This window comes from Paenibacillus sp. JNUCC-31 (genome assembly GCF_014844075.1).
In the GTDB taxonomy this organism is placed as follows: Bacteria; Bacillota; Bacilli; order Paenibacillales; family Paenibacillaceae; genus Paenibacillus.
Genome location: NZ_CP062165.1, coordinates 1,499,455 through 1,614,797 on the forward strand (window position 1 = coordinate 1,499,455; position 115,343 = coordinate 1,614,797).

The 115,343-nt window shown below is 46.4% G+C and carries 100 protein-coding genes and 2 pseudogenes (2 of these 102 only partly in view); 30 read left to right on the top strand and 72 right to left on the bottom strand.

Annotation, left to right across the window (positions count from 1 at the left end; translation table 11 throughout):
* The 3 genes from eutH to JNUCC31_RS06355 form a co-directional block, all read right to left on the bottom strand.
* Nucleotides 1–661 carry the 5' portion of an ethanolamine utilization protein EutH gene (eutH, locus tag JNUCC31_RS06345; protein ID WP_192269669.1) on the bottom strand. Its footprint begins 428 nt before the window's first position, so the window shows 661 of its 1,089 coding nt (coding positions 1–661); its start codon is at nucleotides 659–661; its stop codon lies beyond the left edge, outside the window.
* Nucleotides 661–1,707, bottom strand: coding sequence for a Gfo/Idh/MocA family protein (locus JNUCC31_RS06350; RefSeq protein WP_192269673.1), 1,047 nt, complete (start codon nucleotides 1,705–1,707; stop codon nucleotides 661–663). Before JNUCC31_RS06350 ends, eutH begins: the two co-directional genes overlap by 1 nt.
* Nucleotides 1,708–1,773: 66 nt before the next feature.
* Entirely contained in the window at nucleotides 1,774–3,048 is a 1,275-nt protein-coding gene (locus tag JNUCC31_RS06355; protein WP_192269676.1) for a glycoside hydrolase family 140 protein, read from the bottom strand.
* Nucleotides 3,049–3,295: 247 nt separating this feature from the next.
* Between JNUCC31_RS06355 and JNUCC31_RS06360 the strand changes: the two genes are divergently transcribed.
* Entirely contained in the window at nucleotides 3,296–4,339 is a 1,044-nt protein-coding gene (locus tag JNUCC31_RS06360) for a LacI family DNA-binding transcriptional regulator (RefSeq protein WP_192269680.1), read from the top strand.
* 83 nt (nucleotides 4,340–4,422) lie between these two features.
* On the opposite strand, the gene JNUCC31_RS06365 is transcribed toward JNUCC31_RS06360, so the two are convergent.
* The gene (locus tag JNUCC31_RS06365) at nucleotides 4,423–7,128 is read right to left on the bottom strand and encodes an S-layer homology domain-containing protein (RefSeq protein WP_192269684.1); all 2,706 of its coding nucleotides are present in this window, start codon (nucleotides 7,126–7,128) and stop codon (nucleotides 4,423–4,425) included.
* A gap of 199 nt (nucleotides 7,129–7,327) precedes the next feature.
* Between JNUCC31_RS06365 and JNUCC31_RS06370 the strand changes: the two genes are divergently transcribed.
* Nucleotides 7,328–8,191, top strand: coding sequence for a pentapeptide repeat-containing protein (locus JNUCC31_RS06370; protein WP_192269687.1), 864 nt, complete (start codon nucleotides 7,328–7,330; stop codon nucleotides 8,189–8,191).
* Between the two features lie 141 nt (nucleotides 8,192–8,332).
* Here the strand turns inward: JNUCC31_RS06370 and JNUCC31_RS06375 are convergent, their stop codons facing one another.
* From JNUCC31_RS06375 to JNUCC31_RS06395, 5 genes are all read right to left on the bottom strand, one after another.
* Nucleotides 8,333–9,310, bottom strand: a complete 978-nt coding sequence (locus JNUCC31_RS06375; protein WP_379380852.1) for a diaminopimelate dehydrogenase — start codon at nucleotides 9,308–9,310, stop codon at nucleotides 8,333–8,335.
* Nucleotides 9,311–9,459: 149 nt separating this feature from the next.
* Complete coding sequence (locus JNUCC31_RS06380; protein WP_192269691.1) at nucleotides 9,460–9,606, bottom strand: hypothetical protein; 147 nt, start codon at nucleotides 9,604–9,606, stop codon at nucleotides 9,460–9,462.
* A gap of 16 nt (nucleotides 9,607–9,622) precedes the next feature.
* Nucleotides 9,623–10,057, bottom strand: coding sequence for a hypothetical protein (locus tag JNUCC31_RS06385; RefSeq protein WP_192269694.1), 435 nt, complete (start codon nucleotides 10,055–10,057; stop codon nucleotides 9,623–9,625).
* 26 nt (nucleotides 10,058–10,083) lie between these two features.
* On the bottom strand, nucleotides 10,084–10,296 hold the full coding sequence (locus JNUCC31_RS06390) for a hypothetical protein (protein ID WP_192269697.1): 213 nt from the start codon (nucleotides 10,294–10,296) through the stop codon (nucleotides 10,084–10,086).
* A 30-nt stretch (nucleotides 10,297–10,326) separates the two neighbouring features.
* Nucleotides 10,327–11,082: an exodeoxyribonuclease III gene (locus tag JNUCC31_RS06395; protein ID WP_192269700.1), complete on the bottom strand. Its 756-nt coding sequence runs from the start codon at nucleotides 11,080–11,082 to the stop codon at nucleotides 10,327–10,329.
* 130 nt (nucleotides 11,083–11,212) lie between these two features.
* Here JNUCC31_RS06395 and JNUCC31_RS06400 point away from each other — a divergent pair, with 130 nt between their 5' ends.
* Entirely contained in the window at nucleotides 11,213–13,819 is a 2,607-nt protein-coding gene (locus tag JNUCC31_RS06400) for a winged helix-turn-helix domain-containing protein (RefSeq protein WP_192269703.1), read from the top strand.
* Nucleotides 13,820–14,019: 200 nt separating this feature from the next.
* Here the strand turns inward: JNUCC31_RS06400 and JNUCC31_RS06405 are convergent, their stop codons facing one another.
* The 9 genes from JNUCC31_RS06405 to JNUCC31_RS33760 form a co-directional block, all read right to left on the bottom strand.
* Complete coding sequence (locus tag JNUCC31_RS06405) at nucleotides 14,020–15,864, bottom strand: RICIN domain-containing protein (RefSeq protein WP_192269705.1); 1,845 nt, start codon at nucleotides 15,862–15,864, stop codon at nucleotides 14,020–14,022.
* An 83-nt stretch (nucleotides 15,865–15,947) separates the two neighbouring features.
* Nucleotides 15,948–16,931: a glycoside hydrolase family 43 protein gene (locus tag JNUCC31_RS06410; RefSeq protein WP_228469544.1), complete on the bottom strand. Its 984-nt coding sequence runs from the start codon at nucleotides 16,929–16,931 to the stop codon at nucleotides 15,948–15,950.
* Between the two features lie 192 nt (nucleotides 16,932–17,123).
* Complete coding sequence (locus JNUCC31_RS06415; RefSeq protein ID WP_192269708.1) at nucleotides 17,124–20,120, bottom strand: beta-galactosidase; 2,997 nt, start codon at nucleotides 20,118–20,120, stop codon at nucleotides 17,124–17,126.
* A gap of 69 nt (nucleotides 20,121–20,189) precedes the next feature.
* Nucleotides 20,190–21,779 (bottom strand): glycoside hydrolase family 30 protein, encoded by a 1,590-nt coding sequence (locus JNUCC31_RS06420; RefSeq protein WP_228469545.1) that lies wholly within the window; start codon nucleotides 21,777–21,779, stop codon nucleotides 20,190–20,192.
* 87 nt (nucleotides 21,780–21,866) lie between these two features.
* Nucleotides 21,867–22,712, bottom strand: coding sequence for a carbohydrate ABC transporter permease (locus JNUCC31_RS06425; protein ID WP_192269711.1), 846 nt, complete (start codon nucleotides 22,710–22,712; stop codon nucleotides 21,867–21,869).
* Nucleotides 22,705–23,592 carry a carbohydrate ABC transporter permease gene (locus JNUCC31_RS06430; RefSeq protein WP_192269713.1) on the bottom strand — a complete coding sequence of 296 codons (888 nt, stop codon included), beginning with the start codon at nucleotides 23,590–23,592 and terminating at the stop codon, nucleotides 22,705–22,707. Before JNUCC31_RS06430 ends, JNUCC31_RS06425 begins: the two co-directional genes overlap by 8 nt.
* Before the next feature lie 74 nt (nucleotides 23,593–23,666).
* Complete coding sequence (locus JNUCC31_RS06435) at nucleotides 23,667–24,938, bottom strand: ABC transporter substrate-binding protein (protein ID WP_192269715.1); 1,272 nt, start codon at nucleotides 24,936–24,938, stop codon at nucleotides 23,667–23,669.
* Between the two features lie 181 nt (nucleotides 24,939–25,119).
* Nucleotides 25,120–26,148 carry a LacI family DNA-binding transcriptional regulator gene (locus tag JNUCC31_RS06440; RefSeq protein ID WP_192269717.1) on the bottom strand — a complete coding sequence of 343 codons (1,029 nt, stop codon included), beginning with the start codon at nucleotides 26,146–26,148 and terminating at the stop codon, nucleotides 25,120–25,122.
* A 36-nt stretch (nucleotides 26,149–26,184) separates the two neighbouring features.
* Entirely contained in the window at nucleotides 26,185–26,310 is a 126-nt protein-coding gene (locus JNUCC31_RS33760) for a hypothetical protein (RefSeq protein WP_267132500.1), read from the bottom strand.
* Nucleotides 26,311–26,408: 98 nt separating this feature from the next.
* Between JNUCC31_RS33760 and JNUCC31_RS06445 the strand changes: the two genes are divergently transcribed.
* Nucleotides 26,409–26,771, top strand: coding sequence for an iron-sulfur cluster biosynthesis family protein (locus tag JNUCC31_RS06445; protein ID WP_192272815.1), 363 nt, complete (start codon nucleotides 26,409–26,411; stop codon nucleotides 26,769–26,771).
* 282 nt (nucleotides 26,772–27,053) lie between these two features.
* Here JNUCC31_RS06445 and JNUCC31_RS06450 read toward each other — a convergent pair whose 3' ends face one another.
* Entirely contained in the window at nucleotides 27,054–27,527 is a 474-nt protein-coding gene (locus JNUCC31_RS06450) for a hypothetical protein (RefSeq protein ID WP_192269719.1), read from the bottom strand.
* A gap of 261 nt (nucleotides 27,528–27,788) precedes the next feature.
* The gene (locus JNUCC31_RS06455) at nucleotides 27,789–29,846 is read right to left on the bottom strand and encodes a methyl-accepting chemotaxis protein (protein WP_192269721.1); all 2,058 of its coding nucleotides are present in this window, start codon (nucleotides 29,844–29,846) and stop codon (nucleotides 27,789–27,791) included.
* A gap of 254 nt (nucleotides 29,847–30,100) precedes the next feature.
* Between JNUCC31_RS06455 and JNUCC31_RS06460 the strand changes: the two genes are divergently transcribed.
* The 4 genes from JNUCC31_RS06460 to JNUCC31_RS06475 all read left to right on the top strand — a co-directional run bounded on the left by JNUCC31_RS06460 (nucleotide 30,101) and on the right by JNUCC31_RS06475 (nucleotide 34,031).
* Complete coding sequence (locus JNUCC31_RS06460; protein ID WP_192269723.1) at nucleotides 30,101–31,117, top strand: hypothetical protein; 1,017 nt, start codon at nucleotides 30,101–30,103, stop codon at nucleotides 31,115–31,117.
* 93 nt (nucleotides 31,118–31,210) lie between these two features.
* Nucleotides 31,211–31,705 carry a phosphotransferase family protein gene (locus tag JNUCC31_RS06465; protein ID WP_228469546.1) on the top strand — a complete coding sequence of 165 codons (495 nt, stop codon included), beginning with the start codon at nucleotides 31,211–31,213 and terminating at the stop codon, nucleotides 31,703–31,705.
* A gap of 259 nt (nucleotides 31,706–31,964) precedes the next feature.
* The gene (locus tag JNUCC31_RS06470) at nucleotides 31,965–32,885 is read left to right on the top strand and encodes an alpha/beta hydrolase family protein (RefSeq protein WP_192269728.1); all 921 of its coding nucleotides are present in this window, start codon (nucleotides 31,965–31,967) and stop codon (nucleotides 32,883–32,885) included.
* A gap of 198 nt (nucleotides 32,886–33,083) precedes the next feature.
* Nucleotides 33,084–34,031 (top strand): alpha/beta hydrolase family protein, encoded by a 948-nt coding sequence (locus JNUCC31_RS06475; RefSeq protein WP_228469547.1) that lies wholly within the window; start codon nucleotides 33,084–33,086, stop codon nucleotides 34,029–34,031.
* A 302-nt stretch (nucleotides 34,032–34,333) separates the two neighbouring features.
* Here the strand turns inward: JNUCC31_RS06475 and JNUCC31_RS06480 are convergent, their stop codons facing one another.
* From JNUCC31_RS06480 to JNUCC31_RS06510, 7 genes are all read right to left on the bottom strand, one after another.
* Nucleotides 34,334–34,948, bottom strand: a complete 615-nt coding sequence (locus tag JNUCC31_RS06480) for a TetR/AcrR family transcriptional regulator (protein ID WP_192269731.1) — start codon at nucleotides 34,946–34,948, stop codon at nucleotides 34,334–34,336.
* A gap of 293 nt (nucleotides 34,949–35,241) precedes the next feature.
* Nucleotides 35,242–36,120, bottom strand: a complete 879-nt coding sequence (locus JNUCC31_RS06485; RefSeq protein WP_192269734.1) for an amidohydrolase family protein — start codon at nucleotides 36,118–36,120, stop codon at nucleotides 35,242–35,244.
* Entirely contained in the window at nucleotides 36,107–39,280 is a 3,174-nt protein-coding gene (locus JNUCC31_RS06490) for a GNAT family N-acetyltransferase (protein WP_192269737.1), read from the bottom strand. The genes JNUCC31_RS06485 and JNUCC31_RS06490 overlap by 14 nt, the downstream gene beginning before the upstream one ends.
* Nucleotides 39,281–39,584: 304 nt before the next feature.
* Nucleotides 39,585–39,920, bottom strand: a complete 336-nt coding sequence (locus JNUCC31_RS06495; RefSeq protein WP_192269740.1) for a type II toxin-antitoxin system PemK/MazF family toxin — start codon at nucleotides 39,918–39,920, stop codon at nucleotides 39,585–39,587.
* Nucleotides 39,917–40,219, bottom strand: coding sequence for an AbrB/MazE/SpoVT family DNA-binding domain-containing protein (locus tag JNUCC31_RS06500; protein ID WP_228469548.1), 303 nt, complete (start codon nucleotides 40,217–40,219; stop codon nucleotides 39,917–39,919). Before JNUCC31_RS06500 ends, JNUCC31_RS06495 begins: the two co-directional genes overlap by 4 nt.
* A gap of 418 nt (nucleotides 40,220–40,637) precedes the next feature.
* Nucleotides 40,638–41,516: an EamA family transporter RarD gene (rarD, locus tag JNUCC31_RS06505; protein ID WP_192269743.1), complete on the bottom strand. Its 879-nt coding sequence runs from the start codon at nucleotides 41,514–41,516 to the stop codon at nucleotides 40,638–40,640.
* A 128-nt stretch (nucleotides 41,517–41,644) separates the two neighbouring features.
* Nucleotides 41,645–42,088 carry a GNAT family N-acetyltransferase gene (locus JNUCC31_RS06510; RefSeq protein WP_192269746.1) on the bottom strand — a complete coding sequence of 148 codons (444 nt, stop codon included), beginning with the start codon at nucleotides 42,086–42,088 and terminating at the stop codon, nucleotides 41,645–41,647.
* A gap of 194 nt (nucleotides 42,089–42,282) precedes the next feature.
* Between JNUCC31_RS06510 and JNUCC31_RS06515 the strand changes: the two genes are divergently transcribed.
* A complete protein-coding gene (locus JNUCC31_RS06515) occupies nucleotides 42,283–42,663 on the top strand; it encodes a stalk domain-containing protein (protein WP_192269749.1) in 381 nt (126 codons plus the stop codon).
* Here JNUCC31_RS06515 and JNUCC31_RS06520 read toward each other — a convergent pair.
* From JNUCC31_RS06520 to JNUCC31_RS06560, 9 genes are all read right to left on the bottom strand, one after another.
* Nucleotides 42,621–43,094: a DinB family protein gene (locus tag JNUCC31_RS06520; protein ID WP_192269752.1), complete on the bottom strand. Its 474-nt coding sequence runs from the start codon at nucleotides 43,092–43,094 to the stop codon at nucleotides 42,621–42,623. The two genes, JNUCC31_RS06515 and JNUCC31_RS06520, sit on opposite strands and share 43 nt — an antisense overlap.
* Before the next feature lie 164 nt (nucleotides 43,095–43,258).
* Complete coding sequence (locus JNUCC31_RS06525) at nucleotides 43,259–43,744, bottom strand: MarR family transcriptional regulator (protein WP_192269755.1); 486 nt, start codon at nucleotides 43,742–43,744, stop codon at nucleotides 43,259–43,261.
* 420 nt (nucleotides 43,745–44,164) lie between these two features.
* Nucleotides 44,165–45,664, bottom strand: a complete 1,500-nt coding sequence (locus JNUCC31_RS06530; RefSeq protein ID WP_192269758.1) for a monooxygenase — start codon at nucleotides 45,662–45,664, stop codon at nucleotides 44,165–44,167.
* Between the two features lie 18 nt (nucleotides 45,665–45,682).
* Nucleotides 45,683–46,087, bottom strand: a complete 405-nt coding sequence (locus tag JNUCC31_RS06535; RefSeq protein WP_192269761.1) for a RidA family protein — start codon at nucleotides 46,085–46,087, stop codon at nucleotides 45,683–45,685.
* A gap of 704 nt (nucleotides 46,088–46,791) precedes the next feature.
* On the bottom strand, nucleotides 46,792–47,460 hold the full coding sequence (locus JNUCC31_RS06540; RefSeq protein WP_192269764.1) for a Type 1 glutamine amidotransferase-like domain-containing protein: 669 nt from the start codon (nucleotides 47,458–47,460) through the stop codon (nucleotides 46,792–46,794).
* Nucleotides 47,461–47,913: 453 nt separating this feature from the next.
* Entirely contained in the window at nucleotides 47,914–48,525 is a 612-nt protein-coding gene (locus JNUCC31_RS06545) for a DedA family protein (protein ID WP_192269766.1), read from the bottom strand.
* Nucleotides 48,526–48,547: 22 nt separating this feature from the next.
* Entirely contained in the window at nucleotides 48,548–49,192 is a 645-nt protein-coding gene (locus JNUCC31_RS06550; protein ID WP_192269768.1) for a hypothetical protein, read from the bottom strand.
* An 18-nt stretch (nucleotides 49,193–49,210) separates the two neighbouring features.
* Entirely contained in the window at nucleotides 49,211–49,525 is a 315-nt protein-coding gene (locus JNUCC31_RS06555; protein WP_192269770.1) for a PadR family transcriptional regulator, read from the bottom strand.
* 80 nt (nucleotides 49,526–49,605) lie between these two features.
* Entirely contained in the window at nucleotides 49,606–49,812 is a 207-nt protein-coding gene (locus JNUCC31_RS06560; RefSeq protein ID WP_192269772.1) for a hypothetical protein, read from the bottom strand.
* Between the two features lie 165 nt (nucleotides 49,813–49,977).
* On the opposite strand from JNUCC31_RS06560, the gene JNUCC31_RS06565 reads away from it, so the two are divergent.
* Entirely contained in the window at nucleotides 49,978–51,216 is a 1,239-nt protein-coding gene (locus JNUCC31_RS06565) for an RNA polymerase sigma factor (protein ID WP_192269774.1), read from the top strand.
* 477 nt (nucleotides 51,217–51,693) lie between these two features.
* Here JNUCC31_RS06565 and JNUCC31_RS06570 read toward each other — a convergent pair whose 3' ends face one another.
* A complete protein-coding gene (locus tag JNUCC31_RS06570; RefSeq protein WP_192269776.1) occupies nucleotides 51,694–52,143 on the bottom strand; it encodes a MerR family transcriptional regulator in 450 nt (149 codons plus the stop codon).
* Between the two features lie 177 nt (nucleotides 52,144–52,320).
* Between JNUCC31_RS06570 and JNUCC31_RS06575 the strand changes: the two genes are divergently transcribed.
* The gene (locus JNUCC31_RS06575; protein WP_192269778.1) at nucleotides 52,321–53,172 is read left to right on the top strand and encodes an aldo/keto reductase; all 852 of its coding nucleotides are present in this window, start codon (nucleotides 52,321–52,323) and stop codon (nucleotides 53,170–53,172) included.
* A gap of 184 nt (nucleotides 53,173–53,356) precedes the next feature.
* Here the strand turns inward: JNUCC31_RS06575 and JNUCC31_RS06580 are convergent, their stop codons facing one another.
* The gene (locus JNUCC31_RS06580; protein ID WP_192269780.1) at nucleotides 53,357–54,298 is read right to left on the bottom strand and encodes an alpha/beta hydrolase; all 942 of its coding nucleotides are present in this window, start codon (nucleotides 54,296–54,298) and stop codon (nucleotides 53,357–53,359) included.
* Nucleotides 54,299–55,081: 783 nt separating this feature from the next.
* Here JNUCC31_RS06580 and JNUCC31_RS06585 point away from each other — a divergent pair.
* The 4 genes and pseudogenes from JNUCC31_RS06585 to JNUCC31_RS33160 all read left to right on the top strand — a co-directional run.
* Nucleotides 55,082–56,095: a zinc-dependent alcohol dehydrogenase family protein gene (locus JNUCC31_RS06585; protein ID WP_192269783.1), complete on the top strand. Its 1,014-nt coding sequence runs from the start codon at nucleotides 55,082–55,084 to the stop codon at nucleotides 56,093–56,095.
* Between the two features lie 209 nt (nucleotides 56,096–56,304).
* Nucleotides 56,305–56,433: pseudogene (locus JNUCC31_RS34055) on the top strand (SMP-30/gluconolactonase/LRE family protein); the annotation flags it as partial.
* 24 nt (nucleotides 56,434–56,457) lie between these two features.
* A complete protein-coding gene (locus tag JNUCC31_RS06590) occupies nucleotides 56,458–57,246 on the top strand; it encodes an SDR family oxidoreductase (protein ID WP_192269786.1) in 789 nt (262 codons plus the stop codon).
* A gap of 164 nt (nucleotides 57,247–57,410) precedes the next feature.
* Nucleotides 57,411–57,586: pseudogene (locus JNUCC31_RS33160) on the top strand (transposase); the annotation flags it as partial.
* A gap of 63 nt (nucleotides 57,587–57,649) precedes the next feature.
* Here the strand turns inward: JNUCC31_RS33160 and JNUCC31_RS06595 are convergent.
* The 6 genes from JNUCC31_RS06595 to JNUCC31_RS06620 form a co-directional block, all read right to left on the bottom strand.
* The gene (locus JNUCC31_RS06595; RefSeq protein ID WP_192269789.1) at nucleotides 57,650–58,549 is read right to left on the bottom strand and encodes a sensor histidine kinase; all 900 of its coding nucleotides are present in this window, start codon (nucleotides 58,547–58,549) and stop codon (nucleotides 57,650–57,652) included.
* 391 nt (nucleotides 58,550–58,940) lie between these two features.
* Nucleotides 58,941–59,639: a response regulator transcription factor gene (locus tag JNUCC31_RS06600; protein WP_192269792.1), complete on the bottom strand. Its 699-nt coding sequence runs from the start codon at nucleotides 59,637–59,639 to the stop codon at nucleotides 58,941–58,943.
* Between the two features lie 133 nt (nucleotides 59,640–59,772).
* Complete coding sequence (locus tag JNUCC31_RS06605; RefSeq protein ID WP_192269795.1) at nucleotides 59,773–60,588, bottom strand: phosphatidylinositol-specific phospholipase C/glycerophosphodiester phosphodiesterase family protein; 816 nt, start codon at nucleotides 60,586–60,588, stop codon at nucleotides 59,773–59,775.
* Nucleotides 60,589–60,774: 186 nt separating this feature from the next.
* Complete coding sequence (locus JNUCC31_RS06610; protein WP_192272821.1) at nucleotides 60,775–61,974, bottom strand: MFS transporter; 1,200 nt, start codon at nucleotides 61,972–61,974, stop codon at nucleotides 60,775–60,777.
* 167 nt (nucleotides 61,975–62,141) lie between these two features.
* The gene (locus JNUCC31_RS06615) at nucleotides 62,142–63,176 is read right to left on the bottom strand and encodes an ROK family protein (RefSeq protein WP_192269798.1); all 1,035 of its coding nucleotides are present in this window, start codon (nucleotides 63,174–63,176) and stop codon (nucleotides 62,142–62,144) included.
* A gap of 202 nt (nucleotides 63,177–63,378) precedes the next feature.
* A complete protein-coding gene (locus tag JNUCC31_RS06620; protein ID WP_192269800.1) occupies nucleotides 63,379–63,648 on the bottom strand; it encodes a hypothetical protein in 270 nt (89 codons plus the stop codon).
* Between the two features lie 108 nt (nucleotides 63,649–63,756).
* On the opposite strand from JNUCC31_RS06620, the gene JNUCC31_RS06625 reads away from it, so the two are divergent.
* Nucleotides 63,757–63,972, top strand: a complete 216-nt coding sequence (locus JNUCC31_RS06625; protein WP_192269803.1) for a helix-turn-helix domain-containing protein — start codon at nucleotides 63,757–63,759, stop codon at nucleotides 63,970–63,972.
* 144 nt (nucleotides 63,973–64,116) lie between these two features.
* Here JNUCC31_RS06625 and JNUCC31_RS06630 read toward each other — a convergent pair whose 3' ends face one another.
* Together JNUCC31_RS06630 and JNUCC31_RS06635 are read right to left on the bottom strand one after the other, a co-directional pair.
* On the bottom strand, nucleotides 64,117–64,698 hold the full coding sequence (locus JNUCC31_RS06630; protein WP_192269806.1) for a hypothetical protein: 582 nt from the start codon (nucleotides 64,696–64,698) through the stop codon (nucleotides 64,117–64,119).
* Between the two features lie 27 nt (nucleotides 64,699–64,725).
* The gene (locus tag JNUCC31_RS06635; protein WP_192269808.1) at nucleotides 64,726–68,553 is read right to left on the bottom strand and encodes an AAA domain-containing protein; all 3,828 of its coding nucleotides are present in this window, start codon (nucleotides 68,551–68,553) and stop codon (nucleotides 64,726–64,728) included.
* A gap of 302 nt (nucleotides 68,554–68,855) precedes the next feature.
* On the opposite strand from JNUCC31_RS06635, the gene JNUCC31_RS06640 reads away from it, so the two are divergent.
* The 3 genes from JNUCC31_RS06640 to JNUCC31_RS06650 all read left to right on the top strand — a co-directional run bounded on the left by JNUCC31_RS06640 (nucleotide 68,856) and on the right by JNUCC31_RS06650 (nucleotide 71,327).
* A complete protein-coding gene (locus JNUCC31_RS06640; protein WP_192269810.1) occupies nucleotides 68,856–69,794 on the top strand; it encodes a hypothetical protein in 939 nt (312 codons plus the stop codon).
* Nucleotides 69,795–69,865: 71 nt separating this feature from the next.
* Complete coding sequence (locus JNUCC31_RS06645) at nucleotides 69,866–70,825, top strand: S8 family peptidase (protein ID WP_192269812.1); 960 nt, start codon at nucleotides 69,866–69,868, stop codon at nucleotides 70,823–70,825.
* A 73-nt stretch (nucleotides 70,826–70,898) separates the two neighbouring features.
* The gene (locus JNUCC31_RS06650; protein ID WP_192269814.1) at nucleotides 70,899–71,327 is read left to right on the top strand and encodes a hypothetical protein; all 429 of its coding nucleotides are present in this window, start codon (nucleotides 70,899–70,901) and stop codon (nucleotides 71,325–71,327) included.
* Between the two features lie 209 nt (nucleotides 71,328–71,536).
* Here JNUCC31_RS06650 and JNUCC31_RS34060 read toward each other — a convergent pair whose 3' ends face one another.
* Nucleotides 71,537–71,776 (bottom strand): helix-turn-helix domain-containing protein, encoded by a 240-nt coding sequence (locus JNUCC31_RS34060; RefSeq protein ID WP_416234425.1) that lies wholly within the window; start codon nucleotides 71,774–71,776, stop codon nucleotides 71,537–71,539.
* Between the two features lie 756 nt (nucleotides 71,777–72,532).
* Between JNUCC31_RS34060 and JNUCC31_RS06660 the strand changes: the two genes are divergently transcribed.
* The 3 genes from JNUCC31_RS06660 to JNUCC31_RS06665 all read left to right on the top strand — a co-directional run bounded on the left by JNUCC31_RS06660 (nucleotide 72,533) and on the right by JNUCC31_RS06665 (nucleotide 74,604).
* Nucleotides 72,533–73,165, top strand: coding sequence for a TetR/AcrR family transcriptional regulator (locus JNUCC31_RS06660; RefSeq protein ID WP_192269817.1), 633 nt, complete (start codon nucleotides 72,533–72,535; stop codon nucleotides 73,163–73,165).
* Nucleotides 73,166–73,351: 186 nt separating this feature from the next.
* On the top strand, nucleotides 73,352–73,840 hold the full coding sequence (locus JNUCC31_RS33765; protein ID WP_267132501.1) for an amidohydrolase family protein: 489 nt from the start codon (nucleotides 73,352–73,354) through the stop codon (nucleotides 73,838–73,840).
* A gap of 8 nt (nucleotides 73,841–73,848) precedes the next feature.
* The gene (locus JNUCC31_RS06665; protein WP_267132502.1) at nucleotides 73,849–74,604 is read left to right on the top strand and encodes an amidohydrolase family protein; all 756 of its coding nucleotides are present in this window, start codon (nucleotides 73,849–73,851) and stop codon (nucleotides 74,602–74,604) included.
* Between the two features lie 90 nt (nucleotides 74,605–74,694).
* On the opposite strand, the gene JNUCC31_RS06670 is transcribed toward JNUCC31_RS06665, so the two are convergent.
* The 5 genes from JNUCC31_RS06670 to JNUCC31_RS06690 all read right to left on the bottom strand — a co-directional run bounded on the left by JNUCC31_RS06670 (nucleotide 74,695) and on the right by JNUCC31_RS06690 (nucleotide 82,503).
* Entirely contained in the window at nucleotides 74,695–77,922 is a 3,228-nt protein-coding gene (locus JNUCC31_RS06670; RefSeq protein ID WP_192269821.1) for an AAA family ATPase, read from the bottom strand.
* On the bottom strand, nucleotides 77,919–78,548 hold the full coding sequence (locus tag JNUCC31_RS06675; protein ID WP_228469549.1) for a hypothetical protein: 630 nt from the start codon (nucleotides 78,546–78,548) through the stop codon (nucleotides 77,919–77,921). The genes JNUCC31_RS06670 and JNUCC31_RS06675 overlap by 4 nt, the downstream gene beginning before the upstream one ends.
* A complete protein-coding gene (locus JNUCC31_RS06680; protein WP_192269827.1) occupies nucleotides 78,514–79,980 on the bottom strand; it encodes a hypothetical protein in 1,467 nt (488 codons plus the stop codon). Before JNUCC31_RS06680 ends, JNUCC31_RS06675 begins: the two co-directional genes overlap by 35 nt.
* Nucleotides 79,956–81,386: a hypothetical protein gene (locus JNUCC31_RS06685; protein ID WP_192269830.1), complete on the bottom strand. Its 1,431-nt coding sequence runs from the start codon at nucleotides 81,384–81,386 to the stop codon at nucleotides 79,956–79,958. The genes JNUCC31_RS06680 and JNUCC31_RS06685 overlap by 25 nt, the downstream gene beginning before the upstream one ends.
* Nucleotides 81,387–81,909: 523 nt before the next feature.
* Complete coding sequence (locus JNUCC31_RS06690) at nucleotides 81,910–82,503, bottom strand: YdeI/OmpD-associated family protein (protein ID WP_192269833.1); 594 nt, start codon at nucleotides 82,501–82,503, stop codon at nucleotides 81,910–81,912.
* A gap of 247 nt (nucleotides 82,504–82,750) precedes the next feature.
* On the opposite strand from JNUCC31_RS06690, the gene JNUCC31_RS06695 reads away from it, so the two are divergent.
* A complete protein-coding gene (locus JNUCC31_RS06695; protein ID WP_192269836.1) occupies nucleotides 82,751–83,161 on the top strand; it encodes a hypothetical protein in 411 nt (136 codons plus the stop codon).
* A gap of 247 nt (nucleotides 83,162–83,408) precedes the next feature.
* Here JNUCC31_RS06695 and JNUCC31_RS06700 read toward each other — a convergent pair whose 3' ends face one another.
* The 4 genes from JNUCC31_RS06700 to JNUCC31_RS06715 form a co-directional block, all read right to left on the bottom strand.
* Entirely contained in the window at nucleotides 83,409–86,945 is a 3,537-nt protein-coding gene (locus JNUCC31_RS06700) for an S-layer homology domain-containing protein (protein ID WP_192269839.1), read from the bottom strand.
* A gap of 656 nt (nucleotides 86,946–87,601) precedes the next feature.
* Nucleotides 87,602–90,496, bottom strand: coding sequence for a collagen-like protein (locus tag JNUCC31_RS06705; protein WP_323374365.1), 2,895 nt, complete (start codon nucleotides 90,494–90,496; stop codon nucleotides 87,602–87,604).
* A 164-nt stretch (nucleotides 90,497–90,660) separates the two neighbouring features.
* Nucleotides 90,661–91,353, bottom strand: a complete 693-nt coding sequence (locus JNUCC31_RS06710) for a CPBP family intramembrane glutamic endopeptidase (protein ID WP_192269842.1) — start codon at nucleotides 91,351–91,353, stop codon at nucleotides 90,661–90,663.
* Nucleotides 91,354–92,256: 903 nt separating this feature from the next.
* Nucleotides 92,257–92,856, bottom strand: coding sequence for a TetR/AcrR family transcriptional regulator (locus JNUCC31_RS06715; protein ID WP_192269845.1), 600 nt, complete (start codon nucleotides 92,854–92,856; stop codon nucleotides 92,257–92,259).
* A gap of 218 nt (nucleotides 92,857–93,074) precedes the next feature.
* Between JNUCC31_RS06715 and gap the strand changes: the two genes are divergently transcribed.
* From gap to JNUCC31_RS06735, 4 genes are all read left to right on the top strand, one after another.
* Nucleotides 93,075–94,085 carry a type I glyceraldehyde-3-phosphate dehydrogenase gene (gap, locus tag JNUCC31_RS06720; protein ID WP_192269848.1) on the top strand — a complete coding sequence of 337 codons (1,011 nt, stop codon included), beginning with the start codon at nucleotides 93,075–93,077 and terminating at the stop codon, nucleotides 94,083–94,085.
* A gap of 102 nt (nucleotides 94,086–94,187) precedes the next feature.
* Nucleotides 94,188–95,240 carry an NAD-dependent epimerase/dehydratase family protein gene (locus JNUCC31_RS06725; protein ID WP_228469551.1) on the top strand — a complete coding sequence of 351 codons (1,053 nt, stop codon included), beginning with the start codon at nucleotides 94,188–94,190 and terminating at the stop codon, nucleotides 95,238–95,240.
* A 382-nt stretch (nucleotides 95,241–95,622) separates the two neighbouring features.
* The gene (locus JNUCC31_RS06730) at nucleotides 95,623–96,408 is read left to right on the top strand and encodes a hypothetical protein (protein ID WP_192269851.1); all 786 of its coding nucleotides are present in this window, start codon (nucleotides 95,623–95,625) and stop codon (nucleotides 96,406–96,408) included.
* A 49-nt stretch (nucleotides 96,409–96,457) separates the two neighbouring features.
* On the top strand, nucleotides 96,458–96,799 hold the full coding sequence (locus tag JNUCC31_RS06735) for a hypothetical protein (RefSeq protein ID WP_192269854.1): 342 nt from the start codon (nucleotides 96,458–96,460) through the stop codon (nucleotides 96,797–96,799).
* Nucleotides 96,800–96,811: 12 nt separating this feature from the next.
* Here the strand turns inward: JNUCC31_RS06735 and JNUCC31_RS06740 are convergent, their stop codons facing one another.
* Entirely contained in the window at nucleotides 96,812–97,270 is a 459-nt protein-coding gene (locus JNUCC31_RS06740) for a MarR family winged helix-turn-helix transcriptional regulator (RefSeq protein WP_192269857.1), read from the bottom strand.
* A 135-nt stretch (nucleotides 97,271–97,405) separates the two neighbouring features.
* Between JNUCC31_RS06740 and JNUCC31_RS06745 the strand changes: the two genes are divergently transcribed.
* Nucleotides 97,406–98,284 (top strand): SDR family NAD(P)-dependent oxidoreductase, encoded by an 879-nt coding sequence (locus JNUCC31_RS06745; RefSeq protein WP_192269860.1) that lies wholly within the window; start codon nucleotides 97,406–97,408, stop codon nucleotides 98,282–98,284.
* A 67-nt stretch (nucleotides 98,285–98,351) separates the two neighbouring features.
* Here the strand turns inward: JNUCC31_RS06745 and pstB are convergent, their stop codons facing one another.
* From pstB to JNUCC31_RS06780, 7 genes are all read right to left on the bottom strand, one after another.
* Nucleotides 98,352–99,107, bottom strand: coding sequence for a phosphate ABC transporter ATP-binding protein PstB (pstB, locus tag JNUCC31_RS06750; RefSeq protein ID WP_192269863.1), 756 nt, complete (start codon nucleotides 99,105–99,107; stop codon nucleotides 98,352–98,354).
* A gap of 93 nt (nucleotides 99,108–99,200) precedes the next feature.
* Nucleotides 99,201–100,109, bottom strand: a complete 909-nt coding sequence (gene pstA / locus JNUCC31_RS06755) for a phosphate ABC transporter permease PstA (protein WP_192269865.1) — start codon at nucleotides 100,107–100,109, stop codon at nucleotides 99,201–99,203.
* Nucleotides 100,106–101,074, bottom strand: a complete 969-nt coding sequence (gene pstC, locus JNUCC31_RS06760) for a phosphate ABC transporter permease subunit PstC (protein WP_192269867.1) — start codon at nucleotides 101,072–101,074, stop codon at nucleotides 100,106–100,108. The genes pstA and pstC overlap by 4 nt, the downstream gene beginning before the upstream one ends.
* Before the next feature lie 105 nt (nucleotides 101,075–101,179).
* On the bottom strand, nucleotides 101,180–102,043 hold the full coding sequence (locus tag JNUCC31_RS06765) for a phosphate ABC transporter substrate-binding protein (protein ID WP_192269869.1): 864 nt from the start codon (nucleotides 102,041–102,043) through the stop codon (nucleotides 101,180–101,182).
* Nucleotides 102,044–102,112: 69 nt separating this feature from the next.
* Nucleotides 102,113–103,507 (bottom strand): stalk domain-containing protein, encoded by a 1,395-nt coding sequence (locus JNUCC31_RS06770; protein WP_228469552.1) that lies wholly within the window; start codon nucleotides 103,505–103,507, stop codon nucleotides 102,113–102,115.
* Between the two features lie 280 nt (nucleotides 103,508–103,787).
* Nucleotides 103,788–104,654, bottom strand: a complete 867-nt coding sequence (locus tag JNUCC31_RS06775) for an aldo/keto reductase (protein ID WP_192269871.1) — start codon at nucleotides 104,652–104,654, stop codon at nucleotides 103,788–103,790.
* Between the two features lie 72 nt (nucleotides 104,655–104,726).
* Nucleotides 104,727–105,062 (bottom strand): RrF2 family transcriptional regulator, encoded by a 336-nt coding sequence (locus JNUCC31_RS06780; protein WP_192269873.1) that lies wholly within the window; start codon nucleotides 105,060–105,062, stop codon nucleotides 104,727–104,729.
* A 111-nt stretch (nucleotides 105,063–105,173) separates the two neighbouring features.
* On the opposite strand from JNUCC31_RS06780, the gene JNUCC31_RS06785 reads away from it, so the two are divergent.
* Nucleotides 105,174–105,779, top strand: a complete 606-nt coding sequence (locus JNUCC31_RS06785) for a hypothetical protein (RefSeq protein ID WP_192269876.1) — start codon at nucleotides 105,174–105,176, stop codon at nucleotides 105,777–105,779.
* A 2-nt stretch (nucleotides 105,780–105,781) separates the two neighbouring features.
* Nucleotides 105,782–106,417, top strand: a complete 636-nt coding sequence (locus JNUCC31_RS06790; RefSeq protein WP_192269879.1) for a hypothetical protein — start codon at nucleotides 105,782–105,784, stop codon at nucleotides 106,415–106,417.
* Between the two features lie 211 nt (nucleotides 106,418–106,628).
* Here the strand turns inward: JNUCC31_RS06790 and JNUCC31_RS06795 are convergent, their stop codons facing one another.
* The 8 genes from JNUCC31_RS06795 to JNUCC31_RS06825 form a co-directional block, all read right to left on the bottom strand.
* Nucleotides 106,629–107,492, bottom strand: coding sequence for an AraC family transcriptional regulator (locus tag JNUCC31_RS06795; protein ID WP_228469553.1), 864 nt, complete (start codon nucleotides 107,490–107,492; stop codon nucleotides 106,629–106,631).
* A gap of 51 nt (nucleotides 107,493–107,543) precedes the next feature.
* Nucleotides 107,544–108,371 (bottom strand): sugar phosphate isomerase/epimerase family protein, encoded by an 828-nt coding sequence (locus JNUCC31_RS06800; RefSeq protein ID WP_192269886.1) that lies wholly within the window; start codon nucleotides 108,369–108,371, stop codon nucleotides 107,544–107,546.
* Between the two features lie 12 nt (nucleotides 108,372–108,383).
* Nucleotides 108,384–109,373: a zinc-dependent alcohol dehydrogenase gene (locus JNUCC31_RS06805; protein ID WP_228469554.1), complete on the bottom strand. Its 990-nt coding sequence runs from the start codon at nucleotides 109,371–109,373 to the stop codon at nucleotides 108,384–108,386.
* A gap of 191 nt (nucleotides 109,374–109,564) precedes the next feature.
* Entirely contained in the window at nucleotides 109,565–109,717 is a 153-nt protein-coding gene (locus JNUCC31_RS33165) for a hypothetical protein (RefSeq protein ID WP_228469555.1), read from the bottom strand.
* Nucleotides 109,718–109,724: 7 nt separating this feature from the next.
* Nucleotides 109,725–112,382, bottom strand: coding sequence for an endo-beta-N-acetylglucosaminidase (locus JNUCC31_RS06810; protein ID WP_192269889.1), 2,658 nt, complete (start codon nucleotides 112,380–112,382; stop codon nucleotides 109,725–109,727).
* A 97-nt stretch (nucleotides 112,383–112,479) separates the two neighbouring features.
* Nucleotides 112,480–113,979: an ABC transporter substrate-binding protein gene (locus JNUCC31_RS06815; protein WP_192269891.1), complete on the bottom strand. Its 1,500-nt coding sequence runs from the start codon at nucleotides 113,977–113,979 to the stop codon at nucleotides 112,480–112,482.
* A 58-nt stretch (nucleotides 113,980–114,037) separates the two neighbouring features.
* Nucleotides 114,038–114,994 carry a carbohydrate ABC transporter permease gene (locus JNUCC31_RS06820; protein ID WP_192269894.1) on the bottom strand — a complete coding sequence of 319 codons (957 nt, stop codon included), beginning with the start codon at nucleotides 114,992–114,994 and terminating at the stop codon, nucleotides 114,038–114,040.
* A 24-nt stretch (nucleotides 114,995–115,018) separates the two neighbouring features.
* Nucleotides 115,019–115,343 carry the 3' end of an ABC transporter permease gene (locus tag JNUCC31_RS06825; RefSeq protein WP_205524889.1) on the bottom strand. Its footprint extends 581 nt past the window's final position, so the window shows 325 of its 906 coding nt (coding positions 582–906); its start codon lies beyond the right edge, outside the window; its stop codon occupies nucleotides 115,019–115,021.

Sequence of the window (115,343 nt, forward strand, 5' to 3'; positions counted from 1 at the left end):
TGAGGGTTTTTACGGCGATGGCCACCAATCCAACCAGGGACAGCAAGGTGATACCGCTTCCAAATATGTTAAACAACCTGACCGTTTGATTCATAAAAAAGCGCAAGCCAATCATAATGATGATGGACAATATCACGGGGATAATCAGGTTTCGGTAGATGATCGTAAAACCAATGCCTGCTACCATTCCTCCAATCAGACAGCCAATCGGAATTGTACTGATGCCGATGAGGACGCCCTTGGCAAAGTACGGATGATCCTCCCGATCCAGAATGCCCAGCGCAACGGGGATCGTGAACACAAGTGTTGGCCCAAACATTGTCCCGAGGAATACCCATGAAAAGAGACCTGCCTGTTCGCTCTGTGCCATCTGTCCCGCCAAAGCGTATCCTCCCATATCGACCGCAAGGATGGTATTGGCGAACGATGCCGGATCGGCACCGATCGCTTCATACAGCGGAGAGATGAGCGGAATGAGCATACTCGCCAGAACAGGCGCAAGTGAGACAATTCCCACCATGACCAGGGCGAGTGAGCCCATCGCCATGATGCCTTCCGTGAACGCCACTCCGAGTCCCATCCGGTTCCCGAATGCCTTGTCCACAGCACCAAGCACCAGGAAAAACGCAATGAGGATCATGACGAGTTCATTAATGGACATTATTGCTCCTCTACATACCGTTGAACGTTGTGGTTCGCCGCACTGTCATACGTATCAAATACCAAGCGAAGCGTTTTGACATTATCCGAACCGCTGGTCTGGAACTCCGCCCCTGTATTCAAACATTCAATAAAGTGGGATTGAAGTTTACGGTGACTATCCTCGTAGTTCAGCTCCGTTCGTTCAGCATACACCTTCTCCTTGCCAGCGTTATCGATGATGGACAACCTTCCGTCTTTATAGAGCTTGATCGTGGCTTTATCCCCTTCGATGATGAGCTGCTCCTTATGATCCGGAAGTACTTGCTCCGGCAAAGATCCACTCAGCTCACGACGCGTCGCCCAGCTCATATCCATCAGCCCGACATACTCCCCGTATCCCAGCATAACCATGCCACTGTCTTCGCCGAGCGTATATTCGCTTACCTTCCTTGTCTCTGCATACAGACGCTCAGGCTCTCCGAACAGGAAACGCCAGGTATCAAACCAATGCACACCCATCTCATAGAACAACAAATGAGGCATGTCCCTGAAAAAAGGCTGTGGCAGTTCCTGTTCCGGAGCAAATCTTGGGGAATAAAAATCCGTATGGATATAACGAATCGTATTCAGTTGACCCACCGTATTTTCCTCGAGCAGTTTCTTGATCAATTGAAACGGTTCAAGCCAGCGCCAATTCTCCGTCACCATCAGACGTACGCCTGCTTCTTCCGCAATTCGTACCATCTCCTCGGCCTCCTCAATGGAACGCGCAAACGGCTTCTGGCACATGATATGCTTGCCTGCAGCAGCAGCCAGTTTCACCAGTTCCAGATGTGTGTCAGGCGGCGTGATTATATCCAGCACATCCAGATCTGCTTCTTCAAGCATGGTTGCCACATCCGAGTACCGGAATGCTGCCGGAATGTTGAACCTGTCCGATTTCTCATTCAGCGCTGCAGCGTCGCGATCACAAATTCCTGTTATTTCGGCATCCGCAATGAATTGCCAAGCCTTAATGTGTTTTTCTGACCAGTACCCCGTACCTACGATACCGATTTTCCACATACCTTCACCCCATCTATAATGTAAAATCTCTCTATGCCATATCTCAGCCTGATGCTGGGGCCTCCCTTACTTCCGTGTACCAATGATTACCGTATCATGTTCAAACATATGCATTGGAATGACCCCGCACTCGTTCTCGCGGAATGGATTTGTCTGAGCAAATCGGCGGTGGACCAGATCAATGGTCGTAAACTCGTAATCCTCCACCGGAAAATCCAGTCGTACCTTCGTGTTGACCGGAACGTATAGAACAATGGTATCCTCATTGCCTGCCGCACGAATTTCCTTCGTCTTGTTCAATACGATATCCAGCGGCTTCACACCGACCAGTTGATACTGGTCAAAGAGGTATTTCATAAATGAATAATCCCACGCGCCCTCGAAGCGAAGAGCCGATCTCCAGTCATAGGGGCTATCGAAACCTTCCCCTTCCACAATGCCAAAAGACATGCCTTTTTTGTGCCAGCTCCAGATGCCGTGTGCTCCGTACGTGACCCCGGCACCGCCTCCGGCAAGCAGACTCTGCCACGCCGCCTTACGAGCATCGAATGCAGAGTATCGCCCATACACGTTGCGGCTGTAACTAATCTGTTCATAACAAGGTTCACCGTTGATCACCGGACGCTCAGGCGTCTGATTATAAAAATGCTCTGCAAGCTCATGAGCCATGGCCTGGAATTCAGAGTTATGACCGGATTGATACATATAAAAATCCAGTCCTTCATGGTTTGCAAACGTCTCCGGAATGTCTCGCAATCTCCCTTGAATGTGCAGCGTGGTCAGACTGGACGGACTGATCCGCTTGACGGTTTCCAGTGCAGTCTGATAATAGGTATTCGCCACGTCGGACGGGAAATCCGTATCACCACTGACCAGATAAATTGGGTTATATTTAGAGAAGCGATTGACGACATAAGTCACGTAAGGTTCAACAGCCCCCAACGGCATTTTGCTATTCTTCTGAAACCTCGTAGCCCATGTATCCGGCACATAATTACACCACAGGAGCACAAGCGCGGATGTAAATCCACGTTCTGTGGCCATGCGAACCATCTTTTCAGCACGGTCAAAGTAAAATTCGTTATAGACCGAATAATCAGTTGTCCCATCTTCCTGCTGAGCAAAGGGTTCCAGCTCCAGATCAGATCCACTGGCATCCCACTGACGCAGGATGTTGATCTGTAATACGTTAAATCCCTGCATTTTGCGATAATCCAAATACTCTTCCCATTCTTCAAGCGTGGCGTTAGTAAACGCACTCCACACAGTATCCGCCAAATAAAACAAAGGTTTCCCTTGTTTTTCTAACGTTCGGCGATTGGCAGCAACTTGAACAGCCATCTTTTCACCCCATCCTTCTTCACTAAACTAAATAGATTATTTTAGTTAATTTAATATGATTTAAGTCATCCTCAATACAATGAATGCGTTTTCCAATTGAATATTAACACTTGATTCATAAACAGTCAATCATAATTTTAGCTTAAATACATATTTTTTTTAGTTAAGTTTAGTTTAGTAAACAACTGAAATTTTAGCTTGAATCGTGGTATACTGAGCGTATGCAGTCCATTTAGGAGGTTGTCTCTTGAAGATCGATGATATTGCGCGGCTGGCTGGCGTGTCCAAAGCAGCTGTCTCTCTTGCGTTTAACAATAAACCTGGCGTCAGCGAACAGACACGGGAACATATACTGAACATTGCACAGATCCACGGATATAAACCAAGAACGGCTAAAACTGGAAAAGAAATCTATAAACCCAATGCGATTATTCGTTTTGTTGCCTGTAAAAATACGGATATCGTAACGGAACATTATGATACACTCCCCTTTTTCAATGAGTTGATTCACCATATCACGGAGCAGGTCAAGCAACATGGAAATACACTTATCATTTCATCTATTGATCTTCAGCGAATACAGCACGAACTTGAAGTTTTGGAAAAGGAACAGCCTTCGGCGGGTATTTTGTTATTGGGTACCAATCTGACCCCACCGATGATTCAACACATTCAATCCATTCATGCCAACGTTGTCATTTTGGACACATGCTTCGAATATGTGGACGCCAATTTTGTTTCCATTAACAATACGCTGGGCGGATATCAGGCAGGCAAACATATCGTTAACCTGGGTCATCGCCACATTGGCTATGTAAAATCCAACACTCGCATTCCGAATTTCATCAAACGGGAGGAAGGATTCCGAGCTGCGCTGGCAGAGCATGATCTGATCGTGAATGAGTCGTTGACGTTTGATCTGCATCCCATGCGAGTTATGCCACAGGAAGATTTCCAGCAGGCTATCCAACAGCTTCAGGAAGTGCCTACGGCCATTTTCTGTGAGAATGATTATATGGCAATCAGTGCAATCAAATCGTTGCAAAATATTGGTATTCGCGTGCCTGAGGATATTTCCGTGATGGGATTTGATAATATTTTCGAAGCCAAAGTCATCAGTCCCGAGCTAACCACTGTGCACGTAAAAAAGGACATCCTGGCCAAAACTGCCGTAAAGCTGATTATTGATCATCTGGATAATCGGGAGAATAGCGGTGCCCATATTTATGTCAATACCGAAGTTGTGGAACGCAGATCCTGTATTCCTCTCGTCAGCTCACCCGGAGAATAATTGCCCTTTACCGGGGAGAACGAAAATAAACCGACTTCTTCTGATGGAAGTCGGTTATTTTCATTCATATTGTCGTTCATGGATTAATTCATTTTCTGTTGCATCCGAAGCAGCATCATGACCGCTTCAGCCCGTGTAAGCACATCCCGTGGAGCAAATGTATGGCCTGGTCTCCCTTGGACAATACCGAGCTGTTGCAGGGTCAGCACATAGGGACGGGCCCAAAGGGCTACCTGATCCATATCCTTGAATGGCGTTACTGTGGATTCCTCCGATTCGTGCTGCAACCCAAAGGCTCTGACCATAATGGCTGACATCTCTGCCCGGGTCACGGCATGATCAGGCCCATACTGCCCATCCGGGTAGCCCTGCATAATGCCTGCTTCTCTCATCGCAGATGCAGCCTCCATCCCCCAAGCCGGGATGGATGCCTGATCAGTGAAGCCGCTCTCCGTTGTGCCTTTTTCACTCACGCGCAAATGCAGTATACGCTGAAGCATAACCGCATATTCCAGCCGCGTAAGCATTCCTTGCGGTTGATGGCTGCCATCCCCATATCCCTGGATGATACCCATCTGAGCAGCAAGCGCCATCGCCCGATCAGCCCAATCCGGCTGGCCTTCAACGTTAGACAGATCCACACCTGAAACAGAGCCTTCCGATTCAGAAGTCACCGTCTCACCCCGAACGATATTAACGTAATATTCCTTGGCCTCGTCATCCAAGCCTTTGACACCGATCGTAACCGGATTGCTGCCAGGGTTCAGGTTCACCAGCGTAATATTGCCCTGCTGCGCCGGGGAGCCGTTCACCATAATACTCTGTCCGATCACAGGCCAATGCAGGGTTACCGTCGAGGTATCTGCTGGCAATGTTAGCTGATAGCGAAACTGCTCCGGGGAAAATGCAGGTTCAAGTTTGCCTGGCGAAACGTTCAGCCCTGTTAAATTGGACGAGATGGCAGGTGCAGCCGATGTACTTTGCTGTCCCACTGGAGATGAGGAAACACTTGGAACCGATGGTTCAGATGGATTCCCTGGCTGCACAGGGGGTTCCTCTGGATTCTCTGGATTCCCTGGATTCCCTGGATTTCCTGGGTTCTCCGGGTTCTCCGGGTTCTCCGGGTTCTCCGGGTTCTCGGGGTTCTCGGGCCCTCCCGGTTCCCCTGTAGCCGGATCAGTCTCTTGAACAACATGCAGGGTATAATTTCGTTGATTGATCCTATCCGCCGCTGTAACTTCAATAACGACGTCCTGCGTTGGCGCAATTACAGGCACATTTATGCCCTGGCCCGATTGTGCAGACTGTCCATCAAGAAGCAGGCTGGCAGTGGGCTCATACGTACTGGCTGTTACCGTAATGGATGATGCATCCTTCGAGACTTGAATTGTATACTCTTCAAGCTCGGGATCGAATCCGGTCAAGGGCAATCCATTGACAGCCAGCCTGTGTAAACGGGCATCTGCTGCATTGGCAGTAAATTGTAGAACCCGGACTTGGCCCGCACCATAACCTTGTTCCCTGTCTTTCCGATACCTTACCCACACCTCTTCATTCCCGGGGAAAATCGGTGATGGTTCAACGGCAAAGGAAGTATAGCTCACCCCAGCATTGGTTGAAAACTCCATGTCGGGCGTTGTGCCTACAATAAGATTGGCTTGATCGTCCACGGCAATTTGTTCCGGCGCAGCAACCCGAAGGCCATACCATCCACCATTGTCATCCCCGCCTAGAAACGAGTAACTCCCATCAGGGTTTTGTTTGGTGTTTGAACCTGATCCCTTTTCGGATAGGTGGTGAACCCACTGCATATTGCCTACTTCATCGGTTTTCAATACAAGCATGTTCAGATCGCTATCCGTGCCTGATACCACATATCCCCCTTCAAAAGCCAGCTTTACGTCCACACCATGGTTTCCTACAGGATATGTCCTCATCCACTCTTGGTCCAGATTGGCATCCAGTTTAAGCAGCATGATCTCCTGTTTAGAGCCAATAACCACATTTCCCGTCAGAATATACCCAAAATCATTCACCGGTGCCATAGCCTCAATCGTTTCGCTTGCATCTGGTGTACCATATGTTCTCTGATTGACCTGCACACCTGCCACATTCACTTCTGTCAGGAGCGCATCGGTATACCAGCTGACTCCATCCTGTTGGGTCGAGCCTCCAAGCAGGTGGGTGCCCTTAAAGGAACGAAGGCTGGCGTGTATAAATTGATTATAGGGCTGCGCATAGGTTGTATTAAATATCTGACTGCTTCCTGGATTCAGCATGACTGCCATCGGGTCCAGTTCACCGTTTGCAGAACGCCGATAACCGGTTAGCAGGATCAGTTCATGATCTGTCTTGAGCAAGGAGCTTACACTGCCCTCGACCATTACAGAAAAGGCAATCTCCTGATCCGCATTCAGTTTGCCAATGACGGATTGATTCAGATCATTGTTATCGATTCCTGCATACATGTACTCATTGTCCCGCAGCGGAATAACAGCTCTCACATCGTATCTCGGCTCCGTACCCTCGGTCAGCTGTTTACGCCATAACTCCTTACCTTCAGCATCCGTTTTCAGCAGCGCACTCTGATTCCCGCTCCTGCCTGCCAGAATATATCCGCCATCCTGCGTTGGCTTGGCATCAATGACCGAAAACCCGTCATATCTGGTTACATCCACTTCCCACGTTCGACCACCGGCGTCGGCATGCACGTTCGGTCCATACCCATATAACAGACCTGTCACCAATACTGCAATCCACAAACTAATTCCCGTCTTTCTTATCCGCATTTTTTCTCCCCCACATGACCAGCAGTGTAGTACCTGCAAATTGAATAACCCTATTTTAAGATTAAAATGCAATGCCGGCGTCTACCCCCCGGTAGAGAAAACAAAACCCCTGATTCGAATTGATCGAATCCCAGTGTAATGGTAAAGTGGTACTGAACTGATTCAATCTGTTTTTTGACTATTAAAGGAAGTGTTCATTTTGTCTAACCAACCATCCGCCACCACAGCCAGTCCTCATTTGAGCGCGGACTGCGAGCAATGTTTCGGTCTGTGCTGTGTTGCCTTGCCCTACGGCAAATCATCCGATTTTGCTTTTGATAAATCCAGTGGTACTCCCTGTCCCAACCTGCGTACAGACCATCGCTGCGGAATCCATACCCAGCTCCGGCAAAAAGGGTTCAAGGGCTGCACCGTGTATGACTGTTTTGGCGCCGGACAGAAGCTGTCCCAGATAACCTATGCAGGCAAAGATTGGCGAGATCATCCGGAATCCGCAAGCGAGATGTTCGATTGCCTGCCTGTCCTGAGACAACTTCACGAGCTGCTCAGTTATCTGAATGAAATGCTGATGCGGCCGGAAACGTCTACACTTCATGCGGCTCTGAGAGAAAGATATGAGGAGATACATCAACTTGCCAATCTGGAACCATCGGCCCTGCTGCGCCTGGACATTCCAGCTCATCGTGCGATGGTGAACGAGCTTTTGGTCAAGGCAAGTACATTGGTACGCGCCAGTGTACCACCCACGAGTCGTGAACATGGAAAGGGAAAGCCGAAGAGCCAAAGACGTACTGGAAGAGACTTTTTAGGAGCGAATCTGGCAGGGGTTGATCTGCGAGGCGCCAGCTTCCGGGGTGCTCTGATGATCGCTTGTGATCTGCGCAATGCGGACCTGCGACATGCCGATTGGATCGGTGCCGACTTGCGTGATGCCCATCTTGGCGGAGCGGATCTGACCGGCGGTATTTTCCTGACGCAATCCCAGATCAATGCAGCTAAGGGTAACGCCCGCACCAAGCTGCCCGTCCATCTGCATATGCCTGAGCATTGGTCACAGGCATGATTCAGCCAATACGCGTAGAGCAGGATTGTACAGCAAATAGCCCGTCCTTCTTTAGACGAAGGGCGGGCTACTATTTTCTATTTTACAAAGGATAACAAGCCGTTCAAATGCAACGTCCTGTGACTTGCACGCACCACTGTATTATAACAGGTCGCGGCGAAGGTCCTCAGCCGACTTCGGAGACAGGTGACCCAGCGGAATATCAAATACCGTCTTCGCACCCTTCTGCCCTTCCAGGCTCAGACGCTGTGCAGCTCGGGCATACGCCACAAGCACGCTCGCTGTGAATTCCGGGTTGCTGTCCAGCTTCAGACCAAATTCAATAATTTGTTTCTGGCCTGCGCCTGTAACTCCACTGCGAATGACAAACCCGCCATGCGGCATGCCTTCGTGCTCAGCCTTTAACTGCTCCTCAGTAATGAACGTCACCGTAGTATCGTAATCCGAGAAATAGTTCGGCATGGATACAATCGTTTCACGAATTTCATCCTGATTGGCGCCTTCTTCAGCCACCACATAGCATTGACGCAAATGCTTCTCGCGTGTGGACAGTTCAGGTGTCTCCCCGGCACGAATGCGGTTAATCACCTCTTCGACAGGTACGGTGTACTGAACACCAGCTTTAACACCTGGAACACGGCGGATGGCATCCGAATGCCCTTGGCTGACCCCTTTGCCCCAGAATGTGTATTCTTTGCCTTCTGGCAGAATGGATTGCGCAAGCAGACGGTTCATCGAGAACAAGCCCGGGTCCCATCCTGTCGAGATGACACTCACATGTCCGCCTTGCTCTGCCGCAGCATGAACTTCCTTATAGAATTCAGGGATTTTGGCATGTGTATCGAAGCTGTCTACCGTATTGAACAATTTGGCGATGGCAGGCGTCTGTTCTGGAAGATCCGTTGCCGAGCCGCCGCACAGAATCATGACATCAATTTTGCCTATGTATTGCTCAGCCGCAGAGATATGCTCGAAACGAACCTCTGTGCCTTCAGCGACCATCTGCTCCGGATTACGACGCGTAAAGACCGCAACCAGTTCCAGATCCTCATTTTGTGAAATGGCTTTCTCCACACCTTTACCCAGGTTACCGTACCCTACGATACCAACTTTAATCATGTTCAATCCTCTCCTGTCTTCATCTATAGTTGCCTACTACTCTAGTATAATGATATAACATACCATGTAACTTGTCAGGTTTCCAGTAGGTAAAGGCTATTTCAACAGAAATTCGATATGGCATTTTGCTAAACGCGTTCCCCCTTGTTCTAATCATGTTCAATCGAATGCATATCAGGAAAGGCATTTACAGGGGACGTTGCCCCTACAACCGATACGATCAAAACCGTTAAGGATAACAGGCAGCTTGCCAATAGGATGGACAGAAAGCGGGCGACAATGCTTATATTTTTCATCCAGCTCTCCCGCTCATTACTCATTGAACAAGTGCGCTATCTTCAGAAATTCTGCGGCTACTTGACCGGATACTCGCAGCAACGGATGAATCTCCTCCGTCACGGTTTCCAACCCGCGAAGGTGATCCGTAATGTCGCTGTACCCATAACCAAGATGATCATCCATTGCAAGTTTCACATGCGGCTTCAACGGTTCATACAACGAACTGAAATCCATAGGGTTAGGCACCCCCCACTCTGAGGCAAACACCATCGTTGCGCCATCTTTTCCTGCTGTATAGAGATCCATATTGTAACCGCTCATTTCGTCGTATGTGCCTGATGGGGAATAAGCCTTCATATCCTGCGTCGATTGATAAGCCTCATATGCCGTGCCCGTTAGCAGTACAAGTCCTGCGGCCAGCATCAGCCCTCCCAGCACTTTCAATCCTCGATGTAATCCTTTATTCATTCATCCTCTACCCCTTACTCCCAGGTTCATCTATATGTATGCTTCAATCCTACCCAAGAACTGGTGGAAACGGAACAATCCAGAGTCCAGTTCGTTCCCCAACCAAAGTCCAGTTTCTTCCCCCAACCTGTGGCGTAAAAAGATGTTAAGCCTTCCTGTCCTGCGAGGATGGATAACATGCCAAAAAACCGCAAATCTCCGATGACGGAAACTTGCGGTAGCCCTTTTTTAATGATCATAAACCGACTTCTTCCCGGGCCATCTTGCAGCTACAGCTCCAGTGTTAGACCCACCGGGCAATGATCACTACCCATGACATGACAATCGATATGTGCGTCTTTCACCTTCGAAGTCAGTTGATTGGACACCAGAAAATAGTCGATACGCCAGCCCACATTCCGCTCTCTGACCTTCGGCATATAAGACCACCAGCTATACACATCCGTCCGATCCGGATACAGATGGCGGAAACTGTCCACATACCCTGCAGCCAGCAGATCGGTCATCTTGGCTCGCTCTTCGAGCGTAAATCCCGAGTTGCCCAGATTGGACTTTGGATTCTTCAGATCGATCTCCTGATGGGCTACATTCAGGTCTCCACACATAATCACCGGCTTGGTCTGCTCCAATTGCAGCACATATTCCCGGAATCGATCCTCCCATTCCAGTCGGTAAGGAAGTCGGGTCAGATCCCGCTTCGCGTTGGGGGTATACACATTGATCAGGTAAAAATGGTCAAACTCCAGCGTAATCATCCGGCCTTCCGGCTCGCTGTCTTCCTCTATCCCGTACCAGACGGATAACGGCTTGATTCGAGTAAATATGGCGGTACCGGAGTATCCTTTTTTCACCGCATAATTCCAGTATTGATACACGTCTTCTCCCAGATCCATCTCGATCTGTCCTGCCTGCAGCTTGGTCTCCTGCACACAGAAAATATCGGCCTGACTCTCGTTATAATAATCCATGAATCCTTTGGTTACACATGCCCGTAATCCATTGACATTCCAGGACACCAGCTTCATATCCTCATCTCCTCACATCTCTCCAATATAGCATGCGTGAATTCGGAAGGACAAGCAGATGAAGAGGAATTCCTGTGTTTTTGTCGAATTATGGGGGATATACTCCGAAAGATCAGGAAAGGAAACATATATGTTGATGACCCTTCAATCCAAGCTGAGTTTGCCCTACCTCCATGTTCCCACACTGGAGCGTGAACGTCTGAATCATCTACTGGCTGAAGGACTTTTTCGAAAATTAACGCTGGTCACTTCGCCTGCCGGATATGGGAAGACAACGTTGGTCAGCCGCTGGTGCAGCCAGATCACACAGCCCTTGGTGTGGATATCACTGGATGCCGGAGATAACGAGCTTATCCGATTCTGGCAATACATCGCAGCCGGTATTCAAACTGCTCTGCCTGAATTCGGTGTGAAGATTAACGCGTTCAACCACCTACTCCTCAGTGGCGACAACGAGATGGCGACGGTATATCTATTGAATGAACTCAGTCGAATGGCAGGGCCGCTGGTTATCGTGCTGGACGATTTCCATTTCATTCAGGCGGATGAAATCAGGCACGCCTTTGCTTATTTCCTTGAATTCATGCCTGCCAGCCTGCATGTTATTCTGATCAGCCGTGAACTGCCCGATCTTTCACTTGCCAAACTGGAGCTTGAACAGGCGGTCCTGCGGATTGAAGCCGATGATATGCGGTTTACGGAGGTAGAAGGAATATTGTTTTTCCGTGATCTGATGAAATTGGAGCTACCCGAACAGACCTCACGTTCTTTCGTGGATCGTACCGAGGGTTGGATTGCTGCATTGAAGCTTGCTGCTCTCGCGATGGAAAAGCATAGCTCACACCACGTGCTCAAAGAGCTTACGAGCAACCCGCGCTTGTTTGAATCCTACTTGCTGGAGGAAGTATTCCGCGACCTTGCTCCGGTAATGCAGCAATTTCTGATGGACTGCAGTGTGTTGCCACGCTTCAACGCCGCTCTGTGCGGAGCCATAAGCCAGCATCCGCAGCCCGGAATTATGCTGGAAGAAGCCGAGAAATCAGGCCTGTTTCTGATTCCGCTACATGATGCAGGAGGCTGGTATCGTTTTCACCCCCTGTTCTCCGCGTTTTTGCTCGCTCAGCTCATGAAGTTATATCCCGGCAGGGAGAATGAACGACGCCGCAGGGCTGCCGAGTGGTGCATGTCGCAGCACATGCCCGAAGAAGCCATAGAGCAATGGCTAGCCGCAGGCGATTATGATCAGGTGGCCGATCTGCTGGAGAACATGGCGGATCGTACCCTCATGCGTGAATGGTCGACGATTGGCGGCTGGCTGGGGGCTTTGCCTGAATACGTGCTGCTTGCCCGTCCCACCCTGCACTTCTCTTATATACTCTCGCTCCTGTTCGGACGCCAAAGTATACGCTTTGAATCCGAGCTGCGCAAAATGGAACGCAGGCTTGCCTCAGACGGGGCGAACTGGACTGAAACCGAGCGTCAATCGGTATCCGGCAATCTGGTGCTGATGCGTTCGCTCTACTCGACGTTCAACCAACAGAACAATCTGGCTGCACTGAACCATCTTCAGCGGTTCCAGGAGCATCTTCCCCATATGGGCAACTTCATTCTTGGTATGTTTGAAGGGCCAGCCCATCCTACCATGCTTGGTGCATTCCGTGGTCAACTCGGACAGCTTGCCAAGTCTATCGCAGAGCCCTTTCTGCTGCACATTATCGAACTGATGCGCAATCTGAATCAACCTGTGCTGGCTTGGCTCTATATTGGATTCGGCGAGCTGCACTATCACTGGAATGAAATGGACCAAGCACAGCATTATATTCAACTGGGCATGGAAGCCGCTGATCAGTTTGAAGATACACAACATCGCGCAAGCATCCGCCTTCCCGGCTGGATCTACATGGCGCGCAGCCTGACTCTTCAGCAACGGCATCAAGAAGCGGTGCAATACCTGAACGAAGCAGTGGCTGAACTGGAAGAGCAGCAGATGGATGATGCCGTCATTCACGTGCAGGCAGAGCTCGCTCGCATGCTCCTGATGAATGGTGATACCAGACAGGCCATCGACTGGATTGGTCGGTGGAAACTTGCTGTCACAGATCCCATCTCCATCTATCATTTGCATATCTATTTGCAATTGGCACGATTTCTCATCCGAATGGGCAAAACAGAGCAGGCCCTGCCGCTGATTGAACGGCTTGATCAACTGACTGAACAGGAGAAACGCCCCATCGAAGCCATTGAAGCCAATCTGCTTCATGCACTGGCATTCTCCGGCTCGGGACGAATGGATGCCGCACTGATCTATATGGGCCAAGCGCTTCATCTGGCAGAGGCCGAAGACTTTATTGCCCTGTTTTTGCAAGAGAATGCTGCCTCAGCCGGGTTGATCCAGTCCTATATGCAGCTGAAGCCCAGTCATGAACGGAGCATCAGAAATAAACCGTCCACCTCTTATGTGAAGCAGGTGCTTCAGGCCTTCAATCCCCGCCCTCTTTTCGGGCAGGATTCCACGGCCCCCCACCTGATGGAAACCATCGCTTCACTCACCCCGAAAGAGCGGCTGGTACTGATCCATATGTCACATGGACATGCAAACCGTGAAATTGCGAGCCGCATGAATATCGGGACAGGCACCATAAAAACACACATCAATCGCATATACAGCAAGCTTGGCGTCACGTCCAGATTGGAAGCCATTGGTAAAGCGCTGGAAGCCGGATTAAACGAAGAATGAAGATGACGGAAGGATGACACACCAAGTCGGTCAAACATACCGAAACAGGCTAACCAGCACATTCTGGTTAGCCTGCTCATACACAGGGCGGATCATGATCGGCCTTCATCCAGCCGCGGAGCACCGCGGCTTTTTCATAGCTTCAAATGATGCTTCTCCCCATCCTCACCTCCTGATGCTGCTCCAAACATGGACAGAAGCTAATTGACCTTAACGAGGCTCCATTGCTGATTGGCCCCGCCATTGTCGGCCCATTGGATCGTTGAAGCCCCCGCACTCATGGACCCTTGATTGATATCTACTGTTAGACCACTGTTGCGGTTCACAAGAACGAGATAACCCCCAACGTCCACGGGCAGCCACTGCTGGTTGTTGCCGCCGTTATCCTGCCACTGGATCAGTGCAGCTCCCCCCTGCATGGAACTCGAATTCACATCCAGCAAAAGCCCGCTGGCTACATTGCGGATGTTATAATAACCGTTTCCAGCCGCCTCCAGCTTCCATTGCTGGTTGGCCGCTCCATTGTCATTCCACTGGATGATGGTTGCACCTCCAGCAGTTGAAGCTCCGTTGACATCCAGAGCAAGGCCGCTGTTTCGATTGATCAGCTTGTAGATGGCCCCGCTTTCATATCCTGTACTACCATTGTATGCTGCACCAGAGATGACATAAGTCGTGACCGAGTTAGCTTTAGCTGTTGCTGTGAACTTTTTATTCTGAATGTTGATGTTGGTCAATTGCTGCAACTTCTCTGTAGAAGATGTACGATAAGCTTGAGCGGAAGACCCAAGGCTTGTAAATCGGCTCAGATCATAGGTCACCGTTGTATCTGTCGAATCCGAATTGGTGGTCACCAGCACTACTTTACCTGAATCAGCATCATAGGCAGCAAGCGTATTGGCATCACTCATGCCGATAATCTTGTACCCCGGACGAATAAACTTGCTGTAATTGCCCATCACATAATATTTCTGGTTCACAGTGTAGCTGGTGGTTTGGGTATTATTCAGTACGTTTTTGAAAAATCCCCAGCCATCGGCGCTATCCACCGCCTGCCAGTATACCCACACACTTGCGCCCATGTTTCGCATGTCCTTAAGGATCGTACGTGACATCGTCAACCCGCTTGCATCGCCATCCCCGTATTCAGATGTCCACAGATGCTTGCCCGCAGATGTCGCTGTATTGCGCAGAGCTGTGCGATTGCTGCCGCCATACGTATGGGTGTTGATCTGGTCGATAGCCGACTTCACGGCACTGCTGTAGCTGTTAAAGGAAGTTGGTGAATCATCCAGACTGTATTCTTCCGGCGCACTCAGCTTCGTGGACAATCCCTTTGCTGCAAGCGAGGATTGCACCTGACTGAGAATCGTGTTTTGATCTGCGCGGTCAAAGTGCATGCCTTCCTGATCATTGCCCAATTTCCACCATGTCGAGATCGGTTCATTGAGCGGGGTAACTGTGTCAAACGTGATACCCCAGTTATCTCTGAAATGCTTCACAACCTCCGTAAGATAATCTGCAAAATCATCATAGTAATCCGGCTTGAGATTATTGCCGCCATTCGCTGCACCGGATACACTTCCACTGATCGTCATCCAGTAGGGTGCAGAGTTCGCAAAGGCTTCAAACACGTTGACTCCATACGATTTGGCAGCCTGTAACATGTACCGCTGATTCGCATCTGCATTCCAGTCATATACGCCCGGAGAAGGCTGATATCCCGGCACAGCTTTGCGATATTCCAAAACATTGGATGATGGATTATCGCCGCCTCCAATGTTGTAACGAAGGACGTTCAGACCGAGCCCGTTGGCAGGGCTAAACATCTTTTCTGCATACTCGTCCCGATTGGAGTACTCTCCAACCACTTTGCCCCACCAGGCAAGGGATGTTCCCCATCCTTCGATGGTCTGATATTGCTTCGAGGGATCGGCCACAGCTGTGTAAGAACCCGCGGCTGATGCCTCCGTACCCAAGCCCAGACTTCCTGTGAGCAAACTGCCTGTCATCAACAGAGCGGCTATTCGTTTCAACCATTTCATTCGATTCACTCCTTCTGAAGTAAAATAATTTCCATTTTTCATCGAGATAAATGAGTTCAATTTATATAGAAGATTTCAGAGGATTACTGTGCAAACTCCCTGAAAGTAGCGTCTGACTTGTCAACCGCCGTTACGATCGGTTCCAACCGCAGCATGTTGTTCACATGTCTTAAATACCGGTTTGGGTAATTCAATGATTGGTAAGACGTCCAGGAAGAATTGGCAAGACCATTAACACGTTTGAACGTGGCATCACTTTTGAAGGTTGCAGAGCCATCATTTTTTACAAGTACAATCCCATCGTTGTAATGCCTCAGGAAGTAGCCTGGATAATTGATCGACTCGAACGAAATCCCAGATGAATCAGCTAGTCCAGGAACGATGCGAAACTGTGCGTCCTCCGCTGGGCTGACATTGGCATCTATTCTTGCCTGATAGTTGTAATGGCGAATATAGCTGCCTGGAACATTGTACGATTCCAGCCGTCGAATATCGCCCGGTTGTCCTGTCTCCTTGAGCACAGTCATGTGCCGAACCAACCCGGTCAGACCTGCAATCTCCTGCTTTGCACTCCACGTCTGAAACCCGTCGACAGAGTCGCTGTAGTAATATTTTTGGGTGGAATAACCGTCAAAATAGATTCGCCAAGAACCGTTATCGAGCTGGACAAGCGCAGGCCCCTCTACCCAGGAACCCCATCCTGCCCAATCTCCTGTCCCTTTGAACGTGTAAGGTCCAGCGAGGGAAGTAGCCGTAGCATATTCGATATACTTGGTGGTCTCATTCTTGGTAAATGCATGATAGGTGGAGCCTGTCTTGACGATGAAGGTATCGATGTAGTTGGGTGCAATGCCTGCAAGCTCTGTGGCCGCAGACCATGTTGTGGAAGACAGCGTTGCATTGATTGCCGTGATGACATAAGGTTTGAAGTTCTCATAATTTCCTGGGGAGATGGACACGATGATGTTCAGACTGCCATTGCTGTCCTTGAACCATTCCGGTGCCCAGGTATGTGCAATCGTGGTAGGTGTAGATAGCGTAACATTGCGGACAAACGTCCAGTTCACCTTATCCCACCCCTTTATGTAAACGGTTCCAATAAATGATTGCAGCTATCTTCGTCGCACATTTACTTTAACCGAGCTGCCCGGAGATTCAGAATCTATAGACTCAATCATCCGAGCAGTCCCTGCTAAAAGAATGATACGACTAAGGAGAAGCTATCTATTTCCGTTGTACGTGTTACAAATAAAGATGATCTATTCGACCACAACCCATGGATACTGGGACAAGTTGTCATACAATAAGCGCACCCGTTCTGGCGCCCGCCCTTCCTCATCAAACAACAGCAGTTCATTCTCCTCCTGCAGCCAGGATACCGGAATTTTGTAATCCTCCTGCGGACCGATCTGCCAGTAACGACCCAGATGGTGGCCATTCAGATGAAGTGTTCCCTTGCTCATCCCGGTAAGGCGAAGCATCAGGTTCACCCGGTAGTGTCCTGGTACTGCTGACTTGGAGAATTGCCAGCGATACCAGACTGGCTGACCGTTCGAACCATTTCCCACTGGAGTGGCACTTCGGTTGCCACTATAGTCAGCAGTCTGCCCATGCGTTTGGAGATGACCTGACTTATTCGATGCCTCATATGTCTCCCATTGTTGCGGCAGCAAGGCATCCGTACCCGCCATACGCCAATCCTTCAATTCATTTTCACTCCGGTAAAGGATCAGTTCCAGTCGATTGAGCGGTGTTCTGCTGTAAGGCATCTCCAGCGTATTGATCTCCCCCGGTCGTAAATAAAGGGAAAGATCCAATGTGTCGAACGAAAACCAGTCCTGATACCCTTCCATCGGCACATCCATGCCATTAATGCGCAATCCTTGGCTGACGGCTCCAACGAGAATGGCTCGATCCATGCCATCCAGTGTAAAGGTTCTGCTCAGTAGCCGGGCTTCCTGAAGATGATGATCATTCACTTCATCGAGGTGAACGACCCCTTGCTCCGTATGCCAATTCCTTCGTATATCCTGAACAGAACCACCGATGTACACAGATCCTGCCAGACCTTTGCTTTCACCCAAATATGGAGAAAAATTCAGCCTGCCCATATGCTGTACCAGCACTTGGAGTGTATTCTTTCCTTTGTTCGCCTGCACTTGCATTCCCGCTGCACCCACTTGACGTACCAGCGCCTGCTCAACATGGTTGACATATATTCTAGCCGTATCCTGGAGATCCGGCAGAATAAGGGTGGTGATTCCATTCACTGAGCTGTCGAAGTCGCACTCGTATAACAGATACCCAAAATCCTGTCCGTACTGGGAAAAATGTTCGGGTTGACCACTCGAAGAACCCTGCTGTGCTGTCAAGGTCACACGTGCCAGGTCAGGGGAATCAGACAGTTTCGGTGGCATTGGCGGCCTAATGAACGGAGAGTGACGAATTGCTGCGGATAACTCCACAACATGTTCATCCGGTATGCCGCTCTGTGAATCGTTTGCTTCTCCGTATATAAACTCATGTCCAATCAACGTCTGTTCTCCACCAGTCCAGCTGCCGAGAAGCATAATGGTCCGATTCGGATCAGAGATCATACCCGTGACCTGCCCGGAAGAGGAGACGTCTACATCATCAAATCCGATGGCATAACGTAACTGATCCGGCTCGCCTCCTCCATCGATTCTCCACGTGCGATCCATCATTTCCTTGTCCAGAACCACAAACCGAATGGGTACACCGCTTGCCTCCAGATGAATGATGCCCGGCTCACGGAAATGAACCAAATCGAAACGATAGACCTCTCTGACCGGATCATGATCAACCAACACCTGGATGCTGCTGCCTCGTACATTCAAGACGTCCGTTTCCAGTTCCACGACTGACCGCTGTCCCGCCTCTGCAGCGATGAACAGGGTCAATTCTCCGTTCACCACTTCATTGCCTGTGATCATCGTGCCGCCTGTCAGGTATACATGCTCGGCAATCTCTATTCTGTCCAGTATCGGAATAATCTGCCCTGGGTTCAGGGCCACAGGAATTGTCCGGCCTTCCTCCAGCGTGACATGGAACGTCTCCCGCTCATCCTTGTGACTCTCCAGGAACCATATCTTCTCATTGCCTTTACACCTGCCTCGTACAGAAACGCCTTGCGGATGACGTACCTTGATCTGCTCTGCCGGTACTTCCTCCGTCTCCATCAATAATGCTCCAAATGCATGGACGAAATAAGATAACGTCTTGGCTACAGCGTACTTATCCGTTACCCTCCCGTACTCATTCAACGGCGCATCATAATCGTAGGAGGTAATCATGAAAATATCACTGCTGCCCACGGTTCTGCCACCGTATCCGCCAAAGTTGGTCCCGCCGTAGAACATGTAATAACTGATTCCGGTGTACCCGGCGCGGAGAATTTCCATGATGCGTTTCTCCAGCAAGGCTGGTGTCTTCTGAATGGCCGAAGGGCCGCCCCAGTTCTCAAACCAGCCGGTCCAGAATTCTGTCACAACCTTCGGTGTATCCGGCTGCTTCTCCCGAAGCTTCGCATAATGCCCGTCAGCCCCTGACCAGAAATTCGCACCTTCAATTGTGCCTTCCGCCCCGCCGACACAGGTGATAAGCGGTACGTCGATCCCGCGCTGAAGCAAACTGTCCCGAAGATGGTTCATATGGGCACTCGCTGCTGCATCATCCATCAAATACCCGTATTCGTTCTCGACCTGTACGAGAATGACAGTGCCTCCGGCAGATAGCTGGCGCTTGCGGATGATTGGAATGATCCGGTCAAAATACAGATCCACATAATGCAGATAGGCTTCATTGTTTTGTCGGAACCTGATTCCCTGTTTCGTCTCCAGCCAATACGGGAAACCACCAAAGTCCCATTCGGCGCAAATGAACGGTCCCGGTCTTGTGATTACGTACATGCCCAACTCTGCACAGAGGTCCAGAAAAGCCCCGCAATCATGGTCTCCTTCGAACGACCATTGTCCTTCCTCGGGTTCATGCACGTTCCAGGCAAAATAGGTATCAATGCAATTCATGCCAGCCAGCTTCGCCTTCATTAATACTTCCCGCCATTCCTCCCTCGGCATGCGGAAATAATGAATGGTGGCACTGTTCAGAAATACTCGTTCTCCATTCATAATGAAGCTGCGCTGATCGTAAGTCAGTTCAGATCGAAGACTGTGCTCAGCCCTGGTCTGTGTATTCTTCTCCTGCTTTTGAAGCAAAAGGGATGGTTTCTCTGTCAAAGATAGGCCCTCCTTCTCTGTGTTTGAGTTCATCACTGCGATGACAGAAAATGATATGTTGATTAACCCTCAGTTAGCTTGCAATGTTACGCCTTCCAATACAACGGTTGTTATGGAATTGTCCGTTGTAGGCACTTCCAGTCCATTGGTGTATACCGGAACATCTTCAAGCTGCTCCATGTTCCGAACGGATGACGTCTGGTACACCTGTGCTGTGGAAGTGTTGCTGTGGTCAAATGCACCCAGTTCAAATGCTGTGGTTCCGGCAGATAACTCATTGCGGATCACCAGCACCAGCCTTTGATTAGCAGGATCATATGCGGCCAGTGTTCGTCCATCATCCGTTGGAATAATCGTTGCGCCTGGACGGATGAACTTCGTAAATTGGGCCATGCCATAATACTGTTTCGTCATCTCGTACTGTTCTTCTCCATTAAAGTTGGCATGAATGAAGCCCCAGTTATTATTGGCGCCTTCATCTTCAACGGCCTGCCAATAGACCCAGGCGGATGGCTGCATGATTTTCAGATCGAACATAATACGCTCCGCCAGTTCCTGCACGGAAGTCATGTCCTCATGACTGTGCGGCTCGCTGCCACCCGTTCCGTACTCGGACATCCACAGCTTCTTGCCATGCCGTTCAGCCAATGTGCGCAGTTCCTCCATTTTGCTTCCATTATAAGAATGGGTATTAATCTGGGCGATCACATCGAGCGTATCCTGATCATAGAGGCTGAAATTGTACACCGTCTCGTCAATGCTGTTATCGTCCGCAGCACTGATGACCGTCCCGTCCAGTCCTTTACTTTTGAGCGATGTCGCAACCTTCTTGATAATCTCGGCCTGTTTATCGTTGGTAAAATGACTGCCTTCCTGCATGTTGCCTTTCTTCCACCAGTCCGAGGATGGTTCATTGAGTGGGTCAAGTGTGCGGAACGTAATGCCCCACTCATCGCGATAATGCTTCACGACTTCGGTCAGATAATCGGCAAACGCATCATACTGATCCTCCCGCAGATTGTTGCTGCCGTCCACAGCCCCCGTAACCGAGCCACTGATCGTCATCCAGTAAGGTGGTGAATTGGAGAATGCCTCCGTAATGTTGACCCCACGTTCCAGAGAACCCTGCAATACAGCCCGCTGGCCTGCATCTGCCCCCCAGTCCCATTCTCCAGGTTCAGGCTGAAATCCGGGAATATCCCCTCCGGGCCGAAGCGCCTTCATCTCGGGGTTCTCCTCACCACCAATATTGTAGCGGACAATATTCAGGCCCAGCCCTTTCTCTGCGTCAAATACCAAATCCATCACTTCACTGACTTTGGCTTGATCTTTCCAGCCACCCAGATCGTTGGCCCACCACGCAAGCGATGTACCCCAGCCTTCAAAATGGTCATAGGACTGCTCTAACTTTAGACGTACCGGCTCCCCTTGGAATGTAAGTGTTTTGGATGATTCACTGGTAAAATGATTGATGGTAATTCCTCCTCCCGCGAGCAGCGCGATCAGGGCGACACCTATCAGGATGTAGCTCCGGCTGCGCCACCTGCGTTGTTTGTCATGTTCATTCCTGTCAGTCTGGATCAGATTCTTGTAATCATGCTTGGTATTATCCTTGTTATCCTTCCTGTCGTTCTCAAAAGGGGGGTTGTTATCATCCATGATTCATGCAACCCTTTCCCCATATGCCGTATCGTATTCGGTCACTGGCTTTCACGTTTGGCTTGTTCTGCACTGCTGCACCTCCCGTTACTTGATTCCACTGCTGCCGCCGCTGATATTCGCTTCATAGACATAGCGCTGTCCGAACAGATACACCAGCACCATCGGAATGGTCAGGAACAGCGAAGCAATCATAACCAGGTTCCATGGCGGCATCTGTCCGCCACCTACTGTGGTCAAAAGCTGAACACCGAGTGCGAGTGGCATTTTCTCCGGATCATTGATGTAAATGAGCGGCCCCATGAAATTCCCCCAGTTATAGGAAAATGAGAAAATGGCGATGGCGGCCAGAATGGGATAGGTCAGCGGCATGATAATCTTCCAGTAGATTCCCGGATGTCCCATACCGTCGATCATGGCGGCTTCATCCAGTGATTTTGGAATGCTCATGACAAATTGCCGGATGAGGAATACGTTGAACGCTCCCGCAAAGAAACTCGGTACGATCAGCGGATAGAATGTATTGATCCAGTCCAGATGACGGAAGATGATGAACTGCGGTACCATCGTCACTTCACCCGGAATCATCATCGTACTGAGCAAAACAATAAACAAGAACCGACTGCCTCTCGCCTTGATACGGGCGAAGCCATAAGATACGACCGAAGCTGACAATACCGATCCGATAATGGTAATCACGGTAATAATGACTGAATTTTTCAGATAGGTACCCAGATTATTATTGGTGAAGATCGTGTAGAAATTGGACCATTGGAACTCCAGCGGTACAAAGGTAAAGGCCGATTTCACGGTTGTTGCGTCACTCGCCAGTGCGATGGAGATCATGTACAGGAACGGAGAAGCAAGCAGTACCCCGACCAGAATCAGAAAAATATAGGATATCGTCTTCTCCACAGTGGATGGATTACTCATTCGCTTTTCCCTCCTCGTAGTGCACCCATAGCGCCGATGAACGGAACACAACCAGGGTCAGCGCCATGATGATGATGAACAGCACCCAGGCAATGGCTGATGCATATCCCATTTTGTAGAACTGGAATGCGTTCTGGAACAGGTAGGGAACAACCATCTGGCTTGCATTATCAGGTCCCCCGGCAGTAACGATGAACACCTGCGCGAAGGTCTGAAGCGCCCCGATCATCCCGGTCACGAGATTGAAGAAGATGACGGGAGTGAGCATTGGAAATGTAATGTGAAAGAAGGATTGCGAACTCTTCGCCCCATCGATGGCGGCGGCCTCGTACAGCTCCTGCGGAATACCTTTCATTCCCGCCAGAAGCAGTACCACGCCGCCACCGACGCCCCATAAGGACATGAGGATCAAAGCAGGTTTAACCCAATTCGGATCCAGTAGCCAGGCCGGGCCCTCAATGCCGAAGATAGCAAGCGCCTGGTTGATCAACCCTTCCGTCGGAGCAAGCAGATGGATGAAGAGCAAGGAGCTCGCCACCACAGGCACGACGGAAGGCAGATAGAACAGGATGCGGAAGAAGGTGATTCCCTTGATCTTCTTGTTCAGGTAATAGGCGATCCATAGCGAGATCGACATGCCCAGCGGAATCGAGATCAGCGCATAGAAGAAGGTATTGCCTACCGACTTCCAGAAGATCGGATCATCGGTCAACAGCGTTTTGTAATTGTCCACTCCGATGAATTCAGGGGACTGGAACAGGTCCCAATTGGTGAAGCTCATGTAGATGGAAAACAGGATCGGACCCAGAGTAAGTCCAAGGAACCCGATCAGCCAAGGCGAGATGAAGATATAAAACCATTTCCCGTCCTTTTTCTTCACGTTAAGCCCTCCCATGACGAAGCGAGCAGACGGAACCCGGATTCATGCCGAATTCCGCCTGTCCCCTGTCGATGCTATTTGTAGATTCTCTCCAGCCCACTCTGAATCTCGGTTACGGTATCATCCAATGAAGCTTTATTGTTGAAGTAGACACCCAGCTTGTCATTAATCAGCTTCATCATTTCATTCCACTGCGGATTGAACGGTTCTGCGTAGATGGTGGACTCGCTGAAAGCAGCCATGTTGATTTTCTTGCCGCCATACTCGGCATTCAGGAACTCATCACTGGACAGACCCGCCTTCGTTGCAGGGGCATCCTGACCCGCTTTGATCATCGGCAATTGTGCTTCAGGTGTAGTCAACGCTTCAATGATTTTGAATGCCTCTTCCTTATGCTTGGATGCGTTCGTAATCGTGAAGCCATTGAAGAATGCGTTGGTCTCACCCCATATCGGAGATATGTCCCAATTGATGCCTTCCACCTTGGCAAGTGATCCAATATTCCAGAATCCCGTCGTTTCCATGGCAATCTTGCCTTGGGCGAACAATGGGTCAGCACCGATATTTCCCATGTCGGCAATTTCCGTTGGTGTTGGTCCCACGCCATGCGTGAAGGTCAGATCATTCATGAATTGCAGCGCTTTACGTACAGGTTCGGTATTAAAGGTAGGTTTGCCGCTCTCATCGAACAGTGAACCACCGTTTTGGTAGATCAACTGCATCCATTGCGGCCACCAGCTGCCTGGGTAGTACCCCCATTGAACCGTTTTGCCGTTCTCCTTCACTGTCAGCTTCTGAGCAGCGGCGAGCAGATCTTCCTGGGTCCATTCCTTGGTCGGATATTCAACCCCGGCTTTGTCGAACAGATCCTTGTTATAAAAGAGAACCATTGCGCCTGCGCGGTCCGGCATACCAAACTGCTTGCCGTCAAACTTCATCAGGTTTGCGATATCATCGGAATAGCGCTCGGCCATGTTCACATTATTCGCCTTGATCATGTCATCCAATGGAACAATCTGATTTTTGGAGGCGTACGCCTGATAGTTCTCGGCAATCATCATGATGTCCGGTGCAGTTCCCCCGGCGATCATCGTTTGTACCTTCTGGTCATAGTCCCCGGCTACCACGTTCAGCTTCACGTTAATATCGGGATACGTTTGTTTTACAATGTCGAGCCGTTCCTGATAAATCTTCTTCTCGTCCTCGGAACCCCAGATCGTCATGCTCAGATCAACTTTGCCACCAGACCCCCCAGCTGAACTGCCATTGTCCTTGTTGCTACAGGCTGTCAGACCCATAATCATGACCAGCATCACTAACGAAATGACCTTTAAACTTCTTCTCATACGGTACGCCCCCTAATATAATGAATGGAAGAACTTTACTGAAACCCATTTCATGAAATGGGTTTCATAAACCTTAAAATTAAAACCCGCTCCACGTTATGAAAGGGGTTTCATTCACGCACTCATTATATTTCACCCTTTGAGAAAATGTCAACGCTTTCTTTTTCCATATATCGGACCGTTATCGTGATGCAGGCCCTGTACTTTGACGGATGATTAGCTCTGGTTGGAGGATCGTCTGCTTCTTTGGATTGCCCTGATTAATCAGTTCGTGCAGCTTATCCACGGCTAGCTTACCCAGCTGATACGTATTCTGGGATACCGTTGTTAATTCGGGTATTACCGCGCTGGCAAGCGGCGTATCATCAAAGCCGACGATCGAAATATCCTTGGGAATCGACAACCCATGTTCAATGGTTGCCTTGATTGCACCAATGGCCGTGTAATCATTCACGCAGATGACCCCCGTGGGCGGATTGTCCCGATCCAGCAGCTTTGCCATTTCACGTTTGCCGTCTTCAATGGAAAAACTGCCGAGCATCTGGCGTTCTTTTGGAATTTCGAGCCCATGTTCACGGAGTTTCTTCTGAACAGCCTTGACCTTGACCATCGTGGTGGACAACTCCCTCAGCCCGCCCACAAAAGCAATATCCCGATGTCCAAGTTCCAGCAGATGTTCCGCTGCAAGAGCTGCGCCTGCACCTTCATCCGTATACACCCGATGGAATCCGCCTTTGGCAATATTGCCATTGACCAGCACGATTGGCATGCGTTTACCCATATCGATCAATTCCTGGGCCATGTCATCCGGACAGACTTGCATATTGATTCGTCCACCTAGAAAAATAATGCCGTCCACCCGCTTCTCACGCAAAATGGATAAGTATTCGGACTCCCGGCTGTAATCCCCTGCGGTGTTGCACAAAAAGAACGTATACCCCAATCCGCGTGCCTCGTTCTCTGCACCCCAGAACACTTCCGGAAAGAACGGATTCGTAATGTCCGGCAGGATAATGGCAATGGTGCCCGTCTCTTTCTTGATCAGACTGCGCGCCTGTGCGTTGGGCTGAAACTGGTGTTTTTCAATAATGGACATAATCTTCTCCCTCGTGCTCGCACGCACGGGTGCCGTATCATTCAGTACCCGGGAGACCGTGGATACGGATACGTTCGCTTCTTTGGCGATATCATATATGGTGATCGGTGTCATAGCGGAACCTTCCTTTTTCTCTATTTTTCCTGCTTATCATACCAGATAAGGAATTGCGATGAAATGGGTTTCACTACGAGGCTCCATCACAACGTCTCCTTCGATGGCATTCAGGTCATGGAACCATTCGATCGGATGATCCATTAACGTTATAATTTTCATCGGATTGGGCCTGCTTTCACCTTCTATTTTACACCATTGTTCCATATATTAGATTGTAAGCGAATTCACGAGGTGATTAGAGGAGTGTGAACGACGTTATGAACATTCAGGTCAGTCCGCTGGCAGAATCAAGACTTAACGCGATGCTGGGAGATCGGCCGGGCTATTTCAAGCTGTTTTATGACACCGATGGATGCGGATGTGATGGTACTGCTGTGCTCCTGATTGTTAACGAGCCGGACAGTGATGACATTCGGATTGAATCCGATTCGCTTCCTTTTCTCATCAACAAACAGCAACAGATTTATTTCGAGCCTTGCCTTCGCCTGCAATCGGAGAACAGTTTCCCTTCCTACCGACTGAGCAGTGATTCCATGATTTACGGTAGCAATGTCAAGGCACATGATCTTCGCGACACGGCAGACATGGCCCCGCAGCCGCTCAGTTGGTTCGTACGATAACCTCACTGATCTTGAAACTACAAATAGGACAAAAGCCGGCACCCATAAGGGTTGGCCGGCTTTTGTTATAAATTTCTCATCCTAAAAATCTGTCATGGAATCGATATTTGCCCCGCCCAATCCAAGGCATACGTAGCAGAATCGTAAGCCAAGACACCTATGGTGTAGTTACCCGCTGCAGTTGGCTTAAAACTGATCGTTTCCTGAAAAAGAACTCCCTCATACGACTCTCAGAGAAAAATATAGACTTCACCTGCTCTATGTATACATAATCCAACATACTTAATAGATGGACACCGTGTCCGATGGGAGTGAAATGGTAGAGACTTCATCCCATGTACTCACTTCCTCTATTTCGGTGATCGTCAATTTGGCAAAAAAACTGTATCCTCCAAATCCCTCCTTGTCCGTGACAGCATCCTTGAACGCAGAGAATTTCGTTTTCAAAAAGTTTTGTTTGGATATGTTCAGATCATATCTAAGCATAATACTCACTTCGATCTTTTCTTCAGTTTTATTCAGTTTATATTCGTCTATGAGCGTTTGAAGGGGTTCAAGAATCACTATCTCTTTCACTGTTCTATCTCCATCTACTTTTTGTTTCTCACTTTCCATCTTGGCTGAAGGACATATTTTTTTTACTTTCACTGCTTTGACCACAGGTGCCTTCAATTGAGCTTCTTTTGCTAAAGCTACTGAAGGAATAAATAAGAGACATGCGATTAAGGAAATGCATACTTTTCTTCGTATTTGCATCAAGTTACCACCTTCTTACTCCAAATTTACATTACTTTCCTATTCAGACGTGGATAAGACAGTAAATGTTTCGTTGTTAACCTCCTTTTTTTACATAATGAATTTATCCAATTGATGTCATCAGGCATTTTTTATAAAAATAAAAACCTCCTTACCCTTAACTAAACAGGGCTTGGAGGTTAAGTTCTATGCTGGTTCGAATTGAACCAGGAACGTTACCGTTTTAACATCCCATGTGCTACATGTCGTCATGATCTTGTTTTATTTTATCTTGAACCGGGACGCTTCTTCCGCAAGCTGTTTGGTCAACCCATCGATGGTCTGTACCATCTCTGACAGATGCTCGGTCATGCCTGACTGTTCCTCCATCGTCGCGGTCACTTCCTCCACGGATGCGGACACTTCTTCACCCGAAGCAGACAAGTTCTGTGCAGCTCCAATAACGTCATCCTTATCGCGTTCAATGGATTCAATCTCGGAGGCAATGGCCTGAACCTGATCCATCATCTCATTCATATTTTGGGTGACAAAATTGAACGTTTCCTTGGTGTGGCCTACACTGCTCTTATGTTGTTCAGCAATCGCCTCAATGGCGTGTACACTCCGGTTATTCTGCTCGACATGATCAATCGTCTGCATCACAATCCGGCTGATATCCTCCGATTGAGCTGTGGTCTGTTCCGCCAGTTTGCGGATCTCCGATGCAACGACGGCGAAGCCACGTCCATGCTCGCCTGCCCTAGCGGCTTCAATGGAGGCATTAAGTGCAAGCAGTTTCGTCTGATTCGCAATCTCGGTTATCGTACCTGTGATTTGGTGAATGCCAGAGGAACTTTCGGCCAGCTGTACTGTGATTTTGGAAATGTTGGCTACTTCGGCCTCGTTCTGTTCGTTCACCGCAATCAGTGCATCAATGACCTCATGATTGCTCTTGAATGCATCCGTAATCTCATCTGCCTTGAGCTTCACCAACTGTGACATTTCATTGACGTTCTCAATTTTATTGCCCACGTTCATGAATTTATCCACGATAGCTTCCGTATCATTGGCCTGAGACTCCATGGCTCGTGAAATTTCAAACGCCGTTGTCGTTGTTTCGGCAATGGAAGTTGAGGTCTGCTGAGTGGAATGATCCAGTTCGGTTGTACTTGTTTTCAGTACGCTGATGGAATGATTCATACTGGAAATCAGCTGTTGGTTGCCCGTCGCCATCGTGTTAAAGCTGTCCACCAGCTGTTTGAATTCTCCGCTATATTTACCCTTGGCCTGCACGGTCAGATCCCCGTCTGCAAGTTGTTTGAATAATGCAGTCAGTCTCGTAATTGGTCTAGTAACCCATAGTGAGATCAGTATACCTGCGATGACAGATACCGCAATCGCGCTGAACAGGACAATATACATTTTATTGGCCATAGCAACCAAGGGTTTCCGTACATCACTTAACTTATCTTCAACAATGATGGTCCAATCCGATCTTGGAATTTTGGAATAAAAGACGACTTTGTCCTCTGTGCTAACATCGCCTTGTTGCAACTTCTCGTTAGAAGGCAGATCAATCAGTGACTGATATTCTCCAGACTCCAGCTTCTGCCCCGCCATCTTCTCATCCGCCGAATTGAACATCACTGTACCCACACGGTCCAGAATAATGACTTTTCCCTCTTCATTAATCTCGATATTCTGCAGCTGATTGACAAAGAACGAGGTTGATGCGGTGGATACAAGCACGCCCTCTACTTGCTTGTTCTCATCGTAGATCGGCATCGCAAAAGCTGTACCCAGCGTACCCAGTGATTTGGAGATAACCCCTTCACTAATTACATTCTGGCCTTGAATTGCCTGTTGAAAATACGCACGATCTGCACGTTCACCCCCGAGGGCCTCAGGATCGTTCGCTGCTACTATGATGCCTTTCTGGTCCAGCAATATGATATTGCTGTTGCCTTCCATCCCTGCGAGGCTCTCTGCCAATATGCCATTGGCTTTATCCACGAGTTCACTATTTTCAGAAAAAAAAGCATCCTCATTCTGTCCTTCGCTATTTCGAATCTCCAGCAAATCCAGAAATGTGCGATGGGTTGTGATCAGGAACGTGGACTGTTCTTCCAACGTTAGTGAGGTGAATAGGCCCGCACCAATCCGGTCGGAGGTTGCTTTAATCTCATCCTTGCTTTTGTCGAGGGTAATGACTGCTGCTACGCTGTAAGATAATACCGCTGTTACCGCCAATACGATGGTTACCAGTAAACTGATCATTAGCGGCAATTTAACTCTGAACGACATATTGATTATGCGTTCTCTCGCCTTCGCGATTAACAATAAATCCACCTTCCATTTCTACGATGTTAGTGTCCAATTTTGTATGGGTTAACTTTATATCGGTAGATATCGATCAATTGTTCAGCAGAAAAAACGTTTGCCCTGAAAAATGTTTTTTTTAACTCATATTCATCTATTTAAAAATAGAACTATAGGTAACTATTAATATTTTTTCTTTACTCAATTTGTAAAATAAAGGTATAATTTTCTTGGATTAATCTATCGTTTCTTTTAGTGAAAAGGGTGAAAAGTTAATGAAAAGAAAGGTTTTATCCTACCCATTTATTGCAATCGTAATGACTTTACTTCTCTTCATTGCGGGGTGCAGTTCAGGAGAAGAAACACATGAATATCTTTCAATTACAAACACGGAATATGTTAATGGAACAGATACCGATGATGGGATGATCATGCGAGCATACACATACGATATCCAAACGAAGGCTCTAGCTAAACTAGCTGATTTGCCTTATAACTCTCAATATCCCTTAACTGTAGCTTCCTTAGCAAATGACACCATCTATTATTCAGGAGCAGGAAAAGATAAGGGTGACGAGTTGTTTTCCTATGATATTCAGACACAAACGATTCAACAATTAAGCTCAGGCTTATTTGCAATTAATTCAATTATTCCGGATACCGTTGATCATAGATTGGTTATGGCAGCTGTTAAAAAAGGGGAACGTCCCGTCAAAGTCATTTTCTTTGATAAGAACACGCAAGAAATGAACATCTTGAATGACGAGGATTCGGATACAACTACATGGGATATTTCGTTTAACCCTGAAACGAGCAAAACCTATGCCATCCAATATTCCGAAGAAGAGCAATATATTCATATGGAGCAGTCCAATAAGGCGCAAACACCGATGGTTCCTCCAAACCATAGCATTATTGAGATAGATCCTATTTCCATGGAGACCCGTAAGGTCATTGAACTGGATGAGGAACAAATCTTAACTCTGTCCGCACGTGCAGATCAGATCATGATTGCCACGGCAAAACACATCAACAAGTATCCCATTGAATACAGTATGGTGAATATCAGAACAGGCAAAAGAACGAATATTTCCCTTCCTATAAAGGCTAGCAGCGAATTGTGCTTATCCAAAGATGGACAAGGTTTTTATTTCCTTGGGGAGTATGTAGATGCAAACATCAAACATGAACGGGGAATCTATTACTATAATTTGAAAACACAAGAATTCGAAGAGGTATTTCTTCAAAAAGAGGGATTCCTTAATAATTTTATGCTTCTATCGAATCCATAATCAATCCGTAATTAGGTTCTTACCAAAAACACCATGGGGTCGAAAAAAGAACTACCCTGGATACCTACTGTGGATCGAAATCACATCATCGATATGATGGAAAATCGTTGGAGACCTTCGTGGAACGCTGCCATTGAAAGCCTGGCATTCATTGAAGAATTTGGATTACAGATCATATCGAAAATTGAAGCTATTGCAAGTAGCATCGTAGATGATCTTGAAGTTCTGATGAGGGATGAACATACACATACGATGATCCATAATGATCTGAACCCCGGCAATGTATTGATACATAACAATAAGGATGTCTATTTTATCGATTGGGAGGAAGCAAGGTATGGCTCCGTGTTCTTCGATATTTCTCTGCGATGTAGCCACTTAAGACAAGTAGAGATTTATCGGGAGGCTCTGAGTTCTCACGGATACGATATTCCACATGAGCAGTTCGTAAAGTATTTCTCCCTGGCATCCCGTTATCTGGGCATCCGTTATATGAGCTGGAGCCTTGGTGTCTGGGAACAGCACCCACATGCAAAAGACGACTTAAAAAAATACATGAAGATGGTAACTCAACCTTTGTTCTCCTGACCCCTCCTCATTCCGGGTTAGGCATAAGTTGTATTCATTATTTTCCCTCAGGTAATGTATGGTTTATTTCCCCTATGATACCTCCATTACCTCTTTTGGCATGTCCTTTTTCAATTTTAACAAGTGTTAATTGAAAAAAAACATTGCAAACGGAACGTTGTTCCGTATATAATCGGAACAACGTTCCGCTTATATTCATCTTTAGCATACAAGGCGGCGCTAGTCACAAATTTATGCAAAAAAGGAGACTACTATTATTATGGAAATCAAGGTTAATGTGTCCACTCCAGTCGTCTCGGTGAAACCGGTAGTGCTATCAGCCCCGGGCCGTGATGAGGATTTGCAAGTGAGAGTGTCTGCGCCCGCGATTGGGCGCGAATTGCCTATTATTCTTTTCTCCCACGGCTTTGGCTGGTCATTGGACGGCTACGGTCCGTTGGTCGACTTCTGGGCTTCTCAAGGCTTCGTGGTCATTCAACCCACCCATCTCGACTCAAGGACTCTCAACCTTCCTTCTGAAGATCCCCGTACACCATTGATCTGGCGTTTCCGGGTCGAAGACATGAAGCGCATCCTTGACCAGCTTGATCTCATTGAAGCTTCCGTTCCCGGCCTCAGTGGGCGCCTCGATCGCAGCCGCATCGCTGCAGCCGGACACTCCTTCGGCGGCCAGACGGTAGGCATGCTGCTCGGCGCCCGAGTCATAAATGCCCACGGCGAACCGGGAGAGGACATGTCCGACTCGCGGATCAAGGCGGGTGTGTTGCTTGCCACGACTGGCAAGGGTGGAGCTGACCTTAGTCCGTTCGCGGCTGAGCACTTCCCCTTCATGAACCCGAGCTTCGCAGACATGAGCACGCCGACCCTCGTGGTCGCGGGGGACCATGACCAGTCCCCACTGTCCACTCGGGGGCCGGACTGGTTCACCGACCCATACTTCCTGAGCCCGGGCAGCAAGAGCCTGCTCACCCTCTTCGGGGCAGAGCACTCGCTTGGCGGAATCTCCGGGTACAGCGTCACGGAAACGACGGATGAGAACCCCGAACGAGTCGCCCTGATCCAACGGCTCTCGTGGGCTTATCTTCGCAACGCGCTCGACCTCGACAATTCCAGCTGGCCGGCAGCTCTCGCAGCTCTGGAAGAGAGCGATAGTCCGCTTGGACGTATCGAGTCCAAATAAGGCATTGGTGATCCCATCGATCTGAAAATTATAATAAAGCTTAATTACACATCATTTAACAATACATTGACGATCAGATTATAGATCAGAATGAATAGTTCAAGCCGGGATCATATTCATTTCGGAATGCTTAGGAGTATGCCTCGAAGTATGTGAAAGCCACATTGAACACCAAATAAATGTAAAAAAGGAGATACCATGAGTATGGAAATCAAAATCAGCACGCCTGCTCCAGTCCTTTCGTTCAGTCCGGTAGTACTTTCAGTTCCCGGCCGTGCTGTAGACCTGGAAATGCGGGTCACCGCACCGGCGACCGGAAGCGAACTTCCGATCATCCTTCTCTCGCATGGGCACGGTCCATCCAATCATCTCTCCTCACTGAACGGATATGCTCCACTCGCGAGCTTCTGGGCAGCACATGGATTCGTCGTAATCCAGCCGACCCATCTGAGTTCGAGAACGCTGAACCTCGGTTCGGATCATCCCGAGGCGCCGTTATACTGGCGATCCCGGGCTCAGGATATGACACATATCCTTGATCAGCTAGACACAATCGAGTCCACTGTTCCGCAGCTTCTCGGACGCCTCGACCGGGATAGAGTCGCCGCAGCTGGCCACTCCATGGGCGGACATACCGTAAGCCTGCTGCTAGGAGCGCGACTTACCGATCCTCATGACGGAACAGAAGTGAACTTGGCCGATCCGCGGATCAAGGCTGGCGTACTACTTGCGGCGCCCGGCAGAGGCGGCGATGCACTCAGTGAATTCACGATCAAGAATTATTCCTTCTTCTCTACTACCGATTTCTCTGAAATGGAAACACCCGCGCTCGTTGTTGCCGGGGACAAGGACTACTCCCGTCATCTGACGGTTATGGGCGCGGATTGGCACACTGATCCGTATTTCCTTTCCCCCGGCCCCAAATCCCTGCTCACTCTGTTCGGCGCAGAGCACGGACTCGGTGGAGTGTCCGGCTACGATGTCGCCGAGACGACGGATGAGAATCTTGAACGGGTAGCTGCGGTTCAGAAACTCACCTGGGCTTATCTCCGTACTGAACTCTATCCGGAAGATTCCGCATGGGATTCTGCATGTATGGCTTTGGCAGGGAGCGACAACCCACTGGGTCGTATCGAAACCAAATAAGGAAACTGACTGATTGATGGATCGTATCAACTTGGCAGCGGCGATATCATCATGATCAACATATTCCTCCGATAAAAGAAAAAGGAACCATCTGCATGGCTCCCCTGTACAATCGTATATATCTTGTTATGGCAGCAGGAACCTGACCCGTTCCTGCTGCCGTTTTTTATTTTGTGCAATCCGTACAAGGACCACAAGCCTGGAAAGAAAGCTCGATTCATCGGAAGATTCGCAAGCTTTATTTTTACTGGGCAGATGGCTGGATAGCATTGAAATCTTAAATATCAGCAGCAGTCACTCGCTTACAGAGTCGCACGATAACGCAGTCCATCTACAAGCAGAGCAACCATCTGCCGAGCCTGCATGGCATTGCCCTTATGTCCCGCCGCAGAGAGACTCGCTACTGCTCGCAGCAATTCATCCGGTTCAACATCAGCACGCACCTCACCAGCAGCAGCAGCAGTATCAAGCAAGGTTCGCAGCGCAGGATTCAGCCGCTTATCAAAGTAAGCAGGCAGGGTCTCATATGCCGGGTTGCCCGAATGCAGAGCCGCCGCGAGTCCACGCTTGGCCGCTATGAAGTCCACGTATCGCTGCATCCATCGCGCCAAGGCCTCACCGGGTTCATACTGGGCAGACAGCTTCTCCGCCGCATCTGCACAGGCATCGACCTCCTGCCGGAATACGGCTTCGATCAAATCCGAGCGCTGTGGAAAATGACGATACAGGGTGCCAACACCTACACCTGCCTTCTCCGCAATCTCCCGCACCGGAGCATCCACTCCCGAGGTCGCGAACACCGTCATTGCGGACTGAAGCAAAGCATTGATGTTGCGCTGTGCGTCGGCGCGCACAGGTCGATCCGTGTGGTCGCGAGGGTCCAAGCCTTCACTGGGGTTTTCCGTTTTGTCATTCATCCATTAGTTCCCCCCATCAATTTAATCCTCAATTTATATTCACAGAATTCATCCATTACCGATTACCCCGAATTATACTATTAACACCCATATGACTCAACCATATGTCCGATTATAAACCTTTGTGAAAGGAGATTGGCTTCAATCCTATTTCTCGAAAATACGAAAAAGACATCCATCATAAAAAAGCTCCTGCCAGCACAAAATGGCAGAAGCAACTTGATAGATGATTCAGAGCGAACATCGCATCCAGAGTATTGATATGCTTATCGATCATTTTTTGGATCTTTTCCTTAACCCAGCTCCGCGATCCGCTTCCCAATGCGTGGAAATAACCCAAAGGCATTCTCGTAGAATACCTTTTCATGATGCTGCTCCGGCACAAGTCGGCGGACGAATTCTGCATACAGATCAATTGGCGCAAGCGGCCAGTCGGTTCCGAACAGCATTTTCTCATAATGATCCGAATATACCAAGGCTCGACGGAAATGATCCATGAACAAGGGTTCGTTCATAAACCGTTCAAAATGGGGCCGATCCCCGACAACGAGACCGGATAAATCTGCGTAAACGTTAGGATTCTTCGCCACTACTTCAGCGGCATCCATCACCCAGGGATCACCCAGATGACAGATCATAAAGTTCACGCCGCGCTGTTGAAACGCTAATTCGTCCACGGTCAGCGGATGTGCGTACTTGAGCAATCCGTTCATGGAGTACGTATCCCCTGTATGAATGACCACCGGCACGTTATACTTGGCTGCCAGCTCATAGACCGGCGTGTAGATTTTATCATACACATAGTGGTGATAGTATCCAGCATAAAGTTTGATCCCAGCTACCTCAGGCGCTTGCAGTCGTGCTTCAATCCGGTCCAGCTCATCCTGAGCATGTTCACCACCAAGGTGGTTTGGATTAATGCCGACGCATTCCATGAGAAAGGACGGAACCGTCGCTTCCAAATCGAGTCCCATCGGATTGGGTGAGCTCGAATCCGGGAATGCTCCCTTCGTCTGCTCCGTAACCCCCATTCCGATGCCAAGAATAACGTCGTTCTTATCAAACTCCTCTTTAAGGCCAGCGGCAGAGTAATCCACTTTCGATAAATCGATCGCCGTTCGATGAAAGCTGTCGATGTCTGACAGATGAATATGAATATCAATGATCGGCATGTGAGGCCTCCTTTTCGTCGGTAGAAGTTGCAAAGGTTAGCTTCAGAAGGTCACGGACATCCTCTGGACTCAGGGGAATTTGTCCCAAGATCAGATAGGTCGGCTTCATCCAGACCGTATCCCCATTCGGAATAGGCAGATGCTGGTGCACGCTGTGACCAAGTACCTGGTTGTTCGCAAATGCTGAAGCGTTCTGGTTTGGATATCCATCTACTGCATGCAGCATGTTCTTACGCGAAACCGCCCCAACACGCAAGAGCCCCTTCAATTGAAGACCCGCGTCCACCTTCCCCAGAGGGAACCGTCCTAGCTCGGGGTGTTCGAGCCAACCATCAGCAAAGACAGACGAAGGCTTGAAGAAATGATCTTCCGTTAGCGAGTAATCCGTCAGTGCCAAGCCGCTTTCGTTGGTCACCGAATGCAATTCACAGAGTACAGGTACGCCGGGCAGCATGAGGTAATGCTGGTGTACCGTAATTCCCCGATTCGCTTCATGCTTCTCGATGCGGGTTGTGATCTGAATCCCTTTCCAGATGTTACCATGATTATCCTTTTGCTCCGTCCAAGCCGCGCTTCTCTGCTCCAGCTGGCGGCTGAAACCGTTCATACCGGGGATACCCACACCAAGTCCACCGTACCATGGATTCCACCAGGAACGGGGTGCTGCTTCCGGGTACGAACTGTCCAGCCATTCCTCGCCCTGATGCTTCAAGGAATGCACGACACTTCCGAAGCCAGGTGCAGCTGCCATGGAGAGAACTCCATTGCTCACCGTGTAAACGGGTCCTGCCGGACCTTCTTCAATTACCCGATCAACGTTTGCTCCTGTCTGCGGATACCAGAGGGCGTTCCGTTCCTGAACACGATCCTCACCTCGATAGACAGCCCGAACCTTCCAGCCGAATTCTCCTTCTTCTGTCTCAAGCTTTTCCTCAGCAGGGGAGAATTCCAACTGAGCAGAGCGCAGGTCATCCTCTCGGTGTAATTCCATATCAGCCGCTAAGTGCTCAGGTTCGCCACCATTCTGCACGTACAGTTCCAGATTTCCGGCGAGCGGAACCATTTTTCGTTCGATCAATTCCGCTGTGAGTACGTCTGAAACAAACGGATTGCCGCCACTAAGTGCCAGTTCAAGATGGTTGTCCAGCGTCGGTACAAATGCACTCCGCTGTTTTCGGGCGAAAGATCGGAAATCCTGCCACTTGGCAAAGGTGTTCAAGGCAAATACGGTCGCCTTCGTCCGAACAACGGCTCCTGCCGGAATTCGGCCAAGCTCATGCTCCAACCCCAGCGTGTATTCTGGACGTATCAGCTTCAGCGAAGGGTCCCAGTAGATACCGCATGCACCGTACGCTTCCTTACAGAACAGCCAGTTCTCCGTGATTTGGCTGCTATCCCAATGGCCCGGATCACCAGCGTAAGCGTCGCCCATGTCCACATATCGACCTTGGTACGGAAGAATGAGTCGATTACCGTAGAACCCGAAGCTGGTCATTAGAAACATGTTCTCTTCCAGCTCTGCGCTGCGAGTATTTTCAATTTCGTGGTGGAATTCTGCGATCCCATTTGCAGACAGCTTGACCACGGACTTGATCTGCAAACCAAGGAAGTCTTCCGATTCGTAGAGTGCTTCGAGAACCTGATGTTCCCCTTCGGGATAGATGTTCACTTCTTTGGCTTGTTTCTTGGAAAGCTCTTCTGCAAATGGCTTACCCAGCTTCGGATAGGTCCACCAAAACGTGTGCTGTGAACCAGGGTATTCAATCCACATGTTGTTATCTTGCTTACTCATATGGAGGGAGAATGCGCCGTTCACGGCCACCCACTGTTCCCCGTTCTCCCCACCATAACGGCCCTCCGTTCCTTTCATGAGAACAGACAGCTTGGTTGTGAAAGAGACCGCCCGCCTGCCTGCCGGAACAGCCGTCACCTCTACTTCTCGCGAATATAGACCATACGACTGTAAGGTAAAGGACACCGGCACAGATGCTTTTCCTTTTGCAGGAACCGTGAAGCGTACCGAGCGTTCTGCCCACTCCAGGAATTCATCCTCAGGCAGGTCAAAAGCGAACTCCGCTTCGGATTCAAAATTATTTTCCACGTTCAGGTACAGTTCGGCCGGGATACCTGTATAGAGCTCCTTCACGGGCAACGCCGCATTGATCTTGGCCGGAAATTTCGGGGCGACGCCCACACGGAACTCGGCTTTCCTGCCACCGATCAGCCATGTGCTGGTGACAACGGGATGGGTCTTATTCTGGCTCTGCTCCTCTGTAACCGGATCAAGGTGGAACTCGCCCTCCACAATTACCGTTTCTCCCGGAGCAATCACTCGCGCAGCGTCCAGCGCAAATCGAATATTTTTGTTATTCTGGCCCTTGATCTCGACCGCCAACTCGGATGCTGAGCGGTTCTTGATTCGATAGCGAACCTTGTATGCGGAACCAAATACGAGATCATGATCGTCAATCTCTGTGGAAATTTCGTAATCCGGTGTTTCGAGAGCCGTCAGACCGCGACCCGACTTTTCGAATTCAGCTCGCAGGGAGATATCTCCCTTGCTCCAGGTATATTCAAAGAAATCGAAACCTCTCTCCCGTCGGCCATCCGGCTCGATGACGAGTTCACGCGTGCTATCTGCGTACCAATCCAGCTCCTCAAAATAAGGAGCGAGTGCTTCGGTCTGCAAGATCGTCGGGATGAAGTTCATGAGGTGCACGTTATCATCTTTTTTCTCCCAGAAGAACCCGCATTTCTTGTACATCGGCACAGCCTTCGTATTGCCCGCCCATGTGTACAAATCCAGGCGGGGCCACCCCGCTTCCACGGTCTTGCGGACGGCGTTCAGGATCAGATTACGTCCTACTTTATAACCATGATAATCGGGGCGAACATTCAATAGGGGTACATATAAGGCACCCTCGTCAAAGCGGTAGTGGGCGAAACTGCAGAAACCAACAACCTCATTCTCATGAACAGCGAGAAATACATGAAGATTGGATGAACTCTCCATCTCTCGGCGAACGGTATCCTCTGTTCTCTGGTTGGTGCCGCCTCCCCAACTTTCATTGCTGCGATTCCACATATCAGCGAGCGCAGCAGCGTAGGAGGGATCGTATTCAATAATGCGGATTTGATCGATAATCGAAGTAACGGTCATATTTGGATCTCCTTATCTTTATGTATAGGATGGTCTTCGTGATCATTCGATATGGCCTTTGCCCGATCGCCGCTGAGATAAATCAGGCCATGTTTGAAGAAGCTAGCGATAGTCTTATCATACTATATCTGGAAAGAATTTCAGAGGATTAAAAATCTTTCTTTCAACAAAAACACCTCATGCATACCCTTATTTGAAGGGTCAAGGATGGAAGGGGCTAATAAGGTATGAAAGCAAAAAATCCACGTCTCTGAATTAGACGTGGATTTAGGTATATGATCATGATCAAGCTACTAATCTACAATTATGCCAAAATAGAACGGACATTGCGTAGAACTGATTTCATAAATTCAGAGGTTGGTTCGGCATGCCCCGCAATTTGAATACGTCGTTGCCGCACATCAAGACTCTTCAACTGATCCGTCAAAACAAAACCTGAAAATGGCAGGTCTTCTGGTAGTGTAACTTCAAAAGGATAATCCTTGGCTTGGCTCGTTATGGGACATACAACGGCAAAACCTGTTACTTCATTGAATTCATGTTCCGATAGAACAATAGCTGGTCGTCTCCCGGCTTGCTCATGACCCGCTTGAGGATCAAAGTCAAGCCATATCAGATCGCCTCGCTTGGGAATAATCAAAGTAACTCGTTCCCTTCCGTGCCAAAGTCTATTTCTTCATGTCTTGTATCTTGTTTCACTTTAGAGAGCAAAGTCTTTAGATGGTTACGTAGTTCCTCATTGGACTCTACAGGCTTGGTTTTTGGACGCAACAACAATTCATTATCTGCTGTCACCAAAATCTCAATTTCCGAGCCTTCCTCCAGATTAAGACGTTTAAGCAATTGGTTAGGAATGCGAATTGCACTGCTATTTCCCCATTTGCTCAGTGTGGCTGTAGTCATGGCAACCCCACGCCTTTCGTTTGATTGTTGCTCCAATTATACCTCACCTCACCATAATTGTATATCCATATGATATACATAAAACAATAAAAGGATACATTGTATTCAACCGTAACATAATGATTGTACAGCCTATGATTACGAATAGATATACCATTGGTATGAAGCAAAATGAGCATAAAAACCCCTCGTTTGGTCGAAACGAGGGGTCCCAAATCATCCTCAACAATAAAAAAACAGCGGCATGCCTTAGACTGGAAAATAAAGTCCACACTGCCCCTGTTTTATGGAGCTATCGTTCCAAGGTAGCTTACCCTGTATAATGTGAATTCAATATAGAGTTAGTCACAGTCAATGTAAGGTGCTCAGGTACACCAGATAACACTACAAACGAAAAACGGCTGTTTCCGCCCGATTGGAAACAGCCGTTATGATGATCCGGGGGCCTGTGCCATCAGCTCGCCTTCGCAAGTTTCGTGCCGCGAATCGATGCTGTAGCGTATACGACCAGGGCTGTCCAGATGAGCGCAAAGCCGACGAGCAGAACCGGAGAGACCGATTCCTTGAATACGAATATGCTCAGTAACAGCATGATCGTCGGCCCGATGTATTGAACGAAGCCGAGCGTGGACAGCGACATCCGGGCGGCTGCCCGCGCAAAAAAGAGCAGCGGCAGCGCCGTGACTACGCCGGAAAGAAGCAGTTCGATGAACGTCGGTGCAGGCAGCGTCCATGCCGTCGTTTTCCCCACGACGGCCAAATAGATCCAGTAACCGAGCGCGACGGGCAGGACTACAGCCGTCTCCGAAAATAAGCCTATAGAAGCGTCTTGCTTGATCTTCTTTTTCGCCAGGCCGTACAAGCCAAATGACGCGGCCAGAGAGATCGCGACCCACGGAAAGCGTCCATAGTCAATCGCAATGATAAGCACCGCTGCACCAGCGATGGCAATCGCGAGCCATTGGCCGCGGTTCGGCTTCTCATGAAGGAAAACGACCGCTAACAGCACGTTCAACAACGGGTTCAAATAATAGCCGAGACTTGTCTCCACGACATGTCCGTTGTTAACTGCCCAGATGAAAATGAGCCAATTGGCAGCAATCAGCAGTCCGCTCGCGGCGAGCGACAACAGAAGCGAACGGCTAGTCGCAATCTTCTTTATATCACCCCAGCGGCGCTGGGCAGCGACGAGAATGCCCATGAAAACGAATGACCAGACAACCCGATGCGACAGAATCTCGCCTGCCGGCACTTCGCTAAACAACTTCCAATAAAGCGGGAGAACTCCCCACATAATATACGCGATAATAGCATTGATCAACCCGTTGTTCATAATCATTTTTCCCCTCTTCTTACTCTGGTGTCTGAACGGATTATACGTCTCGATCTCCTCTCAAGTAAAGGAAAAATAGTTTCTAAACTATTATATATTCATAATTAGTTTGATTTAATTATTACTTACTAGTCCAGGCTAATACTCTTATCAAAGCAGTATGAATCCTTGTCATAACCATTATGCTCATAAAAAGCATGAGCGTCTGTTCGCTTGAATCCGCTGCATAAAATAATGCTTGATATTCCGATTTCTTTAGCATAATTTTCAGTATGTCTTAATAGTTTTGTACCTACCCCACGATGCTGAAATTCCTTTTTAACGGCAAGAGCTTGGATATGTAAATAACCAATCGAAACCCCTATGGATAATGCCTGAACTATAGTTACAAAGCCAACCACATCGTTTTCGAATAATGCAACAAATGTTTTGTAATTCCCGGCATCATTCATTTTTTTTGTTGTAACTCGAAAGTTTTCATCATTGACATTGCGAATCTCAAGCACATCGTTCCATAGAAAAACAACATCAGTATAATCATTCGCTACAATTTCTCGTATCTTAATTTCCATGCCTAACCCCCCTTATTAGAAATATTCGTTAAAGGATTCGACAATGGATAAAGCTATCCTGCCCGTTAATTGAACGGATAATTTTTGTAACGAAAAAAAGTAATACCATCGTTCATAATGGATTTTAAAGGAAACCTTTTCCCGTCTTGTAACGTTTATGTGACGTGAATAACAATACTTAAGGAGGAATCAAGATGAAACGATTAGTTTCTCTATTGTTGATGTTAAGTTTAGTTGTGGGTATAGGATCCGTTGCATCTGCTTTGGATCAATCCTTATTGGATCTACCTTTTAAGGAACGTGCGGCGAACGTGTATAATCCTTCACTAAAAAAGGTCTTGTTAGATATCTCAAAGGACAACAAGTTAACTACAACCCAACATAACTCCATTTATGTTCCTGTGAAGGATGTTTTTAAACAATCTGGAGCAACGTTTAATTGGGACGGAAAGAAAAAAATTACTACGGTTAAAAATCAAGGCCAAGAACTGATTCTTAATTTCTCTGGCAAAGAAATCACATCGGGTAAAAATCAAGTTGTTCTCCCTCGAGAGAGCCTCGCGAACGTGATGTAATCGACTTGGACAGGCTCCGCCGATTCGATCCGAAGTGCCCGGTTGATCTGCCCCCGGTGATATTGCCCATGCAAGAGGACCTGCAGCAGGATGTCCCGGACGGATGTTCGGAACGGAACCCCGCTCTGATTCGCATAGTCGATCATTTCGTCCAACTCAGATTCCTCAAGCTCTGCGATATAGACGCGATATTGCTCGGCGTTATCTTCGAACATCGTCCGGATCGCCGTCAGGTCTTCCGTTTCCTCCCACAACGAATATTGCGCACTGCCCTTGCCCTGCAATCGGGACAGCCAGACTCGTTCCGCGACCGCAACATGCCGGACCAGCTTCAGAAGGTCCTTGTTCTTCGTCCCACTCTCTTCGAGCGCGTCCAAGATACGTCCGTCTGCCCAGTACAGGTGGTCCATCATACATTTGATCGTCTTCATTTCGATTTCCCCCTCTTCGCTTCATCGCTTATTTGAACTTACTGTCTCCCGTTAGTTTCATCAATGAAAAGAGAACTTCACCCGATAAAATAAAAAACAATGCTACTAGCTTAGCAGCTCTACATGGTGCAAATTTATATTGGATGGTTCAGAGCATTCATCCTTTAATAGTCCCACTCCGTTAAATCCTGGATGAACTTACTCGCAAAAACAAGTTCATCCGCAGTATACTTATCCAAAAAATTCATGAACCGCTCTTCAATTTCCTGATGGATTCGATGATGGATAACATAAATTTTTCGGCCTTTCGAAGTCAAACTATAATAGACTTCTTTTTTATTGTCATTAATCTGCTGTCTTTTGATTAACGCCAGTTTTAGAAGTTTTTTGCTAATTCTTGTGATGGAGCCTTTGGTTAATCCGGTTTTTTCTGAAATGGAGGTGACATTAATCGGTGAGAAATCTCCGATACATGCGATGAGGTGAATCTCCGACAAGGTCAAATTCCCTTTTTCGCCAAATTCCTTTTCAAATTTATGTATTTCCTCACTCATTCGGACGGATAACTTGCTTTCCCTTATGTCCTGTTGACTCATAAGATGGATAAAGCTTTTAAAAATCCATTGTTTAGAAAGATCCATTGGCTGCATTTTCTTTGGTCTCCTCTATTCGCGTATCTTTCCTCATTATACATGATTGTTTCGCAAAAAAATATTTGAGGCGCTTATATTTTGGACCTCGTGGACCAAAATTTCCCGGAAATAGTCATAAGAGCCCCAATAACTGCGCATCCCTATATTTTCTCCCAATAAAGCAGGTATCGCCATCGTCGAAAGTGGAACGAGATTGAAAAATAATGAGGTTTTATTGGCCCCAATTCGAGATATGCCTTGAAAAATCACGGCCATCCAAGCTGTTAAGATTACAACGGGTTCTGCTTCCACCGTTGTAAGTACAACACACCAAAGAAAGAAATTATGCTCCCTCCCCATAAGAAAACCCGGAAAGCGATGAATCCGAGGCTTCCGGGCATATTATTGTTTTTATCGAAACAATAATATTAAAAAAAGTTACTCTTTGCTGATACTCTTAATACCTTCCACAATGCATTGTTCCAATTCACTTTCTTGATCGGAAATTGCCCATGCAATATATCCATCCGGACGAATCATTGCTGTGTGCACATTGTTCCAGTCAAGAGCTGGTTCCGCCAACGTCGCGCTAACAAATGTGAAATGCTGATTCGGCAGACGACGAATGATGCTTTCCACGAGATGATCATTAACGAGATTCACCAATACATATTTGCCTTCCCGGAAAAGTTCGTAACTGCTGAAGATATCGCCGTTTTCCTTGCGCAGTTTGATCTCTGCAAGCCTGCGACCATTTAACGGATGTGCAGAAACGGTATCTAGCACTTTATAGCCAACATCCACGGCTGCAATTTGACTCGCTAAGCGGTAGTTTGCTTCAGGGATTTCCAATAAGTTGGATATCAATCTCCGCAGATCGATCGTAGTCGATGAAAAATCGGTACCAAATAGCTGCGTTTGTACACGTGTATTCCTAAGCAATGCTGAATTGACGGGAAAACGCTCTTCATGGTAACTATCGAGCAACCCTTCTGGTGCCCATCCTTTCAGTTCCGCAGCCAATTTCCACCCGAGATTCATGACCTCTTGCAGTCCCACATTCATACCTTGACCTCCGGCAGGGAAATGAATATGAGCAGCATCCCCTGCAAGGAATATTCTTCCCTCCCTGTAGCGGTCAGCTTGTCGGGTAGCATTGCCAAAGCGAGTCATCCAGTACGGATCTGAAATCCCATAGTCGTCCCCTAACATGCGGAGCATTCCCGAGCGTAGTTCCTCCAGTGTGACCGGTGTATCCTTAGGAATGGATTTTCGATCCGGATCGATAAAAACTACACGATGCAACTCTTTAGACACAGGAACGATCATGATCATTCCGTTCTCGTCAAAACTGGAAACGACACTCGTTACAGGCGGGCGTTTAAGCACAACATCGCCTTGGACCGAGGTAAGTGTTGCATCTGTTCCATTAAAGGGAATGTTCGCCTGTTTACGTACAATGCTTCCGGCTCCGTCTGCACCAACCACATATGCTGCTGTTAATGTCATTTCGCCTTCAGTTCCAGTGGCTATCACTTCTACATATTCTGAATTTGGTGAGATGGACGATACTTCCGTTCCTCGCCGTATTTCTGCACCTAGCTCTCTGGCTCTGCGCTCCAGTACCTTTTCGGTTTCGGATTGGGCAATAAACAATGAATAATTGGATGAAGAGTCGATGACCGTAAAGTCCAACCGAGTTTCCAAGCCTGCAAAATGCCCGGTCGGCAACGGTTTCCCGATCTTCAACAATTCCGTTTTTAAACCGCGCAAGTCCAGAATTTCTAATGTACGAGGATGGATGCTAAGTGCTCTAGAGTATGGGGTGGTATCTTCTAATTTCTCCAAAACACAAACCTTGACGTCCGCCAAAGCGAGTTCCCCTGCCAACATCATGCCGACAGGTCCCCCGCCGATGATAATCACACCATAATTCATTTTTATATTTCTCCTCTCTTAGTTGGAAATCGATGCAATTGCATCCACTTCAATTAACCACTCCTCAAAGGCAAGCGCCTGAACACCTATAAAGGTACTAGCCGTTTTGGGCCATCCGTCCCCGAATACTTCAAATCCGGCTTTAAAGATCGAATCAACCAACTCAGGCTTATGGTTTACGACATAAATCCTCATTTGAACAATACTTTTCGCTTCGGTATCGATTGCCTCCAAGGCTAATTTCAGATTGCCAAAGACTTGCTTGGCCTGGAGTAGATAGTCACCCTTTCCGATCAGCTCGCCTTTTTCGTTTAACGCAACTTGTCCGGAAATAAAAGCTAACGGAGAAGCGGGTGTAATGATGATTTGTGAAATGAGATTCGTCACTGTTTGTGTGAGGGTGCTCGGATTTATTATTTTCATGATCTTCCTCCTCTTTATTGTTTTTCACAAAACAAAAAGTGTATATTGTTTTGTTAAAAACAAATTTATGGTATCATCAATATTAAATAAAAACAATGTATATTTATATTTTGTTTTGATAAAAACAAAAATGAAAGCCTTATGAAGTAGTCTTTTCGCTTTGACTTGCGTTCGAAGCCCCTCGACATGAGATAGGAACTAGAAACAAATAAGCCGCTGGAAAGCGACTTGGAAGGGATTAATTTATTAATGGGAATTGAACCATCATTATAACGATAAGAGAAGCGATAAAGCTTAGTATTGCAATGAGAATATGAAGACAGCTGAATGAGATTTTTTCCAGGACATTTCTTTGTTTCTTTTGAATGAAGCACGAGTAAATGAACACAGTTAGCACAAGGGGCAAATATTGATGAAGATTTGGTCCATCGTACCTCGGCAATATTTTACTAATATATTCATTGGTAGTTTCATTAGCAATCATCAATGCATATATAACACCGATTATCGCTGACATAAAAAATTGAAATGCTATCTGAATTATTCTATTCTTCAAAAGGAATGGACCCAGTTTTCGGTGTAGGTCATTGATCATTATCTACTTGTTGCCCTCCTCATTTTTTTGAATAGCGCTCCTATATTTTAGCCTTGATTTTAAACATCAAAAGGAATTAATTCTGTTAGGTCACAGCCACTCACCCTAATTAGAGTGTCTCAACCAATTTCTGAATCTTAGAGTGGGAAATTAAATATACAGGACCCATTATTTCTATTTTGCCGTCCTTTACACGTATAGCGCTCTCCTGTTCTGCCGCATAAACATCGATCTCTTCAGACAAGGGAAATAGGTAGCCTTGAACAAACGTGGCGTAGTCTCGTTTAGAATGAGATTCATAGGCAAAATGGTTTAAGCCAATACCATCATAAATAGTACTTGTTTCAACTTCATTGCCAGTCTCTATCAAGCTTAACCATTTGGCAGCCATGTTTAACGCGCCAGCGCTGGCACCCATTATAATGGCATTGCTGTTCTTGATAACATCCGATAATTCATATTCCGCCAAAAAATCGTTCTGCAAAACAGGATATCCACCGCATAAAAAAATGACAGAAGCGTTTTGAATGAATCGCTGGGCATCTTCCTTCTGCATACGGTAATCAATGAAATGATATTCATCAAAAATAATGTTAGCATGATTAAACCATGTCCTTTCAGAAACATCATCAGAATTAATTTGCTCACCTGTATAACCAGACGGATCAGCGCTAATCATAACAAGCGATTTTCTGTCTTGTATATCCTCATGCAACAATTTGACCAGCTTCTCTGGAAAAAAATCATTAAACCAACTGAAATAGTAGTGAGTCTTCAAATTTAATTACCTCCATATGTACTATTTACATTCATCCATTCTTAACGATAACACATATTATACACGCTAGAAAGATGAACGGTTTCATAAGACAGTCCACTCTATGAAAAAATCAGCCAAATAAAAGAAAAGGCGGTGCCAGGGAGGTCATCCATTGCACCGCCCTTTCTCGCTTTTGGTCTATTACCGCCTTCTTGAGCAGATTGTAGGCGAGCGATAGCCACCCGACCTCAAGGCTCACTTTTCGCAGGCCTCGAAGCAGAAAACGTCTGAATCCCCGATTGTTTTTTTATGTCTTTTGTGCTGCTCTCATAGCGAAACCATTGCTTGCGTCCAGCCGCACATGTCCATGTATCTTCTTCCTCGTTGTATTCCCAGTTGTCCAGTTTGCTCATACCTTGCTTTCACTGGCTTTATATTTTGATTGGTGCAGCGTTTGAAGTATGTTGGATCCTAGCTTTTGAGAACCCGCTTGCGCAAAAATAATATACCAATCACGGCTGCTCCCAGTGCCAGAAGGACATATACGGCATTGGAATACAAGTCCATGTAACCCACGATCTTCTCCCAGGAACCTCCGACTGCCGAACCCAAATATACGAGAGCCGTATTCCAGATCAGTGAACCAATCGTTGTCAGGACAAGGAAAGGCAGAAAACTCATCCCGGTGCTTCCGGCAGGAACGGAGATGAGGCTGCGAATCAAAGGTACAAGACGACCCAGAAAAACGGCCCATGATCCATGCCGATCGAACCAGTCATATGACTTCCGGATATCTTCGGGTTTCAAACGCAGAAATTTCCCATATCTCAAGATGAGTGTTTCCAGCCTGTTTACAGATAACATTTTCCCGACCCCATAGAGGCAGATTGCTCCTGCGACCGAGCCGGCGGTTGCGGCAGCGATGACTCCGAATATGCTCAAACCCGATTTGGTAGTCATGAACCCGCCAAAGGTAAGAATGACTTCCGAAGGAATGGGGGGAAACAGATTTTCCAATGCGATGAGCAGAAAAACGCCCAGGTAACCATACGCGTCCATAATTTCGGTTATCCAATGTTCCATATTGGCACACCCCTTAGCTTTTTCAAGAAAAATACTCCTTCACTTTCTGGTAAAGGAATTTATCGAACATTTTATATAGAACAAACAGCGCGATGAAGCATACGCCATAAACGGCCAATACAACCTGCATAATATACAGGAACAATATTTCTTGGGTAGTCATCTGATCAATGATGGTTAACAAGCATGCCGCGGCGAACGCAAACAAAGCGTAACCCATCAAATAATGATGCCCGTGGATTTCGAAAGGCCGCGTATGTTTGGACATCGACAGAAATTCTTTGACTTTAAACTGGTTAATGGCCTCTTTGGCAGCCTCCTCTTTCGGCCTTCCTTGCCGCTCCAGATCCGCTGCGAAATCTTCCAGATAATTCTGGAGTTCCAGTTTATCCTCTTTATTTAAAGCAAGCTGGGCAACGTAAGTATGGATATCATTTTGCCTGCGGTATAGGCTATTCATCTGAATATGTCTCACATAGTTCGTCAAACTCCACACCAATGCCAACGTGAAAGAGACATAATAAGATAACGCCAACCAAAATTGGTCCTCAGGATTAAAATGCTCGTCGTAAAAGAACGTAATGCTGCAGATCGCGATCGAGAGCAGCAATATCCACCCGAACCTTATTTCTCCCAAACTGAATGCTTTCCGTAAAAAATTCTTCATTATACTCACCTCCCGGGTTCAAATGAACCGATTCACGATCTCGGTTGTAGTCTTCCAGTCCTTAATGAACTTGGCAAACAATCGCTTGCCATCTTCGGTGACCGAATAATATTTGCGCCGGCCTCCATGACTTTGATCCCCCCAATATGCTGAAATCGCTCCTTGCTTTTCCAGACGCTTCAAAGAAAGATACAGCGTGGCTTCCTGGATTTCGAATGCCCCCTCCGTTTGTTCTTTAACGGCCTTGGAGATTTCGTAACCGTAATTGTCCTGCCTGACCAATACAGACAAAATGAGGAGATCGATCGTTCCTTTGAGCATTTCCGCATTCATGGCATTCCCTCCAGATCAATTACTCAATATTATTGAGTACATAACGATATTAAGATATATTACTTAATAATGCAAGGTACTCACAGACATTCTTTCTTTATGATTTCCAAAATACAATCCAGGGGCCGATGTAATCCTTCTGCTAACCCTACGAGTACTGTTAAAAAAGTTAAGCTCAACCTCAATATATTAGATGACTGAAGTTGTTTGTTCTGAAGTTGTTTGTTCTGAACTTGCTTTTCCAGAAAGCCAATACGTTTTTTAAGCTCCTGAATCTCTTTCTCCATTGGTAATCCTCACTTAATACCACATAGCTGAATTGCCTTTACGCTTTGCTTTTTCGGGGTTTAAAAAAAGAGGAGCGGCGTCGTGTAAAATTATTTTAAAATGATGTGGCTTTTTACCTCCCTTCGGTGTCTAATGAATTGTAAGTTCAGGAGGAGGTACTACTGGTGTCACGAGCTCAAGACAAAAAGAAAATCCCTGTTCTTCCGGAGGAGCAGGAGCACATCCAACATTTCGAAGCCATTTACAATCAATATCGAGATAGAATTCGAAATTATATTGCAGTAAAGACAAATTCGGCAACTGCCGATGACTTAACGCAACAAGCTTTTTTAAGAGCAATGGAAAACTTTCACTTGTTTAAGTGCAACTCCAGTATATTTACTTGGCTATTCAAAATCGCGCAAAATATTGTGAAAAACGAGTATCGTAGGAGATCACGAAATAAAGAAATGGTGCACGAAGTAATCGATTTTCAGACCCAATCGATATCCCTCGATATTGCCAGAGATGTCGATATCCGTCTTGATATCAGTGCTGCATTAGCCCGATTGAATGAATTAGATCAGCAAATCATATCATTGCGTTTTTTCGTCGATTGCACTTTATTGGAAATATCCAAAATCATCGGGATGCCTGAAAGTGCAGTCAAGAACAGACTCTATCGTGCCTTAAACAAACTAAAAAAAGAATTAAAAGAATGGGGTGACATTACAATCATGTCTATTAAAGAATTGATATCAATTGTGGATAAAAGCGAGGCTCCCTCCAAGAATGATGGTATGAACAAGGTATACCATGACTTATTTGAAGAGTTGAAAAGCAATGTAGATCGAATTATTACAACCTATCGTCATCGACCTTCTCAGAAAATCGCTATTGAGATCTATCCGGATCTGCCCACTTTTCATCAAGCAATAAACGAGCCGGATGCGCCCAATTGGTATATGGGAACCTATGAAGACAATAAAATTAAAATCGTATCCCCACTCAACCCAGGCCCTGAACATACGTATCAATCGGTACTACGGCACACTATAAGCTTGTTTACGATGTGGTTAGTGAAGGATATTAATCCGTTGGCACCGAAATGGCTTACACACGGTCTCGGCGGGCATGAAGCCAAACAAATGTCACAAGAATATATCCAGTATAGCACCTCCGAATCGATTCAAAATAACGCTGTCCCTAGCTTTCAAGCATTAACTAATGATACCTGGGATTTCGAGAAGATAGGGGGATATGGATTCTCGCACTTGCTCATAGAATATCTCATCCATTCATACAGTTTAGATGCGCTCAACAAATTCATACGCGATGCCACTGATTTTCAAGGCGCATTTCAAGTATCGGAAGCTGAGCTGCACGGGATGTGGGTGCAATATTTAAAATCTAGGCTATGTTAAATTTTGATACTAGTATTTGACCATAACAAAACCACCTTCGAAAAGGTGGTTTTGTTATGGTCTCCCATAGCTCAACAGTACACTATACATTGTTCTATCTAGTACAGCCTTATAGCCTCAATCATTAAATTATCCTGCCCGTTAGCTTAATAAAAAGAGCAGGATACCGAAGTACCTGCTCATTAATGTCTAGGATTCCACTATCGTTTCCTGTTAGTTGAATCAATTTACTTTTTAGTTTCCAATTGGATATCTTCAAATAGTACGTATTTGTTTGGTTCAACCTCTTTATATATGCGTACATAATTGACATCAAAGGTTGGAAAAGGAGCTAATTCGTTCATTGCTAAGGGCTTCATTTCTTCAATTTCAGTCTCGTTCAAACCCCAATAGGTTTGCCCCAAGGTCAAAAAAGCCAATCAAGAAGTTTAAACCGAGAATTATCTCCAAAACGGTTGATGTCCTCACAACTATTTCTCACGCCTTCCGAACTGTCGGCGAGTAAAATACGTCAGCATGCATATGTTGAATTTTGTCCCAGTTACCGGGATTGGTTGTGTCTGGAGAGCGGTGCTCCAGAATAGCCTGATATAGAGCAGTCTTTTGTTCCAAATGCGCAATATGCCGTTTGGCTTCTTCGAGCTGAACGAGAGCCGCTTCTTTATGCTCCATCATGAGTGCGCAGCGTTGCGGGATGGTCGAATCCCCTTCGAGACATAGATCGATATACTTTTTAATGACTTCAATAGACATCCCGGATTGCTTGAGGCATTTGATGCCATGCAGCCAGTTGATCGATTCTTCGTCGAACATCCGAATATTGTTTTGATTGCGCTGCACGCTTGGCACCAGGCCTTTATCCGTATAAAAGCGTACAGCATGCTCGGTAAGTCCCGTTATCAGGGCGGCTTCTTTGACCGTATGCATGTGAAATAAATCCTCCTTGAAAAATATTTTTTTTGAAATCGGCTTGCCTTCGTGTAACACGAAGGTGATAGGCTTAGTGTAATGCAAATCTACCGTAAGCGTAAGCCCCGCTGTGGTGCCCGATTTTCGAGTTCGGGGCCGTTTGCGTTTTACATTTAAACCTTAGGAGGAATTACAATGCAAACCGTAACATTAAACAATGGTGTGAAAATGCCGATCATCGGCTTTGGTGTCTACCAGGTTCCAGATGCTGAAGAATGCGAGAACACCGTATATGAAGCGCTGATGGCTGGTTACCGTCTGATCGACACCGCTTCCGGTTATCTGAATGAGGAAGCGGTCGGACGCGCGATCAAGCGCAGCGGCATACCGCGTGAAGAGCTGTTCATTACGACCAAGCTCTGGGTTCAGGATGCCGACTACGAGCGCGCCAAGCTTGCTTTTTCCAAATCCTTAAAAAAGCTACAGCTCGACTATCTCGATCTATATCTTATTCACCAGCCGTTCGGCGATTACTACGGCGCTTGGCGTGCGATGGAAGACCTATATCGCGAAGGTAAAATCAAGGCGATTGGTGTCAGCAACTTCCTGCCCGACCGTCTGATGGACCTCATCGTGCATAATAAAATTGTGCCTGCCGTTAACCAGGTCGAAACGCACCCGTTTTATCAGCAGATTGAGAATGGCGCTTTTATGAAGGAGCAGGGAGTGCAGCACCAGTCGTGGGCACCGTTCGCTGAAGGAAGGGGCAACCTATTCGGCAACGATGTGCTGACATCGATCGCGTCAAAACACAATAAGTCCGTCGCCCAGGTCGTGTTGCGTTGGCTTGTTCAGCGTGAAGTTGTTGTAATTCCAAAATCGGTAAAAAAAGAGCGGATCGTCGAAAACTTCAACATTTTTGATTTTGAGTTGAGCGTGGACGATATCGAACAAATTTCGGCCCTCGATACGCAGGAAAGTCTTTTCTTATCGTACCGCGATCCCGAAATCGCCAAAATGATGGGCAACTGGAGAATTGATCTGTAAACCAGAATCGTACTCATCACTGGTTTATCCTAATCTATTAAAAGGGACAGGTGGTCCAAAGTGACCCCTGTCCTTTCTTTACATGTTAAGCTACCAATATCGTTACAAAGGAGAAGACGGTACCTTTGGAGCCATACATTGAACTCCAGATACCGTCCTCCTATTTTTTCAGATTCCTGCTTGATTATGCCTGAATCCAGGCGTTAGCCAGTAGAAGGGCTCCGCGAGCAGCAGCGGTGTCGGCCAAATCATTTAGCATTACGAAGTCATGGATGATGCCTTGGAAGCGAACTGCCGTTACTCTAACACCGGCTTCCCGTAGTTTATTGGCGTACGCTTCACCCTCGTCTCGCAAAACATCAGCCTCGCCTGTAATGACCAGAGCTTCAGGAAGTCCTGCCAATTGCTCGGTTGTCGCTTGCAGAGGAGACGCGTAAATTTCTTTTCTCTGATCCGGGTCCGTCGTGTATTGATCCCAGAACCATTGCATGCCGTCACGACGCAAAAAGTATCCTTCGGCAAATTGTCTATAGGAATCGTTATCGAAAGAAGCGTCTGTTACCGGGTAGAACAACAATTGTTTGTGAATTTTCGGTCCTTTTCGGTCTTTGGCCATCAGCGTAATGGCTGCGCTCATGTTACCACCGACGCTGTCACCGGCTACTACAATGTGGTTCGTATCCAATCCGTATTCGCTGCCGTTCTCAGCCACCCAGCCGAGTGCCGCGTATACTTCTTCGATCGCTACTGGATAGCGATCCTCGGGAGATAAACTGTAATTTGTGAACACAACTGCAGACTGGGAACCAACGGCTAATTCACGGATCAATCGATCATGCGTATGTGCGTTACCGAATACCCAGCCTGCTCCGTGTGTGTACAGAATAACCGGAAGCACACTCGGTGCATTCTGCGGGCGGACAATGGTAAGAGACACACTGCCCTTAGGCCCGCCGTTAATAGTCAATTCTTCTATATCTACTGGCAATTTATTCACCGAACCGGATTGGACTTGATCGACGACTTCGCGGCCTTTCACCGGGCCATGATCGAACAAATAGGGAGGGTTGGCTGTCGCTTCCGCAAATTGTTTAGCAGCTGTTTCGAGTACGACTTTATTTGTCATGTTGAAAACTCCTGTCTCTTCTTTGAATTTTTGAATTAGATTTTATTATGGTTGTGTGCATGAAGTTTATTCTGAGATCCGTCTTGCTTTACCCTAAATATTCAGTCAATATCCAAAGATGTTTTTTCTATAGAGATCTTGACCTGAATTATATATGTAAAAATGTCTATAACAAAGAGGCTAGAGCCCTATGCCAGATGGATTAAATTCATTCGGGATCTTGACTAATCCTTGCTGTCTTAAAACCCCGTTTTAATGCAACTTGATATGCTGTTTTATCGTACTTATCCCCTGTTGTGTTCAGTATATTTCTTTCTATTGAGCCCACTACATCCACCTTTGGCTTCCGCGTTTCCTTCAGAAAACAAAGTTTCCGACTCTCTTAGCAGGAAGTCTATACAGTTGTCCTTCACTTGTCAATAAAACGATGGAGGCTCAAAGATCATATTGACTTTATAAAATTGGGCAGATACAATGATACCACAAGGAAACATTGTTACCATAAATGCACGATACTTAACTTTCATAAGAATCGAAAATTACTTCTGAGCAATGGGTAACGGTGTTTCCATATTACAACATAGTGTCAAAAGGAGAGCAGCACTATGGCAAAGTGTATATCGTACCGAGTATACAGAATTATCTAGGGGCGCAGTTATCGCGTTTCATTACACGAAAGCAAGGTCTTCGGCTTGTTGGAAGCATGCTTCGTCCGCGTGAAGGATACAGCAGCAATTATAAGAATCCGGGTAATCAATCTGATCTTACAGGGAGGACAATACGATGAAAGCTATACAACTGACAAACGGCTTCGGCTTAGAGGAATTAACCATGACGGAACTCGACAAACCAACCCCAGGCCCTAAGGAGGTGCTGATCCGCATGAGGGCAGCGTCTCTCAATTACCGGGATCTAATGGTCCTGAGTGGAGTAATGCCAGTCGACATCAAGTTTCCCTTCATTCCATTATCAGACGGAGCGGGAGAAGTTGTCGCCGTAGGCCAAGGCGTAACAAGAATTCACGTTGGGAACCGGGTCGCAGGTAATTTGCAGCAACGATTCTTGGCCGGCAACCCAAGAGCTGAGGTATTAGCAGACAGTCTGGGAGGTCCGTTGAACGGAGTGGCGGCCGAGTATGTCGTTCTGCACGAAGACGGAGTCGTCCCTATTCCAGATCACCTCACTTATGAGGAGGCCTCCACCCTGCCGATCGCGGCATTAACCGCATGGAGTATGCTAATCGAATACGGTGGTTTGCAAGCGGGTGATACTGTGCTGCTGCAAGGAACAGGCGGTGTCTCCATCTTCGGGCTTCAATTCTCGCTTATGACCGGAGCACGAGTTATCATCACGTCGAGCAGCAACGCCAAGCTGGAACGGGCAAAAGCTCTCGGGGCATGGCAAACCATCAACTATTCCGAAGTTCCCGATTGGGATCAGAAGGCGCTCGAGCTGACTGACGGCGGTGTCGATCATGTGCTGGATGTTGGAGGAGCGGCAACAATGGTGAAATCCATCAATGCGCTTCGCACAGGAGGGACATTGAGTATGGTCGGGTTCTTATCGGGCTTGACCATTCCGGAATACGATGTCACCAGCATTTTGCAGAAAGCCGCAACGGTTCGCGGCAGTCAAGTCGGCAACCGGGATCACTTTGAAAAGATGAATCGAGCGATTGCCCATCATCGTTTACATCCCGTCATCGACCGTGTATTCCCTCTCGATCGAATTGGAGAAGCATTCGCCCTCTTGGCTGAAGGAAAACAATATTTTGGTAAAATCGTAGTCCAAATCTAAAATCTCTCAAGGCGAATCGTCCTAAACGCTCACTGCGTGCCAGGATATCCAGATAGGGTCTATCACTGCTCGCGGTGCTCGTTCTAGGATGCAACACCAAAGGAACGCCAAATGGGCTTATATTCGATGCCAAGGCGATTTGATCGTTACGGATGTCAGGAGAGGACTGCTGTCTATAACCCCCTCCGGGGGCATAGAGGTATTGGACCGGAAACTGGCATGATCCGGAGGGCAAAGTGTATGGCGTAACTACGGCTGCAAGCCATAACGGATATTTATATATAGGAACGGCACCTGGAGGCAGCAGGGGCGTTCATCGCGTGCTTTTAACAAAATAAGGTTGGAATCTGGGAGGGTGCGAAATGAATCTGGATGAATTGGAGCTATCTTGGAATGAGAAGGAGAGTCTGACCGGCAAAGTGGCCCTGGTGACAGGCGCTAGCAGCGGAATCGGAGCATCGATCGCCAAGAAACTGGTAAAGCGCGGCGCCCATGTGACTATAGTGGCACGTCGACGGGATCGATTGGATGAGCTTGTTCAGGAATTGCATAAAGAGGGATTATACGAGGTAATGGCGGTACCTGCTGATATTCAAACGGCTGAAGAAGTACAGAATGTGGTCAATGAAACGATTAACCGCTGGGGCCGCCTTGATATTATCGTTGCCAATGCCGGATTCGGGTATCGAAGTCCTTTGGTAGAAGTGGATCTGGAAAGATGGGAGGAACTGTACAGGACGAATGTACACGGCCTAATGTTGACGCTGCACTACGGGCTTCCGCCAATGCTGGGTCAGGGCAAGGGAGATGTCATCATCATTTCCTCCATTGCCGGCAAGGAAGTGATCGCCGGAGGAGGTCCATACAGCGCTACCAAATACGGCGTTAACGCCATAGCGTCTGCATTACGTTTGGAGACAATCGATCAGGGAATTCGCGTTACGACGATTCAGCCCGGGGCGGTGGCAACGGAATTTTCTCAGGTGGCCGGGTATTCCGAGGATGAAATTCGCGCGTTTGCTTCGAAAGTCCTGCCGTTACATCCCGATGATGTTGCAGAGGCAGCAATCTATGCATTAGAGCAGCCTGAGCATGTCAGCATTCCGGAACTAACCATTATGCCTTCAAGGCAAGCCCAGCGGTTCAAATAAAACGACGTCCAAATAGTAACAAAAGATCCGTCCCAGATTTGGCAACGGATCTTTTCTTTTTCCTAGGGCAAGAGTAAAACACGAAGTCTGAATCCATCACTAAGCGTCCTCGTCGAGTAAGCATCGTCAGCATACAATAAGGATTCGGAAAAGACTCATGGCCTTTTGCTGATCCGTATTCGTCCTGGCAACGCGGTTCAAACGAAATGCGAACGGCTTGCTTCGAGAGTTTTACCCTAAAGGCACCGATCTCGCTCAAGTTGAGGATGAAGAACTTGCCCATTCACTGGATCTGATGAACCACAGCCCTCCAAAATGCTTGGGCTGGAAGAGAGCCTGAAGATAAGTTAACCCTCATGCATCCTGAAAAGGAGCATTGAGGGTTAACGTAGTTTTATGACTTTTAAATTAAGCGCTGCTTGGGCAAATGCAGAATAACGTTGAATTGATCGCCATGAATTTCAATTTTGATCTCCCCGCTGTGCAGCTCAACGATGCTTTTCACAATTGACAGCCCTAGTCCGGAGCCTTCTGTCTGGCGGGATTCGTCTGCTCTTTTGAAACGCTCGAACAATTCTTCCGCAGCAAAATCAATCTCATAAGCAGCAGTGTTTTGAATTTTGAATAATACCAGATCATCAGACTCGTCCAAATAAATATAGATTCTGGTTCCTGGAAGCGAATATTTCTGCGCGTTGCCAATTAAATTTTCGAATACACGCCAAATTTTATTGCCGTCCAAATGTGCATGGATCGGGAATTTCGCGATCCTCTCCCGAATCACGAGCGACGCTTGTCCCATACTGGTATTGGACTCGGCAATCGCCTGTGTCAACAAGGTTGCGACATCGACGTACTCAATATCCAGTTCTACTGTACCGCTGGCCATCTTTGAGATTTCGAACAGGTCTTCAATCAACAGCTTCATCCGTAGCGCCTTCCGGTCCAGGATTTCAATATAGGCTCGGGTTGTCTCCGTAGACAGCTCTTCTTTTTTTAATAAATCAACATAGTTGATAATAGAAGTAAGCGGGGTCTTCAAATCATGCGATACGTTGGTAATCAGCTCTGTTTTTAACCGTTCGCTCTTCATTTGATTCTCCAGCGCGCTTTGATACCCGGCTTTCATATTGTTAATATAGCCAGCAAGCTTGGATAGAGCATCCTTGCCGGTATCCTGAATCGTACTCTGAATCTTCCCTTCGGCAATTTCTTTGCTCCCGTTGATGATGGTGATGAAGCGTCCAAGCTTGGAAAGGATATACGGAACCAGGAACAGCACATACAGTAATACATAAAGCATGAGCAAGCCCTGCTCGTATATGCTGTAATATGTGGCTGCCTGCCAAATACAAATGCCGGCTATCGCGGTTAGCAAAAGCATCATGATAAGGCCAAACGTTAGTCTCCGGTTTTGCAAACTGGCTCTAAGACCGGTTCTCCAAATATGAAAGTAATCCATCAGCAGACTGCCATGCCAGAAGGACCGCCTACTAAGGGGTGCCTTAAAATAAAGAAACAGTCTGCTTGCCAACAAGCAAAGAATAGTAAAGGCAAGCAGTGCCTGGATGTAACTTGAAGTTGAAAAGCTCAGACTCAACCCCACGTATGAATACCAGTTTATGAGTATGAGGCTCCATAAGATAGCGGCAACAATGATGACAATAAGGTCGATTGGAACCTTCCGATCTGCTTTACTTTTTCTCGATTTTGTATCCAATTCCCCATACCACCTTTAAATATTTTGGGTCTTTGGGATTGATTTCAATTTTTTCGCGAATATTTCTCACATGTACGGCAACCGTATTCTCTGAAGTGAAGATCAGTTCATTCCACACGCGCTCATAAATCTCTTCGATCGAGAAAACTCTGCCTTTGTTCTCCATCAGCAGCTCCAAAATTTTGTATTCCTTCGGGGTCAGTCTGACGTCCTCTCCATCTATCTCAACAGTCTTCGAGCTTTTGTTCAGCACAAGTCCTCTTACTTGAATGAGCTCTTCCCCGTTTGACTGGAAGGAACCTAAATTCGTAAACCGGCGCAGCTGAGATCGGACTCTAGCGATCAGCTCTAAAGGATTGAACGGCTTCGTAATATAGTCATCAGCCCCAACGTTGAGTCCCAAAATCTTGTCGCTATCTTCTGACTTGGCGGAAAGCATAATGATCGGTATATTTTTGTTTTCACGAATTTTAAATGTCGTTTTAATTCCATCGAGCTGTGGCATCATGTTGTCCATGATAATAAGATGAATTGTTTCTTGTTCAAGGATTTCCAGCGCCTCCAATCCGTTAGAGGCCGTTAATACATCCACATCTTCGCTTTTCAAGTAAATAACGAGCGCTTCTCGAATTTCCGGTTCATCGTCTACAACAAGAATGTTATTTATAGCCATTATTTCTCACCTTCATCACGATATTTCTTATACTAGCCAATCCGGAACTCATGTATCCCGAAAAATCAACATGGCCGGGGGGAGCGTCTGCAAGCATCAGCTCTTCCGGTGATTCTTCCTGATCCGTGTAAAATCAATGCACCCCGAAGCTGGAAAGAATCTGCATAACCGGTCTGCTGTTGACGGTGTGAACATAGCTTTTTACCCCAAACTTATTTAGTGCTGGAACTAGATTGGGGTTTAGATACACGCGGTATACAGGCATGGCAACCGCTGTCAGTTGTTTGTCCCTTACGAATTCTACAATACTTTCGGCGGAGGCGCCAGTTTTGTAAAGTGAATACATTTTGTTTGGAAAGGGGTAGATTCCCATAACCGTGTCATACATTTCCGGGCTGAAAATTTCAGGTATAATCCGGTTGAGCAGTGCAGGATCCGTACGGCGCGCCTCATTGACTAGATGCGCAAACTGCTGCTGAATTTGCTCTTTACTGCCTGCTTTCGTATCCACGATTAAGTCAAAATCAGGATATTGCTGCATCAGCTGCACTATGTCCGGCAGTGTAAGAGGGTGGAATCTGTCCATTATAAGCGAGTTTGCAAACTGAAGCATTGTTACGTTTCGTCCGCGATGAGCGGCCAAATCTGGCTGTAGCCTGTGCGACCAATCATGTCTGGCTACGAGCTTCCCGTCCGTCGTCTGCACAAGATCAACCTCGAACAAACGGTACCCTCTATTGTAATTGGTTATAAATGCCTCATACGAATTTGTGTAGCTAGCGCCGTTGACTCCACCAAATGCATGTGCAATAAGCCTATTTCCCTGCCAGCCAATGGCGCCAGCTGTAGAGGCCGGCTGGTTTTGACCTGACCAAACAACCCCCCAGCTGCACCAGATCATTCCAGCCGTAATGACTATGAATAAGCTTAACATCATCGTTTTCTTCATTCGTTCTGCTCCTTTGTTATCCCGATGTAAGTCATACTACAGGACTCAAATGAAGAAGGACTGGTATAAAAACGAATGAATTTATGAAGTTTGTATACATTGAAATCCATATAAAAAAGAATCCCCGTTTGCTAAAACGAGGATTCCCATACCATCTTGCGCTATTCATATCCATTAAAATGATAACTAGATCAGTTCCTGCTTCCGCTTCAAATACCCATACAACACCACGCCAGATGCCGCACAGATCACGGCGCATAAGCCGATAAATCCATACCCCGCCTGAAGTCCGCGCAATAGCCCCAGCTGAGTGGTTGCACCATACGCATTCTTCACACCCTCAATCACCCAGCCAATGGCATAGTTGCCGATGACGCTGCCAATCCCCATCAGGGTAACCGCGAACGTAATCGCCGTGTCACTGCCATTCGGATATCTGCGTGCGATAAATGCCATGACTGTTGGATAGATCATCGCAATACCCGCTCCCGATACGGCAAAGAAGAATGCCAGCCCCTCTCCGCCCGCGATCGCCACGAACGTGCATACCGCCGAAAAAGCAGAGAACAGAATCAGTGACAGTACGAATCCGATCCGGTCCGTAAGCGGCCCTAGCAACAGTCTGCCCAACGAGAAACTGAGGAAGAACGCAGACAGCAGCCCAGATGCTTTGACCGTGTCCCACGTATAGGCTTTCTCCAGAAAGTTAACGAGCCAACCCCCAACCGCCAGTTCCGATACCACGCCAAAAGAAAGAATGAGCACCATCAGCCAGATGGCTGGATCACGTGTTAACGTCTTCAATGAAGTCCGATCTTCATGAGGAAGATCATCCCCCGGAAATTTGCTGCGCAGCGCCGCAATGATCGGCAGCAGACAGAGCGACAACATCACCAGATACATCCCGCGCCAGTCCAGTTCGTGTCCGAACACGTGCAAAGACATCACACCTGTCGCCAGCAAAGGTGCTACCGTGGAACTCAGCCCATAGAAGAAATGGGACAGGTTCATCATGGTACCTGTGTTTTTCACAAAGATCCGTGCCCCCAGAATTGCCAGCGCAATCTCCAGCATGCCGTTGCCGATGTACATGAAGAAGTATGATGAAGCAAAGAGTGGATATGTATGCGACACATAAATGAACACACCCGAGAGGATCATCGATGCAAACGAAATGATGCTAACCGCCTTAATACCCCATTTGCGAACCAGGATGGCAGTGAATGAGCAGGCAATCAGGTAACCCAGTGCATTCAGGGACAATAACGTCCCGAGCTGTTTCTCGTCCAGATTGAAGTCAAATTGAATACGCGGGATGGCAGGCCCTTTAATATTTTCAGATATGCCAAATACGATAAATCCAATAAAGATCGTCGCCAGTTGCATGGCATACAGTTTGTTGAACTTTTTCTTGTTTCCTTCTATACCTGCTTGCTGATTCAAATTAAGTACCTCCTGTTAGTTCAAAAAAGAATATCACATTTTACCACTATGATTGACGTACCCTCTTCCGATCGCTTGTACGTATAAACCCTGGTTCATTTATGCCTCTCCTACCATTTCTTCTCGATCAGTTGGATACGGTAGGTCAGGCTCTCCAACGTGACAGCGATCAACCCAGTAAGATATTCGAGCCTTGTGTCATTCTGAATGATGAGTTCCGGCATATGCTCCTGTGGTATGGTATCCAGACAACCCCGGGTCAGATCATCCAGCATGGACGGGTCCATCGTGTCCCCTGTAATGACGATCGCTGCCGGGTTAATAATCACCATGATGGACACCAGCGTCTTGACCACAAGATGATGCAGTCCATCAGAAGTTTGTAGCAGCTGATGCTGTTCTTCCGATGACACACCAAATGGCAGATAGGACACCTCACCGCTAAAATGCGTGTTCCCTTTCAAAGGATGGCCGTCAATGATGAAACCTGCCCCGGGAAAGTGATTTTTCGGAAAAGTGACAACCGCAAAGTTCTTCTCTTCCTCAAAATGCTGCTCGTTGTACAATCCGTACACCGTCAGATTCATGTCGTTGTCAATGATGACTTCCACGTCTTCAAAGCGCTCCTTGAGCCCCGGCCCTAGCGGCTGTCCTGCCAACCCAGGCACATCGCAGATACCAATAATTCCGTTATGCGCCACTCCCGGTATCCCGATGCCAATGGCCTGCACATTGTTGTACTGCTCGATCAGCGTTGCAGTCAAATCCTCCACCGTTGCCACAGTAATCTCATCCAACGTGAGCGTCTGTTCATCAAGTATCTCGCCATTCAGATTAGCCTGTATATGGGTGATCGAGTGAACGCCGCCCTCCGTTCGAACAATCAGGCAGAGCACACTGGCGTAGTCGGCATTGAATTGATAGCGGCTGGCAGGCCTTCCCCCACTCGACTCATCCGGACCCAGGTCAATAATCTCTCCTGTCTGAAGCAACTCGTTCAGGATCGTGCCACACGTAGCCACACTGAGCTTCGTCAGGCTCGCAATAGAAGACTTCGTGCCCACACCCGTTGATCTGAGTGTGTTCTTCACCAGTTCCACATTGATTCGCTTGACCTGCTGAGTGTTGTGTGATGTAGGTAACATTCTGAGATTTACGCCTCCTTCCATTGGTTTAGAACAATTCACTGATTGTTTTTAAAAGTATTTTAATAATTGAAGTGTAGGGGGATTAGTGGGGAAAGTCAATGCTTATTTAGGGGTGGAAATAGTGCTGGTGAAAACGTAAAAGGGCAGTCTTAAGATCATCCTAAAATGGTCCTAAGCTGCCCCTTATTCAAATGTGATTTTATGTAGATTGGCTCATTCGATTCGCTAAGACGCTCTTCTCCAGTCGGACTTGAAATAACTTTCGGTTCAAATCCTGTTCCATGGCATGAAGGTGATATGCTGCTTGTTTCACGGTATCCATCTCTAGCACACCTGCCTGCTTCGCGATGATGTCCATAGCGTCCAGGATGAGTTTGTTGCATGTGGACAGTTGGCTCACGTAATCGTCTTCCTGTTGGACTAGTTGTGCGTACTGCGAAGCGAATTCTTCGCTGTTGGTACTTATCATGTCACCACTCCTAAAATTGGTACGCATAAGAGTACCAGATATACAAAAAGCATATGGTACGCTCATGCGTAACGTCAAGACCATATGGAAATTTAGGAGTGATTTAACATGGCAAAGAAAGTCGTTGTTAATATTCATAAACTCACAGAAAAACATAATATCTCGTTGCGTGAACTAGCTCGATTGTCTGATATCCGTCATGCTGCGTTAAGTGAGTTGCAGTCTGGGAAACGAGAGAATATCAACTTTGCTCATATTGAGCGGATTGCTGAGGCGTTGGATATTGATGATATAAGGGAGATTATTGAGATTCGGGATGTTTAAAATATCTTATCATTACATTTTCTTTAGGAAAGAAAATATAAAATTCCTTATCGATCTTCTTAACATCATTCTTTTTCGCCAGTACATGTCTTTCATTATCATACATAAACAAGAAATACAATATTTCTAGTTCTTCGTTAATATTTACATTGTTAACTTTTTCGATCTTATATTGTCTTCTATCAGGTTTTTTGAAATAGTGAAGAATAGAAAGAGAAATTTTAAAACTATAAAATTATAAAATATAAGAGATAAAATAACTGCTGTGGTTATTAGATAATTCTGATCAATATAAGAAAGTATTATTTTTTTGTTTGTATCTAAAATAATATACGGAACTAATAAGAGGCTAAGATAAAAAGTTATTATGATCCCTGTTAGAAATCTATTATTCATAGCTTTCCATAGCGTCTTTATCCAAAAGAATGATAGAAAAACACAGCACACTACAAACAAAGAAAACCAGGACCATTCAAAAATATAATTCGAAATAATACGATACTCAAACATAAAAATAATTGACAAAATTGCCGCCATCATAATAGCTGAAAGGAATACCGCACTTTGGAAACGATCCCAAAGACTCGTTATTCTTAGGTCTAATAATTCATCAATCAAAGTCCTACTTTCTGATTTAATAAACCATTTAATAATATAGAGGATAATTGTAATAGCCGGTAAAATACTAGCAATGGCCGGTAATCCTTTGTCTACAAAATTGTTCATATATAATCACCTTTTTTCTACTTTCCCTTACTTCAACTTCAACCGAACATACCTTTCCTTTAAGTACTGAATCATTCGATCATCCGTGACCAGACAACTTACCTCATCCCGCTTATTCTTACCAGATTTGGACAACCAATTATGTGATCCGAGGAACAGGTAACGGTCATCTACCAGAAGAATTTTGGAATGGATCGGAGGGATATATTGGAGAGATTCTCCCATTACATCTTTCAGGTTAGAGATCGAAATCACAATTTTATCATTCCCACCAAACGAATTATCTTTCTCTACAATTCCAGGGATATGATCCAATCCGACTGCTTTACCACCTTTATATCCAAATCCGATTTTCACTTCCACCTGTTTACTCAACGCTGTCTGGACCAACTCTACGAACTCATCATTAACTACAGACGACATAATCCATGGTGAGAAAATAACAACCGATTTAGTTGCATGACGTAAAGCTTCCATCATCAACAAGTAATGATCTCTCGGATTGAGAATGAGACGCTCAGGCAAATGTTCATGAATGTATACGGAGAACGGATCAAGCAAGCCCTGAGAATCTTTTGAAGGATCGATATATAGACTGAATGCCATCGCATCCATATCCTCAGCAATCGTATGGTATTTCTCTTCTAGCGGACTTATGCACACTCCATTTTCTTTTATAATCTCTAATACATTCTTAAGATGATTCTGTTTGAGCTCAGTGATCACTTCCAGGTTACCTACCAACACAAACTGTTCTTTGGCCCGGGATAAAGCCACATTAAGCAAATTAGTGCTCCCACCAACAAAAGAGGCAATTCCCGCTTGCTTCGAATTATCAATGACCGAGCTAAAAATTATAATCTTTTTTTCCTGCCCTTGAAACGCATGAACCGTTCCTATATCTACTCCGGGAATTTCCTTTAGCAGCTTATCCTTTTGCTTCGTGAAAGGTGTAATGATGCCTATGTCCTTCTTACTCATCCCATATTGCTGTACATAAGTATCAACCAATCTCTGACAGACTCTAACTTCGGACATATTAGTATGTGTCCTAATGTTCTTTAGGCCCCTCACATCTACTGCAACGAGATTATTACCAAACAATTTATTATGATTGTCCTGATTAACAATAGTCAGAATTCCACCATATACATGCTGATTAGAAAACTGCATGATACTTTCTTCGCACCTGCGATGTTCAGTAAGAATCAACCCTTTTCTTTTACGGCGATGATCCCACTCGTAAATATCTGAATTCCGGTCAATGTAACTCTGTGCACTATTGCGCTGTACACAAATCTCCTCATGATGTTCCTCTGCGATTGCTGGAATTTCTTCAATCACATTGGTTTTTAAAAGCCTTACGGGTTCTAATTGTTCAATATCTCCTACAATAACCGCTCTCTGAGATCTATACAGAGGACTACTTAAATAGTGCGGCATAATCTGACCTGCTTCATCCACAAGCAGTGTATCAATAAGTCCCGGTAATAATTGAAATGTTCGTTCTCCAAACGAATGAAGAGTTGACGTTACTACAGGGAAACATAAAAAAACGGTGTTCCACAGGGCATTGATACCTTTATTAAACTCCCTGTCCCGCTTATTTCCTTCACTATAGAATGGTTGAAACCACATCCCCTGACAGACCATTTTAAGATTGTGCAAAACTTCTTCCATATGTAACTTCACGTATAGCTCGGTTACTTTCAGCGAGTGCTGAAAGAGTTGATGCCTCTTTTCCAGGACAATTCGATCAGATGCAAAATCAAATATGCTATATTGAGAGATATCCTTGAATCCCCACTTAATAGCAATCTCTTTCTCTAACAATAAAAGTGTTTCAAGTTTTCCTATGATCTGACCAAGAACCTGGATGGTTTCTTTACAGTTAGTTTGCTGTTGCTCCAGTTGGTCCACTTGTTCTTCTAGAAGTAGTACCTCTGCTCTCTGATGATCTTGTTCAGATTGTTTCAGAAGCAGTGTCGCTCTCAGTACCCCTTCTTCTTTTTCTTTCTTCTTTATCAACTGATCCTCGATATAACTCTCGGAAATATGCTGTTTGAGAAACGCTCTACGTTTCGGTAAAAGCCACCCTAGCCAAGCGTTCTTGTTCCACGATCGAAACTTCTCCAACGTCTGATATCCTTTTTTAATCAATTCAACATACTCTGTTAGGTCTGATTCTGTAGATTCTATTTTGATCTTCAAGTCTCTAGTTTTTTGTTTTCGTTCATGAACGGTCTTTCTTAAAATCATAATGGAATTGAGAACATCATTCAGTTTACCATTTGTAATTTCTAATTCCAATTGACATGAAGACAGATCACTCGCAGGGTCGTTCAATACTCTGCCTTGACCTGTAAAATAACGAATTAATTCCTCTTTAGCCACGCTCCACTTCTCAATATCCTTATGTAGGTGTTCCAATTCTTGATAAGCAGCAATAAATTGCCCTTTCGCTGTCTCATCTATTGCCTGAGGCATAGCTTCTTCCAGCCCTTTAATGAAATCTGGAACGAATTCTTTCGTGAAAGCCGTTTTATTAATGACGTTACCTAACCTTGCGCAAAAAAAACCTTTTGTCTCTTCTCCCCCTTTTTTCTTTTTAACAAACTCCTCAAAGTAAGACACTTCCTTAAGCAACTCCAAACCGATATTATCTACAGCTTTATTGTTGGTACTTGTGAGCACCATTGAGAATGTCCTATCATCTATTTCAAAAGGAATTCGATATAACTCATTGCCTCTTTCTTTAAATTTCTCCCATGGCTTATCCCACAGATCTGTCAAAGTTTTTGCTTTCATCACCATGTTATCTGCAAATATTTCTTTAAGTAATGTACTTTTCCCCGTCCCTGGTGGTCCATTCACTGACAATAGAGAATGATTTTTAACAGCTTCAATAACATGCCACTGTTTCTCGTTAATTGGATATTCCCCCGTGTAGCTGCCACCGTGAAAAGAACGACCGGATTTTTCTTTAACATATGCTGTAGTGTTTTGGCCACCCGTTAAATATCTATTTAGAAGTTCAGGTAATGGAGAGTCATCTGTCGTAAGTTCAAGAATACGTTCTATTTCTTTTTGGAAGATTGGCCTATTCATTTCCTCCAGCATTTCAAATGTCACAAAAACTTGGGCAGGCATCTGCCATCCTTCGTGAGTCTTGAAATCTTCTAAATTTTTATGGTATTTTCTTTTCAACTCCTTATTAAGGATATTTAAAATTTCATGCATATTTTTCTGTTGAGAATAGGCATTGGCATCCATTAGTTCAAGCAAATTCGCTTTTTCAATGTCTCCAACTTCAAATGTGGAATTATTCGTTAATCTGGCAACAATGATCCCCAAACTCTCACGGTTAATAAAAAACTGTTCTACCTTCAAATACTTTTCTTCTATACGTCCAATAAAAGTGATTAATGGTTTCGTTGAAGTCTCTTTTTTTGTCGTCTTTTTCAACAATGGGTAACAAAGCGTTATCGCATCTTCTAATAAATTTGAAATGAATTGTTCCGAATTAGTCATGTTATCCGTATATTTGAAGGAAAGTCCTGCTAGAAATTCCTCTACCGACTTCGTGCCGGAAACAACCAATTCAATCTCCCTGTTCAGTTCATCTTCATTGTATTTTCCTTTACTCAAATGATCTTTAATATCAGGGTATGACGTTATTTTCTTAAATATATCCGTTTTTCTCTTTCGATAAACAAGTTCTTCAAGTCGGGCAGGATCTTTTAGAATTTCACTACTGAATAGTTCTCCCTCTACTTGGCTCAATGAATTTCCCATCAGAGCTGTTTTCTTTTCATATTCAACGAAGTACCGCAGTACACTCCTACTGTCTAACACTTAATCGCCTCCATAAAAAGCTGAAATTATAACATCCAATATCAAACAACGCCATCATAACATAGGTTTACACTTGTTACTTTAAATTCTATAACTCTTTATTTCTTAGGCTGGATATATTACATTGCATTTTATCTTTATATTATCAGTTATTATAGGTCAACCTTTTTATAATAACAAAAAAACGACAAAATAATACATTTTTCAGACTTTTTGACCCATTTAAGATTTTACGTATTAGAGTTACGATTGACATCAGCAAATGCGCATTTGCAATTATTGTAAATATTGGAGGAAATATATTGAAGAAAATATTGTCTATACTTTTAGGATGTTCTTTACTTATGTCTGTAGCTCCTGTTACTAACGCTACAGAATTAAATTCCAACAGTACAAAGCTAGATGAATTGATTGCCGATGGTTTAACTGAGTCTGAGGCCTCTAAAGTACTTCAGTATGAAAAAATCAAAAGCGAACTTGCTGAAACTGGACAAGTACTGGATCTGAATGAAAATGACCATATTATTGTTACAACAGATCCTAGTACTAGAAACCTGACTTCAACAAAAGCAGTTGGACTTCCAAAAGAGGATATTTCTTTCTTACAAGAAGATTACGAAGAAAAGAAAGAATTAAACATTCTGACTCATGAAGAACGTATGAAGGAGTATGAAGAGTATAGAGAAGAGAATCCAACAGTTACAAATGATAAACTGGAATTTGAAGATGGCTCTTGGATTGAATTCACAGTAACTCAAGAGAGAATTGACGAGATTACTGAGGATAATGTAAACGTTTATGCTTTGCCTAACCAAAAAGAGATGTCGAGTAAAAACTGGCCTTCGGATGGTAATTTCAGTGCTACAGCTGAACTGAAGCAATTTGATGGTACAATTTATTCAAAGATTTATGTTACTCAGATCACTAAAGTCAGTAACGGACAAAAACACGTTGAATTCACTGGCGAAGCATGTGGAAGAGCAGCGGTTGGTATTTCTGAGGTAGGGGATTGCACTTTACAGGGACAAATTACTGAAACCGATTACTATAAAAAACCAGAGATCTGGACCCAAAACGAAGCTAAAGCTTCCTTTAAATTGTCAGCTTCGCATAGTGTATCTTTGGCTGGAGTATACTCCTTCACAGTCAATCAGAACAGTACTTGGGAACAATATGTAAGCATTCGTTGTTCATTGATTGGTTCACACTATTATGCTGGTATTTATGGTGTAGGTATTTAAAAAATTAATAACTAAGTTATACGACAACTAATATTGTCGTATAACTTATTACTTTGTAAGCGGGGTTACTTATGATCAGATCCAAACATATTGTTTACATTTGTATCATCGTATCTATTATCACATGTTTTTCTATTCTAATTTTGAAATCTGATAATAAAACAGCAGTTATTCTAGCCACAGATAATATTAAAGAGTGGCCCTATAATAATCTAAATTACTATCCAGTAAAGAATGAAATTGAAATTAAACCTTTATCGATTGCAATTATCGACACTGGTACTGATAAAACAAGTCCCTGTTTAAAGAATATGGATATAGAAGAAATTAAAATAACTGGATCAGAAGATAATGATAGTAAACATGGCACATTGATCACCTCAGCATTTTGTACAAGTAAATTTTTAAACACTCCATCATTAGATAAAAAATTGCTAAGGGACCATTTGAAATTGTATTCAATTGATGTTGGAACAGACCAAAAAATAGAAATTGAATCTTTAAATAAGGGATTATCCGTAGCCCTAGAAAAAAACGTTGATATCATTAATCTGAGTATAGGCACCTATAAGAATAATGCAAAACTAAATGATTTAATTAAAGAAGCCCTTAATAGGGACATAATGGTTATCACATCCGCTGGTAACGACATGACACGTCAAAAATTATATCCGTCTGCATATGAAGGAGTTATCACAGTTGCCGCGATAGACCAGAGAAATAACTATGTACAAACAAATAATTTCAATAGTGACATAACTTTGAGTGCCCCAGGGATTGATATTCCCACATCTTTAATGGACGAGCATGGTAAAAATCAGGTTATATCTGGTACGTCAGCCTCAAGTATTTTAGTATCAAGCTTGGTAGCACTCCTGAAAACAATTGATCCAGAAATAAATGGAAAAAGGCTTAACGAAATTTTTAAACAAACTTCGATCGATTTAGGCACAAAAGGAAGAGATGACCACTATGGATTTGGGCTCATCGATTTTCAAAGTATAATTAAATATGTCAATCAAGCCAAGTAACTGTTATATTTTTTATTATTGATAAGTAAAATTAAAGATGCTTCATAACATTAAAGGCTCGGGAGGATAAAGAATGGCCAAGTTACGTTTTACTATAATCATAAGCCTAATAGCTCTGGTCTCTGTATTGCTTATTTCATGTAATGAGAAAAAAGAAGTATCTCTCGATGACTTGATTAAGACTATGAAAGAATCAAGTCTAAACATTGAAACAGATGAAGTTGAAGTTGCCTCAACCCACTATGCATACAATCCAGAAAAAAAGATGTTTTATTTAGGTTTACAATTCAACAATGACGAAGTCCCTTCCAATGAACAACAAAAAGCTATTTATGAAAAATTTCTTTCTAAAGCTTCTGAGGTTACAAATACAGGCGATTGGAAAAAAGCCTTAGAACTATATAATGTAACATTTGAACAATTATTACCAAATAATAAAAAAAAGATACTCGCCATAAAGAAAGAAAACTCAGACATAATTGAACTTATAAATTCGAAATAAGACTATCTAATATTAAATAAGGAGTAATTTTCTGATCTGCCCCTTTGTAAACACTTGACGGATTGTAATATGAAGTGCGACACCTACTGTAAATAAAAAATGGCTCATAGCCTGATTCGTGTAGAATGAAAGTTACCACACAAGCAGGTATCTGTGGCTAAAACAAGGTAATTCGGTCCATTTGATGATAGGCCATCACCGTGGAAGTATCAAGACATCTTTGAATAGCCATAAGGTAAATAGATAATATCCGTTAAAGGGGCGAGACCTGGGATTTTCTGAATTCCTTTGTATAAGGTTGGACACCGTCTTGTTCTCCTGATTCGCCTTTCCGTTTGTAACGGATTGGGTTTCCGATGAGGACAGACCAAATTGGATTTCTTCATCAATCTGCGAATTCGTTTGAGGTTATACACCATGCCAAACTCATTGCTGAGCATCATTTTGATGGAACGTGAACCTTCCTTAAAACCTCAGCGATGAAAGGCTTTCTTCACTCATTTAAGGCATTCTCATTGCTATGAGCCGGCATTAAGCGTGTACCAGCTATTTAAAGATAACGATAGTAGTCGGATCTGGAGACCCCAGGAGCTCAAAAAGGTACCGGGTCATCCGCTTCATTCCTTGGCCTACGGCTTATTGAATGAATTCAAACTTAAGGACTCAAAATTGGAGATGATTTCAGTAAACGTCAGTTCTCTTTGCCGGGGATGCCCTGAAGCTCCTTTTCTGAAGTCAGAGAGCCCTATGATGCCATCCCGTTCATAGACTTTTTTCTAGCGATCAGCGCATGGCTCTAAACGTGTCATGCCGATAAGAGGAATGGAAAATCCAACCGCCTCAAAGATGTCTCACGATGTTTTGCCGAACAGATATTGGTCGATAAAAATACGTTTGAATTCATCGGTGGATGTCGAGGATTTTTGACTAACCCTATTGATATATGGATTCATAGATAGAGCCTCACGATCATTCTTGTTAAATGTTTTTTGCTCATGTTTTTCCGATGCATCTTCCAGTATACAAAAAGTATCCAATAGCAAAGACACCTTTTTTTTCAAAGTGTCCAGTCTAGGGGTACCAGTTTAATCTAAGTGCTCCTTTTTTTAATTACCTTTAGTTTATTCTTCCCCGATTTGACACCCCCCACAAAAAAGCCTAATCTAATAACGAATAATCCATTCACTATTAAGGAGTCGTTCCCGATGGTGCAAGCCAAGAAAGACGAAGTCAGGAAAGAAATTGAATATGCGGCGCTCAAAGTCTTTTTTGAAAAAGGCTATGCTGATGCCAAAATGAGCGATATCGCGAATGAAATCAATATTTCCGTGGGCAATATCTATACTTATTTTAAGAACAAGAAAGAACTATTCTACGCCGTCGTGCCGCCAGATCTGGTGGATTATTTGAAAAATGTGCTGGTGGAGACGATTCACTTCGATAACCAGACTTTGTTCGAGGAAACAGATAACGAGCGAAAGTCGGCGCTGTTGCAGGAACAGGTGGATGTATTACGGAAGTACCGGGATCAGATTGTCATCATCTTTGAAAAAAATAAAGGAACGATCTACACCAACGCCAAGAATGAACTTGTCGAACTAATGATCGAAACCAAGAAGGCCTACCTTAAAAATCAATATAAACGATACGAGATTGGGACCGAGGAGAACTTGATCTTACTGAACATTCTCGCGCATAACGTAATCGACATGAACCTGGATCTGTTGAAGCGGGATATGAGTGAAGACAGCCGCAAGCAAATATTTGAAGCGTTGTATGTATACCGACTGTACGGCATGAAGAGTTTGAACGAATTACGGTCGAAGACCAATGCCTAAGGAGCTCACCAAGCGTCACACAGCGTGCAGATCAGATCAACTCCACTTGGTTTGCACGCAAAAAAACTTCATCAAAGATCAGCCTATTTTTTTGTTTTAAAAATGAATTAATAATTCACTTTTAAAACAAGTATCTACCAGTACTCTAACTACTCACCTCACCCACACCCAATGGAGGAACACAAAATGAACACCGCTTATGCATTGAGAAACGTTAATCTGATCCATGGAGATATGAACCGCAATCTGCAAAAAAATATGACGATTCTCGTCAATGAACAAGGTCTTATTCAGGATATTGGCAAAGAAAATGAACTGATCATCCCGAGTCACTACACAACAATCGACCTCTCAGGAAAATACGTGATGCCTGGGCTGATCAATGCTCACGTTCACCTTTTTGCAGATGGGAAACCGTTCAGCTTATCCGTCAGCGAAGGCATGTTGAAGTTCGCATATGATCGAATCCTGAATACCAAATTCGGCAGAAACGTTTTGAAAAAACGAATGAAACGCAATGCGCTAACCGCACTCCATGCGGGTGTAACGACGATGCGTAGTGTCGGCGAATTCTTTTACACCGACGTCCAGCTGCGAGATGAGATTAACAAAGGTGAATTCGTTGGTCCAAATCTGCTGTCTCGGAGGCCAGAAAAAATGTACGGATCAATGTGAAACACGCCGTGGATTGGATCAAAATCTGTGTGACGGGCGGCGTGACGGATGCAAAAATGGTCGGCGAGGCTGGCCGTTTACAGATGACAGTGGAGGAAGTTGCAGCGATCTGCGATGAGGCGCATAAAATCGGTTTGCGGGTGGCTGCCCATGTGGAAAGCACGGAAGGCGTAAGGGTCGCGTTAAAAGACGGCGTCGATACGATTGAGCATGGCTCCGAGATGGATGACGAGATTATCGGCCTGTTCAAAAACAATCCAAATGCCCTGAACGGCTATACTGCGCTTATTCCTACCTTTCTAGCTGCTTATTCATCTGCTTTACTCGATACCAGCGTAACGAAGGTGAGCGCAATCGTGAAAAAAAACTCCAGACTGGTGTATACCTCCATGTTGAAAGGTGCCCAACAAGCCATCGAAAACGACATTACTATCGGTCTTGGCACCGATGCAGCGATGTCGTACGTGACTCACTATGACATGTGGAGAGAAATGGACTACTACATTAAACAGGCTAACCTTAACAACAAGCAGCTGATCGACATGGTCACACGTAACAACGCGAAGATCTTGGGTATAGAGGACGTTACAGGTACGGTCGATATCGGAAAACAGGCAGATCTGATCGTGCTGGACCACAATCCGTTAGAACACATTGAAGCATTATCCAATGTACGCATGGTTATGGTCAAAGGAAATCTAATTCAAACACCATCTGTGACGAGAATCAAAGAGGTGGATGAAGTGCTTGATTCTGTGTGGTGAGAGCGATTGGGGCCAACATGCTCATCATTGCCTTTACGCCCTCATTCAACAAAAACATGACCACCCGTTAGATGAGTGGTCATGTTCCTCTTACAATGTTCCAGCTTTTTTCTTAATTCGTATCAATGCACTGCGTGTTATTCTAGCATCGTGGTACACGGCGAAGGCTTCGCTGAAATAGTTCAAGTAATCGGACTCGTGGGATTTGGGGGATAGAATAATCATTTTGCGTGCCAATTCGTCACGGTACAGTTCAAACACTTTGGCTTTCCTGCTCTCATCTAAGGCACTGTCGAATTCATCCAGCATAATGTAGCCTGGATTCGCGTCAATAGTTTTCATGAGTGCAAGGGCAAACAGCAACGAACCTAGCGATTCCTCGCCGCCGGATACACCCTTGCCAACCTTGCCACTTCGGCCCTTCATGCTGATCTCCTCCAGTGTTCCCCGATGCCCTTGCTTGCGCGCTTTAATATGCAGGAAATACTTGACGTTCCCCTGCTTCTGCTCCTGCATGTCCCAACTGACTTCACCATCGAAGGAGAATTTGTCCATATACTGCACAAAGCGCTGATGAATTCGCCTTACTTCATAATGAATGGTATTCATCAGCTTTTCCTCCAGATCCTCCAAACTCTCTTCGAGCTGTTGCAAAAGCGAACGAGCCTCCAGCACCTCCTGGGCTCCCCGGTCATATTCCTGCTTCACTTTCTCATAATTTTCAAGTGCATTCTCATCTACCGTTTCTCTGCAAGCAAGCTCCAATTGCGTTAAAGCCATTTCCTTCTCATGTCGCGCTTCCGCTTCATTCCATTGCATCTTGACTGGAAAGTCCGGCTGCTCTTCTGTAATAGCTGCCAATACGGCGGGAAGTTGCTCTGCCCAATTCAGATAAAATTGTTGTTCGGCCGCATAAGCTTGCTCCGCCACACCACAGCGCTCGCTAACCTGTTGCTTTTCCAGCTTCAGATCATCCAGAACCCGATTGGTTGATGTGATAAATTGCGCTTTTTCCCTTAGTCTTCGGGCCGTTGATTCCAGCGTACGCTCCAACTGATCGCTCTCCGCCAACTTGTCCTCCAACTCACGCTCCAGCAGTTTAAGGTGTAACTTGCTACGTTCCAGTTCATGCACCAATTGCCGGAGACGTTCCAGTTCCACATTCTGATCACGGGCCTCATGATAAATGGTCATGTATTCTTGCAGCATCTGAAGCTTCAAGCGTAGCATCACAATAGGCTGACTTAATGCCTCTTGCTCCAGTTGGAGCTGATCTCGCTTCGCTTTCCATCGTTGGAGTTCATGAATTGTACGCTCCGACTCCTGCTTGGCCCAATCTCTGCGAGCCACATCCGCGATCACACCCTCGGCTGTCCGAATCTGATGCAGTATGGATCGAATCGATTTCAAGCGCTCTTCGCATGTATCATATTGCTGATGGATATCCTCCAGACGTTGCTCCAGCTTGAGCAATTCTTCGTCCGTTTGTCTGATTCGGAGTGCAACGCCGCGTGGATTCAGCAGCCACTGCTCTTTTTCCTGCGCTCCCCGGCGGCCCCATGCATCCAGCAACTGTCCGTTCTGCAAACCTGGCTTCTGGTCCTTCACTGGCGTATGAAGCGTATGAATCCACCAGAGCGCTTTCTGCGCCGCCGCATACCGGATATCATCCAACCCCTGCTTAACTCTTAGTCCCTGCTCCTCCAACACATCGAGCGCTCTTTCGGGGACAACCTCTGGCAATTCGACATGATACAGATCGGTTGGCGCCCGGAAGCCTTTCCCATTCACAAACAACGTATATTTGATGGGCTCCAGCCTTTTTTCCAGTTCCAGCGGCGAAGTTTCATCCATCTCAAGCAAATCCCTCAACGTATACACCGCGAGTCCCTGTTCTTCCAAACTCCGAATCGATGTATCTTGTCTAATGCTTCTGACCTCATCCCGAGTTAATGCTTGTCTCTCCTTACGGAGCAATTGCAGCATATCTTCAAGCTTGCGCCGTTGATCCTGTAATTCAATGCGTTTCTTCTCTAGTTGCTGCGCTTCCAGCTCCAGACTGCTGCTTGAGCCATACTGCGCAACCATCGCTTCTGCTTCTGCTAGATTGATCTCATGTTGCCTGAGTTCATAATCCAGCTTGGCCGAAACCTTCGTTAGCGCATCCCACTTTTCGTCCGCATCAATATGCGCCTGTTTCTTTTCTATGAGCTCTTGCTCCAGCCGATCCAGTTCAGCTTGATGAGTCTGCAGTCGTTCTCTTACCTCTGCTTCTGCATAGGGTACATTCTGAATGCGCTCTTGCAGCTCCTGTAACTGATCCGCTAACTTTCTGTGCTCCAGCACCCGTGCATCATGTTCTTCGTTAAGGTGATTTACCCGGATCTCCAACTCATCCAGTACCCGATCCATGACTTCCTTTTCCTGAGTGCGTTGCTTCATTTCCTCGTCATAACGTTTATGGTCACTCTCCAGCTTCATCCATTTATCTATTTCCTCACCGTGACGATCCTCGATCTCTTCCAGCTTGTCCTTCAGCCTGAGATATTCCTGTTCATATTTCTCACGGAGTGTAGCAGAGGCCGTTAACGTAAGCCGCAGACCAAGTAAACGCCGTTCATTACGGCTGAGTAACCGATCCTTCTCCTGCTGCCAATTGCCCAGATTCAGCTGATGTTGATGCTGGTTGCTTTCTGCGGTCTGTAACGCTTGCTGCGCTTCTTTTTGCTCCTCTTTTACACTCTCCCAATGCTTCTGCATCCGGTCAATACCTGTCATCTCGCTGAAAATACGGAATCGTTCCTCTGGGCGCATCACTGCGAACTGATTCACATCCTGCTGGTACCAGATCAGATAAAACGTATCCGGGTCCACTTTGTACTTATGCTGCAACTGGTGCCGATACTCATGAAGATGGTTGGTACTATCACCTACGACATAGCGAGTTTCCTTATGCCAGTTCCACGCTTCTTCGCCTTCGCATATCCAAAACTCTTTCTTAACGGGATCTCCAGGTTTTTGCTCCATATGAAGCCGAAAGCCAACATAATCGGCAGCTTCCACTTGATGATTGCCCTTATTCTCAAACACCAGTTCAATCGTTGCTCTCCAGACCTGATCAGGCGGCAAGTTTCGGGAACGTAAACCATCCACTAGCACTTTTTGAGAAGCCAACACAGCGCCCATGCAAAAGCTGATTGTCGATTTGCCCGACCCATTAGATCCACCAATCAAAACATGATCTTGTCTGTCACCCAGTTCAAGCTGGAAATCTACAAAATCCCGAATGCCGCTAAAACGAATAGCCCAAGGCGTCATGAGTCTTCACCCGCCGTCAAGTTGTAACGTTTAAAAAATCTCAACACATCATCCATATGAAGCTTTTGGGAATGGCTGAATTCAGCGAACCTTTTTAAATACGAATCTGAGAACAAACGACTTCCGATCGTTGTCAGCGCGTACGCTTCCTCGTTGGAGGGATTCTCGTATTTCACAACTGCCCCGAGTTTCATCAGCGCATCCAGGTTCATCAGAATTTTACGCCGCACGTCCAGCGATTCATGCCCGAAGGCTTCGAGCAACTGAGCAAATAACGTATATTCATTCTGTAAAACCTCCTGATGATAAAAAATGAACATCAACAGCGCAAGGCTTTCAGATGAAAGCAAATCTCTGGCCTGTCTGGCCGGGACATGAATCAGGGCCACGATCCGGTCTCTGCGTTCATCATAGACGACCTGAAAGTAGCGGCTGATGGATTGGTTTACCCTTTTCAAAAAAGAAACGAGTCCTTGCTCATCCTCCTGCTTTAACTTCAAAATCTTCATCACCTCACGCTTGGACAATCCGAAACTGTCACTTCGCACGGATGCGGAAGAAGAAAACATAATCTGCACAAACGCATATTCCTCATCCGGGCTCAGTACCGCGGTCAGTCGTTCCATTGCCCCCAATGGAAGCTGACTGTGTGTCTCCTCCAGTTCGTCGAACGGCATATTTACCCCTTCCTTTCTCTACAATCTCCCATTCCTTGTCCTGAATTGTTCCTTCCGTTGAACCTTCAGGCTTTGCTTCTATATCCTCGTCAACCGACGCTTTCTGAGCACCAGTAAGTGCCGCAACAGCCAACAACGCATTGACTGCATCTGACCAATGCTCCGATCCCGCCTCCAGCAACAGCTCCTGTAATCCCAAACGCTCTTTCTCCTCCAATACACGCTCCACTTCATCCGTTCGAATGTTCGTCTTGGTCATATGCCATTCCACTTCCTGCAACCTGGCTTCCAGCTCCTCTTCCGTCCATTCCTCTGCCTGAATATACTGCGGCTCGGCGTATTCCTGAACGGGCTCCGTAGAAGGAACATAATTCTCCAGATAGTGCGCGGTATCAGCCAGTTGGCGGTTGGAGATGGGAGAAGCAAATTGAACCGGGACCCACATACCATCCAGTCTCTCGCCAGGAATACGGTCCTGCTCCAGAAAGCTCAAAATCTCATGACCACTCGGCAATTCCGAATCCGAACGCTTGAGAAAGGATTGAATAATAAATTGACGAATCGCTTGTGGAGATATCTCTTGTCCAACCTCCGTCTGCTGCAAGTGTGAAAATTTCAGAAACTTGTTCAACGTCCCCATCGATACTTGAGTCCCCTCGAACATCACTTCCGTCCCCCGCTTCAAGATCGGGGCAAAGGCAAAACCTTCTTCAAATGTAGAAAACCGCTCCAGACGTTCATCCATCCGGGCATTTAATTCCTGCATAAGCTCCACAATAATCTGAATCTGTGGTAGCGCATGTCGATCAGCGAGAAATTCCAGTTGGCGTTCTTTCAATTTGTCTACAGCATCTTCCACATTACGAATCATACTCGCAAGCCGATTACCTCCTGAGATACCTTTATCATCATAAGCCTCACTTAGGTCCGCATCTCGCTTGGCCTGAAACAAGGAACGGGCAATTTCATCCTGCATGTAATACGCGAGTGAATCATTGGCAAGCCGGATGAGCATGTCCATCATGCGTTTTCCCGCATCCATCATCGTCAAGCGTTTCTTGCCGCGAATGATCCAGTTATATTTTTGCAACACATGCAGCAAACGCTCCATCGGAATATTCGGTTCAGTGCCATAACGATTCCGAAAGCGATAAAACAAAGCCTCCTGATCCTCTAATGGCTCGTCCAGTCCAAGGGCTTCACGCTGAATCAGATTCAACATTTTCAGAACCTCTAACACTTTCAGCGGCTCCTCGAAATATTCACGAAGTTCGGTTAACACACCCGCCAGCTTGACGATATCCCTTAATGCTTCCTTTTGAAGATGGTCCGGGGTATCTGCGCCCAGAATCGAGATCATACTGCCAACCAACTCATCCAACGCTCCATACCTCCCATCTCGGCTTCCTGTTCTCCAGCGTGCCCGAGAGCAAGCCTTTTCTCCATTTCGATCTCAAAAGACGCCCAGCGGTGAGCCTCACCTTGAAATTGCTCCCTTTGATTGGCGGACGGGATCGGAAGAATCCATTTTGTACTTAAAGCTGTGTGAGACTGCAACAGGGATTGCACATTTTTGGAGATAACGAACCCCGCTTCATCGACGTCACACCAGACCACCACTTGCTCCAAGTGATTGGAATGTGTCAGCACATCAGCAATAAACTTGCGGTGTCCGCTTCGTAGTTGACCATCTATGCCCAGCACCAAACTGTCTGAACGCATCAAAAAATCAGGCTCTGCTACCATTCGTGTAACAACCGCACGATTCTCCACGATCCAGAGAACACGACATGTCGTATAGAAATGAGTGCTAAATACCGTCAGATCCGTCGTAGCATGCAGGAAACCCTGTGGATACTGAAATCCACCCGTTCCGCTTAATTGACCTGCAAAATAGACAGGTGTAATCACACCTTGACTGGACAATCCGATGACATGCAACGGAAATCCGAGATTTTGCTCGAATTGCTCCAGGAAAGAGAGCTTGTGTATATCAAAACGTTTGGAGCCACCGATAGTACGATAATGTCGTGCACCAATCTCTTTCCAGTCAAAAGAGGTCTTGACGGATACAATCTCCGCAACCGCTATAACGAACTCGACATACAGTAAAAGTTTCTTATGCGTCCAAGCTAAACGATCCATCTCTAAAGAGTCAGCTATTTCGTTTATGCCCGATGTTTGCTTCAATTCTGCAACGAACCTCTCCACAAAGCGCCAGAAAGCTTGGTGGTACTCATATATTTCACTTACTTTCGCTGAATCTTCTGAGGAAATGGCGGGGGCCTCTTTTACAGAATCCAGCACAGTCATTAAAGCATTGTACCAATCCTCAACTAACACCTGGCTTTTTCCTTCTTCTTGCACCTTTTTCAGCTCCAGCAGCTGGTATAACTTGTAGCCCATCCTGTATTCACTTCGTTTTTCCGTCTTTCCATCGGATTCATACTGTACCATACGTATAATAAAACCTTGGCGCAACAACGCTTGTATATCTGATTCCAGTAATCCGCTTCGCTTCAAATCTGTGTCTGTTTTTCGAACACCCGTGCTGTAAAATAAATGGATTGCCCTCTCGTCTATGTCGCTAAAAGCATTTAAGCTCCGATCTTCCTTGTCCTCCATCATCATGGCCGTAATTCTAGCAACTCTTTTCCTGATTCTAGCTGATACCTGATAGACATCCAATGCATATATTATGCCAGCGTCTGTGACTGGATTCTCTTCAAGTTCCAAACCCTTTTTCAAGTAATGTTTATATATAAACACTTTCATCTCGGGATTCATGATCCATGCTCATCCTTCATCATTAATATCTTGTATTGTTAATATAACACTGGTATAACTACATGCAAATAAAGTCCGCTAAATACGAAAGCTCGAACGCTTCTTTACGAATTTGACCAACAAACACGTAAACGACATGGTGACCCGCACAAATGCAAAGCTTCTAGGGACGGCATCGTTACGGGCCCCGTGATATTAGCAAACAGGCTTATGCATGTAATAACCAACCAAATAGAGGCAAGATCCCTTCGTTTTAGGTTGGATATAAAAAAGGCTATTCCCAAACGTCATACGGATGACAGGGAAAAGCTTTTGGAGTTTGTATAATTCTAACGAACTCAGAAGAAGTTATTAGCCCCTTTTCGGGCAGTTCGAACATGTAACGAACCGTAAAAGCCTTATTCTGACGATTGGGGACATTTTTCAGGCTGAGACACTCCTTTGAGCTTAAATAACTCTTCTCAGGTTCGTTAGCGCTTGGAGCATTGGAACCACAGGGAAATGACTTATGTATAATTACTTATCAATCATTTAATCCTTTGCCCTCCATAATAGGCTGCATGTACTTCTCGATTCGTGACACTTTTGTTTTGGATTGCTTCGGTTGAGAGAAATAATAGAGATATGCCCGCTGCCGTCCGGGTGTTAGTGCTTCAAATGCATCTCGGAAAGCAGGTTTCTCATCGAATTGCTGTTGAAGTTCTTCAGGAATGCTGTAGTCAGTATTCGTCTTCATTTCTACTTGCATACCGGCTTGTTCCACTTCAATAGCTTCCTGGATGTAGGCTTTCAGAATGGCTTCCTGTTCCACAATTTGCTCCACATTGGTGAATCGGATCTGGCGCCCTGCCTGTACATTCTCCGTTTGCTGGATCAAGATGCCATGCGTATCCTTTAACAAAGCACCTTTCATGAACAGAATGGCACAGTACTCTTTGAATCCATGGATTAATACGATATTTTTACCATTCAACGTGTAACACGGATGCATCCATTTAAAATCTTCGGTCAGTTCACAATCCAGAATAATCTCCCTCAGTTTCTTGGATTCTTCCTTCCAGGTTTTAATTTTGCTTAAGTAGGCGTCCACTTTGGGATTCGTATTGGTATCGGTCATCAAGGAATACCTCTCTTCATCTTATGAATTCATAGGTTCAATTGTACTGGTTTTCAATGGATTGTACAGCGCTGCTTACAGGAGCTTTTATTGACTTTTCCACTGCGATTTAAACCTTCAATTAAAAAAGGCCATCCCTCTCAGGATGACCCCATGGTAAGCTATATGTCATCGCTGCTTCCGCTCGGCGTTTCACTTAAATAATAAATGTCTACATACTGTACGTACATTGAAGGGGATGAAAAAATTGAAAGCAAGAAATAAATGGCCCTTCGCGGTGATAAGCAGCTTTGTCGTGATGCTCCTGGTAATCGTCTATTTCGTTTTCTTTTCGGATGATATGAAAGGATGGTCTTCACCAGCAAAGGAACAGCAATATTACACTGGCACCATCGTTGAAATAAAAGAGCAAGACAGTAAAGTAGACGGAGACAAAGTGCTTTACTCCATCATACTGGATAATGGAGAATATCTGAATGTAACGAAAAATTCGAGGTTTTATGTTACTTCGAATGACTTCTATCAAGCAGATGCAAAATTCAGCAAAATGCGAATCGAGGCTGATTTCAACGATGTTAATGTAGGTGATCAAGTTGAAAGTTGGACGAGACAAGTAAATAATCATTTATTTGAAATATATGAGTTAACTATCAAATAAACAAGGGTCGTCCATAAGTCATGAGGTTGACGGTGGACGACCCTTGTTCTCGTTATTTTGGTTTAACGAACCTGACACGTTATTCGTTACAATTTGCATGCCTTGAAAATCCGCCGTTTAAGCTGCACTCGGTTCGTTAGCACCTCTCAAGCTTGACGCATCACGCTGATCAGCCGTGTAGCCAAGCCTATCGAAATGGGGAGCCCAATCGAGCAGCCCTCTTACTTCGCTTCATTATATTGTACGATTACACATGCAACGCCAACAACAACTTATAGATCATTGCTGCTGCTTCCGCACGGGTCGTCATATTTCCCGCGCGAACTGTATTGTCCGTATATCCGTTCACAATCTTGGCCTGAACGGCTGTCTCCATAGCTTCCTGTGCCCAAGCTGGAGTTTGCGTCGCATCAGCGAAGCTTGGTTTTACATTATCTCCACTCGCTCCGGCCTGTGCATCTGCACTTAACTTCAATGCATTCGCCATCATTACCGCCATCTCGGCACGAGTGATCGTCTGATTAGGCTTGAACGTGTTGTCTCCATAGCCCTTCACGATACCGGCTTGCACGGCTGCGGCAATATCGCTCTTCGCCCAGTCTGGCAGACTGCCTTGATCCGCAAACGTTGCATCCGACTGCATGGACTTCAAGGCCAATGCCTTACTGATCAACGTAACAAACTCTGCCCTTGTAATCTTCTTGGATGGTTGGAATGTACCATCTGTGTAGCCTTGGATAACGTCCATGCCAATCAAACGATCTGCATAGTCGGATGCCCAGTGTCCGTTCAGATCGGACAGATTTGCTGGTGTGTAACTGGACACAACAAAGGTACCCAGATGATTCACATTAGCCGATACTGTTCCTAATGCATTCGTCTTACCACCGATGAATACCCAGCTCTGACGAGCTTCATTATAATAGTAGATTGCTGGCTGTGTTCCTTGAGGCAGCTTGGAAGCGTCATATTGCAAGCTCAGTGCTGCCTGCTCATTCAATGTCCGTCCGCCAGTGCGGCTGATTTGTACCGCTTGACCCAGTACGTTAAGCGAAGCTGCATTCCGCAATTGATCCTTGGATACGATAGACAGCTGCAACGTATCTTTTTGCTCAATGGCTCCAGCCGGAGCATTGAATTGCACGACGTCTTTCAGACCCGTTTGTACAGGCTGATTCGCTCCTACTTCTACTTTTACTTCAGTAGTTGATTCTGACCCCGCATCCGGGTTAGTTGGTGTGGTTGGAACGGTAGGCGTTGTTGGCACACTTGGTGTACTTCCTCCCGAATTCCCACCAGAGTTGCCTCCATTACCTCCACCTGAACCCCCGCCGCCATTGCCCGAACGGGCTTGTACGGTAACCGTACGTGTGACTTCCTGTGCTGCATTACCAGCAATATCCTTCACGTTATACCGAAGGGTGTAGATTCCTGCTGCTTGTGTGTTCACCGTGCCATCCACCTGCACGGAACCACGGATGCCGACATTATCAGAAGCCTGTGCTCCAGGCTCGTTGTACGTATCTCCCACGTTCAGCGTCATCTGGCTGCTACCTTGCAGGGTGATGACGGGAATCTCACGGTCTATTTTAATGACCAGAGGTAAAGTATACGTTTGTTCCAGATCATCGGTTGCTCGGAATAAAAGATTGTGCTCTCCTGGCTCCGTTACCTCCAAAGGCGTATTCTCTGTATATGGTTCGTACGTCTGCCCTCCATCACGGGACAACTCGATCATGGCGGAAGTAGCAGGTGCGTATACTGCGCTGGTTACACTAACTGTTACGGACTGGTTTGTCCATGTATCCGTATGATACGGCTGGCCATCAGCGGTGGTCATGTTGCTCTTTAACACCAATACCTGATTATTTGTTCCTTCCACAATGACGTTAAACGTCTTCGTGTCGCTCACACTGCCACGTTGTACCGTTGCCGTCAATTCCAGTCGCTCATTATTCTCAGGCTGTGTAAGAAGTTTCCCCTGTGCATCCATCAATTCCGGGTTGGAGCTGGACCAACTAATCGTTGCGCCATGTTTCCCTTCCACAGGAAGGGTAAGGTCGGAAGTGACGGCGTTCAGATCGCCCAGATCGATCGCTTGAAGCGTATCTGTTACCGCCTGTGTATCACTGTAAGGTGTGGCACTCACGAAGATCGGATTGGAGTAGAACCACAGATCGCGATAGTTCTGATCATTGATCTCGTTGAAGCGAGTCGTTGCATCAGCTGTTGTAATTTTCGGGTCAAGCTGTGGCTCACCATTTACGGTCTCGCCTGTTACATTCATGCCCAGATTCGTACCGCGCAGGCGGAAATACTTATCCTGGTCTGTGGCTTTGATCTTGTACGTGATGACATGGTAGCCTTCGGCATCTGTCGTCCAGTCGTTGGACGTGAAGGTTGCCAGTACTTGGGTGGAGTCGTTGGTATCTTTGGAATATGCGGCGGTGCCCTTCTCGGCCTTGCCCGTCACATCTCCCGCGATGAGATCTACGTGATCAACCACCTGTATTTGTCCAGCAGACGTGCCGCTGTTGATTGGTTTTTCATAGTTGTTGCTTGTGGTTGGACTCTTGAAACGGATTTTCAGTTCCACTTCATCACCTTGAGTCACGCTGAGGTCTCCGCCCATTTCGGCCTGAGTGCCTGCGCCGGAAGCCGTGAAGTCCAGTGCGTTGATCAGATCACCGAATACGGAAAATGATTTCCCCGAACGCAGTCCTTCCAGCACGGCTTGCATGCCAGTACCCTCAACCCACGAGTAGGTCTTGGCATATTCGCCTGGAAAATAACCGCTGGAATTCGTGCCAATCGTCTTGAAATGATAATCCGAATTGCCATAATTCCAGAAGTGGCGACCTTCTCCCAGCAATGCGTCCCACAGTCCGCCCACCTTGGCGACCATGTAGTCCACACCGCCGTACGTACGGTATTTGTATCCATCATCTGCGGTTGGATTGGCTACGTTGTATGTTGTGTTGTACCCGCCACGGTCCGGTTCCATCTGGTTGCCCAGCATGCCTTCAATACCAAAAACCACTTGAGGAGCCAGATCGTTGAACTCACGGAAGTCCGCGATAGTATATTTATTTTTGCCGCGTGAAGGATGGTTGATCATTGCATAACTCGTCGTTGGATACTTGGTTGCCAACCAATTGATGGCGGTTAGTGCATCCTGATGCGTCGTATAGGCTCGTCCCCCTGTCTGATTCCAATTCGCGACATCGGCCGCATTGAACAGGTTCGCTGCGCGATTCGTAAAACGATATTCAAATTCGTTCGCAGCTTCCAGCGCTTCGGTCGAATTCGGCTCATCCGTCAGAATCCCCACCCCAACGTGTTCATGCGTCGGCATGTCCCATTCGAAACCGGAGAAAATCGTCTTGCCTGCGTATTTGCCTGCATCCTGAAGTGCTTTGATCTGTGGCACCTGGTACTCATTCATCCCTTGGGACATCGGAATCGATCCGCCTGGAATGTCCACTCCATTGTGATCACGCTTGGATAACCGCAAATGATCCGTAAGCGCGATCCAGTCCAGACCATACTTCGTCAGTCCCGCGTCGAGTACATTTTCCAGCGAATTCTGCGCATCATCGGACTCAAATGTATGTACGTGCAAATCCCCCGTTTGCCATGACCCTGCTGCCGAGCTGTTGGTCGGCGTGTTATCCCCGGCATCCGCATACGTTACTGGAGCAGGGAAAGCTCCCATTACCAGGCCCGTAGCCAGTGGTATAAGCGTAAGCATAGCGAGCATTTTCTTTCCTTTGTTGTTGAACAAGATCATCCCACCACCGTTCTGAGTTGTTGTGTCGGGAGTAAATATAAGAGACTTTGAAGACAGGGTCAACACAATGAAAGCGCCTATTAAAAATTTGACATACTCCTGCATTGCTTTACATTTCGTTAACGATTTCTTTATCTGTGTCTATGAAGATCATGCTCAGTCTTACTCCATATTAAGGTCTTGAAATGTGCTGGAGAGAAGTTGCAAGAGGGGGAAGCAAAATTCGGATTTTGTTCACCATTCAGGGAATTTCCACCACAGCTAGTGGTCTATTAGGAATATGAATTCTCACCTACTGGACACAAAGTCATTTATGCCCGTTGTCTTTAAACTAAAAATTGACACAAAGTTCCCTACCAAAAATAAAAAAACCTTATTCTATAAGGGATTTCATGGTTGGTAACTTTATGTCATTCTACAATCTGCCCCGAATATCGTGTAGATTTAATAATCCCTTAATTTCTTACTAATAGACCGCCTAATAAATACCGAGCAGCATATTGCAAATTCAAATAATGTATGGCTGATAAGGCAATTCGAATCATTCCTGAACAAATAAAATTTCTTTTAAATGGACAGCCCGAACAGAAAATGCTTCCCAGCTGATGGGAAGCATTTTGTTCTTGAACCACTATACCTTTTAGATTCTGTTATATTAATGCCCCAGTAAATGTGATTGCTCCGATCGCGTTCGCTGTGCCGACCAAAGTCAACGCAACTAATGAATAAGTGACATTTCCTGTACCTGGAGTTAAATCTACATGATCGACACTACTGTTTTCAAAAGTATTATTACCAGCTGCATGCTGATTAATGCTAAATATAATAGTCGCTCCACGGAGAATTTGTAACTGAATGGCGGTAGTACCTGATGAAGACTCCCATCCGACAATTCCGGTTAACCAAACGCTGCTTCCTGCTGTGACTCCTGTTATGGTGATCGTTTTTAATGTTGTCGGGACTGTGGTCAACGGGATTGCTGAGCCCCCCGTAGTATTTGGCGAGTTCTCGGACACTTGAAATTGTCTAAAAGACCCTGTAGCACCTGTTGGTCCAGTGGCTCCAGTCGTTCCGGTTCCCGTCGCACCTGTAGCTCCAGTTGTCCCCGTACCGGTTACCCCAGTTAAGCCCGTCGCACCAGTTACCCCAGTAAGTCCCGTAGCGCCCGTGGCCCCTGTAACTCCGGTTCCGGTGGCACCTGTCACACCTGTTACCCCAGTAAGACCCGTTGCTCCTGTTGTTCCCGTAGCTCCGGTTCCGGTTGCGCCTGTCGCACCGGTGACACCAGTAAGCCCCGTTGCACCAGTGGCTCCTGTTGCTCCCGTTCCCGTTGCTCCTGTAGCCCCAGTTGTTCCGGTTCCGGTTGCGCCTGTCGCACCAGTTACACCCGTAGATCCTGTGGCACCAGTGGCTCCAGTGACCCCAGTTGCTCCAGTAGACCCAGTAGACCCAGTTGTTCCGGTTCCCGTTGTGCCTGTTACACCAGTTACACCCGTAGATCCTGTGGCACCAGTGGCTCCTGTTGCTCCCGTTCCCGTTGATCCTGTCGCACCTGTTACCCCAGTAAGTCCCGTTACTCCTGTTGTTCCCGTAGCTCCGGTTCCGGTTGCGCCTGTCGCACCGGTGAAACCAGTAAGCCCCGTTGCACCAGTGGCTCCTGTTGCTCCCGTTCCCGTTGCTCCTGTCGCACCAGTTGTTCCCGTTCCGGTGGCACCTGTCACACCGGTTGCCCCAGTAAGCCCCGTTGCACCAGTAGTTCCAGTTGTTCCGGTTCCGGTTGCTCCTGTTCCACCGGTTACTCCAGTAAGCCCCGTTGCACCAGTGGCTCCAGTGGCTCCAGTGGCTCCAGTGGCTCCAGTGGCTCCAATTGTTCCCGTTGCACCTGTAGCCCCAGTTGTTCCGGTTCCGGTTGCGCCTGTCGCACCAGTTACACCCGTAGATCCTGTGGCACCAGTGGCTCCAGTGACCCCAGTTGCTCCAGTAGACCCAGTAGACCCAGTTGTTCCGGTTCCCGTTGATCCTGTCACACCGGTTACTCCTGTTGAGCCCGTCGCGCCGGTGGCACCAGTTGTTCCCGTTCCGGTGGCACCTGTCACACCGGTTGCCCCAGTAAGCCCCGTTGCACCAGTAGTTCCAGTTGTTCCGGTTCCGGTTGCTCCTGTTCCACCGGTTACTCCAGTAAGCCCCGTTGCACCAGTGGCTCCAGTGGCTCCAGTGGCTCCAATTGTTCCCGTTGCACCTGTAGTACCAGTTACACCCGTAAATCCTGTTGCGCCGGTTACACCTGTGAGCCCCGTTGCACCAGTGGCTCCAGTAGCCCCTGTTCCCGTTACACCGGTAGAGCCCGTTGCACCCGTTGCACCTGTCGCACCCGTACCTCCAGTAATTCCAGTTGCTCCCGTTATACCAGTTGCACCTGTATCTCCTGTTACTCCAGTCGCACCCGTATCGCCAGTGACTCCGGCCGTGCCCATTACGCCTGTCGCACCCGTATCTCCAGTAATTCCGGTGGCTCCCGTTACGCCTATTGCTCCTGTATCGCCAGTGACTCCAGTCGCACCAGTTACCCCAGTTGAGCCCGTCGCACCAGTTACCCCGGTTGCTCCAGTTGCACCTGTCGCACCTGTTACTCCTATTCCGGTTGCGCCTGTTGGACCAGTGACCCCAGTAAGCCCTGTTGCACCGGTGACTCCGGTTGCACCAGTCGCACCAGTTACACCCGTTGAACCCGTTGCACCGATGGCTCCTGTAGCCCCAGTCCCGGTTGCACCAGTCGCACCTGTTATCCCCGTTGCACCAGTAGCTCCAGTCGAGCCAATGCTTACTAACAACGTAAAATTTGGCGATGTGCCTGGTATTCCTAGAGGGTCTGCAGTATTGACAACGTAGGCACTACCTTCATAGGTAACAACTTGACCAGGTACATATGAACTAGCATTAAAAGGATTGAACGGTTCAGTTTTCGTTAATTCCGGCGGTCCTGGCAATCCTGGTGGTCCTTGAGAACCTACTGGTCCCTCACTACCTTGTGCCCCGGCTGGACCAGCTGATCCTGGGCCGCTAATCCCCACTGACGCGATAATTAGTGCCACGTTCGTGGACCTGATTACACCAACTAGCTGATCCTTATGAAGAGGTAAAGTGCTTAGAAGAAGCGTAATTTGCAATAGTTCGGCTATTAAATCTTGTAAACTGATTAATGTATTGAGTCTTGGAAAAGGGACTACCTCTAATCCAGTGATAGCAAGCTCGAGAACAGATTGCAATTCCGCTTTAACAGCAACCGAAAACACTGACGTATTTGTGAATAGAAGTAATTCCTTCAAATTCCCCTGTAGAGCGCCAATATTAAAAGGGGTTGGTTGCGATATAGCAGCAGGTGCTGTCTTAGAAAATAAAATTAATAATTCTTTGAAACGCTCCAATTCCTTAAATGGAATAGAAATCTCTACAGAATTACCCTTCGATAATTTAAAATGACTTCCTCTTACCGGCAGAGAACAAAGTAGACGACCTCGTTTTTTTTTCTTGGACACATTATTCACCTCAACTCATCTTATGACTTTAAGGTGAACAATATTTTCTTAAAGTTCAGTACTGCCTGTAAATAATCAAGCAATAAAAAAAGGAGTAATTTCATATCGCAAACCACTCCTTTCATTAGACTAACGTGTCTGATTAGTTCAATAAAATACTCACTTAATTCATTTTACGGCATCTTTTTATTTGGCAAAAATACAAATTTCGCATCAATAATAATGTGTAAGACGATTGGAATCCATAAGAAGCCTGTTCCCACGAAAAGAAGAAACAAAATAGCACCTAGGTAGGTAGTAAGTAATACCCCTTTCCAACCTTGATATAAATGAACAATTCCAAATAGCAAACTAGAAACAATCCCAATCGTGATGACAGACAGTTCAAATGGTAGATGATTTAAATAATATACTACCACTCCTCGGAAAATGATTTCTTCGCAGACTCCAGCAGTAATAGCTACTAAGAGAAAAAGTAAACGTTCTTTAATTGTTGAGGGTAACAAAAATTGAATGCTTTCATCAGATAGAGCATCAGATAATATTTTTCTTAATTTTTTTGAAAAGACAAGAATCAAAGTAAACATTCCAATACAGATACCTATTCCTAATCCAGCAGCCAATAAAAATTCGAATTGAAAAGGAAATAAGGGTTTATCAAGAAAAAATAAGTCGTTTAGGGAACGATGTGTAATTACCCAAAAGACAAATACAATTATGACCAGTAACCATTGAGTAGTCATAATTCCAATGAACAATTTCTGCTTATTCACAAGGTTTTGTTCAACCTTTTTCATATAAAAATAATCCCAGATTGGATAACCTACAGCAATTATTAGTAAAAGTGCGGTTAAAAAAAGCATCATCTTTATCCCCCCTTCATTTATTATACAATACAACTCAACGATCAATTTTATTGACTATCAAAATACTTCCTTTTTATTCAACTGCCTGTCCGTTAGTTTAATGAATTAACGGCAGAATAACGATAGACTATACGCCTAATCGACTTAGGGAACATGTTCTTGTCCACAACAGCTATTTTTATTGACCCATATTTCGCTTTTTTAATACCTAGCCGCTCGTGTTCAACCGCTCATAGTGACAGTTGTTCCATAACAAAGTGATCCCATTTATGTATCATGGTACTTAATGAGGTTTTAAGACCATACGTTCATCATTTAGATAACCATCTAATCGGAAATCGGACTAAGTTCTTGTCCATTCCGGCAATCGGTACAAGTTCTTGTCCTTGGCTTGGGACAAGAACTTGTACCGATAAAATAAGAAAGCCGCTAAAATAGCGACTTCAATGGGATCAAGTTCTTGTCCCTCAACATATGGCTGGCTTCCGTTCTGGCGTATTATACATACTCAATTTTTGACATATTTATCAACCAACTTTTGTAGCGTCTTTTTTTGTACAGTAATTATTACAACAGCGAAACTGCTTGTAGCTTAAGTTCTCTTATAAAGTTCCCTACCAAAACCCTGCCAGCAGAGCAGCTCCTGTTAAATAGGCCGAACTTAATACATGAAACACCTCGAAGAATGTTGCCGTACTCAATGAAAAATTACAACATCAGGTTTACACGTTAAACTTTACGACCTTCGGGGGCTAACAGAATAATTTTCCCCTTCGTGAACACCCGTTCGGGCTATTGCATAAGACAGCTTATAAAAAGAAACGATCCATTGAAAATCAAAATTCTGAACTTGAGTTGTCATCGATGATGCCCAGCTCCATTTCGATGTGTCAGGACACCAGATTAACCGGTCTTTAAGCAGCATTGCTGCAAATAGGAGGAGAAGATTTTTTTATTCATTAGCATGTGCTTGTTATCCCCATCCAACTTGCTGAGTAAAATCCCTCCCTCCAACAAGGAAAATGCAAATGATGCCAGCGCATCCACATCCAGATCCTCCCTAAACTCCCCAGCTTGAATGCCGTCACGAATAATACTTTTCATCATATCCAAGAAGCTATGAAGCCCTTGTCTTGCCTGACCACAAAGCTCCAAATGAGTATCGTCACTTTCTACAGCTGTATTCTGCATGGGACATCCGCCAATAAATGGTGGATCGTTGACGACATTCTCATAGACACGAAAAAAAGCAACCAACTTTCCTGACGCAGACTGCTCTTGATCGACCGCTTCAGAAAATTTGCTGGCGACCATACTGGCAGCATAATTGTAGGCTTCAAGCGCTATCTCGTCTTTACTAGCAAAATGTCGATAGATGCCCCCCTTCTTAATTCCTGTGTCGGCAATAATATCGTTTAGCGATGTACCGGCATATCCTCTCTGGTTAAAAATTTCAGCCGATTTCATAATGATATGTTCCCGTGTTCTGTCCCCTTTTTTCATGAGCTCCTCCGTATGAACTTTTTTTATTTCATTTGTTTTAAATGAATTATTCAATTCGCCTTGCAATCCACTAATATCATGCTAATATAAAGATACCGATCGGTCTCTTTTAACATTATACAACAGGCCATTCTAGAATGAAACAGCGCTGGCCCATTTTTATTTCATCACTGGCATTCGCTTATTGGAATAAATAAAACTTATAGGGGGATTTTTCAATGACTGTAAAAGTAGGTATAAACGGTTTTGGACGAATCGGACGACTCGCTTTTCGCCGAATTCAAGATGTGGAAGGCGTCGAGGTTGTAGCGATTAACGACCTTACGAACGCTAAAATGTTAGCTCATCTGCTCAAATATGATACGACGCAAGGCACTTTTCACGGTGACATTGAAGTCCATGACGGAAGCTTCAAAGTAAACGGCAAAGAGGTTAAGGTTTTAGCTAAGCGGAATCCTGAAGAGCTTCCTTGGGGAGAGCTTGGCGTTGATATTGTTCTCGAATGCACAGGCTTCTTCACCACGAAAGAAAAGGCCGAGCTTCACCTGAAAGGCGGAGCGAAGAAAGTCGTCATTTCCGCCCCTGCTACAGGCGACATGAAAACGATCGTATACAACGTGAACCATGACACACTGGACGGAACGGAAACCGTCATTTCCGGCGCTTCCTGCACAACCAACTGCCTGGCCCCTATGGCTAAAGCTCTGCACGACAAGTTTGGTATCCAATCCGGGCTGATGACGACCGTTCACGCTTACACGAGTAACCAAAACACGCTTGACGCTCCGGATCCAAAAGGCGATTTCCGAGCTGCGCGCGCCTCAGCGGAGAACATCGTTCCCTACTCCACCGGTGCCGCAAAAGCCATTGGCCTGGTTCTTCCGGAACTGAAGGGCAAACTGGATGGGGCATCTCAACGTGTACCTGTACCAACCGGTTCCGTGACTGAACTCGTTGCCGTTTTGAATACCAAGGTAACGGTTGAGCAAGTTAACGCTGCTATGAAAGAAGCTTCCGATCCAGAAACTTTCGGCTACACGGAAGACGAAATTGTATCTTCCGATATCAAAGGCATCACATTCGGTTCGCTCTTCGACGCCACGCAGACGAAAGTTCTGACAGTCGGTGACCAGCAATTGGTGAAAGCCGCAGCTTGGTACGATAACGAAATGTCTTATACAGCCCAATTGGTTCGTACGCTGGAGCACTTCGCTAAGATCGCTAGATAAATAATCAAAGGATGGAGAGAGGGAAAATCCCTTGGAGGATGAACTCCACTTACGATGATCGATTGTTCGGCATTAGTCTGGTTTTGACGGGAGGCGCGTCGGTTGAGCTATACCATCAATCCGTGGCGGCGCCATGCGGACTATCCTGAATTCCGAACCGAAAGGATGATCACATTGAAAATTCTCGTCACGGGAGGCACCGGCCTGCTCGGCGGCCGCCTGATCCCGAAGCTCGTGGAGGATGGTCACCAGATTTTCGCCCTCACACGCTCTGTATCATCTCACGCCAAACTCAAGGCCATGGGTGCGACGCCGGTTGATGCCGATCTCGAAAGCAGCACGCCAATCGTGTTACCGATGATCGATGCAGTTGTGCATGCGGCCGCCCTTTTCCGCTTTTCAGGGCCTCGCGAACCCTTCTTCCGTACCAACGTCGATGGCACCGTAGCCTTGCTGAAGGCAGCCGAGTCCGCCCGTGCGAAGACATTCGTCTACATCAGCGCGGCGGGGATCCACATGGATAACGGCGGCACGCTCATCCGCGACGCCGATGAAAGCTCGCCGACTTTCCCGAACCACTTCTCCTCCTACCTGGCGAGCAAGGCACGGGCCGATTCATTGGTTCTGGCAGCCAACAAACCTGGCTTTCGCACGATCGCGCTTCGCCCACCGGCTATCTGGGGGCCAGGTGATCCGTTTAGCCGAGCGCTTCCCGAAGCAGTCAAATCTGGACAGTTCGCGTTCATCGACCGCGGTGATTACCCTTTTTCAACCTGCCATGTGGACAATGTAGTTGAAGCCATACAATGCGCTCTTGAACGCGGAGAAGGCGGCCATGCCTTCTTCATCAAAGACCAGGATGGGCAGATTTTCCGTGAGTTCGTCGCCTCTCTTGCGAACTTGCAGGGCCTGTCCATCGATAAACTGCGTTCGATGCCCTACTGGCTCGCCTCTGCCATTGGCCGGCTGTTCGACACGATCTGGGGCGTCACGCGGAAAGACGACGATCCGCCGATCTCACGCTCGATGATACGCATGATTGGGCGTGAGTTCACCGTCAACGATGCCGCTGCACGTCGGGAGTTGGAGTATGTCGGAAGAACTTTGCGCGACGCCGGCTTGCAAAGCTATGAGGAACCATCTGTTCGACGATAAGGCTTTGGAGGGCAAACGAAGGCAATCGATGGGAAGTTGTTCTCTGGGCTGGCTCTTTTGGTCAATTAGGTAGGCATGAGCACTACAAGATCATCAAAAGCCTATTAGCGTAATAAAAAAATGGAGCAGTCGCCGCCGGCGATACTGCTCCTTAATTTGTTGAACTAAAGTGCTCTGTTAGTTTAGTGATTACTTCAGGACTGGATTTTGACTTCGCTTTTACATGTTTACTTCTGTGAAGCGGGAGTTAACAGGTTGTGAAATGGGGGCATTCTCCACTTTATATTTAAACTAGAAAGATTCTCCCAATAAACCGATAATGTTGAAGATGGCTCTGGCTCACTAGACATAGATCATATTACATAGAAGGAGTTGCACGCTTTTGAGAAGATTCTATCCAGGTTTGGCGTTAACTATTATAGCGCTAATTGCACTATCATTAAGCTCTAATCCAACAGAAGCAGCATCGAAGAAAGTAAATTTAAAATTGTCAGATGGAGCAACGTACTATGGCGAAGTTTTATACGGGAAGCCTCATGGAAAAGGAACAGGTGAATTCACTACAAAAACCTACAACGGATCGTGGTTTAACGATACATATCATGGAAAAGGAAAAGGAAAAGAAATTAAGCAATGGTTGGAAAAACAATATATTACTGATCGCGGGAAAGTTCACGAGATACCTGGGAGATACATATACACGATCAATGAAGGAACATTCAGCCAAGGAAATCTAATCCAAGGATATTACGCAACTCGTTCTTCTGATGTTGTTTCGCCAGGTTATACTGATAACAAGACGCAAATTAACATGGAAAACTATAATTTCGATGTCAAGTTAACCGGGGACGAGTACTTCTTTGATACTTATATCAATTATAAGAAGAAAATCGGTTCTTCTGAAATCTATATCGGGATTAAACCATCCGAATTCTCCAAAGGCACGTTAACTAGTGGCAAATTCACGGGGTCTACGCATCTAATCGATTATGGTCATTCAGTTAATTATTCTAAACAAGTCGTAAAGAACGATAATGTATTAAAAGAGAATTACATAACAGCAGCCGCCTTTGATATAGATCGCAAGAACATTCTTAATGAATTCCTTCAAGCGATTAAACCTCATTCAGCAAACTCAATAACGTATCCGACGAGATCATGTCATTAAAAGACACAACTAAGTAAGGATTGATTCCTAATTAGTGGAGGTTATACCAATGAGAAAAAGACGATGGATTGTGAGCATTGTTATCTTGGTTATTATTTTATTACTAAGCGAATTAGTAATGAATTCTAAAGGAAAAGTTGGGGTTCTCAACACGACGAAAAGAGTCACCTCAGGCGCACCCCATGTTGTCGTTCAAGGACAAACGTTATCTTACCAGGGAAAGATTAATTTTAACGACATCCAAAGTGTCGAGAGATATTCGACAAGCGATGAAGGGACGGCCTTATATAAAGCGAAAGGCACCCCCGTCCCACCACCCTGGATTTATGTAAGAAAAGAAAACACTACTTTTTTCCGATATAAGCTTCCAAAGCTTCCTTGGAAACTATGATGATACCCCTCACTAACCATCCAACCCGTTAAACTGCCGAAGCATGGTGGTGAAACGCTCCAGCTCCTTATCATCCCATCTGGATATACGGTCATAAAAGGCGGACTCCTTCTCTTTGAGCGCACTCACCGTCGATTGTTGACCAAGCTCCGTCAAAGACAGCAAAACGCCGCGCCGATCTTCGGGGTCCAGCTCCTTGCTCACATACCCCGCTTGCTCAAGTTGTTTAATCAAACGGCTTACCGAACTGCGGTCCATAGCCGTCGCATCTGCCAATGCTGCGGCGCTTGTAGGACCGTAAGAGTATAACCACCGCACCAGATGAAAAGCGGCAGGCTGCAAAGTCGCATCAAAACGCTCGGCAGATCGGACATTAAGCGCATGTGAAGCACTTATCAGCGCATGGATCTGCTCACCAAGTGCCAGTTCCAGGGTTTCTCTATCTTTGGTTTTAGCCGGATTTCCACTCATTATGGTTGTTCCCCTCTCCTCGATACATCAAAGTAGGCTTGTGAATATATAGTTGACAAATATCAATTAAATTATATAGTTGATTTATGTCCATTATATAATTCAACCCTATTCGTGTCAAAAGGAGACCTCATTATGAAAACTACTCAACCCATTATTGTAATTACCGGAGTAACAAGTGGACTGGGGCAGCTTGCTGCCATGGAACTTGCTAAACGCGGTGCACATCTTGTACTCACAGCCAGAAGCCAGGAACGCGCCGATGCCACCAGAATCAAAATCAGGGAGATCGCGCCATCCACCAAGATCCGTTTTTTCTTCGGAGACTTATCCTTACTGAGCGATGTAAAACGTATTGGGCGTGAGATTGCAGCTGCTTATCCACGTATCGATGTTCTTTTGAATAACGCGGGTCTTCATGCTTTTGAACAGAGAGTCACTTCCGAAGGGTTTGCCGAGATGATGGCCGTAAACTATTTGGCACCTTGGCTGCTAACGCACACATTGCATACGTCTCTGGTTCAGTCAGGCCACGCCCGAGTCGTCAATGTTGCATCTGAAGCCTCGCGGAATCACGGAAAACTGATGCTGCCCGATGATTTGACGGATACCGGTCCCTTTACTGCACGCGGCTCTTCCGCCATCTATGGTAAAACCAAACTGCTCAATATTATGTTTACTGGTGAACTTGCACGTCAATGGGATGGAACTGGAATTCTAGTGAATGCTTTAAATCCGGGCTTTAATGTTACGGGTCTTGGTCGGGAGTTATGGTTTGCGAGTGTGCTTGAGCGCATTTTAACGTTTTTGCATATCGGCGACCCACGGCGGGGTGCAGACATTATGACTCGATTGGCTGTGGAGCCGAGTTTTGGAGAAGTTACGGGAGGGTATTTCAATGTTGGAAGCGGGGCATCCATTACTCCTGTGTATCCGGGCGGAGATGCCGGAATGCAGAATAAACTGTGGAGAGTTACGACACAATTAATGGAGCAACGTGGTCTGTTGGAATAATTGAAAACAGAAAAAAGTCTTTCAGATCATGTCTGAAAGACTTCCAATGTAACTTAAAGACCGACCCTCAACCAAAACGACCACTAATATAATCCTGCGTACGTGAATCGACGGGCTCGGCGAACATGCTCTGGGTAGCGGAGTATTCCACTACCTCCCCATTCAGGAAGAATACCGTTTGTTGGGAAACCCGCGCTGCTTGCTGCATATTGTGGGTGACCATCACGATCGTATAATTTTCCTTCAGTTCATGTGTAAGCTCCTCAATCTTGAAAGTGGAGACAGGATCAAGCGATGCGGTAGCCTCATCCATCAGCAGAATGTCCGGCTCGACTGCCAGTGCGCGTGCGATGCATAGTCGTTGCTGCTGACCACCGGACAGACTAAGCGCAGAGCGCTTCAGGTTCTCCTTCACCTCATCCCACAGGACAGCAGATCGAAGGCTCTGCTCAACGATTTCATCCAACTTTTTTTTGCCATGAATACCGTGTTGTCGTGGGCCGAAGGCCACGTTGTCGTAAATGGATTTCGGAAAGGGATTGGGCTGCTGAAAGACCATGCCGATCTTCTTGCGAAGGGTTTCCACATGAACCTCACCACTGTAGATGTCCGTCCCACCAACGGCCACTTTACCTTCAATGCGTGTTCCCGGTATCCGGTCATTCATGCGGTTGAGAGTCCGCAACAGCGTGGATTTGCCACAGCCGGACGGTCCGATGAAAGCGGTAATGGCACGCTCCGGAATTTCAATGGAAACTTCTTTTAGCGCCTGAAACGTACCGTAGTATAGATTCAGTTTATCAATTTCAATAATAGGTTGCACAGGATACCCTCCTGGGTTGAGATGGAATAGACTACGCGTTGAACTTATAAAATGGATGTGAGCCATACGTCCCGGCAGCCTCAGTCTGACACATCAGACTTGATTTTTGCGTGCATTCAGCCACAGCGGTACACGGAACAGAATATTAATGAGCAGAGCCACAAAGATCAGCACCGCTGTTGTTTTCTGAGCGATCTCCACAGCATCCGGTACAATCGCTTCCGATTGGATATACCACAGATGCACGGCAAGGGTTCCGCCCGGCGACAACAGATTAAAGTCCCACATCTCCCCGGAAGTCGATACCCCCGCGGTCAAAATGATGACGGCACTCTCTCCGAACGCTCGACCTGCCGTCAGGCAGATGCCTGTCATGATGCCGTTAAGGGCGACCGGCAGCAATACATGGCGGATGGTCTGAAGATGCGTTGAGCCTAACGCAAACGATCCATTACGAAGTTCAACCGGAACCGCCCGGATCGACTCCTCCGTAACCCGAGTCAACACAGGCAGGTTCAGAAAGGCAAGGCTGACGGCGGCGCCCAGAATCGTAAGACCAATTTCGAAGTATTCCACAAACAGGGCGATGCCGAACAAGCCGAAAATAATTGACGGAACGGACGACAGTCCCTCCACACAGATGCGTACCACTTCAATGAGTTTGTTGTTCGGCGCAAATTCCGCCAGATAGATACCTGCTGCCATACCGATCGGAATCGAGATCAGGAGGGATAGAATCAGCACATAGAACGAGTTGAACAGCGCCGGGCCAATCCCGCCCCCTTCTTCAATCTCACTCGGCACCCCGTACAGGAAATCCCAGCTCAGCAAAGGCAGCCCCTTTTCCAGAAGGAGAAACAACAGTCCGACGATAAATAAAATGACGACTATGCCGATACCCCATACCGTGCCTGTAAACAGACGGTCCATCAGCATGGAAGCTCCTCTGCGTTTGCCAAACGAATAGGCAGGGACAGCGTTTGGCTGTTTTTTCATACTCATGAGGAGTGCCCCCCTTTTTTCTGAAACATTCTTACGACTACAATCATCAAGATGGAGATAGCAAGCAGAATAAAGCCCATCATGTACAGGCCATGATTCCAGGTGGAGTCGAATTCTACGCTTGAGATTTGCATGACAATGTTACTGGTCAGAACCGATGTCGGCGTAAACAGACTGTTGGGAAGCTGTGCCGTGTTACCGATAACCATGACCACAGCCATCGTTTCCCCAATTGCACGGGTCATTCCGAGAATAACAGCATACATGATCCCACTTCTAGCGGCAGGCAAAACAACACGAATCACCGTTTGGAACCGGTTGGCACCGAGCGCATAAGCCGCATCACGATACTTGTTGGGTACTGCGGAAATAGCATCGTCGCTGATCCGACTGATTGTGGGAAGCACCATAATGGTCAGCACAATGGACGCCGCAAGCAAACCGTCCGCCAGATCGTGTCCGCTGAGATCTCTGAGCCAAGGAATGAGGATGGTCAGACCCAGAAAGCCGTAGACTACGGATGGGATACCCACCAGCAAATCCAGTACGGGCCTCAGCGTGTGGCGAAGCCATTTGGGCGTCATCTCGGCTAAAAACACAGCAATGATGACGGAAATAGGAATGGCAAACAGCATGGTAAGACCGGTCAAGGCCAACGTTCCCAAGATAAAAATCAACGCGCCGTAATGTTCATTTTCCGGGTCCCAGTTGGTCGAGAAAAAGAATTCGCTCAGCGACACATCCCCGAAAGTGAGAACCCCTGTGCGCAGCATGAGAACCAGAATGCATAACAGCACCAGGCAGACAAAGCTTGCGCTGCCAATGCAGACCAGGCGAAACAGTTTATTGGACCATCTTAAACGCGCCTTACGGTCAAACCGGGTTCCCGATCCGGGAGCCTTGCCGATGCTTGGACCAAGCTCACTCGGAGCAGGGCTGTTCGTGGATGGATTTAAATCGATCATGAAGGACTCTTCCTTTCACATAGAGAAGCCAGCTTGGCGACCGTGCGCAGAAGCTGGCTATCCCTTTCCTTATGAATTACGGGAATGACGAACGATTAGCGTCCGTTATTTAACGGCAGCAAGCGGAATGAATTTCAGCTTTTTCAGGGAACCGTTCTGGAACTTGCTGCTTTGGATATAATCGATGAACGCTTTGGTTGCTCCCGTAGGTTGACCTTTCGTCATGTAATATCCGATACCCCATACTTTGTACGTTTTGTTCAGGACGTTTTTCTCCGTTGGTGCTACGCCATTGATCGATACAGCCTTCATTTTGCTAGTCACATAAGGAAGGTCAATATAACCGATTGCATTTGGTGTTGTTTCAATCGTTGTTTTCATGTCACCGCTGGAACCAACCTCTTTATAGTTGTCTCCTTTGCTCATGAAATCCTTGCCGTCCAAGGCTTTTTGTTGAAAGTTAACCCGTGTGCCAGAACCAAACTTACGATTAACTACAACGATGTTCGCATCCGATCCGCCGACTTCCTTCCAGTTGGTCACTTTGCCGGAGAAGATGTCCTGCAGTTGTTTCGTTGTCAGATTGCTGACACCCACGTTCGTATTCACTACAGCGGTGAATACCGTGACAGCTACCGGATTGGCTACCATGCCGTCAAATTTCTTAAATCCTGGTACATCCTTGGAAGCATCCCAGTCCACCGCACCAATGTCCGCAATACCTTTACGAACGGATTGTGGTCCTGTAATGGAACCCGCCGCGGAAGCCGAGATTTTAACTTTGGGGTTGTCTTTCTTGAATTCACTTGCAGCTTGAAGTGTCAGCGGAAGCAATGCCGAGGAACCGTTGATGACAATTTTTCCTTTCTCTGTGCTTTTGGCAGCCGATGCCGTCGTTGCTCCTCCAAGTCCACCAATTAGGGATACAGCCATCAGCATGGCTGTGAAGGGTTTGATCCATTTTTTCATTTTTATAAACTCCTCTCGAATTCTATAATAGTTAATTTCATCTCATGCTTGTCACGTTGTAACCAAATCCTACTTCGTAACGGCTCTCCAACTGCTACCCGTTTGAACCAGAACCCGGTCGTTCTCAATGACAGCCACTTGCGAACCAGCAACCGCGAAGGAAGATACATCGGAAGATACCGTGTACAGCTTGGTTTGTTTGCCGCTCACCGGGTCAATCGAAAGGATCACGCTGTTGCTGTCATCCTGGGCCGCCAGTACATACAAGATGCCACCTGACAGAATAGCTTGTTCTACATCGTACTCGGCATACAACGGCGTAGACTTTTGAGATGAATCCACAGACAGCAATGATGCTTTACCGTCTTCCGAAGGTACACTCACGTAGTAAGCTTTTTGGCCGTCAGCAGACCATACAAATATCTTGTCGTCTGTTGATGTCGTGAGCTTCACAGCCTCTGGTTTTGTATCTCCTGTGTTATACGAAAATATTTGCTGTTGATTTTCTGAAAAATCGATGGACACATTGTCTTCATCCACATTGGTTGCATCGGACGTTACCTTACCCAGTGTTGTAACGGTGTAGATGAATTTTTGGCCGTCCGCAGAAACATTCAGGTTTTCCTTGTAGTCCACCTTATCTTCGACCAATTTCGTAATCGCGCCATCTACCAGATTCAGCTTAGCAATGACAGACCCTTTATCCCCCTGCAGGAAGTAGACTGCATTCCCGTCAGCAGACCATACCAACTCAGGCTTGATGCTGTTGTCACTTGTGATCAGTTTCGAAGCCTTCGTTTTCAGATCGATAACGTATACGGCTCCTTCCGCATTCGTATATGCTGCTTGCTCCCCACTCGGGGACACCACGAGATCCGATCCACCATCAGTCGTTAACAACAGATCGTATTGACCACTTGTCGTATTCACAAGATAATCGGTTCTCCCGTTATCATCGCTCTTGGAGACGATCAGCTTGTCAGCTCCAGCAAAACGTGGATTCTCCACACCGTCGATGAGTGCCACCGTGCTGACTTCAAGCTGCCCGCCTCTCATTACGATGGTTCCGCCTACGCTGGTTACCAAAGGACGAAGGGCAATATAACTTGTACCACCAATGATGGTAACCGGTTGATTCAGATTCACTTTGACGTCATCTACCACGATTTGTTTGCTATTGTTTTGGAGTGTCACACTGTGATCGTTCAGCTTGATCACCGTCGTTCCGCTATGCACTTCTGCTTGTGCGCCGATGGCTTTGATCACATCACGAAGTGACACAAGTGTCTCGCCATGTTTAACGATGGAACGAACGACGACGCTGTTACCGTTTATTGTAAGCATGGAATTTTGCACCTGAGCTGCATTAGCCGCAGGTTTCACTGCAGGAGCAGCCGATACTGCACTAACCACAGAAGTACCTAACACTGTTGCTACCATGGACACCACTAACGCCTTTTTCATTGACATTGGCTCTTGTCACCCTTCTCTTTCACATATAATTGCCTTGTTTTGTTGTGCCCTGTTGTCTGGTATTCTGCATGTATCGTCTTTATGAGAGCTTGTCCGGCTCATCCCCCCAAACTTCCACGTTCATAGTAAAAATGACCTATTACGATTGTAATTATAGGAGTGATATGTAAACGGGAAATCCTGGAATTGTTAACGAATTGTCAATGTTTTCATAACACACAAAAAAGAATCGTTGGCAGTTGACCCACGACTCGTTTTTTGTCCTATTTTCTTAGATAAAAAGTTTCATCAATGTATTAAAAATCGGATTCACAATATAACCTGTCGGATGAATAGAATACCTCTTACCCGAATTCAGATGGCTGATCTTCTCCATTTCTTCCGTGGACAGCCCAAAATCAAAGATCTCACTATTCTCTCTGATCCGCTTTGGTTTGGATGATTTGGGAATCAGGATGACGCCCCGTTCCAGGTGCCAACGCAAAATGACTTGAGCCACCGTCTTGCGATGATGATCAGCGATTTCCTTCAATACCGGATGCTGCAATAACACTTTATTGCCTTGCCCCAATGGGCCCCACGCCTCATGCAAAATCTGGTGTTTGTCCATATAGGCACGTAGTTCATTCTGCGGAAATTCCGGGTGCGTTTCGATCTGATTGATCATCGGCAAGATTTTTGCGTGCTTCCTTAGTTCTTCCAGATGCTGAATCTCAAAGTTCGCGACCCCGATGACTCTGATCTTGCCTTCCTCATATAGTTCCTCCATGGCTTTCCATGTTTCGATATACTTTGGCGAGGCAAAATGGATTAAGTACATATCGAGGTAATCGACACCCAGCTTGTTTATCGTTTCCTGAAAAGCTTTCTTGGTCGCTTCATAGCCATGATCCGTATTCCAGACTTTCGACGTAATAAAGAATTGCTCACGCGGGATCTGACTATGCCGAATCTCTGCCCCCAGCGCTTTCTCATTCCCATAAATGCGGGCGGTATCAAAATGTCGGTACCCGACCTGAATGGCCTCGCGAATCGCTGTTGTAAATTCTGCTTCTTTCGTTATTTTGTAAACCCCAAAGCCCAGTTGGGGAATGGCAACCCCGTTTTTGGCTTCAACTACTTTGGTATGCAAATTCATTTCGACTGCCCCTCTCAAAATAACGAAATATACTTGATATATATTATATCTAGTTAAACCCAAAAAAAGAGGTTAACCCTTTTTCTCTTCATCGAATAGATCGGTTAACCGTATGTCTTTTAAATAATTCTGCATGGCGATCTCCGCGCCTTCCAGATGATGAACGACCTTTTGCTTCACATCGTCTACGTCTTGTCCTTGGAGTGTTACATCGGTATGAACTTTAAACAAGGCTTTGCCGGGTTCGACAGCGAGAAAGACATCCAGCAACGTCACTTCAGATAAAGGCTTTGCCAGCAATATGCCACCCTCGGCCCCTTCTTTTGCCATTGTCAGATTGGCATTGTTCAGGTTCCGAATGACTTTCACCGTCGTTGATACCGGAATATTTAGCTGCTCCGATATCACTTTGGTGAAAAAAATTGAGAAATATGAATAAAATATGGAAACATTTTGCTTATTTGAACCGTCTATATAGTAAAAGTTAAATTAAAATATCTTACTAAAAGAGGGAAATCATTGAAAAATTTAAAATGGGCAAAAAAATCAATTCTCACATCAATGACAGTTGCTTTATCTTTAATGGCAGCAACGGCAAGCGCTGATACTGGAACCGCGCACATTAAAATAGGTTCTATATCAGGTGGGGCAAGTAGTATTACCTATTGGGTTGATTCGTCTGTTGCATCATACGGTCAAAATGGCGGTGTAGATAACGCGATAAGTAAGTGGGATGCAGCATCATCCGGAATTTCTTTTAGTTCCGCAAGTTCCTCAACTGCAAAATTAAAAGTTTATGCAGGGGAATACTCGCTTCCTGCTAATGTTTACGGCGAAACCTCTTACTGGTATTTTAACGGACAGCAAATTGGTGCTGGAGCTATAACAAATGGCCAAAACTATGAGGTAGCTCGCGTTGTAATAGATGCCGGTTGGACAAGTGGCTGGGAGCAGTCGGAACGATACATGAATGCTGGACATGAAATCGGTCATGTACTCGGCTTAAATCATTTTGAGAATGCACCGGCACACTCTGGCGACCATTGGATGAAATCAGGTAAATATAAACTGACTTCACCTACTGCTACTGATTTGGCTCATGTAAGAACAAAATGGGGGTGGTAAGTATGAAGAAAATTATAGTATTGACAACCGTTGCTTCATTAGCAATTGGGCTAGGGGTATTTTCATATTCTAATAGCTCTACTGTAGAGAGCAAAAACGATAGTGCTGCAATAAGTAAAAATATTGATTCAGTTGCTAAGAAATCTGCTCCATCTGTAGTACGTACAGATAAAATCGAAGCCAACCATGCAATTTTCACAAACGCAGATGATGCAGAATCTCAATCAGACGCTGTGGTTAGAGTCATTGCAACTGGTGAAAGCAAAAATGTCATTGAAAATTTCGAGTGGGGGCCTTCAGGCAGAACAGAAACTAAGGTGAAAGTAATCCAAGTATATAAGGATTCTGCAAAACAGGAGATCGGTTCAGAGCTTGTAACATTTGAACCTTCATATGTGATCGAAGGTAAAGAGGGTAGCATTAGAATGAATTATGAAGATTACACACTAATGCAAGAAGGTAATGAATATATTTTATTTCTAGTGTGGAATCCAAAACTTGGCGGATATTGGGTTAATTCTCTGGAACAAGGTAAGTTTGAGGTATCTGGAACTGATATAGAGGAAAAAACAATGCAAGCTACTAATGATCAATATAATGAGTTGAAGAAAAGTGTTTTAGAAAAATATAAACAATGACTATAACAGGTTAACCAAAAGTAGTGCCTAGACTTCAGGCACTACTTTTTTTGATAGATGAACAGAATAGAAGCCTGAGTAATTGTTACCTTTCCAAAACGGCTTATCATCGGCTTTGAAGTATATTAAATTTGTTTATGTAATGGCCTATCAAATGGTATTTATCATTGCTGTCATACGTACGCATGAACTTTGCTGAACTTTACTTAGCTTACTCTACCCTCGATTTCATCGCTGCATATTTACTGGGGGTGATACCTACAGCAGCCTTGAAAGACCGACTGAACAGATGAATACTCGAAAAGCCAACCTCCTCGGCAATCCGGGTTAAATTATGTGTTCCTTCCATAATTCTTTTCTGGGACTGCTCTATTCGGATATGTGTCACATATTTGTGAAGGGTAATCCCCAGCTTGCTTTTGAATAAATGCGATAAATGGTTCGTCGATACACCGACATGTCTGCTGATGGCAGCATTATTTAATTGAGGGTCGGCGTAGCATTCATGAATATAACGAATCGACTTTTCGATGAATGCCCACCCCTTGGTCATGTTCCCCTCTTGGTTCTGATCTTCAGATTGATTTTTGAAGAACAGATGCAGCAATTCCAAACATATGGATTTCGTAATTAACGAAGATCCTCCCCGCTGCTCCTGAAACTCCTGAAGCATAAGCGCAAATCTCTTTTTCCATTCGATTCGATCGGCTAGCTGCAAATGAGAGATGGGGCTTATGGAAGCCAGCTTCATTTCCCTATCCGCCAGATCAGGTCTTTCACGATGAGTCGCATCTGTAGTCTTCAATACGCTTCGCTCTTCGTCATAAAACAGATCAAAATGAAAAATATACTGAATCAATGGCTGCGTGGAGGTGGATCGAATGATATGAGACATGAATGGATGCATCAGTACAACGTCGCCTTCTTGGACCAGGTATTTTACACCACTTAAGAAGAATTCCGCTTCTCCTTGTTCAATGTATGTATACACATGATCGTGGTCTATCCATTCCCCTGCCAAAGAAAATGATTCCGTCATTCTCGCCGCCCTTACGAATGGCGAAATACTATTCATCCATGGCTCATACACATGTGATCCCCCCAACTGCCTTCTCACTGATCCGGTTTATATTTTGGCAAACACGCTATCAAAGCCTGCTTTGGACTTGGCAAACAATTCACTTGTATCCAGGGTTGAAGCTGGTGCCAGCACCTCTTGTGATACGACGCCTGTGTAACCAATCGCCTTCAAGTTATTTAGGAATCCCGGCAGATCGATTACTCCCTCTCCAGGGTATAAACGCTCATAATCCAGCAATTCTTCGATTGGCAGATCATAGGCATCATTGATATGGACATGAACAACTTGTTCCTTCTTTAGATTCAGTACTTCTTCGATCGCTAAACCGTTCGTATGCCAATGGTAGGAATCCACTAATAAACCTACATTGGGAGCATGGATCGTTTCGATCCAGTCCAGCGTATCCTCCACACTCCAAATAAATGGATTTTTCCATTGGGTTCGCAGATGATGGCAACCGACAAACTCCAATCCCAGTCGAATTCCATAAGCGTCCAGAATATCTGCACACAGTCTCAGTCGTCTGGTAGCTGCCGCCATAAACGATGCTGCTGGCTGATCCGTAGAAGGTAAAATATAGGTACAGCAGCTGTAACAGTTCAACGAAGCAGCGGCTTCTGCCATTTGAACCAGGGATTGAAGTCCTGCGCGGAATTGTTCATCTGTGGTTCTCCAGTCTACGGTCAGATCGGATGATCCGATGACCACCTGATTGCTTTCGAGCAGATGTTTGGCCTGTTCCATGCCCACCTCTTGAATCAATGAGAGCGGATTCAAATCTACAGACTGAAATCCGTATTTTGCAGCATTCGTAATATATTGTTCACTCGACTCGATGTTCCCCAAGCCTGCTCTTGTTAACCCTCTAATCATTCCAATCTCCTCCTAGGACCAGTCAAACAGTACACCGTTATACTGGTCTTTATTTATTCTTAGGCCCTCGTATGCTTCTTGCGCTTGATCAGGCTTCATCACATGACTGATCAATGGTTCGATATGCAGCTTGTTCTTTAACATCAGTTCAAATACAATGTTCGAATTTCTCACCAGGGAATGCTTCACGAATTCGTTCGGCTCCACCGGGAAGCGCCATTCATGTGCCCCCTTAAACGTAATGCAGCCTCGTCCATACAGGTGGCAGTAGTTCAATATATCGGTGACATCCGTGTTATATTCGCCTCGTGGACTGCCCAGGAAAATAATCTCCCCCAGCTTTGCGATCCACTCCAGACTTTGAACACCTACACTGGGCACACCTGTCGCCTCAATGTGGGTGGAGACACCTGTTCCATTCGTGATGACGTGTATCTTTTCTTTTACTTTATCTTCTCCGCCATGAAGCGTATAGTCAACCCCACATGCCTGGGCTGTTCGGATTCGTTCCGGTGACAGGTCCACGCCGATCACCGTTGCACCTTGCAGGCGCGCCAATTGAGCAGCCAAATTCCCTACCAATCCGAGCCCCGTCACGCCGACAACATCCCCAAGCTCAATATGGGATACACGAACAGAGGTGAACGCTACGGTTGCCATGCGGGTGAAGGGAACCCACTTCAAATCCAGCTTTTCAGGCACCTTGATGAAAACGTGCTCTGTGGATACCACTTGATATTCCGCATGTTGACCATAATGGAACACAGCGTCCCCGGGCTGAACATGGTCTACACCCTGCCCCACCTCGATCACTTCACTTACACTCGCATACCCCGGACATACGGGAAGCTTGGCCCACTCTTCTTTTCCCGATAACATGGCCAGCTCCGTTCCTGGACTGATAAGGGAATAGATCAATTTTACCAATACTTCCTTCTCCCCTAGGGCTGGCAAAATATAATCCTCTTCCACCATTTCCACTTGCAGCGGACGAGCAAACATGATCTTCCTGTTCTTCAGCGTAGTCCCTCCTTTCCATATCTTTTTAACTACAATATAAGACTTTTCGCTGGCATTGTCTTTGATTGCAAAACCGATTTTTTATCTAAAACAACGATTTTACAACCTTTGCATGCTAACCCAACATCAATGTAAAAGGACTCACAAGATCCCATGATCTGTGAGCCCCAAATTCAGTCATATTCAGCCGTGGTCTGGTGCAGTGCGGTACAACCGTTAGGCGACCGGACGACCGGATACTTCAGAAGTAGCCAGCGGTCATTGAAACCGTATTGCCACATGGCTCCTTTTTTGCTAATTTCACAGTTACTCTTGTTACTTCTCAATCGAAAACTATGGCTGCAACCCTCGAACCTCCAACTCATAGATTCGGGCTGCCGTATCGCCGCCCTGCGTCGGTTTCAGCACATTCAGCTTCACATAACGGGCCGAGACCAGACCAATCGCATCCGATGTTTCGGCTGCGGTATTTCCCTGTACATGAACTACATCTGACCAGTTGACGCCATCAGCACTGACCTGAATGGAATAGTCGCTTGTATTAAAACCGGACCACTCCCCACCACTCTCCGCATGCTTGATGACAAAACCGCTGATCTGATGTGCCGTCCCAAGATCAATCTGCAGCCAATGCGGCTGATTACCCAGCGCGCACCACTTGCTGTTGCCTGTCACCTTGCCATCGATCGCCTTCTCTGCACCTTCCGCTGATCCGCAGGCATGGTCGGCAGTGGCCGTTTTGCCAAGTGCGACATTTTTGATCTCGGAAGCGCCCTTGCTGACAGTGATCAAAGCTTGCTTCGTTACCGTATCCTGCCCCGAGCTGTTGGTAGCTGTAAGCGTCACAGTGTACGTGCCTTCCTTGTCATACGTTACCACTGGGTTCTGCTCCGTGCTGACAGCCGGACTGCCATTCTCAAAAGTCCACGACCAGCCTTCCGTCACCTCGGAAGAGAGATCAGTGAAATGCACCTGCTGACCCGGTGTGATCAGCGTTGCATCCGCCTTAAATCCTGCTTCCGGCTTCGGATACACTGGCCACTGGATCGTCACACTGGCTGCCTGGCCGCGCTCATACTGTGCATCCACTGCCACAACTTTCAGTACAGTCGCCTGTTCCTTGTTGATTCTTTTCATCTCAGGCACATAGAAGACGTTATTCGCGGTAGCACCGACCCAAGTCTCTTTGCCGTCAGGCAGCACGCGGTAAATCTCATACTGTTGAACTTCCTCGTCCAACGCTTTCCACTGCAATCTGGCATCGCCGTAAATGCCCCCGCGGAAATCGGATTGGATGACATTTAATGCTTGAACTGCTTCAAGTGGCTTCCCTGGATTAGCATTGTTCTGAATGGAGATCTGACCAATATGGATGTTATAATCCGAAACGGTTTCTGTGCTGTCAAAATACAAAGACAATGCCACAATCCGCTTTCCTTTGTAAGGCGTCAGATTCAAGATGTCCGTCGTCCAACCAGAGGACTTTTTGTCTTTTACATCCAGAAAGACGAACTGGTCAGGTTGGTCTGCAAAAGCCAGGCCAACCTTCATGCTCGGCTTGTTCTGCGTTTTGTACGTGATCGACAGCTTGGTAGCTGGCTCAATCTTCAGATCGGTTTGGTACAGCTTCAGATGAGTGGCATTTGCTGAACTTAACGTACCCGCTACCTTGAGGGAACTGCCGCCATAGTAGGCATCCGACCAATCGAGAGAAGGTTTCAACGCCGTCCCCTTACTCTCTGTCAGCCAGCGCCATGTCGGAAGTACGTCCTGCAAACTGCGATTATTCCATCCAGTCTCCCGCACTTGTGTGCCATCCACATAGAATTTCTTGCCACTGCCCGTGTTGAAGTTGGTCGTGAATGGCAGTTGGTCCACCGGCGATGATTCAACCACATTGTTTGCAATCCCTTTCCAGGCCTGGCCTGTCGCCGTATTGGACGGGTTGCCGTTCTGCCCTACCCAGAACTTATTTTCACGGGCAAAGAAATCGGACATGCTGTCGGCACTGTTGAACGCCCAGTCCGGTCGGTATATGCCTAACGAGGTCACAGCAGGTTTGCCCTCAGGAAACAGCTGGTTCCATTTTAGACTGGTATCATATCCGTTGGCTTCGACATCAATCCCTGCAAACAGTTCAAATGGCGATCTGCCCAAGTTTTTGGCTTTGGCCGCCGAACTGCCAAGATCATTCCACCAGAAATTCAGGAACATGCTGTCTGATACCTTGCTCCCATTATCCTGCAGGAACATCGCATTCCGGTCCGTTAGCGCATTCTGCCAGGAAATATTGCCTTCCCTGGTCATGGAATCATACCAGATGATCTCCATACCTGCGGGCATATGATCCTGAAGATAGCGGAGGAATGCCTTCATCAACTGTGCGTCAGTGGCTGTTCCGCCCTCGGTCTCCTGGTTGATAAACCAGCCGTCAAAACCATAATACTCCGCCACCTCAATCAGTTTATCCGCCGCCGGGAAGGAGCCGTCGCTGTTCTGCTGAAGCATTTGCTTCACCCACTCATATTTGCCACCGTACACGGATGGAGGGAAGAATACCGTACCCATGATCGGCACTCCGTTCCGGTGTGCCGCATCAATCGTATCAGCGCTTGGCGGCACAATAATGCCTTCTCCCGCCGATCCGCCCCAATATACGAGCTTGTCGACATACTGCCAGTAAGAGAACGTATTCGCAGAGAATGTATCCGATCCTTGCGATGGAACGCCGCTGGTTCCCTGGTTCAGCGCAGACAACGCCATCACTTTCGGATCTTTCGTTGCATTCGGGTTAACACTTTCCCCCGTGAAACGGCTCTGGAGCGGAACGGTGCTCCGGTTGAAGGCCGCATCCGGGTCGGAAACCGGATTCCATTGGAGCAATTGATCCGGCAACCAATACGATGAATAAGGTTGCTTTGCCAAGGCCGCTGAGGAAAGAGCAGCGCATACCATTATGACCAATATGAGACTAGCACCAAGTTTTTTCATGCCATACCCTCCAATCCAATTTTGGCAATCCAATCAGGGAAAGAAGAAACGCCCGTCTAATCGGACAGACGTTTCCATGTCTACTTTATCATTCAGGCTATTTTGGATTTGCAGCTTGCCATTCATCGTATTGCTTTTGCGCCTCTGCAATCACTTTATCCAGACCTGCCGCTTTCAACTTCTCGATCGCTTTTGGCAGATGCTCATCCGGATCAACCGCACCCGTCATGATGGATGGGTAGAATTCCTTTACAATGGCGGAGATGGAAGCCACTTCCGTCTTCACCGGGTCAGGATTGAAGTTGAAGCCAAAGCTTGGAGCAACCTTCGCGGAATTGTTGAACTCTTTGAACGCTTCCCACTTATCGGCTGGATCTTCCTTGTGCATGTAGGTCAGGAACAGGTTACCCAATGCAAAGCCAGGCATTTGGAATCCGTCCTTCATCGCTGGCAGGTCCTCAATGACATTATCCGAAATCTTTTTGTAATGTGTACCTTCAATGCCGTAGTTGATCAGGTTACGCAGATACGGGTCAGTATTCAGCAAGTTCAGGAACATCATGGCCCGTTCCGGGTTCTTGGAGTTCGCCGAAATCGCATGCATAGCGCCTGTTGCCGAGCCGGTGAAAATAACCGGATCCTGCATCGGTGTAGTCACGATATCATAGCCCGCGCTTCTGGACCATCCCAGTTCGGCGTAAGGCTGAGTCTGTTCACGGTCAACGAACCATTTGCCTGTCTTAATGTTGTCGATACCTTCCAATGTCGCTACATCCTTGCGCAGATAACCACCCTGATAGTATTTGCGGATGGTTTTCAAGGAGCTCTTCAGCTCTTCGGATTCCAGTACATTAACGTATTTACCGGTGTCACCGTTCATGTTGATGCCGACCGGGAATTCGTCACCCAACAGGAAGTCGAATGCCAGATAAGGCTTAAAGCCCTTTGGAACAGCCAAAGGAGTAATGTCGGCCGGCTCATTGTCCTTGATTTGCTTCAGGTAAGGCTCCAGATCCTCTAATGTACGAATCTTGGTGATGTCCATGTTGTATTTATCCACGTACTGCTTGTTGAAGCGCCATACCCATTGTGAAGCCAGCTCTTTGTTGACTGGCACGGCATAGTTTTGACCACCGATCTGTGAGCCTGTAAGGAAGCGTGGATCAAGCTGCTCTTTAATGCCCTGACCGTACTTATCCAATAGATCATTGATTGGCAGGAACGCCCCTCTAGTAGCATTTGGCAGATAATCATAAGCCCAGGAAGAGGTGAAAGCGATATCATAATTTTCGCCCGAAGCGGTAATAACCGGCATCCGTTTGGAATAATCACCCCAGTCAATCATCGTGATGTCGACGGTTGTATTTATTTTCTCCATTAAGTATTTGTTCATTTCTTCCTGTACCATTGGCAGATCGCGCTGTGGACCACCAATCAGATATACCTTGAGCTTCACTGTGTCCTTATCCCCGGATTCTCCCCCGGATGCCGCATTCCCGCTTGTATCATTGGTATTACTGCCCCCGCAGCCTGCTAGCATCGTAGCAAAAGTAAGCATTAAGGCAGCCATAAGCAGAGCAATTTTTCTTGTCTTCATGTGTATCCCCCTTATTAATGTTATTGTTACTGCCCTTTGAGGGCAGGCACAACCAGACTTATTCTTTGACCGAACCAATGGTCAGGCCCTGTATAAAATACTTTTGGAAAAATGGATACGCCAGCGCAACCGGCAGTGTAGCCAAGACAACCATTGCCATGCGGACGGTCTCCGTTGGCAGTGTCGAGGCAATGTCGTAGGACACGACCCGGCTGCTGTTTTGCACAACAAAATCCATATTGTTCTGTATTCGAATCAGCAATGTCTGGAGCGGAATCAAATTCGCATTGTCGATATAGAGCAGCGCATTGAACCAGTCATTCCAGAATCCCAATGTACTGAACAATCCGATGGTTGCAATGCCCGGCAAAGAAATCGGCAGTACGATGCGCGTATAAATACCGAATTCAGTAGCCCCGTCAATCTTGGCTGATTCAATGACCGCGTCCGGCACGGTCGTCGTGAAAAATGTACGCATGACGATAATGTAAAAAGCGTTCATGATCGACGGAAGAATCAGCGCCCATATCGAATCCCGCAAGTGCAGCACTTGCGTAACCACAATGTAACTGGGAACGAGACCGCCGGAAAACAGCATGGTGAAGAAGGCCAAAAAGCTGAAAAACCGACGCTGTTCAAAATTTTTGCGCGAGATGGCATACGCATACGTAGTGACCAAATACAGTGTCAGCGCGGTTCCAACAACCGTTACCGTTAAGGTAACCCCAAATGATTGGGCCATTTGCTGCCCGGATTCCATAAGAAATCGGTAGGCATCCAGCGTCCAGACTTCAGGGATTAACTTAAATCCATTGATCGCCAACGTCTTCTCATCGGTAAATGAGATGATGATGATGAACAGAAATGGAAAGATACAAGATAAGGCAAACAGGCCGATCGCTATATTAAAAATCACATTGGAGAATGGCGAAATGGCATTCAGATCTCTTGATTTCTTTCTGCTCCTCTTCACAGGGGCAGATGCCCGCTTTATCGGTTCACTTAAGTTACTCATGGACAGCACCCCCCTTGCCGCAGCCTAGAATACGGCATAATCCTTTTCAATTTTACGCACAGCATAGTTCGCCAGCAGGACAAGAATCAAACCAACGACCGATTGATACAATCCTGTAGCCGTACTCATTCCCGTATCGCCCATAATGGTTAGGCCGCGGTATACAAACGTGTCGATGACATTAGTGACCGGATACAGTGCACCGGAATCCCGCGGAACCTGATAGAACAGTCCAAAGTCGGAACGGAAGATACCGCCGATCGCCAGAATGGTAAGAATGATCATCAGCGGCCTGAGCAGCGGCAGCGTAATGTACCGGATCTGTTTCCACTTGGTAGCGCCGTCGATC

Excerpts from the sequence above, each read along its gene's own strand:
- JNUCC31_RS06350 (WP_192269673.1), bottom strand. The coding sequence starts at position 1,707 with ATGTGGAAAATCGGTATCGTAGGTACGGGGTACTGGTCAGAAAAACAC.
- JNUCC31_RS06355 (WP_192269676.1), bottom strand. The coding sequence starts at position 3,048 with ATGGCTGTTCAAGTTGCTGCCAATCGCCGAACGTTAGAAAAACAAGGG.
- JNUCC31_RS06365 (WP_192269684.1), bottom strand. The coding sequence starts at position 7,128 with ATGCGGATAAGAAAGACGGGAATTAGTTTGTGGATTGCAGTATTGGTG.
- JNUCC31_RS06375 (WP_379380852.1), bottom strand. The coding sequence starts at position 9,310 with ATGATTAAAGTTGGTATCGTAGGGTACGGTAACCTGGGTAAAGGTGTG.
- JNUCC31_RS06380 (WP_192269691.1), bottom strand. The coding sequence starts at position 9,606 with ATGAAAAATATAAGCATTGTCGCCCGCTTTCTGTCCATCCTATTGGCA.
- JNUCC31_RS06385 (WP_192269694.1), bottom strand. The coding sequence starts at position 10,057 with ATGAATAAAGGATTACATCGAGGATTGAAAGTGCTGGGAGGGCTGATG.
- JNUCC31_RS06390 (WP_192269697.1), bottom strand. The coding sequence starts at position 10,296 with ATGATCATTAAAAAAGGGCTACCGCAAGTTTCCGTCATCGGAGATTTG.
- JNUCC31_RS06395 (WP_192269700.1), bottom strand. The coding sequence starts at position 11,082 with ATGAAGCTGGTGTCCTGGAATGTCAATGGATTACGGGCATGTGTAACC.
- JNUCC31_RS06400 (WP_192269703.1), top strand. The coding sequence starts at position 11,213 with ATGTTGATGACCCTTCAATCCAAGCTGAGTTTGCCCTACCTCCATGTT.
- JNUCC31_RS06405 (WP_192269705.1), bottom strand. The coding sequence starts at position 15,864 with ATGAAATGGTTGAAACGAATAGCCGCTCTGTTGATGACAGGCAGTTTG.
- JNUCC31_RS06420 (WP_228469545.1), bottom strand. The coding sequence starts at position 21,779 with ATGGATGATAACAACCCCCCTTTTGAGAACGACAGGAAGGATAACAAG.
- JNUCC31_RS06425 (WP_192269711.1), bottom strand. The coding sequence starts at position 22,712 with ATGAGTAATCCATCCACTGTGGAGAAGACGATATCCTATATTTTTCTG.
- JNUCC31_RS06435 (WP_192269715.1), bottom strand. The coding sequence starts at position 24,938 with ATGAGAAGAAGTTTAAAGGTCATTTCGTTAGTGATGCTGGTCATGATT.
- JNUCC31_RS06440 (WP_192269717.1), bottom strand. The coding sequence starts at position 26,148 with ATGACACCGATCACCATATATGATATCGCCAAAGAAGCGAACGTATCC.
- JNUCC31_RS33760 (WP_267132500.1), bottom strand. The coding sequence starts at position 26,310 with ATGAAAATTATAACGTTAATGGATCATCCGATCGAATGGTTCCATGAC.
- JNUCC31_RS06445 (WP_192272815.1), top strand. The coding sequence starts at position 26,409 with ATGAACATTCAGGTCAGTCCGCTGGCAGAATCAAGACTTAACGCGATG.
- JNUCC31_RS06450 (WP_192269719.1), bottom strand. The coding sequence starts at position 27,527 with ATGCAAATACGAAGAAAAGTATGCATTTCCTTAATCGCATGTCTCTTA.
- JNUCC31_RS06460 (WP_192269723.1), top strand. The coding sequence starts at position 30,101 with ATGAAAAGAAAGGTTTTATCCTACCCATTTATTGCAATCGTAATGACT.
- JNUCC31_RS06465 (WP_228469546.1), top strand. The coding sequence starts at position 31,211 with ATGATGGAAAATCGTTGGAGACCTTCGTGGAACGCTGCCATTGAAAGC.
- JNUCC31_RS06470 (WP_192269728.1), top strand. The coding sequence starts at position 31,965 with ATGGAAATCAAGGTTAATGTGTCCACTCCAGTCGTCTCGGTGAAACCG.
- JNUCC31_RS06475 (WP_228469547.1), top strand. The coding sequence starts at position 33,084 with ATGAGTATGGAAATCAAAATCAGCACGCCTGCTCCAGTCCTTTCGTTC.
- JNUCC31_RS06480 (WP_192269731.1), bottom strand. The coding sequence starts at position 34,948 with ATGAATGACAAAACGGAAAACCCCAGTGAAGGCTTGGACCCTCGCGAC.
- JNUCC31_RS06485 (WP_192269734.1), bottom strand. The coding sequence starts at position 36,120 with ATGCCGATCATTGATATTCATATTCATCTGTCAGACATCGACAGCTTT.
- JNUCC31_RS06490 (WP_192269737.1), bottom strand. The coding sequence starts at position 39,280 with ATGACCGTTACTTCGATTATCGATCAAATCCGCATTATTGAATACGAT.
- rarD (WP_192269743.1), bottom strand. The coding sequence starts at position 41,516 with ATGAACAACGGGTTGATCAATGCTATTATCGCGTATATTATGTGGGGA.
- JNUCC31_RS06510 (WP_192269746.1), bottom strand. The coding sequence starts at position 42,088 with ATGGAAATTAAGATACGAGAAATTGTAGCGAATGATTATACTGATGTT.
- JNUCC31_RS06515 (WP_192269749.1), top strand. The coding sequence starts at position 42,283 with ATGAAACGATTAGTTTCTCTATTGTTGATGTTAAGTTTAGTTGTGGGT.
- JNUCC31_RS06520 (WP_192269752.1), bottom strand. The coding sequence starts at position 43,094 with ATGAAGACGATCAAATGTATGATGGACCACCTGTACTGGGCAGACGGA.
- JNUCC31_RS06525 (WP_192269755.1), bottom strand. The coding sequence starts at position 43,744 with ATGCAGCCAATGGATCTTTCTAAACAATGGATTTTTAAAAGCTTTATC.
- JNUCC31_RS06530 (WP_192269758.1), bottom strand. The coding sequence starts at position 45,664 with ATGAATTATGGTGTGATTATCATCGGCGGGGGACCTGTCGGCATGATG.
- JNUCC31_RS06535 (WP_192269761.1), bottom strand. The coding sequence starts at position 46,087 with ATGAAAATAATAAATCCGAGCACCCTCACACAAACAGTGACGAATCTC.
- JNUCC31_RS06545 (WP_192269766.1), bottom strand. The coding sequence starts at position 48,525 with ATGGAACATTGGATAACCGAAATTATGGACGCGTATGGTTACCTGGGC.
- JNUCC31_RS06550 (WP_192269768.1), bottom strand. The coding sequence starts at position 49,192 with ATGAAGAATTTTTTACGGAAAGCATTCAGTTTGGGAGAAATAAGGTTC.
- JNUCC31_RS06555 (WP_192269770.1), bottom strand. The coding sequence starts at position 49,525 with ATGAATGCGGAAATGCTCAAAGGAACGATCGATCTCCTCATTTTGTCT.
- JNUCC31_RS06560 (WP_192269772.1), bottom strand. The coding sequence starts at position 49,812 with ATGGAGAAAGAGATTCAGGAGCTTAAAAAACGTATTGGCTTTCTGGAA.
- JNUCC31_RS06570 (WP_192269776.1), bottom strand. The coding sequence starts at position 52,143 with ATGCATACGGTCAAAGAAGCCGCCCTGATAACGGGACTTACCGAGCAT.
- JNUCC31_RS06575 (WP_192269778.1), top strand. The coding sequence starts at position 52,321 with ATGCAAACCGTAACATTAAACAATGGTGTGAAAATGCCGATCATCGGC.
- JNUCC31_RS06580 (WP_192269780.1), bottom strand. The coding sequence starts at position 54,298 with ATGACAAATAAAGTCGTACTCGAAACAGCTGCTAAACAATTTGCGGAA.
- JNUCC31_RS06585 (WP_192269783.1), top strand. The coding sequence starts at position 55,082 with ATGAAAGCTATACAACTGACAAACGGCTTCGGCTTAGAGGAATTAACC.
- JNUCC31_RS06590 (WP_192269786.1), top strand. The coding sequence starts at position 56,458 with ATGAATCTGGATGAATTGGAGCTATCTTGGAATGAGAAGGAGAGTCTG.
- JNUCC31_RS06595 (WP_192269789.1), bottom strand. The coding sequence starts at position 58,549 with ATGCTTTATGTATTACTGTATGTGCTGTTCCTGGTTCCGTATATCCTT.
- JNUCC31_RS06600 (WP_192269792.1), bottom strand. The coding sequence starts at position 59,639 with ATGGCTATAAATAACATTCTTGTTGTAGACGATGAACCGGAAATTCGA.
- JNUCC31_RS06605 (WP_192269795.1), bottom strand. The coding sequence starts at position 60,588 with ATGAAGAAAACGATGATGTTAAGCTTATTCATAGTCATTACGGCTGGA.
- JNUCC31_RS06610 (WP_192272821.1), bottom strand. The coding sequence starts at position 61,974 with ATGCAACTGGCGACGATCTTTATTGGATTTATCGTATTTGGCATATCT.
- JNUCC31_RS06615 (WP_192269798.1), bottom strand. The coding sequence starts at position 63,176 with ATGTTACCTACATCACACAACACTCAGCAGGTCAAGCGAATCAATGTG.
- JNUCC31_RS06620 (WP_192269800.1), bottom strand. The coding sequence starts at position 63,648 with ATGATAAGTACCAACAGCGAAGAATTCGCTTCGCAGTACGCACAACTA.
- JNUCC31_RS06625 (WP_192269803.1), top strand. The coding sequence starts at position 63,757 with ATGGCAAAGAAAGTCGTTGTTAATATTCATAAACTCACAGAAAAACAT.
- JNUCC31_RS06630 (WP_192269806.1), bottom strand. The coding sequence starts at position 64,698 with ATGAACAATTTTGTAGACAAAGGATTACCGGCCATTGCTAGTATTTTA.
- JNUCC31_RS06645 (WP_192269812.1), top strand. The coding sequence starts at position 69,866 with ATGATCAGATCCAAACATATTGTTTACATTTGTATCATCGTATCTATT.
- JNUCC31_RS06650 (WP_192269814.1), top strand. The coding sequence starts at position 70,899 with ATGGCCAAGTTACGTTTTACTATAATCATAAGCCTAATAGCTCTGGTC.
- JNUCC31_RS06660 (WP_192269817.1), top strand. The coding sequence starts at position 72,533 with ATGGTGCAAGCCAAGAAAGACGAAGTCAGGAAAGAAATTGAATATGCG.
- JNUCC31_RS33765 (WP_267132501.1), top strand. The coding sequence starts at position 73,352 with ATGAACACCGCTTATGCATTGAGAAACGTTAATCTGATCCATGGAGAT.
- JNUCC31_RS06670 (WP_192269821.1), bottom strand. The coding sequence starts at position 77,922 with ATGACGCCTTGGGCTATTCGTTTTAGCGGCATTCGGGATTTTGTAGAT.
- JNUCC31_RS06675 (WP_228469549.1), bottom strand. The coding sequence starts at position 78,548 with ATGGAACGACTGACCGCGGTACTGAGCCCGGATGAGGAATATGCGTTT.
- JNUCC31_RS06685 (WP_192269830.1), bottom strand. The coding sequence starts at position 81,386 with ATGAATCCCGAGATGAAAGTGTTTATATATAAACATTACTTGAAAAAG.
- JNUCC31_RS06690 (WP_192269833.1), bottom strand. The coding sequence starts at position 82,503 with ATGACCGATACCAATACGAATCCCAAAGTGGACGCCTACTTAAGCAAA.
- JNUCC31_RS06710 (WP_192269842.1), bottom strand. The coding sequence starts at position 91,353 with ATGATGCTTTTTTTAACCGCACTTTTACTAATAATTGCTGTAGGTTAT.
- JNUCC31_RS06715 (WP_192269845.1), bottom strand. The coding sequence starts at position 92,856 with ATGAAAAAAGGGGACAGAACACGGGAACATATCATTATGAAATCGGCT.
- gap (WP_192269848.1), top strand. The coding sequence starts at position 93,075 with ATGACTGTAAAAGTAGGTATAAACGGTTTTGGACGAATCGGACGACTC.
- JNUCC31_RS06735 (WP_192269854.1), top strand. The coding sequence starts at position 96,458 with ATGAGAAAAAGACGATGGATTGTGAGCATTGTTATCTTGGTTATTATT.
- JNUCC31_RS06740 (WP_192269857.1), bottom strand. The coding sequence starts at position 97,270 with ATGAGTGGAAATCCGGCTAAAACCAAAGATAGAGAAACCCTGGAACTG.
- JNUCC31_RS06745 (WP_192269860.1), top strand. The coding sequence starts at position 97,406 with ATGAAAACTACTCAACCCATTATTGTAATTACCGGAGTAACAAGTGGA.
- pstA (WP_192269865.1), bottom strand. The coding sequence starts at position 100,109 with ATGAGTATGAAAAAACAGCCAAACGCTGTCCCTGCCTATTCGTTTGGC.
- pstC (WP_192269867.1), bottom strand. The coding sequence starts at position 101,074 with ATGATCGATTTAAATCCATCCACGAACAGCCCTGCTCCGAGTGAGCTT.
- JNUCC31_RS06765 (WP_192269869.1), bottom strand. The coding sequence starts at position 102,043 with ATGAAAAAATGGATCAAACCCTTCACAGCCATGCTGATGGCTGTATCC.
- JNUCC31_RS06770 (WP_228469552.1), bottom strand. The coding sequence starts at position 103,507 with ATGAAAAAGGCGTTAGTGGTGTCCATGGTAGCAACAGTGTTAGGTACT.
- JNUCC31_RS06775 (WP_192269871.1), bottom strand. The coding sequence starts at position 104,654 with ATGAATTTGCATACCAAAGTAGTTGAAGCCAAAAACGGGGTTGCCATT.
- JNUCC31_RS06790 (WP_192269879.1), top strand. The coding sequence starts at position 105,782 with ATGAAGAAAATTATAGTATTGACAACCGTTGCTTCATTAGCAATTGGG.
- JNUCC31_RS06795 (WP_228469553.1), bottom strand. The coding sequence starts at position 107,492 with ATGAATAGTATTTCGCCATTCGTAAGGGCGGCGAGAATGACGGAATCA.
- JNUCC31_RS06800 (WP_192269886.1), bottom strand. The coding sequence starts at position 108,371 with ATGATTAGAGGGTTAACAAGAGCAGGCTTGGGGAACATCGAGTCGAGT.
- JNUCC31_RS06805 (WP_228469554.1), bottom strand. The coding sequence starts at position 109,373 with ATGTTTGCTCGTCCGCTGCAAGTGGAAATGGTGGAAGAGGATTATATT.
- JNUCC31_RS06810 (WP_192269889.1), bottom strand. The coding sequence starts at position 112,382 with ATGAAAAAACTTGGTGCTAGTCTCATATTGGTCATAATGGTATGCGCT.
- JNUCC31_RS06815 (WP_192269891.1), bottom strand. The coding sequence starts at position 113,979 with ATGAAGACAAGAAAAATTGCTCTGCTTATGGCTGCCTTAATGCTTACT.
- JNUCC31_RS06820 (WP_192269894.1), bottom strand. The coding sequence starts at position 114,994 with ATGAGTAACTTAAGTGAACCGATAAAGCGGGCATCTGCCCCTGTGAAG.